Annotated in this window: 96 protein-coding genes, 3 pseudogenes and 1 riboswitch (1 of these 100 running past the window's edge); of the genes and pseudogenes, 20 read left to right on the top strand and 79 right to left on the bottom strand. The window is 41.3% G+C overall.

Annotation, left to right across the window (positions count from 1 at the left end; genetic code table 11):
• Positions 1-216: 216 nt before the first annotated feature.
• The 6 genes from PG418_RS06835 to PG418_RS06860 form a co-directional block, all read right to left on the bottom strand.
• A complete protein-coding gene (locus PG418_RS06835) occupies positions 217-1,209 on the bottom strand; it encodes a glycosyltransferase (protein WP_055248962.1) in 993 nt (330 codons plus the stop codon).
• Positions 1,210-1,228: 19 nt separating this feature from the next.
• Positions 1,229-1,834 (bottom strand): TVP38/TMEM64 family protein, encoded by a 606-nt coding sequence (locus PG418_RS06840; RefSeq protein ID WP_008373028.1) that lies wholly within the window; start codon positions 1,832-1,834, stop codon positions 1,229-1,231.
• Positions 1,818-2,990 carry a glycosyltransferase family 4 protein gene (locus PG418_RS06845; RefSeq protein ID WP_055248964.1) on the bottom strand — a complete coding sequence of 391 codons (1,173 nt, stop codon included), beginning with the start codon at positions 2,988-2,990 and terminating at the stop codon, positions 1,818-1,820. The genes PG418_RS06840 and PG418_RS06845 overlap by 17 nt, the downstream gene beginning before the upstream one ends.
• A 174-nt stretch (positions 2,991-3,164) precedes the next feature.
• Positions 3,165-4,304: a M20 family metallopeptidase gene (locus PG418_RS06850; RefSeq protein WP_022220955.1), complete on the bottom strand. Its 1,140-nt coding sequence runs from the start codon at positions 4,302-4,304 to the stop codon at positions 3,165-3,167.
• 32 nt (positions 4,305-4,336) lie between these two features.
• Positions 4,337-4,828 (bottom strand): hypothetical protein, encoded by a 492-nt coding sequence (locus PG418_RS06855; protein WP_022220956.1) that lies wholly within the window; start codon positions 4,826-4,828, stop codon positions 4,337-4,339.
• A 1-nt stretch (position 4,829) separates the two neighbouring features.
• A complete protein-coding gene (locus tag PG418_RS06860) occupies positions 4,830-5,675 on the bottom strand; it encodes a DUF3100 domain-containing protein (RefSeq protein ID WP_055248966.1) in 846 nt (281 codons plus the stop codon).
• 266 nt (positions 5,676-5,941) lie between these two features.
• On the opposite strand from PG418_RS06860, the gene PG418_RS06865 reads away from it, so the two are divergent.
• Positions 5,942-6,883 (top strand): DUF1177 domain-containing protein, encoded by a 942-nt coding sequence (locus PG418_RS06865; protein ID WP_055248967.1) that lies wholly within the window; start codon positions 5,942-5,944, stop codon positions 6,881-6,883.
• A 47-nt stretch (positions 6,884-6,930) separates the two neighbouring features.
• On the opposite strand, the gene PG418_RS06870 is transcribed toward PG418_RS06865, so the two are convergent.
• Entirely contained in the window at positions 6,931-8,154 is a 1,224-nt protein-coding gene (locus tag PG418_RS06870; protein WP_055248969.1) for a PucR family transcriptional regulator, read from the bottom strand.
• 204 nt (positions 8,155-8,358) lie between these two features.
• Between PG418_RS06870 and PG418_RS06875 the strand changes: the two genes are divergently transcribed.
• Complete coding sequence (locus PG418_RS06875; protein WP_498837251.1) at positions 8,359-10,899, top strand: YhgE/Pip family protein; 2,541 nt, start codon at positions 8,359-8,361, stop codon at positions 10,897-10,899.
• On the top strand, positions 10,896-13,076 hold the full coding sequence (locus PG418_RS06880; protein ID WP_055248974.1) for a YhgE/Pip domain-containing protein: 2,181 nt from the start codon (positions 10,896-10,898) through the stop codon (positions 13,074-13,076). Before PG418_RS06875 ends, PG418_RS06880 begins: the two co-directional genes overlap by 4 nt.
• Positions 13,077-13,205: 129 nt before the next feature.
• On the opposite strand, the gene PG418_RS06885 is transcribed toward PG418_RS06880, so the two are convergent.
• From PG418_RS06885 to PG418_RS06915, 7 genes are all read right to left on the bottom strand, one after another.
• Positions 13,206-13,829 (bottom strand): hypothetical protein, encoded by a 624-nt coding sequence (locus PG418_RS06885; RefSeq protein WP_156337668.1) that lies wholly within the window; start codon positions 13,827-13,829, stop codon positions 13,206-13,208.
• A 16-nt stretch (positions 13,830-13,845) separates the two neighbouring features.
• Positions 13,846-15,066 carry a DUF401 family protein gene (locus PG418_RS06890; RefSeq protein ID WP_055248977.1) on the bottom strand — a complete coding sequence of 407 codons (1,221 nt, stop codon included), beginning with the start codon at positions 15,064-15,066 and terminating at the stop codon, positions 13,846-13,848.
• A 4-nt stretch (positions 15,067-15,070) separates the two neighbouring features.
• On the bottom strand, positions 15,071-15,745 hold the full coding sequence (locus PG418_RS06895; RefSeq protein WP_055156400.1) for an ABC transporter ATP-binding protein: 675 nt from the start codon (positions 15,743-15,745) through the stop codon (positions 15,071-15,073).
• Positions 15,742-16,956, bottom strand: coding sequence for an ABC transporter permease (locus PG418_RS06900; protein ID WP_022220963.1), 1,215 nt, complete (start codon positions 16,954-16,956; stop codon positions 15,742-15,744). The genes PG418_RS06895 and PG418_RS06900 overlap by 4 nt, the downstream gene beginning before the upstream one ends.
• A 302-nt stretch (positions 16,957-17,258) precedes the next feature.
• A complete protein-coding gene (locus PG418_RS06905) occupies positions 17,259-18,359 on the bottom strand; it encodes an ABC transporter substrate-binding protein (RefSeq protein ID WP_227084823.1) in 1,101 nt (366 codons plus the stop codon).
• Positions 18,360-18,425: 66 nt separating this feature from the next.
• Entirely contained in the window at positions 18,426-19,214 is a 789-nt protein-coding gene (locus PG418_RS06910) for an ABC transporter ATP-binding protein (RefSeq protein WP_022220965.1), read from the bottom strand.
• A 1-nt stretch (position 19,215) separates the two neighbouring features.
• Entirely contained in the window at positions 19,216-20,232 is a 1,017-nt protein-coding gene (locus tag PG418_RS06915) for an ABC transporter permease (RefSeq protein WP_022220966.1), read from the bottom strand.
• A 207-nt stretch (positions 20,233-20,439) separates the two neighbouring features.
• Between PG418_RS06915 and PG418_RS06920 the strand changes: the two genes are divergently transcribed.
• On the top strand, positions 20,440-20,859 hold the full coding sequence (locus PG418_RS06920; RefSeq protein ID WP_055261133.1) for a DUF4418 family protein: 420 nt from the start codon (positions 20,440-20,442) through the stop codon (positions 20,857-20,859).
• A 171-nt stretch (positions 20,860-21,030) separates the two neighbouring features.
• Here PG418_RS06920 and PG418_RS06925 read toward each other — a convergent pair whose 3' ends face one another.
• The 10 genes from PG418_RS06925 to PG418_RS06970 form a co-directional block, all read right to left on the bottom strand.
• Positions 21,031-21,798, bottom strand: coding sequence for a pseudouridine-5'-phosphate glycosidase (locus PG418_RS06925; protein WP_022220968.1), 768 nt, complete (start codon positions 21,796-21,798; stop codon positions 21,031-21,033).
• Between the two features lie 264 nt (positions 21,799-22,062).
• Complete coding sequence (locus PG418_RS06930) at positions 22,063-23,463, bottom strand: zinc ribbon domain-containing protein (RefSeq protein ID WP_498837252.1); 1,401 nt, start codon at positions 23,461-23,463, stop codon at positions 22,063-22,065.
• 104 nt (positions 23,464-23,567) lie between these two features.
• The gene (locus PG418_RS06935) at positions 23,568-25,100 is read right to left on the bottom strand and encodes a sigma-70 family RNA polymerase sigma factor (protein WP_173686541.1); all 1,533 of its coding nucleotides are present in this window, start codon (positions 25,098-25,100) and stop codon (positions 23,568-23,570) included.
• A 197-nt stretch (positions 25,101-25,297) separates the two neighbouring features.
• The gene (locus PG418_RS06940) at positions 25,298-25,786 is read right to left on the bottom strand and encodes a zinc ribbon domain-containing protein (RefSeq protein WP_173686496.1); all 489 of its coding nucleotides are present in this window, start codon (positions 25,784-25,786) and stop codon (positions 25,298-25,300) included.
• A gap of 89 nt (positions 25,787-25,875) precedes the next feature.
• Positions 25,876-26,850 (bottom strand): alpha/beta fold hydrolase, encoded by a 975-nt coding sequence (locus PG418_RS06945; protein ID WP_022220973.1) that lies wholly within the window; start codon positions 26,848-26,850, stop codon positions 25,876-25,878.
• A 236-nt stretch (positions 26,851-27,086) separates the two neighbouring features.
• The gene (locus PG418_RS06950; protein WP_173686497.1) at positions 27,087-28,043 is read right to left on the bottom strand and encodes a carbohydrate kinase family protein; all 957 of its coding nucleotides are present in this window, start codon (positions 28,041-28,043) and stop codon (positions 27,087-27,089) included.
• An 18-nt stretch (positions 28,044-28,061) separates the two neighbouring features.
• Positions 28,062-29,528, bottom strand: coding sequence for a glycoside hydrolase family 32 protein (locus PG418_RS06955; protein ID WP_008372974.1), 1,467 nt, complete (start codon positions 29,526-29,528; stop codon positions 28,062-28,064).
• A 13-nt stretch (positions 29,529-29,541) separates the two neighbouring features.
• Positions 29,542-31,161, bottom strand: coding sequence for a type 2 periplasmic-binding domain-containing protein (locus PG418_RS06960; protein WP_147574850.1), 1,620 nt, complete (start codon positions 31,159-31,161; stop codon positions 29,542-29,544).
• 84 nt (positions 31,162-31,245) lie between these two features.
• Positions 31,246-32,142 carry a carbohydrate ABC transporter permease gene (locus tag PG418_RS06965; protein ID WP_008372970.1) on the bottom strand — a complete coding sequence of 299 codons (897 nt, stop codon included), beginning with the start codon at positions 32,140-32,142 and terminating at the stop codon, positions 31,246-31,248.
• A gap of 12 nt (positions 32,143-32,154) precedes the next feature.
• Positions 32,155-33,093, bottom strand: a complete 939-nt coding sequence (locus PG418_RS06970) for an ABC transporter permease (protein ID WP_008372969.1) — start codon at positions 33,091-33,093, stop codon at positions 32,155-32,157.
• Between the two features lie 213 nt (positions 33,094-33,306).
• Between PG418_RS06970 and PG418_RS06975 the strand changes: the two genes are divergently transcribed.
• Positions 33,307-34,332 carry a LacI family DNA-binding transcriptional regulator gene (locus PG418_RS06975; protein ID WP_008372967.1) on the top strand — a complete coding sequence of 342 codons (1,026 nt, stop codon included), beginning with the start codon at positions 33,307-33,309 and terminating at the stop codon, positions 34,330-34,332.
• A gap of 84 nt (positions 34,333-34,416) precedes the next feature.
• Here the strand turns inward: PG418_RS06975 and PG418_RS06980 are convergent, their stop codons facing one another.
• The 15 genes and pseudogenes from PG418_RS06980 to PG418_RS07050 form a co-directional block, all read right to left on the bottom strand.
• Positions 34,417-36,051: a Na/Pi cotransporter family protein gene (locus PG418_RS06980; protein ID WP_055248996.1), complete on the bottom strand. Its 1,635-nt coding sequence runs from the start codon at positions 36,049-36,051 to the stop codon at positions 34,417-34,419.
• Positions 36,052-36,199: 148 nt separating this feature from the next.
• Positions 36,200-36,556, bottom strand: a complete 357-nt coding sequence (locus PG418_RS06985) for a SpoVA/SpoVAEb family sporulation membrane protein (RefSeq protein ID WP_022220978.1) — start codon at positions 36,554-36,556, stop codon at positions 36,200-36,202.
• Positions 36,557-36,569: 13 nt separating this feature from the next.
• Positions 36,570-37,580 carry a stage V sporulation protein AD gene (spoVAD, locus tag PG418_RS06990; protein WP_022220979.1) on the bottom strand — a complete coding sequence of 337 codons (1,011 nt, stop codon included), beginning with the start codon at positions 37,578-37,580 and terminating at the stop codon, positions 36,570-36,572.
• A gap of 16 nt (positions 37,581-37,596) precedes the next feature.
• Positions 37,597-38,055 carry a SpoVA/SpoVAEb family sporulation membrane protein gene (locus PG418_RS06995; RefSeq protein ID WP_008372960.1) on the bottom strand — a complete coding sequence of 153 codons (459 nt, stop codon included), beginning with the start codon at positions 38,053-38,055 and terminating at the stop codon, positions 37,597-37,599.
• Positions 38,056-38,067: 12 nt separating this feature from the next.
• Complete coding sequence (locus PG418_RS07000; protein ID WP_022220980.1) at positions 38,068-38,484, bottom strand: stage V sporulation protein AB; 417 nt, start codon at positions 38,482-38,484, stop codon at positions 38,068-38,070.
• Entirely contained in the window at positions 38,474-39,109 is a 636-nt protein-coding gene (locus tag PG418_RS07005; protein WP_022220981.1) for a stage V sporulation protein AA, read from the bottom strand. The genes PG418_RS07000 and PG418_RS07005 overlap by 11 nt, the downstream gene beginning before the upstream one ends.
• Positions 39,093-39,275 (bottom strand): hypothetical protein, encoded by a 183-nt coding sequence (locus PG418_RS07010; protein ID WP_044999057.1) that lies wholly within the window; start codon positions 39,273-39,275, stop codon positions 39,093-39,095. Before PG418_RS07010 ends, PG418_RS07005 begins: the two co-directional genes overlap by 17 nt.
• A 74-nt stretch (positions 39,276-39,349) precedes the next feature.
• Positions 39,350-39,853: pseudogene (locus PG418_RS07015) on the bottom strand (sigma-70 family RNA polymerase sigma factor); the annotation flags it as partial.
• 121 nt (positions 39,854-39,974) lie between these two features.
• On the bottom strand, positions 39,975-41,387 hold the full coding sequence (locus PG418_RS07020) for a recombinase family protein (protein ID WP_008688170.1): 1,413 nt from the start codon (positions 41,385-41,387) through the stop codon (positions 39,975-39,977).
• A gap of 77 nt (positions 41,388-41,464) precedes the next feature.
• A complete protein-coding gene (locus tag PG418_RS07025; RefSeq protein WP_008688169.1) occupies positions 41,465-41,644 on the bottom strand; it encodes a hypothetical protein in 180 nt (59 codons plus the stop codon).
• 136 nt (positions 41,645-41,780) lie between these two features.
• Positions 41,781-42,146 (bottom strand): type II toxin-antitoxin system PemK/MazF family toxin, encoded by a 366-nt coding sequence (locus PG418_RS07030; protein WP_117457283.1) that lies wholly within the window; start codon positions 42,144-42,146, stop codon positions 41,781-41,783.
• Positions 42,147-42,719: 573 nt separating this feature from the next.
• Positions 42,720-43,193, bottom strand: coding sequence for a sigma factor-like helix-turn-helix DNA-binding protein (locus tag PG418_RS07035; RefSeq protein WP_008688165.1), 474 nt, complete (start codon positions 43,191-43,193; stop codon positions 42,720-42,722).
• A 326-nt stretch (positions 43,194-43,519) separates the two neighbouring features.
• Positions 43,520-43,951, bottom strand: a complete 432-nt coding sequence (locus PG418_RS07040; protein ID WP_117457282.1) for a hypothetical protein — start codon at positions 43,949-43,951, stop codon at positions 43,520-43,522.
• A gap of 7 nt (positions 43,952-43,958) precedes the next feature.
• Positions 43,959-44,171, bottom strand: coding sequence for a sporulation initiation factor Spo0A C-terminal domain-containing protein (locus tag PG418_RS07045; RefSeq protein ID WP_054335624.1), 213 nt, complete (start codon positions 44,169-44,171; stop codon positions 43,959-43,961).
• Between the two features lie 149 nt (positions 44,172-44,320).
• Positions 44,321-44,638: a helix-turn-helix domain-containing protein gene (locus PG418_RS07050; protein ID WP_117457281.1), complete on the bottom strand. Its 318-nt coding sequence runs from the start codon at positions 44,636-44,638 to the stop codon at positions 44,321-44,323.
• 179 nt (positions 44,639-44,817) lie between these two features.
• Between PG418_RS07050 and PG418_RS07055 the strand changes: the two genes are divergently transcribed.
• Entirely contained in the window at positions 44,818-45,024 is a 207-nt protein-coding gene (locus PG418_RS07055) for a DUF6219 family protein (protein ID WP_054752894.1), read from the top strand.
• A gap of 75 nt (positions 45,025-45,099) precedes the next feature.
• On the opposite strand, the gene PG418_RS07060 is transcribed toward PG418_RS07055, so the two are convergent.
• The 5 genes from PG418_RS07060 to dinB form a co-directional block, all read right to left on the bottom strand.
• Entirely contained in the window at positions 45,100-45,471 is a 372-nt protein-coding gene (locus PG418_RS07060) for a hypothetical protein (protein WP_054335661.1), read from the bottom strand.
• A 9-nt stretch (positions 45,472-45,480) separates the two neighbouring features.
• Positions 45,481-46,053 carry an ArpU family phage packaging/lysis transcriptional regulator gene (locus tag PG418_RS07065; protein ID WP_054335622.1) on the bottom strand — a complete coding sequence of 191 codons (573 nt, stop codon included), beginning with the start codon at positions 46,051-46,053 and terminating at the stop codon, positions 45,481-45,483.
• A 250-nt stretch (positions 46,054-46,303) separates the two neighbouring features.
• Positions 46,304-46,543, bottom strand: a complete 240-nt coding sequence (locus PG418_RS07070; protein ID WP_054335621.1) for a hypothetical protein — start codon at positions 46,541-46,543, stop codon at positions 46,304-46,306.
• Between the two features lie 12 nt (positions 46,544-46,555).
• Complete coding sequence (locus PG418_RS07075) at positions 46,556-46,768, bottom strand: LexA family protein (RefSeq protein ID WP_117457280.1); 213 nt, start codon at positions 46,766-46,768, stop codon at positions 46,556-46,558.
• 14 nt (positions 46,769-46,782) lie between these two features.
• Entirely contained in the window at positions 46,783-48,030 is a 1,248-nt protein-coding gene (gene dinB / locus PG418_RS07080; protein ID WP_118447374.1) for a DNA polymerase IV, read from the bottom strand.
• A gap of 192 nt (positions 48,031-48,222) precedes the next feature.
• Between dinB and PG418_RS07085 the strand changes: the two genes are divergently transcribed.
• Together PG418_RS07085 and PG418_RS07090 are read left to right on the top strand one after the other, a co-directional pair.
• Positions 48,223-48,957, top strand: coding sequence for an XRE family transcriptional regulator (locus PG418_RS07085; RefSeq protein WP_117457278.1), 735 nt, complete (start codon positions 48,223-48,225; stop codon positions 48,955-48,957).
• A gap of 57 nt (positions 48,958-49,014) precedes the next feature.
• A complete protein-coding gene (locus PG418_RS07090; protein ID WP_054335619.1) occupies positions 49,015-49,215 on the top strand; it encodes a helix-turn-helix transcriptional regulator in 201 nt (66 codons plus the stop codon).
• Between the two features lie 58 nt (positions 49,216-49,273).
• On the opposite strand, the gene PG418_RS07095 is transcribed toward PG418_RS07090, so the two are convergent.
• Together PG418_RS07095 and PG418_RS07100 are read right to left on the bottom strand one after the other, a co-directional pair.
• The gene (locus tag PG418_RS07095) at positions 49,274-49,705 is read right to left on the bottom strand and encodes a flavodoxin family protein (RefSeq protein ID WP_117457323.1); all 432 of its coding nucleotides are present in this window, start codon (positions 49,703-49,705) and stop codon (positions 49,274-49,276) included.
• Positions 49,705-50,076 (bottom strand): MmcQ/YjbR family DNA-binding protein, encoded by a 372-nt coding sequence (locus tag PG418_RS07100; RefSeq protein WP_117457277.1) that lies wholly within the window; start codon positions 50,074-50,076, stop codon positions 49,705-49,707. The genes PG418_RS07095 and PG418_RS07100 overlap by 1 nt, the downstream gene beginning before the upstream one ends.
• A gap of 249 nt (positions 50,077-50,325) precedes the next feature.
• On the opposite strand from PG418_RS07100, the gene PG418_RS07105 reads away from it, so the two are divergent.
• The 3 genes and pseudogenes from PG418_RS07105 to PG418_RS07115 form a co-directional block, all read left to right on the top strand.
• Positions 50,326-50,649 carry a MobC family plasmid mobilization relaxosome protein gene (locus PG418_RS07105; protein ID WP_055222055.1) on the top strand — a complete coding sequence of 108 codons (324 nt, stop codon included), beginning with the start codon at positions 50,326-50,328 and terminating at the stop codon, positions 50,647-50,649.
• Positions 50,616-51,995, top strand: coding sequence for a relaxase/mobilization nuclease domain-containing protein (locus PG418_RS07110; protein WP_117457276.1), 1,380 nt, complete (start codon positions 50,616-50,618; stop codon positions 51,993-51,995). Before PG418_RS07105 ends, PG418_RS07110 begins: the two co-directional genes overlap by 34 nt.
• Before the next feature lie 40 nt (positions 51,996-52,035).
• Positions 52,036-52,545 (top strand): annotated as a pseudogene (locus tag PG418_RS07115) (DDE-type integrase/transposase/recombinase); the annotation flags it as partial.
• A 546-nt stretch (positions 52,546-53,091) separates the two neighbouring features.
• Here PG418_RS07115 and PG418_RS07120 read toward each other — a convergent pair.
• From PG418_RS07120 to PG418_RS07130, 3 genes are all read right to left on the bottom strand, one after another.
• On the bottom strand, positions 53,092-53,349 hold the full coding sequence (locus PG418_RS07120; protein ID WP_055157184.1) for a hypothetical protein: 258 nt from the start codon (positions 53,347-53,349) through the stop codon (positions 53,092-53,094).
• A 99-nt stretch (positions 53,350-53,448) separates the two neighbouring features.
• On the bottom strand, positions 53,449-53,652 hold the full coding sequence (locus tag PG418_RS07125; protein WP_015527881.1) for a helix-turn-helix transcriptional regulator: 204 nt from the start codon (positions 53,650-53,652) through the stop codon (positions 53,449-53,451).
• Positions 53,653-53,655: 3 nt separating this feature from the next.
• The gene (locus tag PG418_RS07130; RefSeq protein WP_117887973.1) at positions 53,656-54,297 is read right to left on the bottom strand and encodes a DUF2178 domain-containing protein; all 642 of its coding nucleotides are present in this window, start codon (positions 54,295-54,297) and stop codon (positions 53,656-53,658) included.
• A gap of 78 nt (positions 54,298-54,375) precedes the next feature.
• On the opposite strand from PG418_RS07130, the pseudogene PG418_RS07135 reads away from it, so the two are divergent.
• Positions 54,376-55,026, top strand: a pseudogene (locus PG418_RS07135) (site-specific integrase); the annotation flags it as partial.
• A gap of 224 nt (positions 55,027-55,250) precedes the next feature.
• On the opposite strand, the gene PG418_RS07140 reads toward PG418_RS07135, so the two are convergent.
• The 6 genes from PG418_RS07140 to PG418_RS07165 form a co-directional block, all read right to left on the bottom strand.
• Positions 55,251-56,147: an alpha/beta hydrolase family protein gene (locus PG418_RS07140; protein ID WP_117457275.1), complete on the bottom strand. Its 897-nt coding sequence runs from the start codon at positions 56,145-56,147 to the stop codon at positions 55,251-55,253.
• Between the two features lie 214 nt (positions 56,148-56,361).
• Positions 56,362-58,071, bottom strand: coding sequence for an ABC transporter ATP-binding protein (locus PG418_RS07145; protein WP_117457274.1), 1,710 nt, complete (start codon positions 58,069-58,071; stop codon positions 56,362-56,364).
• On the bottom strand, positions 58,058-59,827 hold the full coding sequence (locus PG418_RS07150) for an ABC transporter ATP-binding protein (protein ID WP_117457273.1): 1,770 nt from the start codon (positions 59,825-59,827) through the stop codon (positions 58,058-58,060). The genes PG418_RS07145 and PG418_RS07150 overlap by 14 nt, the downstream gene beginning before the upstream one ends.
• A gap of 4 nt (positions 59,828-59,831) precedes the next feature.
• Positions 59,832-61,304 carry an ABC transporter ATP-binding protein gene (locus PG418_RS07155; RefSeq protein WP_117457272.1) on the bottom strand — a complete coding sequence of 491 codons (1,473 nt, stop codon included), beginning with the start codon at positions 61,302-61,304 and terminating at the stop codon, positions 59,832-59,834.
• Positions 61,301-62,026 (bottom strand): energy-coupling factor transporter transmembrane component T, encoded by a 726-nt coding sequence (locus PG418_RS07160; RefSeq protein ID WP_008688120.1) that lies wholly within the window; start codon positions 62,024-62,026, stop codon positions 61,301-61,303. Before PG418_RS07160 ends, PG418_RS07155 begins: the two co-directional genes overlap by 4 nt.
• Positions 62,023-62,631, bottom strand: coding sequence for an MptD family putative ECF transporter S component (locus PG418_RS07165; RefSeq protein WP_008688119.1), 609 nt, complete (start codon positions 62,629-62,631; stop codon positions 62,023-62,025). The genes PG418_RS07160 and PG418_RS07165 overlap by 4 nt, the downstream gene beginning before the upstream one ends.
• 181 nt (positions 62,632-62,812) lie before the next feature.
• Here PG418_RS07165 and PG418_RS07170 point away from each other — a divergent pair, with 181 nt between their 5' ends.
• Positions 62,813-63,781: a helix-turn-helix transcriptional regulator gene (locus PG418_RS07170; RefSeq protein ID WP_117457271.1), complete on the top strand. Its 969-nt coding sequence runs from the start codon at positions 62,813-62,815 to the stop codon at positions 63,779-63,781.
• A 143-nt stretch (positions 63,782-63,924) separates the two neighbouring features.
• Here PG418_RS07170 and PG418_RS07175 read toward each other — a convergent pair whose 3' ends face one another.
• The 24 genes from PG418_RS07175 to PG418_RS07290 all read right to left on the bottom strand — a co-directional run bounded on the left by PG418_RS07175 (position 63,925) and on the right by PG418_RS07290 (position 110,464).
• Complete coding sequence (locus PG418_RS07175) at positions 63,925-64,995, bottom strand: Gfo/Idh/MocA family oxidoreductase (RefSeq protein ID WP_118447377.1); 1,071 nt, start codon at positions 64,993-64,995, stop codon at positions 63,925-63,927.
• A complete protein-coding gene (locus PG418_RS07180; RefSeq protein WP_117457270.1) occupies positions 64,996-66,087 on the bottom strand; it encodes a saccharopine dehydrogenase NADP-binding domain-containing protein in 1,092 nt (363 codons plus the stop codon).
• Between the two features lie 28 nt (positions 66,088-66,115).
• On the bottom strand, positions 66,116-71,560 hold the full coding sequence (locus PG418_RS07185; protein WP_117457269.1) for a non-ribosomal peptide synthetase: 5,445 nt from the start codon (positions 71,558-71,560) through the stop codon (positions 66,116-66,118).
• Between the two features lie 15 nt (positions 71,561-71,575).
• Entirely contained in the window at positions 71,576-79,282 is a 7,707-nt protein-coding gene (locus tag PG418_RS07190) for a non-ribosomal peptide synthetase (protein ID WP_117457268.1), read from the bottom strand.
• Positions 79,283-79,296: 14 nt separating this feature from the next.
• The gene (locus tag PG418_RS07195; protein WP_117457267.1) at positions 79,297-80,886 is read right to left on the bottom strand and encodes a (2,3-dihydroxybenzoyl)adenylate synthase; all 1,590 of its coding nucleotides are present in this window, start codon (positions 80,884-80,886) and stop codon (positions 79,297-79,299) included.
• A gap of 1 nt (position 80,887) precedes the next feature.
• Positions 80,888-81,574, bottom strand: coding sequence for a 4'-phosphopantetheinyl transferase family protein (locus tag PG418_RS07200; RefSeq protein ID WP_117457266.1), 687 nt, complete (start codon positions 81,572-81,574; stop codon positions 80,888-80,890).
• A gap of 10 nt (positions 81,575-81,584) precedes the next feature.
• Positions 81,585-82,310 carry a thioesterase II family protein gene (locus PG418_RS07205; protein WP_117457265.1) on the bottom strand — a complete coding sequence of 242 codons (726 nt, stop codon included), beginning with the start codon at positions 82,308-82,310 and terminating at the stop codon, positions 81,585-81,587.
• A 97-nt stretch (positions 82,311-82,407) separates the two neighbouring features.
• Entirely contained in the window at positions 82,408-82,992 is a 585-nt protein-coding gene (locus PG418_RS07210; RefSeq protein WP_005344227.1) for an accessory gene regulator ArgB-like protein, read from the bottom strand.
• On the bottom strand, positions 82,992-83,150 hold the full coding sequence (locus PG418_RS07215; protein WP_005344225.1) for a cyclic lactone autoinducer peptide: 159 nt from the start codon (positions 83,148-83,150) through the stop codon (positions 82,992-82,994). Before PG418_RS07215 ends, PG418_RS07210 begins: the two co-directional genes overlap by 1 nt.
• Positions 83,151-83,251: 101 nt before the next feature.
• Positions 83,252-84,547, bottom strand: a complete 1,296-nt coding sequence (locus PG418_RS07220; RefSeq protein ID WP_005344219.1) for a sensor histidine kinase — start codon at positions 84,545-84,547, stop codon at positions 83,252-83,254.
• Complete coding sequence (locus PG418_RS07225; RefSeq protein WP_498837253.1) at positions 84,544-84,927, bottom strand: LytTR family transcriptional regulator DNA-binding domain-containing protein; 384 nt, start codon at positions 84,925-84,927, stop codon at positions 84,544-84,546. The genes PG418_RS07220 and PG418_RS07225 overlap by 4 nt, the downstream gene beginning before the upstream one ends.
• Positions 84,928-85,038: 111 nt before the next feature.
• Positions 85,039-85,281, bottom strand: coding sequence for a response regulator (locus tag PG418_RS07230; protein ID WP_498837254.1), 243 nt, complete (start codon positions 85,279-85,281; stop codon positions 85,039-85,041).
• Between the two features lie 88 nt (positions 85,282-85,369).
• Positions 85,370-85,609 (bottom strand): helix-turn-helix domain-containing protein, encoded by a 240-nt coding sequence (locus PG418_RS07235; RefSeq protein ID WP_008688092.1) that lies wholly within the window; start codon positions 85,607-85,609, stop codon positions 85,370-85,372.
• 393 nt (positions 85,610-86,002) lie between these two features.
• Positions 86,003-86,078: riboswitch (cyclic di-GMP riboswitch) on the bottom strand.
• Positions 86,079-86,809: 731 nt separating this feature from the next.
• A complete protein-coding gene (locus PG418_RS07240; RefSeq protein ID WP_117457262.1) occupies positions 86,810-89,548 on the bottom strand; it encodes a YodL domain-containing protein in 2,739 nt (912 codons plus the stop codon).
• 81 nt (positions 89,549-89,629) lie between these two features.
• The gene (locus PG418_RS07245; protein ID WP_498837255.1) at positions 89,630-97,312 is read right to left on the bottom strand and encodes a helicase-like domain-containing protein; all 7,683 of its coding nucleotides are present in this window, start codon (positions 97,310-97,312) and stop codon (positions 89,630-89,632) included.
• A gap of 68 nt (positions 97,313-97,380) precedes the next feature.
• Positions 97,381-98,469 (bottom strand): DUF5688 family protein, encoded by a 1,089-nt coding sequence (locus PG418_RS07250; protein ID WP_117457260.1) that lies wholly within the window; start codon positions 98,467-98,469, stop codon positions 97,381-97,383.
• Between the two features lie 6 nt (positions 98,470-98,475).
• Positions 98,476-98,616 (bottom strand): hypothetical protein, encoded by a 141-nt coding sequence (locus PG418_RS07255; RefSeq protein WP_008688072.1) that lies wholly within the window; start codon positions 98,614-98,616, stop codon positions 98,476-98,478.
• A gap of 88 nt (positions 98,617-98,704) precedes the next feature.
• On the bottom strand, positions 98,705-104,992 hold the full coding sequence (locus PG418_RS07260) for a SpaA isopeptide-forming pilin-related protein (protein WP_498837256.1): 6,288 nt from the start codon (positions 104,990-104,992) through the stop codon (positions 98,705-98,707).
• A 65-nt stretch (positions 104,993-105,057) separates the two neighbouring features.
• Positions 105,058-105,708 (bottom strand): DNA topoisomerase, encoded by a 651-nt coding sequence (locus PG418_RS07265; RefSeq protein ID WP_498837257.1) that lies wholly within the window; start codon positions 105,706-105,708, stop codon positions 105,058-105,060.
• A 65-nt stretch (positions 105,709-105,773) separates the two neighbouring features.
• Positions 105,774-105,971, bottom strand: coding sequence for a TnpW family protein (locus PG418_RS07270; protein ID WP_005335835.1), 198 nt, complete (start codon positions 105,969-105,971; stop codon positions 105,774-105,776).
• Positions 105,972-106,219: 248 nt separating this feature from the next.
• Positions 106,220-107,596 (bottom strand): virulence-associated E family protein, encoded by a 1,377-nt coding sequence (locus tag PG418_RS07275; RefSeq protein WP_117553180.1) that lies wholly within the window; start codon positions 107,594-107,596, stop codon positions 106,220-106,222.
• Positions 107,508-108,146, bottom strand: coding sequence for a CHC2 zinc finger domain-containing protein (locus PG418_RS07280; protein ID WP_117553179.1), 639 nt, complete (start codon positions 108,144-108,146; stop codon positions 107,508-107,510). Before PG418_RS07280 ends, PG418_RS07275 begins: the two co-directional genes overlap by 89 nt.
• Positions 108,147-108,452: 306 nt before the next feature.
• A complete protein-coding gene (locus PG418_RS07285; RefSeq protein WP_118093836.1) occupies positions 108,453-109,748 on the bottom strand; it encodes a tyrosine-type recombinase/integrase in 1,296 nt (431 codons plus the stop codon).
• Positions 109,749-109,834: 86 nt separating this feature from the next.
• Entirely contained in the window at positions 109,835-110,464 is a 630-nt protein-coding gene (locus tag PG418_RS07290; RefSeq protein WP_015529844.1) for a helix-turn-helix domain-containing protein, read from the bottom strand.
• Positions 110,465-110,635: 171 nt separating this feature from the next.
• On the opposite strand from PG418_RS07290, the gene PG418_RS07295 reads away from it, so the two are divergent.
• The 7 genes from PG418_RS07295 to PG418_RS07325 all read left to right on the top strand — a co-directional run.
• Positions 110,636-110,866 carry a helix-turn-helix domain-containing protein gene (locus PG418_RS07295; RefSeq protein WP_004843519.1) on the top strand — a complete coding sequence of 77 codons (231 nt, stop codon included), beginning with the start codon at positions 110,636-110,638 and terminating at the stop codon, positions 110,864-110,866.
• Positions 110,867-111,006: 140 nt separating this feature from the next.
• Positions 111,007-111,321, top strand: coding sequence for a hypothetical protein (locus tag PG418_RS07300; protein WP_005608351.1), 315 nt, complete (start codon positions 111,007-111,009; stop codon positions 111,319-111,321).
• A gap of 329 nt (positions 111,322-111,650) precedes the next feature.
• Positions 111,651-113,372 carry a MobA/MobL family protein gene (locus tag PG418_RS07305; RefSeq protein ID WP_040893156.1) on the top strand — a complete coding sequence of 574 codons (1,722 nt, stop codon included), beginning with the start codon at positions 111,651-111,653 and terminating at the stop codon, positions 113,370-113,372.
• Positions 113,311-114,045, top strand: coding sequence for a DUF6040 family protein (locus PG418_RS07310; protein WP_005608347.1), 735 nt, complete (start codon positions 113,311-113,313; stop codon positions 114,043-114,045). Before PG418_RS07305 ends, PG418_RS07310 begins: the two co-directional genes overlap by 62 nt.
• A gap of 63 nt (positions 114,046-114,108) precedes the next feature.
• Positions 114,109-114,453 carry a broad-spectrum bacteriocin mediterrocin MdcF gene (gene mdcF / locus PG418_RS07315; RefSeq protein ID WP_008402210.1) on the top strand — a complete coding sequence of 115 codons (345 nt, stop codon included), beginning with the start codon at positions 114,109-114,111 and terminating at the stop codon, positions 114,451-114,453.
• Positions 114,454-114,520: 67 nt separating this feature from the next.
• A complete protein-coding gene (locus tag PG418_RS07320) occupies positions 114,521-114,970 on the top strand; it encodes a hypothetical protein (RefSeq protein WP_004843525.1) in 450 nt (149 codons plus the stop codon).
• On the top strand, positions 114,971-115,343 hold the beginning of the coding sequence (locus tag PG418_RS07325; protein ID WP_005608344.1) for a DUF1430 domain-containing protein. 1,568 nt of this gene lie beyond the right edge of the window; only the first 373 of its 1,941 coding nucleotides appear in the window; it begins with the start codon at positions 114,971-114,973; its stop codon lies beyond the right edge, outside the window.

Genomic DNA, 115,343 nt, shown 5'->3' on the forward strand with positions numbered 1-115,343 from the left:
TCAATGTTGTTTTTATATTTTGCGCAATTCAGAATATTCTGACATCAGTTCAGCCATCCGTATAGTCAGACGGATTTCATGCTCGCATGAAAGGACGGCTGATTATACAATTATACATATACGGATGAGATGAGCGCCACTCTATGAGCAAAATAGCTGCGCAGCAGCGACAAGTGCCGCAGGCACGCTTTTGCGAATGGCGCGGCTGAACGTCCCTTATTCCATTTCAAAATATAGCCTCAGCAATCGTTCTCCAACTTTTCCAAGACTTTTATTACAAGCAATTTTCCGTTCTTCCTTTTTCATCAAACGAACATCCCGACTGAAAATCGCAGTTATCTTTTCCTGAAACTCTTTTATTGTCTCTGCTTTATATACCTGTTTTTCATCTTCAAGCCATCCTTCATACACAGGAATGTTTCTTACTATTGTCGGAATTTCACAGGCAAGAGCTTCTAAAACAACGATTCCTTCCGTTTCCTCATAACTCATAAACGAAAATACGTCTGCCCCACAATATGCATCACGCAGTTCATCAGACTTTACGAATCCTGCAAACAATACATTATCCGGTTTCTTTGATATCGCCTCTTTGATTTCTGCTGTCACCAGGCTTTCATTACCGCCTCCAAACCAGATAAACTGTACTTTCGGCATCATTCTGGCCAGTTCAAGAAAATCCAGAATTCCTTTTCTTTCAATCAAATGTCCCACAGATATCACAACCTTCTGCTCTTCCGTTAGCTGATATTTTGCGCGGAAGCGTATTCTCCCCTCTGGATCAGGTTTGAAAAATTCTGTATCCACACCATTAGTAATCGAATAAATTTTTCGTTTCAATCCATACCCTTCCAACAGTTTTCTGGAATACTCGGTTGGCGTCACAATAACATCCCCCAAATTATAACAAAAGCAGATCCATTTTTTAAAAATCGGCGCTGCAAGATTAGAACCAATAAAGGAATTTTTAAAATCCTCCATTGTAGAATGCCCATAATAAATCACTTTTTTCTTCTGTATTTTTGCTATAAAGGCCGCAATCACCGAATCCGGAAAAACTGTATTCATATGAACCACGGTTGCTTCTTTCCACCTGGCTGCGCGCGGTGCCTGTACTGCATTCAGCATTTTCTCCTGATGCTCGATTGCTTTTCCGACACCACTTTTTTCTACAATCGGAAACCCACCTCTGTATATATATGTTTTCATAATCTTTACCCTATTCCTTTTATAATGAAAATAACATCTTAAATGCTGTCGTAAGCCCCAGACTGTAAAGTGCAATAGAAAATGGTTTTCCAAGTACAATAACTGCTGTAAACTGTTTCCACGTCATTTTTGTAGTTCCCGCAAGATAGCACAAGAAATCATCCGGTGCCACCGGGAAAAAGATTGCCAGCGCAAATAATTTCAAAAACTTACCGTCCTTCTGGGTCCATCCATCATATTTTTCTATCATTTTTTCAGAAAACATTTTGTATAAAACCGGCCTTCCTATTGTCTTTGAAATTCCAAACACTGCAATTGATCCTATACAGATACCAATATAATTATAAAGAAATCCTAGCCACGGCCCAAAAAAGATCACACCCCCCAGGCAACTGACTCCACCCGGTAGGATTGGAATAATAACCTGCACAACCTGGATCAGAATAAAAACGAGCATTCCAGTATAACCGAATTTCCAGATAAATGTCTGCAAAGAATCTACCGAATTTAAAATGCCGTTCTTATATGCCAAGATTGCAAGAAGCGCACATCCGGCCAGTCCGGCTATCGAAAGCAGATTGAAAAATCCAGTCAGATTTCTCTGTTTCTTAGGCTGCATTTTCATATCGGTATTTTCGTATTTGCTGTTCATAGATTTTTTCCACTCTTTCGGCAAAATTTCCAGAAGAAAATTTTTCTGCTGAAATAGCAGCCTTGTTTTGCATCCTGCCTCTTGCATTTTCACCCATCCCCTTCCATTCTTGGATTCTCATAAGATAATCTTCTTTTTCATCATACTGCCATCCGTTTTCCCCATCTGTCACAACTTGTTCCAGACATCCGTCTCTTCTGCAAAGGAGCGGAATACCACCTGCAAGCGCTTCTGCATAAGTCATTCCCTGTGTCTCGCTGGTAGAAGCACTGACAAAGAGATCTCCTGCCTGATAATAGTGTCCCACTTCTTCCGGTATGATCATTCCCGTAAAAATCACATTTTTAGCAAGCTTTAGCTCTTCGACCTTTTTTTTCAGCTCCGGAAGATATGGTCCATCCCCTACAAGGACTAAAATCATCCCGGATTTTCCTGCATCTTGCTGATATTCCAGAAGCTCTTCAATGTTTTTTTCCTTTGCCATTCTGCCTACATATACCAACACCAGTGCATCCTGTGATATACCAAGCTGCATACGGATTTTTTTACGCCAGTCTTCTTTTTTACATAGCTGATATTTTTCCAGATGGATTCCAGATGGAATAACTTCCACCGGACAAGACACCTGGTATCCTTCCAATATCTTACGGATCTTATCACTGGGTGCAATTATGGTTTCTACCGCATTTGCAAGTTTCTTTGTCATCAACTGCACAATATTTCTTCCCCATACTTTCTGCGGTGAAAAATAATGGGTATAGTCCTCGTAAACTGTATGGTACGTATGTACAATCGGAACGTGAAGTTCAGATGCGATCCTTTTCGCTAAGAAAAATGTGGAAAATTCACACTGTGAATGCACAATATCCGGTTTCCACTCAAGCAACATTTCCATATAGTCACCTGCTGCCTTTGGAATTTTTAATCTTGCCTGCGGATAAATGCATCCAAGTCCAATTGATCCTGCATAAACCACATCGCCTTCTATATAAGAATGAAATGTTCTTGATAATGTAAGAATTTTTACTTCATGTCCTCTTTCTCTTAGCTGTCTGGAAAGATTCATAACTGAAGTAACAACACCGTTTATAACCGGTTCGTACCAGTCTGTTGTAATCAATACTCTCATTTATTAGTTCCTCCCGTTATCTTTTTATGAGCATAGTTTAACAGGAGATTGTTAAGATATGGAAAGGGCATTTCTAAAGAATTTTTAAACAAATGCGAAATATTCAGTCAAGACAATATTTCAAAAAAAGTGTATCACTTTTTAGAACTCTCTAAAAAATGATACACTTTCTATTTACTCACTTAATACATCCAATGCACTCATTGCCAAGAGCTGAACAGAAGCATGCAGATTTCTTTTTCCTTCTTCTCCGCCTGCTGCTACTGCAAACTCTTTTGTATGTGTCCCTACATGCTCTTTCAATTTCACATAAAACTGAATTGCCGGTATTTCATGGGTTACATTTCCAACATCAGTCGAACCGATTCCCTGAGTCAGGTCACGCTCTATATACTCTTCACCAATAAAGTCCATGTTCTTACGAACATACTGAACCAGTTTCTTATCATTACGCACATCTTTGACAACTTCATCCACTTGTCTTTCTTCAACTTCTGTCCTGGTTGCAATTGCCGCTCCTTTCGCACAATCACGAATAGCATCAACCATTTCCATCATATAATCATATTCCAGTGAACGAATATTAAATACTGCTTTCGCTTCATCTGTTATAGTATTATGAGCTACTCCGCCTTCTGTAATAATTCCGTGTACTCTGCTGTAATCTTTAAAATGTAAACGCATCATATCAACCGCATGGAACATTAACTGAACTCCACTCAGTGCATTTGCTCCCTTCCATGGACAAGCTGCCGCATGGGCCGGTTTTCCTTTGAAGGTGAATTCCAATGTAATTGCTGCAAAAGAAATATCATCTGGCATAGATTCATCACACGGATGCATCAGAAGTGCAGCATCAATTCCTTCAAATACTCCATGGCGAACCATAATCGCTTTGCCACTGCCCTTTTCTTCGGCCGGAGTACCTAATACTTTTAACACGCCACCTATCTCATGCTTTTCCATAACTTCCTTTAATACAATTCCTGCACCGGCTGCTGATGTTCCGATCAGATTATGTCCACAACCATGTCCGATTTCTGGAAGACAATCATATTCTCCCATAAGTGCTACTGTTTTCCCTGGTTTTCCAGAATCAAAAACTGCTTCAAAAGACGTCGGCATTTCTGCAATTCCTCGTTTAACAACAAAGCCATGGCTTTCCAACAGTTTGCAAAGTGCTTCCTGTGATTTATATTCTTTAAATGCCAGTTCAGGGTTTGCAAAAATATAATCACTTACTTTTTCAAATTCTTCCTTTTTCTCTTTTGCAAGATTACTGATTTCCTGTTTCATTAATTCTAAATTATCCATATTCTTCACCTCTTAATTTTATCTGTATGGTTTTAGATCATTCCTTTTAAAGATAAGATAATATTTGAAATTGCTGCTGATCCAAAATAAGTAGATGCCATAACCACAAAGGATACAATTACGATTTTCCAGCTGAGTTTTTTGAAAACCTCAAGCTGGTCTCCTACAGCAATTCCAGCAAAAGCAAGTAGCGGAAGTCCTACAAGTCCAAAACTATATGCACTCATTGCATTTACGATAAAATCTGAAATCGGAGATATCGGCAATGTCAAAACAAAGGATACCAGTGTAGCCCACGCAAATCCTGGAAGATTAGGTTTTTTCACAACATTTTTCAAGGTAATCGCAATCACTACCATTACAAAGCTTACCACTGTCGACTTTGCTAAATCCGGGAGTTTGCTTCCAATAGAAACCATATGTATAATTATGACAATTCCATAAATCACCAATACTATTTTAATTTGTTCTAAAATATTACTTAATGTCGATTTTTCTTGTGGAGTTTGTTTTGTATTTTCCATCTTATGCCTCCTCAGATGCTTTTTTAAATAATTTAGCCCTTAATTTTTCAATACCTGGATTAACACGATTATAATACCAGTTCGCTAATGGCAATGCCAAAAACATTTCCACATACACACCTGTTACTGCAGTTAAAAGTCCACTGGTTGCAGAATATGCAAGAATTTGTTCTGCATACATAGGTGCCGCTGCATTTGTCAACGCTGCAGTAGCCGCATTCATCATAGATGCACTTCCCATACCTGATGCCATCGCAAGTGCATAAGGATGAAATCCGATTGCTAACCCGACCGGTGCCAGGAAAGAATAGAAGAGAGTACCAAATACACTTCCGCTAATATAAGTTCCAAGTGTTCCCATTCCTTCTCTGGATTCCAGACCATATTCATCTCCGATAATACCAAGTGCCGTATCTCTGCAAAGAGAGAACGTTCCACCCACAGCACTTCTTCCTAATCCAAGGAGTAAGCCAAGTGGTAATGCAATCAGCATCGTCATCATATTTCCCGCTTCCTGAAACAGTAAAGCAGGACCTGCCTGTAAAACAATTCCAACCTTTGGACCTGCATTGATACCAAACATAATTCCAAGCGGATATAATGTAAGCGACAACAAAAACGGTGCCCGTTTAATTTCTGCTTTACTAATAAATTTCTTCAGTGGGGGAATCACTTTTCCTAATAATGTTGGAGATAAAAGAATTCCCATGATGATAACCCAAATCATCGTCAATATCTTCACGTCAATCCCCATCACCTTAAATTGAAGTGGACCAATCAGCTCCGCAATAATGCAAATAATAATAGTTGCGATCATGCAATTTACAGTCCCTGTTCTTTCTTTCACATTTTATTCCTCCGTTTCTTCCGAATTCTTATTTGACTACAGTATAACATTGACTTCCTAAAGTGTCGACGCTCTCCATGCACCATAATGTCCCTGTTTTTTATGCACTTTGCACATTTATTATTCTTCCAAAAATATAGCATGTGCATTTCGCCCAACTATTTTCTTTCTTTTTAGGCACGCACAATATCGACTTTCCTATTTAGTAATGCTAAACTTTGCTTGTCAATTAAAAAACTATTTTAGTTAGAAAGAGAGGATTTAAGATGTTATTCAAACAATTAATAGAAGCTTTCGACATTATAGACAGTAAGAACGTAAACGGCAACTCTGTCGCATCTTATTTAAAATCCATAAAACAAGATGCGGATATTCAGGTTTATCCTTTAGTTGGACCAAAAGGTTCTACAGATATGTTAAAAATTCGCATCCCGGGTCTTCACGGAAAGACTTCCGGAGGCGATGCTCCGACAATTGGACTTCTTGGGAGATTAGGCGGACTTGGTGCTCGTCCTGAGCGAATCGGGTATGTATCTGACGGTGATGGTGCCCTCGTTGCAATCGCTCTTGCTGCCAAATTATTAGATATGCAGAATAAAGGGGATTTTTTGGAAGGTGACGTATTCATTTCTACACATATTTGTCCGGATGCACCGACCGCGCCACATGTTCCGGTTCCATTTATGGGATCACCTGTAGAAATGGCACAGGTAAATGCCGAAGAGCTCACACCGGAACTTGACGCAGTTCTCTCTGTAGATACTACTAAAGGAAATCGCGTGATCAATCACAATGGATTTGCAATCTCACCTACAGTAAAAGAAGGCTACATCCTTCGTACTTCCGAAGATCTTCTTGATTTAATGCAGATTACTACGGGAAAACTTCCAAAAGTATTTCCATTAACACAGCAGGATATCACTCCTTATGGCAATGATCTTCATCATCTAAACAGTATTCTGCAACCGGCAACTGCTACTAATGCACCTGTAGTCGGGATTGCCATCACAACAGAAACAACTGTTCCCGGTTGTGCAACCGGAGCCAGTCATATGACTGATCTTGATGAAGCTGCACGCTTTATGTTAGAAGTTGCCAAATCCTTTGGCCGTCGTTCTCTTAAATTATACGACGAAGAAGAATTCGAAAAATTACAAAGTTTATATGGTTCAATGAAGCATTTCCAAAAACTGAATCCTTTCTCGTAATAGATACATACTGTTTTGAAATAAAAGATGCCCTGAAAAGGCATCTTTTATTTCAAAAATTTCTTTATTCGAAGCGCAAGCGCTATCTCAAGAATACTATTCGGATCTGACAAATCATATCCTGTCTGATTTTCAATTTTTTTAATTCTGTATATCAAAGTATTTCGATGCAAATGAAGTGCATTTGCTGTTACATTTCTTGCCCCTAAATTATTCACGAGAACTTCCAGCGTTTCTAAAAGTTCACTTTCATTTTTTTGATCATATTCAATAAATGCATTCAACTTGTCCTCCATAAACTCCTGACACATCTCATGCTTACTGATTTCTTTCATGATTCTCCAAAAGCCTGCATCTTCTATACAAAGTACTTTTGAATTGAATTCCTGGCACACTGCAATTTCTACTGCATCCCTTGCATCCTGATAAGCCTTTCCGAAACGTTGGTAGGAATTTTCTACTCTCGAAACACCTATCGCTGCAGTATATCCTGTCTTTTCCGAAATATTTTTCTGAATCTTCTCGAAATACTCTTTCGTTATAGTTTTCTCTTTTGTCCGTTTTAATATGCATTGAAAATTATCATTATTCGACAAAACAATTACTTTTTCCTCGCCAAAAGATTCTTTTATCATATTTTCGATTTTCTCAATTTTTTCATGAACAATCTCTTCCTGTAGTTCATGTAATTTTTGTTTAATTCCATCAATTTCAATATAAACGATCTGGTACGGAGGTGATGGCCATTTTTGTTCTTCGATCCGATAGTTTCCTTCTTCATTACATGTGATATTTCCTGTCAAAAGATCAATAAACAATCTTTTATCCATTTCCCGACGGTTATATTTTTCAATTCGAGAATAAATGGTATCCATCAAATTGTTCTGTGATTTTATCAATGCCTCCATCACAAGATAATTCATTTCTATGAAAGGCAGATCTTCCGGCCACAAAATGATTGGGAACTGTAATTCATTAGCCAGTTTGATCGCATCATCCAAAAAACAACCAATATATCTATATTTTGTCGCGAGCGCAGCTGCCTTTGCTTCATACAAATTTCTTATCAGATTCATTATTTCTTCTTTTGTGTCACTATATGCATATCCAGTTGTAATATACAAAACATTTGGGCGCATCCAAGCTTTCATATCTGGTATTTCCATACAATCCACAAAGCGAACAATCCTATCCATTCCACCTTCTCCGGCTGCTAATGTACATCCTTTCGACTGTGCCAGCTCTAATACCTCTTTTACTTTTATTGACACTTTCTATTCCACCCTTTTTTATTTGTATTATAGATAAATATAGAATATCATAAAACACTGTTTTTTCAAATATCATCTTACGCTTAACTTTATCCAGATTGCATTTCTGACCAAACGTCATTTTTTCTCATGGATTTTTTCCACACTTTTTGCTATACTATTCTCAATACTGGCACTATTAACGACATTACACAGGAGGTTCACATGAAGAAAGTGCTTCAAATATTTCAGAGAGATTTAAAGAGACTCTTACGTAGCCCTGCTGCTGCTCTCGTCATGGTGGGAGTCTGCATTCTCCCTTCTCTCTATGCATGGTTCAACATTGCCGCCAACATGGATCCCTACGGCAATACAAAAAATGTAAAAGTGGCAATTGCAAATTGTGACACCGGTGGACACACCGGTTCGATGAATCTAAATGCCGGAGGCACCATCGTACAGAATCTGAAAAAAAATCACCAGCTTGGCTGGACCTTTGTTGATGAAAAGAAAGCCAAAAGCGGTGTCCGTTCCGGCAAATACTACGCTGCCATTGTAATCCCGGAGGATTTCAGCGAGTCTCTCCTCAGCATCCTTTCCGGGGATTTAAAACAGCCGCAGCTCGACTATTATATTAATGAAAAGAAAAACGCGATTGCTCCGAAGATCACCGCCACCGGCGCAAGCACGATCCAGCAGCAGATCAATAACACCTTTTCGTCCGTTGCCACTGACTCCATTGCGAAGATCGTGCAGAAATCGGCCGGTACACTGACCGGCAAGCTTGACGGAACAAATTCTACGCTGATGCAGGCGCTTACCGATACCCGTAAGAATCTTGCTGACTATCAGAACGCCCTGAAGGATTTCCAGACTACGGTAAAAGATTCCGGTTCTTTGATCGATGACACTCTGAAAACACTGGACTCTGTAAATGCTGTTGCCTCTTCCGGTTCTGCTGCCCTTGCAGATTCATCAGATCTGCTTGCCACCAGCCGGACAGCAATCGGAACCTTTTCCACAGAATTTTCTACCAGCCTGTCAGATGGCGAGACGCTTTTAAACAATGTCTACACCTCCGCAGCCTTAAAGCTCGGAACTTTTGAGACAAAAGCCACACAGGTCAACACTGCGATCGGAGACAGTATTTCTTCTGCCAGCTCTTTAAATAAGAAAAATGCAGAAATTCTGGAAAAGCTTGCCGCCCTTCAGCAGCAGATCGGAAGTGATTCTTCTCTGTCCGGTATCGTCAGCGAAAAAATTGCAGAACTCCAGGCACAGAATGCTTCTCTTCAGGAACTCATTGATTCTCTTGGGAACAGCAATTCCAGCATAGGAAATGCACTGACTACAGCAAGTAATACCAGAAGTTCTCTTGAGACACTCACTGCCCAGAACCGACAGTCTCTGCAGAATTACAGAAGCAGTCTGAACCAGTCGCTTCTGCCACAGCTGAACCAGTCACTTGACGGGCTTGCCACATTAAGCGGAAGCCTTTCTTCTACTTTAACCGGGGTAAATCCGACGATCACACAGTTAAAGGTGATCCTTACCCAGTTAAAGAGCAGTTTAAACGAAAGTGCAGACGCACTTGGTCAGACCGGAGGAACTCTTGAAAGCGTAGATACTGCTCTGGAAAATATTGCCGCTGACCTAAAAGCTCTGCAGAGCTCCGAAACCTACCAGCATCTGATCTCACTGGAAGGCATCGACTCAGATTCCATTTCTGATTTTATGTCCTCACCGGTTTCGATCAATTCAAAGGTACTTTATGATGTGGAAAATTACGGTTCCGGAATGACTCCGTTCTACACTAATCTGGCACTCTGGGTTGGCGGACTGATCCTGGTATCCATCCTGAAACAGGAAGTATACAAAGACGAAACCATTTCCCGTTTTACTCCGACAACTGCTTATTTTGGACGTTGGATGCTCTTTGTCGTGGTCGGACTGATCCAGGGATTTATTGTGTGCATAGGAGATCTGCTGCTTCTGAAAGTACAGTGTGTCCACCCGGTTGCATTTGTGTGCGCTGGTATGCTCTGCTCCTTTGTGTATGTCAATCTGATCTATGCAATGGCGCTGACCTTCAAGCACATTGGAAAAGCGCTTGCCGTTGTCCTGGTCATCCTGCAGATCCCTGGTTCTTCCGGAACCTATCCGATCGAGATGACACCGGTCTTTTTCCAGAGACTGCATCCGCTTCTGCCGTTCTCTTACGGAATTGGCGCTATGCGTGAGTGTATTGCCGGATTTTACAAAAATAACTACGCAAAGGATCTGCTGACCCTGCTGCTTTTCCTTCTCCTTGCATTCTTCATCGGACTGGTACTGAGACCACTTCTGATGAATCTGAACCATCTGTTCGACAAACGTCTTGCCGAGACAGACCTGATGCTGGGAGAGACTGCAACCGGTGAGCTCTCCCGCCCACAGCTTACACTGATGATGAAAACCATGATGCAGGACGAAGACGGACGGGCTGATTTTATCCAACGTGCCAACCGGTTCGAAAAACGGTATCCAAAGCTGATCCGTACCGGTTTTATCCTGATTCTTGTAATTCCGCTGATCTTTCTTCTTCTGATGTTCGGCCTGGAATCCAAGATCGTATACCTGACACTGTGGATCATTTCCCTGATCGTACTCGCCGTCTATCTGATCTGTGTAGAATATATTCACGACAAGACCTCCAGACAGCTTTCCTATATCCATCTGTCTGAAGAAGAATTTCTTAAAAAAGTAAAGGAGGGAAAAGACGAATGAGAAATATGTGGACCATCTTCACAAGAGATATCCGGAAAATAAGAACAAATGTCATTGCGCTGATCGTCGTTCTCGGCGTCACAGTGGTTCCCTGCCTTTATGCATGGTTCAACATTGCGGCAAGCTGGGATCCCTATGGGAATACGGGGAATCTGAAGGTTGCCGTAGCAAGCGTAGATGAAGGCTATACCGGAAACCTGATCCCGCTCCAGCTGAATCTTGGCGATCAGGTATTGTCTGCTCTTCGGGAGAATACACAGCTCAACTGGGTATTTACGACCAAAAGCAAAGCAATGAAGGGTGTAAAATCCGGAGAATATTACGCAGCAATCGTAATCCCGGAAGATTTCAGTACGAACCTGATGAGTGTATTTTCCAGTGATATTAAAAAACCGGAGATTACCTATTACTCCAATGCAAAAGAAAATGCCATTGCGCCGAAGGTAACAGACAAAGGAGCAACCGCAGTCCAAACACAGGTCAACGAAGTATTTATCGAAACCATTTCCGATACGGTGCTGACCGCGCTCCAGACTGTTGCAAATACCGCAGACTCCAGGGATTCGGATGAGCTTGCAGGCACACTAATCACAAATCTGAATAAAATCGGTTCTGATCTGTCTGCCTCTTCGACTACCCTGCATTCCTTCTCACAGATGACCGATTCTGCGCAGCAGCTTCTGGACACAACTGCCGAATTCTTAAAAGCAACGAAAGAACAGGCTTCTGCAAATGCAGATACGCTTTCCGGTACACAGCAGTCCTTCTCCGGGATTCAGGAAACTCTGGACGGAGCTACAGACGGAATCAATGCTGCACTGACCTCTACCAAAAGCTTTTACGAACAGATGTCACAGACGATCGATCAGGCATTCCAGTCGCAGTCACAGGATGCTTCTTCTGTTGCCAGCACCCTTGATCTTCTTGGAAACCGCGTCAATGCGATCGTACAGTCTTACCAGGGAATCCGTGACAGCATTGCACAGATTGCAGATGCACACCCGGAGCTGTCTGATCTTACCGCACCGATTCTTGCTAAATTAGACGATTCCATTGCTGTTCAGGAAGAACTTCGTGATAAACTCACGAACGCCGCTTCCTCTCTGCGGGATACAGCAGGCAATGTAACAACCTCTAAAAAAGAGCTGGATGATCTGATCAGCTCCAGTATTTCCGGAATTGCAGCTGTCAAATCCGACTATGAAACCAATGTATCTGCTTCTTTAAAACAGCTGTCCGTCTCTCTTGGTTCCACCAAAAATGATCTGTCCGGACTGCTCTCCCAGCTCGGTGTAAGTGCAGATGGAATCTATACCCTTGCTTCTTCAGCTGGCTCTGATCTGTCGCAGATTCAGAAGGCTCTGGAAACCTCTTCTGAGCTTTTGAAAACGGCTGCCTCAAAGATCACAGATACCATCTCCAGACTTGGTCAAATGGAAGCAACCGGCGATTTCTCCGAACTGGAAGATCTGATTTCCGGCGATAAGGACAGTATCAGTTCTTTCCTCGCCGCACCGGTAGAGCTTAAGACCAACAAAGTGTACCCGATTGAAAATTACGGTTCTTCCATGGCCCCATTCTACTCTACACTTTCCATCTGGATCGGCGGAATTGTCCTGGTTGCCATGCTCAAGGTCACTGTATCCGAAAACGGCACCACCGGCCTTAAACATCTGAAGCTCCATCAGATTTATCTTGGAAGATACCTTATCTTCCTGATCCTGGGGCTTTTGCAGAGCACCCTGATCTGCCTCGGTGATCTGTTCTACCTTAGCATCCAGTGCAAGCACCCGTTCCTCTTCCTCCTTGCCGGATGGGTATCCAGCATCGTATATGTCAACATCATTTACACGCTGACTGTCTCCTTCGGAGATATCGGAAAAGCGGTCAGTGTCGTACTTCTGGTTATGCAGGTAGCCGGAACCGGCGGAACTTTCCCGATCGAGGTTGCCCCGGGATTCTTCAAAGCGGTATATCCGCTACTGCCGTTTACCCACAGTATGGCAGCCCTGCGTGAAGCTGTCGGTGGACTGTATGCTATGGATTACTGGATCGATCTTGGAAAGCTTTGTATCTTCCTTATGGTGTCCCTGATCGTGGGACTGGTGCTTAGGAAGCCGATCATTAAGGTGAATGAAGCGTTCTCTGAGAAGCTGGAAGAGACGAAGATTATGTAATTTTCAATATTTTTTACCAGAATACGTTGGATTCTAATTTACGTTCGAAGCCCCCAATAAAAGGAGCCCGTCAGCACGATTTTCAAATCTGCCGACGGGCTTCTTGCAATTATACGCTTCTCTCTTTTGCTACCTGAACATATCCAGTTTTACCGGCGTTCCATCATCATAAAATTCATACAACTTTTCTCCGTCCTTTACCCGAAATCCCTTTCTGTCCGTTCCGTCCGAACAAGGCTGCCATAGTTCCTCCGAAATATCTACATAAATAATCGTTCCTTCTGCCTTTGTACACGAAACATCATCAATTGTAAGCTGAAATTTTGTTCCGTCCGATTTATTCTGCCCCCAACCCAATGTACCTGTTCCTTTTTCAAATACATTATCTCTGGACTCCATATCATCATTTACAATATCAAATACCATGCAGAAATCCTTTTTCTGGTGTACCTTATAGATTCCAAGATGATACAGATCTCCTTCTGACTGATATTCATTATATTCTAAATGTTCTTCTCTAATGCTGAAAAATTCCTTCCAGTTCTCTTTCGTAAACTTCTCTTTCTTTATGTATGAACGGAATTTATCGCCTGATAATTCATAAAATTCTGTATTTACAATTTCATTCTCCTGTATCGTTACCGGTTCATTGTCATCATCATATACTTCTATCTCCTTTATACGATCTTTTTCAGACGCCGTATCCTTTCCACCACAGGCAATGGTTCCTGCTACGATCAAAATAATTCCCAAAAATATAGCATATTTTCTATATTCCAAATCCACTCAGCAATACATAATATCCTGTCAAGATCACTACAAACACCACAATAACCGGGATCGTCTTCTTCATCAGCTGCCCCCAGGATACCCGGAAATATTCCGTAATGATTGCAAGACAGATATGTGTCGGTGAAATCTGCATTGCCGCATAAGAAAGTGCCATCAGGTACACCAGAAGTCCGGCTCCTGCATGCGGTATGCTTGCAAATGCCAGCGGAATCAATAGCACAATCATAGAATTTGCTCCACTGATAATCGTTCCAAGAAACATAATGATTCCAAATGCCGCAAACTGTGGAATTGCAGATCCTGCAAACAAATCCGGAAGTTTTCCGATTGCCCCTGTATAGGTAAGAATGTTCTTGAACATCATCAGAATGATCGTATTGAAGATGATTCTCCACTCTACCGATGTCTTTGCAAAATCCAGCACTTCCTTCAGACTTAACCGATATACAATAATCGAAAGCACAATAATAAACGGCAGTACCTTGATCACAGAAAGATTCAGTGCGATCACAAGCACAATACAAAGCACCAGTGGCCAGAAACAGTACAGAAGCTGTTTGAATTCTTCTTTTTTGTCAATCGTTTCATCCTCACCTGCTTCATATCCTTTCGACAGCTTCCGCAAATAAAATACATATCCCAGTACCAGAAGCACCACAACCATCGGCGCCATAAAAAGTACAAATTGCCCGGTTGATACCGCTGTAATGGAAAGTGCCAGCAGAATTGCATTATAAGTCGGCGAAAAGCTTTCTGAAATATGGCGGTAGTAACTGGTCACAAACGTCTTTTCTTCCACATCCAGATCTTTTCCTGTCGCCTTATCTACGATCGCCCCACAGATATTGACAGCTCCTGCAGACGGAAGGAATCCAATGATCACCGGCGCAATTACACACACCATACGCCTGTCTCCGCTAAGCCTCTGCAGTGCCATCTCCGCTCTTTCCAGAAGTTTCCGGTTCTCCATGATCCGCTGCAAAAAGGTTACAAGAATAAAGCTTCCTACCACCAGCAGCGTATCCTTTTCATAAACCGACTGTATCATCAATTTTGCTGCATCCCCAATCGGAATTCCAAACAGGATCACTGTCAGCAAAATGGCAGCGATCATCGCATCACGCAGCTTTAATTTTGCCAGGACCATCACCATAATGACAATAAAAATCACTGCAAGCTTTATAAATTCGGTCTGCATCTCTTTACTCCAATTCTCTTTTTTCTAATCTCCCTTTTTTCATCCACAGACACCGGTCCGCATAATTTGCAAATTCTCTGTCGTGGGTACTGACCAGGATTGTCGTTCCTTCTTTTGCCATTTTTTGAAAATATTTCATAATGATCTCTGAATTTTCCATATCCAGACTGCTTGTCGGTTCATCTGCGACTACCAGTTTCGGGTTCTGCGTAAATGTCCTTGCGATCGACACACGCCTTTGCTCTCCGCCGGACAGATTTGCCGGATATTCGGAAAGCATATTCTGGATTCCAAGAAGCTCCGTCAGATACGTGATCCTTTCTTTATCCGGTTTCCGGTTTTTCCCCAGCGAAAGTGGCAGCAGGATATTTTCCATGACCGTCAGATTCTGAAGAAGATTTTGTCCCTGCATGATATACCCAAGGTCGCCTCCCCGCAGAACCGATAACTGTCTGTCATTCATTTTTTCAATCTCATGATCCAGTACTGTGATCTTTCCTTCTGTCGGTTTCAGGATCCCGGTCAGCATATGGAAGAGGGTGGATTTTCCACTTCCTGACTGTCCCATGATCGCAACCAGTTCTTTTTCTTCCACTTCCAGATTCACGTGGTCTACTGCGTAAAACTGATTCTTTCCACGTACAAATTCCCGACTCAGATTTTCTGTCTTTACAATCATGATTCCACCTCCTGGATCAGTTTATATAGTTCCATACGATTCGCTCTGACTGCCGCATATAAGGTGGCAAGAAGGCTGACACCAACCGCAAGCCCCAGGCTCTGCAATGCAAGAATCACATATTGGGAAACATTTACATTCAGATATGGCATATTCATACTTTCCATGATCACGTCTTTAAATAACAGGATTCCGCCTCCGGAGAACACCACTCCAAGAAATCCTCCAAGCACACCGATCATTCCTGCTTCCAGAAGAAGCATCTGGAAAATCTGGCTTTTTCGTGCACCAATAGAAAGTAGTACCCCAAACTCCTTCAAACGTTCATTCACAGTAATGTTAAAAATGCAGATCAGTGCCAGGACTGCCATTAAAAACAACAGTCCGATCAGAAGCGCGCTGTAAGACTGCATCTGTTCCAGTGTATCTGAAACTTTTCCGGACATTGCTTTTGCCGTATAAGCTTTCAGTCCGGAATCTCTCATCTTTGTGTTGATCGTGTTCGCCACTTCTTTCGGATCTGCTCCGTCTTTCGTCCGGATCGTCAGAAGGGAAACATATTTCTGCGGTTCTGTAAGATCCGTCACATACTTGATCTGAAAACTGTCAAATAATGTATATGCCGTCTCAAAATTCATGAATGCGCAGTTATCATAACTGGTTCCTGTTTCTTCGAGTTTTCCTGCAACCTCGTATTCCTGTCCAAAGAAAGAAATTTTATCTCCCGCTTTTGCCGTAATCTTGCTTCCAACAACAGTCTGACCCTTTTTCAATTCACTCACATTGCTTCCAGACATCCACGGCTGTACAATAAAATCACTTTCCGGTTCAAAAGCAACAATCTGTACCGGAACTGAACAGCATGCCGCATCCAGTGATGCAATGTAGAGCTGCGGAGAAATTTTGTCAATTCCATCCGTCTTTTTCACCTGATCCATCAAAGACTTTTCAAAATAGAAGCTGCACAACCCTCCCGAAAACAGAGAATCGCTTAAATCTGATTCATATTCTCCCGGTGCTACGATCACATCCGCCCCAATCCGATCTACTGTCTTATCAATACAAGTTTTCATACTTTCTGTCAATACTCTACTGGTAAACAGCGCTGCCGATAAAATCAGCACCAGTGCTGCCAGAAACATCGTCCTGACTCTTCGATGCCGCAGATTTCTGACTGCAAGTCCAGGTACAGTCAACATTTTCTGTTCCATTTTTCTTTCCTTCCTTTTTTAACATTTTGTTCGGAAAACCCCCGTAATTTTCCAATTATAAGAAAGAATGTGCCTCGGCACATTCTCGCGCCGAGCGCAGTCGCTTGCGACATTCTTCATCTTCGTGCGAGTGCGCAACTCCGGCACGCAGTGCCTTTTGTTTCATAGGAAGTTCCTTCAGAATTTCCTATGAAACAAATAAAAAATGTGCCTCGGCACTTTCCTAATATACAAGACAAAAGAGGAGCTTCCACTCATCCCAGAGTTCAAAGCTCCTCCACCTCATTCATTTATGTGTCTGATTATTTTGTGCTTACTTTTTCAGCAAGTGGATGCCATGCTGTCTCTACGACTTTATCTACAGTCCAGTCAGAGGTAATGATTCCTGCCGCAATGTAGTCCTTTGCAACAGCTTTAATTGTTTCCTTTGTATCTGCATTGGATACTGCCCAGTTCTGCTGATCAAGCATGTATTTTGTAAGCTCGATGTCACCAGATACCATACCCTCATCAAGCATGATCTGTGCAGCTTCGTCTTTGTTTTCTGCAATGTACATATATGCATCCATTACACATTTTGTAAGTACCTGAGAGATTACCGGATTTTCTTTTACGAATTTTCCGCTCATAGCCATTACGCAGCATGTTTCATCTTTGAAATCATCATCCCATGTGATAGAACGAAGAACTTTTAATGTTCCGTCATCTACGAATTTCTTTGCAAAACGGTCACTCAGAAGGCAAGCTTTGATGTCACCTGACTGAAGAGACTGGATTGCTGCACTTGATTCAACCTGTACACATGTTGCTGCATCCTGTTTCAATCCATCTGCAAGGAAGAAACGGATGATCATGTTGTGTGAAGATCCACCGATCGGGCTATCCATGCCAACAGTTGTGCCTTCCAGGTCTTTTGTTGATTCAATTCCTGAATCGGCAAGTACATATAATGATTTGCATCCTGTCTGCGCACTTCCTGTAAATACGATGTCCATTCCGTTTGTGATCGGAACTAACATATGTGCAATATGGTGTACTCCAAACTGAGCTTTTCCAGTTCCAAGTGCTTCTGTGATTTCAGTACCAGCTGCGATCTGAACATCTAATCCCCAATTATCATAGTATCCGAGTGCTTTTGCCATGCTAGGTCCTGATGTACAGTCACCACCATCATATTCGGCTGTGATGGTTGTTCCCCATGCCGGCTCTTTTTTCATTGCTTCTTTAATTTCATCATCTGACATTTTTGTGATATCAGTCACTTCTTTCTCTGTAGAAGCTTCCTGTTTTTTGGAATCACTTGTGTCTTCCTTCTTTTCTGATGAGCTTGATGAACCGCCACATGCAACCAGTGATACGGTCATTGCGCATGCAAGTAACGTTGCAAACAATCTTTTTTTCATAATTCTTTTCTCCTCTTCGTGTTTTTACTTTGTTGCTTTTATATTTATCTTTCAATAAATATCCATTTAATAATCTGTATGATGCTTCAGATCAAGCATCTTCAGAATCCTGTTCCGATATGCCTGGAACTCTTCGCTGTCTCTCTGCTTTGGTTCAGCCAGTTCAATCGGTATATCTGCCTTTACACGTCCCGGTCTTGGCTCCATAACCAGCACTCTTGTTCCCATATAAATTGCTTCTTCTACATCATGTGTAACCATGACAACCGTCTGTTTCTGTTCTCTCCAGATATTCAGGATCTCATCCTGCATATTCATTCTGGTAAATGCGTCCAGCGCGCCAAGAGGCTCGTCCAGAAGCAGAATATCCGGATGATTGATCAGCGATCTTACCAGCGCCACTCTCTGCGCCATACCTCCGGAGAGCTGATGCGGATAGTCTTTTCGGAAATCTTCAAGTCCTACCATTTTCAGCATATGCTCTACCAGTTCTTTATCCTGCTTTTTCTGCATACGCAAGCTGAAGGATACATTCTTCTCTACCGTAAGCCACGGAAACAATGTTGCTTTCTGGAATACCATTCCACGATCCGGTCCGGCTCCAACAATCGGTTTCCCGCCAAGTCTGATCTCACCGGTAGTCGGTCTGATCAGTCCTGCGATCAATCGCAAAATCGTTGATTTTCCACATCCACTTGTTCCAACAATACTGACAAACTCACCCGGCTGGATCGTCAGATTCACCTCTGCCAGCGCATGTGTGATCTCGTTACTGTCTGTCTTTGCAAAACTCTTTGTTACTTTGTCAAACTCCAGGACACGCCCGTGTCCCTGCTTCTCATCCACTGATGCCATCTTATTTCACAACTCCTTCCTGCCAGCGAAGCACTATTCTCTTGATCACATTCAGTATAAAGGTAACTGCTGTGAAAATAAGACAAATTAAAACGATAGCTGCATACATTTTAGAATAGATCGCCCATGATTTCTGCCACTGGATATACCATCCAAGACCTGCCTCGGCTCCCATCATCTCAGCAACCAGAAGTGCTGTACAGGCAGAACTCATTCCCTGTGTCATCCCCTGAAGAATGTTTGGCATTGCATGTGGGATTGCCACCCGGAATACCAGCTGGTGCCCTTTGGCACCTAATGTTCTGGCCGCTTCCAGATATGCCTTGTCTACATTCTGGATACCGGTTGACGATGCGATCGTAAGTGCAAACCATACACCAAGAGCGATGATAAATACACTTCCTTTAAACAGTGAAGATACCAGAACCATGATGATCGGGATCCATGTTGTGGAAGGGATCGGTCCAAGCATCTTAATGATCGGTGAAACCCAGTAGTTAATCCTTTTGCTGTATCCACAGGCAACACCTGTGATCAGTCCAAGGATCGCTCCGATAAAATATCCCGTGAATAATAATCGCAGTGAGTACAATGTACTTTTCAATAACAGTGCCCGGTCATCAATGATCGCACACAAAATCGTATTCACACATGGGAAGAACGGCTGTTTTAAAATACCTGTCTTAACCGTCAGAAAATCATACAGCATAATTACCAGTATGATCACAGAGTAAAGCGGTGCTTTATGACGTACTTTTGCAAAATAGCTTTTATTCAGTAATCCTCTCACTACCATGATCAGATATAATGCCAAAAAAAAGCAGACGACAATAGTAAACACATGCGGATTAAAATTCTGAACGGCATCCGGCATCAGATAATATACTAAAAACATAATTATCGCTGCAAAATACGGACAAAAACAAATTACCACATCCAACATATGTTGCATCTTCGTCTTCGGAGCACTTTCCATTTCTAGCAACTCTTCTCTCGTAAGCTGTCTTTTACTCTCCATTTTTCATTTGACTCCTTTGTAATTTTTTACCATTTCCTTTAAATGCTTTTTAACTATATCAGCATTTTGCACAAATGTAAAATTGTTATTTCTTATATGCAATTTGATTTATTACAATTTTCTATAGTTTTTATCTAGTAAAAGTAAACTTATTAACCATAAGTATGTTATACTAAATACAATAAATTTTTAAAGGAGATATGAATTATGAATTCACAAAAATTATCCGGAGCAGTTTCCTGTCTTGCAGCAATTCTTATTCTTGCAGCAGATAAGATCTTTGCCCCAGTATGCAAAGGAACCATGGAACTTGCAAACGGAGGAGAATGCATGATGCGGTGTCATTATTATGGAATTGCACTGTTTCTTTTCGGTCTGCTCCTGCTTGCAGAATCCGTTCTTCTTTTCTTCGGAACACACGATTTTAAATTACCGGTTGTCATCATTATCACTGCTGTTCTGATCCTGCTTCTTAGCAATACTTCAATTGGCATTGGTATTTGTGCCAAGGCAGGTATGATGTGCCACAAAACTGCTCTTTGGGGAAGAATTGGTGCTGTTCTGGCAATCATCGGTGCCGGAATCAGTCTCTTTGTACATAAATCACAGATGCCACAGGCGAATTAGGATTCACGCAACAACATTTCAAACAGAATATCTGATTACCTTTCCTGTAATCTATAATCAGGAGTCAAAACTTTCTATGTACGCAAAGAAGCCGGAGTCTGACCGATAACACAACTGCCTATATTCAGGCTTTTCTGTTATCAGCCAGATCCCAGCTTCTTTTTTCGCTCTTTAAAGTGTTTCTGCCACTTTCATATTTGCAATCAGTCCCCGCAGCTGAATCAATGAAGAATATCCATCAGTACAGTCATCAATCTTTCCATTTGCCGCAGGATGGAAATAGCGTCCTTCCTTCTCCGCTCTCTTTCCCTCGGCAATTGCTTCTCTCAAAATCTCCCTGTCTTCTATCCGCCTTTCTTCCGGGATTTCATTGATGATGAGCATTGGTGGCTTTACCGTTTCTGCACTGTTTTCTGTCTTTCCCTGCAGTTCAACTTTTTCTCCACAAAATACATAGCCGGTACAGTAATTTCTTTCTGTTCCGATCACCTTCACTCCGTGCGATATCAGCCAATCGATCGTTGCTTTCCGGTCCAGCATATCTTTTGGTCCCGCCGAGATCAGGACCACCGGAATCTGCTGAAGAGCCGGAAGATCCGGGCAGAGTTCTTCTCCTTTGATGTCCCCGATTCCACCCATTCCACAGGTAATTGCAACCGGAATTCCCATTTTCACACAGACTGCCATTGTCCCGGAAGCGGTAAGTGCGCCTGATTGCTTTTCCACTAATGCCTTTTCCAGCAGATCACAGTCAATTCTTGGATAAGCGGCTGCCCGGCTTCTAAATTCAAGAAACTCATCGATATCCCCGATCCTGATTTCCCCATGATCAATCCAGGTGATCTTTTTTCCCGGATCTTGCCATTCTTTTTTTATTGTTTCATTTGATACCGATTTTAATCCATGTGTCAATAATGCTGATTCTACTAAATATTCCATCTGTTGTTATTCCACCTTTCTCCTTCTGGATATCAATCCCATACTTTTTCTCATCATATCATACTTTTCCAGCTCAAATTAAAAAACCGGATAAAAATTTGCATTTCTACCCGGTTCCTGTATTATTTCAACAATTGCATCAGCTCTTCAAAAAAGCTTTTTGAGGTTTCTTCTGAAATCGTATAATCTGACGTTATCTCTTTAATGATCTTTTTCAACCATTCGTCCCATTTCATAGTCCACCTTCTTTTCCGCCAAAGGCTTCTATTTTGTATTGTCTACCGCATCCTCCACTAAAGAGTAATCGGCATTATCGCCCACAACATCTGCGTACAGATCATCCAGTGTCGGGTATCCATAATATTTCCATACCATGCTGGAAATACCATCTGTCTTTGCATCAGTCTTGATCTTAAAGAAATTTCCAGGTGTTCCATAGTCAGACAGATCAATATCTGTATTTCCTTCCCCGTCTGCAAGAATTGTTCCATAATGCATATACCAGTAAACATCATTCACCTTGTCATAAGATCCATCATCATTACTGTACTGATCCCGTACTTTTACATGATAAATAAGATACAGTTCATTTCCATTGCCCACAACAGGCTCCAGCAGATAATCTCCCATATAAGTAAGGCTCTCCAGAGATTCGGAATCTACCCAGCTGCTCTCCACATGATCATTGTATTCCTGTTCCGCCCGGTCCTTCATTTGCTGCATTGTATCATCATCGATGTCACTGGCTGATGTGATATAATACCACAGTCCTTTTACGGTATATTCTTTTTCCCATTTTTCCGGCAGCTTTCCTATGTTGGCGGCATAGCTGTCTGCCATAGATTTATCCAGATATACTTTAATCTTGTCTCCGTTTGCCAATGTTCCATTTGATGCATCTGTCTGAAAATCGGCAGATGTAAGATCAGATCCTGTATAATCAAATGAAACGGCTCCTCCCGGGCTTATTCCGTTAAATGATACCTGCAGGTCTTTGAATGCATCAAATGTCTTAACCTCTTCCAGCCCTTTGACTTTATAGGTTTTATTTTTATATTTCAGGTTGCATTTCACATATTTTGCATAATCTTTATTGACATTCCAGTTGTATTTGACTTTATCTTTGTTGGAAAGATTGCTGTCCGATTTCATTTCCACACTAACATAGGACTGCAGTACCGCTACCGGTGATATGGAATCTGTATTTTTTCCATACTGTTCCTCAAATTCTTTTGTAAACTTCAGTCTGGAATCATATTTTTTCTGAATCTTCTCCCAGTCGATCTGCGGATATACATTTCCATATCCGTTATATCCTGTTGTTTCAAAGGTGACATACTTGTTCAAATCGATTGTTCTTCTTGCACGCGATATCAAAAGCCCTGCTGCGATCACTACAACGATAACCGCACATGCCAGACCGATCAGGAACTTGTTCAGTCCTCTTGATTTTTTATGTGTGAGTGATTTTGTTTCTGCTGTACTTGTTAGCGTCTCTTCTGTATTCTGGGCGACCTCTTCTTTCTGCTCTTCTGCATTCTGGACAGCCTCTTCTTTCTGTTCTGCTACATTTTTAGCAGGTTCTTCCTGTTCCAGTGGTTTTCCGCATGTTGCACAGAATCTTGAACCATCTGGATTCTCAGTTCCACAATTTTTGCACCTCATATCTCTTTTACATCCTTTCTGTATGCTATATTTTTCTCGTTTATATTATTAAGACGAGTCAAAATCTAGTTTGGTTTTAAAAACAAGAAAAAATTTTTATTTTTTTAATAATGACTGATCTGGTTGATGATCTCATGGTATGAAACAGCTTCATTGCCCAGTGCTTCCGGCTTTCTGTTTCCAAACAATTTCTTTAATTTCTTTTCATATTTCTTATTTGTGACTTCTTTTCCATCCCATTTATACTGGAAAACATAGTCTCCGTTTTCATCATACTCCGGATTCGTATTATCTTCCATTCTACATTCGCCATCGCCGATCTGTAACCATTCCCCATCTTTGATTTTAAAAACGCGGTCATAAAAAACACCCATATTTCCGTCATTGTTGTCCAGTACATTGCCGCCCGGAATATACCACATCCCGATCCGGTAGATCTCTTCTTCCCGGATTCCATCCGGTGTACAGGTCGCTACGGTCGCACCATCCGCCATGCAGGATCCAACCCGCACGATCTCGGGTACATCATCTCCATTCATGTCAAAGAGTTCAAACCTTGTGTCATCACTCCACTTTCCAACCCAGTCTTTGTAAGCCGCCTGCCATTCTTCTTTGGTAACCTTCTGCTCTTTTGCCTGGTGGATATTATACCCTGCAACAGCACATCCTCCGATCACTGCCGCTCCTACAACTCCGGCAACAGCCTTTGTACCGATGATTTTCCCGGCTGCTTTTCCTGCCGCACTCTTTACAATCTTTCGTCCGGCTGCCTGCCCGTTCTTTACCGGATCTGTCTTCCTGATTCCACTTTTACCCGAACCGGTATTTCCGCTTGTGGGTGCACTTCCGCTTTTTACGATGCCGGCACCCTGTCTCACCAGTTCTTTCCCAAATGAACCAGGCACCGATATCGTCTGCTCGCCCTCTCTGAGCATCCAGAGTATAAACGGAAGCGGCGCTACGCTGTATAATTTTGTTCCTTTTCTTTCCAGTTCTTCTACATCATTTCTGATCTTTTTCCGGGCATAATTCAGTCTGCTCTTTACTGTTCCGGTCGAACATCCAAGTGCATCTGCAATGTCTGCAACCGACAATTCCTCATAATAATACATCAGCACACACAGCTTCTGATCTTCTGGCAGACCGTCCAGAATTTCTTTCATCAATCGCTTTGTCTCTGCATAATCCACGGACTCTTCCGGTGAAAATGTCAGATTCTCATCTGCAATTGTATCTTCAAATTCCCGGTCATCATCCCCTGTCGGTATATCAGAAAATAGCTGCGGCTTCTTCTTTTTCAGCCAGTCTTTACATTTGTTTGCCACAATGCAGTTGAACCAGCTTTTCAACCGCTTTGGATCCTCAATCTTCTTCAGATTACGGAATGCAGAAATATAGGCATCCTGCATGATATCCATTGCATCCTGCTCATTTTTCACCATCTGAAGTGCGATTGCAAACCCTTGCACATAAGTCAGATTGTAAATTTTCTCCAGAGCGTTCTCTTCTCCGGCGGCAGCTTTTTCTATCATCTCTTTCAGATCATTTTTTTCTTGATAATTGACATTCTTCGCTCCACAGTTTCCGCAGAACTTCTGATCACTCCTGATTTCTTTCCCACATCTGGTGCAATACATGTTCCTGTCCTCCAGTATATTATCCGGTCGTTCTTTTACCTGTAACTTAACAGTTCGCTGATGTGCAGTCCCAAATCTGCATCCGGCTTATCGTATACACAAAAAACCGGACAGAACAACTCCTATCCGGCTTTTTGCATATACTCTTTCATTTTTTTACATTCTGACCTGCGTTTCATCATTCGATGCTTTGCCTTCTAGTTTTCCTCAGTTGTCTTATCGTCTTCTATTTTTGTTCCACAGTTTGTACAGAATACAACACCCTCTTCCAGTGGCTTTCCACAGGCCTTGCACACTTTCACTTCTGCCTTTTCCTCCGGTTGTTCTGCCGGTGCTTCCAGTGCCGCTCCACAGTAAATACAGAATTTACTTCCAGGGTTCACTTTCTTTCCACACTGCGGACAGATCTCTTCTGTCGATAATTTTTCAATCATCTCTTTGTTGGCCGCGATCTCATCCTGCAGGGATTTGATCTGTGCTGCAAGCTCCGGCATCTTTTCCATGCATTCGTCCCTGTAATTGGCATAATATGTACTGCCTATCTGATAAATGACTTTTTCAATTTCTTTTTCTTTCGTCTTATTTAAATTTGTCAGGCGGAAAATCTCTGTCGTATCTTTTGCCTTCTGTGATAAATCCTGACCGGTTTCTGCCAGGCTGCTTTTCAGATTATCAAAAAATCCCATTTGTCTCATTCCTTTCTGTAAATTTTATCTTACCACTTTTCTTGCATTTATCAATAAGCAATTTACAGCTTCTTTACAATCTTTAAAAATCATGATTCAAAAAAATCAAACACTTTCTTCCAATATTCTTCCGCAATCGTATTTTCCGCATTGAATATCTCATGTTTGGACTCTGGGAACTTCACAAGCTCGGCACTTTCCGGTCTGTTCTTGTTTAGTTTTCGCACAAAACGTTCCTGCGCTGCATTCGACACCAGATTATCCTTGCCTGCCGAAAAGAGCATGACAGGTGCTTCGATCTTCTTCCATCCGGTCTTTTCCAGATACCGGTTCAGACGCATTGCATTTCCGAGCCATCCATAAGACGGTGCGTTCAGATGATAATGGGTTTCCTTCGTCCTTTTTTCTTCATAATACTCAAATCTCGGGCGGGAAAGGGAGCAGCTCTCTTCAAATTTTCCTGGCTCCTTGTATGGCTTCTGACCGACTACATATTTTTTGTTCCTTCCCACCTTGCAGGATGTCTTTGCGATCGCCTTTGCCACATGCCACGGCACCCCTCCGGTCAGTGGGCGGATCATCGGTGACGACAGAATTACCTTCTCAAACATTTCCGGTACTCTTGCCGCAACTGCTGCCGCAATTCCGCCTCCCATAGAATGTCCGTACAGATAAATCTTCATCCCCGGATTGTCCTCTTTTGCCTTCTTGGTTACAAAGATAAAGTCCTCTACATAACGTTCAAAGCTGTCCAGATGCACCAGGGATTCATCTTCTGTCAGACGATAGCTGAAGCCATGTCCGCAGTGCTCCGGAAGATATACGCTAAAACCTTCTTTTGCAAAATAATAGGCGATCTCCTTATATTTTTCCGCGTTTTCAATAAATCCATGTGACAACATCACAACCGCATGTGGGTTCTCCGGAACATAATGCATACAGTGGATCTTCTGCCCTGCATGTCTTTCCAGATAGAATTCCGTTCCGATAGATACAAGATACGGTTCTACGATGGTCTGCATTTCTTCTTTGTAGTTACTTTCCTGTAAAATAGGTGTCTGCATGTGTGATAACCTCCCCGATAGATTTTGGTTCGTACTTTTTATTTTCTGATATGATTATAGCAGAGAGGGGAACTCTCTGCTATAGGATTTCTGTATACAGTTCTTTAAAGTTGTTTAAAATTATAAAGTTGCGCTTTTTCCACTTACATAATTCAACAATCGCATTAAATCTGTAATCGTTACGTTTCCATTTTTTAGGGGACTATTCTTTTTTCACAGCCCCTTTCTCTCCACATTTAGTGATGTCCTGCAATCAATGCCTCAATTTCTTCCGGTCGTGGCATCACCCGCAATGCTCCCTTACGTGTTGTGATAATTGATGCGGCAGCATTTGCATAAGTCAGCATTTCCTTTAAATTTTTCTCAGTCAGATTTTCTAGTCCATGTTTACATATGTAATGCAAAACACATGCACAAAATGTATCTCCGGCACCAGTTGTTTCTATTGTATTTTCGTTTATAAAAGGCGCTTTTTCAACCATCCTGTCCTGATAATAAGCTCTACTGCCTTCTTTTCCCATAGATACCAGGATAAGCGGGATATCATATTTCTCCCTAATCCATTTTACAGCCTCTGTATAGTCATTTTTTCCTGTCAGCCACTGAATTTCATTATCTGAAATTTTCAGGATATGACACTGTCCCAGACCATACAATACCTGCTCTCTTGCCTCATACATTGAATTCCACAGTGGCTCACGTATATTAGGATCAAATGAAATGATCGCACCAGCCTGTTTTGCAATTGCAACTGCTTTTTTTGTCGCTCTGCGTACTTTCTCATGTGTCATAGACAGGGTTCCAAAATGAAAAATCCGTGTCTCAAGAATTAATTCCTCTGGAATTTCCTCTTCTGTCAGCATCATATCCGCTCCCGGATTTCGATAAAAAGAGAAATCTCTGTCACCATCCGGATAAGTATGAACCAATGCCAATGTCGTATGTACTTTATCATCTTTTCTCAGACCGGTCACATTGATTCCAATTTCTTTAATTGCATCTTCCAATTGCTTTCCAAAAAAATCATTTCCTACTTTTCCAATAAAAGCCGTTTTGTGTCCCAACTTCGTTAACATTGCCAGAACATTGCATGGTGCCCCTCCCGGATTTGCCTCAAACAATGGGTTTCCCTGGCTACTAATACCATTTTCTGTAAAGTCAATCAGCAATTCCCCTAAAGCTACTACGTCCATTTCTTATTCTCCTGCTTTTTACATTATAATATCATGCTTTTCAACACTCATTGTCATTTTCTTATCGCTGAAAAAATAAATATCTTTCGCATTCAGAGGCGTACAGATTGCAGTGGTCGCCGTCTGCTGTCCATCATTGATAAAAAGTTCGATCGAATGATAATCCAGGATAAAACGCATCTTTTTAAGCCCTGCCGGATCCTCAATTCTGAATTTTCGTACACATACCACATCTTTTGTAACACCGCAGTATGTACGGTCGATTTCCAGAAGTCTGGTTTCCTTATTATAGGTATAACTCGTTTCATACTCACTATCTGCTGCCAGTTTGATAGAAAAGATTGTATTTTCTCCATCTTCCAGTGTCACCGTAAGATCAATTGTGCGTCCCTCTACTCCTGCAAGCACTGTCTCGCCTTCGATTTCTGTGTGTTCATAGCAACATGGATTCTGATAATAATTTTCCAGTTCTTTCACCGGATTCTGCCAGATACGGTTTTCTTTTATCTCCAATTCTCTCGGAAATGTCATCATTCCCTGCCAGTCCTGCGAATTCGGTATCACACAGGCATCCCATGATTTCATCCATGCGATCATGATCCGTCTGCCATCCGGAAGTTCTGTTGTCTGTGGAGCATAGAAATCCATACCATAATCAAGTGTATGCGGCTGTTCTTTGCTGAATCTGCATCTGTTTGCATCGTAGTCTCCCAAAAAATACACCGAATTATGTCCATTGTGAAACTCATATTTCCGCGCCTTCATATCCTGTGGCGAACAGATCAGCACATGTTTGTCTTTTAAAGCAAAGAAATCCGGGCATTCCCACATCGTTCCTATATCACCATTTTCATTTGATGCCAGAATTGTCTCAAATTTCCAGTCTGTCAGATTTTTGCTCGAACAAAGCACAACTTGCCCAACCTGATTATCATTCTTATTTCCAACGATCAGATAATAGGTATCGTTTTCTTTCCAGATCTTCGGGTCACGGAAATCAATCCGGCTGCATCCTTCCGGAAGCATCTCACCTGTCACAACCGGATTCTTTTCATACTTTACGTAATCTTTTCCATCACCAAATGCAATACACTGATTCTGCCGTTCCTGCTCACTTCCATCTGCCTGCTTTACTCTGGTAACTCCGGTATATACAAGTACATGCTTTCCATCTGCTTCGATCGCACTTCCGGAAAAACATCCTGCCTTATCATATTCCTGATCCGGTGCAATCGCTGCCGGAAGCTGCTCCCAGCGGACCATATCATCAGTCACACTATGTCCCCAATGCATTGGTCCCCACTCTCTCTGATATGGATTGTACTGATAGAACAAATGTATTTTCCCATCATATACGGAAAAACCATTCGGATCATTGATCCATCCGGTCGGTGCCGTAACATGGAACAGTGGTTTGGTCGTTTTCTTTACATACACTTGTTTTTCTGTCTCATAATTTCTTGCTTTTTCTAACATCTCACTCATGCATTTTCTCCTACTACTTATTCTCTTCTGAAAGCGATTTCTGGTACTGGTCGAAATATTTCTGTTTAATAGCCAGATAATCGGAAAGTCCGTACTTTTCCATTTTATCAAGGTAAGAATCCCACTCTTTTTCGATTCCACCATTTAAGATCCAGTCGGCTTTCTTCTGCTCTGCATATTTTTTGATGTCGGTATCATACTGTGACACTTTATTGGTATCTTCGATACTCATGAATACATTTGGATATACATATTTGCTGTTCATATCTTTCAGATAAGTTTCATGCATATTGTCCAGACGCCATTTTGCATCCTCCGGCTGTGTCACATATACACCATAATACTCATTGAGTACCGCAAGCGGTCCATTAACCGACTGTGCTTCACGGACTTCTACCGGTGACTGCTCTCCAAGATCAAGATGTTTCAACATCTTTTCTCCGTTTTCATTCGTAGACATCTCAAAAATATTAAAAGAATCTTTCTCTCCATAGCTTCCCCAGTTGTTCTGCGGTGACTGCAGCGGTGCATACATCTGATCGATCCAGGCAGCTGCAAGTGCTGTGTCTTTGCAGCTGGTCGTCAATACACATCGTCCCCGGTCAAATCCACTGGTCTCACTGTTATTCTGTCTCGTAATGTTTGTCACTCCGGTCGGCCCTGTCAGTGCCGGAAGCATTACATAATCCGTATTATTATCAATATTGGCAATGTCCCAGGTAAAACAGAGACCATATCTGTGATTTTTTCCTTTTGCCACGTAGGTAGACCATTCCTGTGTAAATGCTTCCGGATCCACCAGATCCTCTGTTACCAGTTTATGCAGCCACTCAATGCCTTCTTTATAGCCCTCCTGAACGGTTGTATAGATAACCTCTCCATCATCCGTTACAGAAAAATGATCTCCTGTGTCTCCATATCCTTCCCCAAATCCATTGATCAGGATTGCCGGATCCTGATCTCCATTATTGATAATAAATGACATCGGAATCACATCACCATCAATCTGGAATTCTTTCTTCAGATCATCTGCATGGTCACGGAATGCGATCAGTACCTGTTCCAGTTCATCTGTTGTAGTTGGTACTTCCAATCCCAGATAATCAAGCCATTTCTTATTGATATATGGAATATCTCCAATCGCCTGAATTGCTTCCTTTCCAGCTCCAAGCTGCTCGATCCACGGGAATGAATAAATGTGACCATCCGGTGCGGTACACATCGTACGGTACTCCGGATATTTTTCAAATACAGCCTGCAGATTCGGCATATATTTATCGATCAGATTTTCAAGCGGGATAATGATTCCCTGCTTTGCATAACGAAGCAGATCATAATCACTCATTCCTGCATTAAACAGCCCATCCGGAAGATTTCCGAACTGAGCCAGCGCAAGGTTCTTCTTATCCGAGAACTGATCCGCCACAAAACAAGTCCAATCGATATGTACGTTTGTCTCTTTTTCAAGTCTCTTAAAAATGATACGCTCATTCGGATTCTGCGTTGATGTTGCAGGAGCATTTGTAATGAATGATAATTCAGCTTTTTCTTTCAGTGGAAACTGAACCTCTGATACCGGAGTATCCGGATTGGTTTCCGCCTTCATCTGCTCTTCTTTTCCACATCCTGCCATCCCAATTATAATCGAAAATGTCAAACCTAATGCCAACACTCTTTTTCTATTTTTTTTCCACATATCTGCATATTTCCTTTCTGACTATCCCTTCACAGAACCAACCATAATTCCTTTATCGAAGTATTTCTGGAAGAATGGATACATTACCAGCAATGGTAAACTTGACACAACGATAGTTGCATATTTCAGCTGTTCTGCTACTTTTGCCATCTCTGCTGTACTCTGGATATCTGCGATCATTCCCGGCTGAGGTGTATTCTGAACGAGGATCGATCTGAGAACCAGCTGCAGTGGCTGCAGGTTTGCATCATTTAAATATATCATCGCATCAAAGTAGCTGTTCCACATTCCAACAAATGACCACAGTGCCAGTACTGCGATAATCGGTTTGCATACCGGAAGCATAACCTTGAAAAAATGTTGGATTTCCGTTGCTCCGTCAATTGCGGATGCTTCACGCAATTCTTTCGGAATAGACTGGTAATAGGTTCTTGCAAGAATCATATTCCAGACATTAAATGCACCAGGGATTAAAATTGCCCAAATCGTATTTACCATGTGCAGCTGATTGATCAAAATAAAAGTCGGAATCATTCCGCCACCAAAAAACATTGTGATCAGAAAGATTATATTAAAGAATTTTCTTCCTACAAATTCCTTTTTTGACATCGGATACGCTGCAAGTAAAGTTACAAAGACGGAGATCGCGGTAAATGCAATTGAATACAAAAAAGAATTCAAAAAGCCCCGCCAGATCATATCATTTTCCAGCACACGCCGGTATGCATCTAACGTCCAGTCTTTTATATGAAAACTTAATCCCTGGTTATTTAATACGGTCGGATCCATAAAGGATGCCAGAACTACATAGATCAGCGGAATTAAAATTGAAAGAACAAATACCCCAAGGAACACATATGCAATTCCCAAAATGATTTGATCTGTTCGTGAATATTTGATTTTCTTTGTTCCATTCATTTCACGTTCCTCCTATAATCCTTCACCATCATTCAGCTTCTTTACTACCCAGTTTACAAAAATAAGTAAAATCACATTGATTACAGAGTTGAACAGTCCAACTGCTGTCGAATATCCATAATCTCCGTTTAATAGTCCGATCCGGTATACATAAGTCGATAATATTTCAGATGCCGGTAAGTTCATATCTGTCTGCAGCGCATATGCTTTTTCAAAACCAATACTCATAATATTTCCTGCCTGTAAGATAAACTGGATCACAATAATGTCTTTGATCGCCGGAAGTTCTACATACCAGATCTGCTGCAGCAGATTTGCTCCATCCATACGTGCTGCTTCTTCCAGTTCTTTGCTCGCATTCGATAGTGCTGCAGTATACATGATCGAAGCCCACCCGGCTCCCTGCCAGATTCCACTTGCAATATAGATTGTTCGAAATGCAGCAGGCATCGTCATCCAGTTCGTGCTGATTCCCAAAAGTTTATTCATAGGTCCAACCGGTGACAAAAACATACGAACCATTCCGCAAAGTACAATAACAGACACAAAGTTTGGAGCATAGATCAAAAGCTGGATCTTCTTTTTGATCCCCTGTTTGCGGATCTGGTTAAGTAAAAGAGCTAAGATGATCGGAACCGGAAATCCCCAAAGTAATCCATAAATGCTCAGTTTCAATGTATTAAGCAGGTAATTCATAAAATCCGGTGAAGATAAAAACCGCTTAAAATACTCAAGTCCTACCCATGTACTTCCAAATACGCCCTTGATAACGTTATAATCTTCAAACGCAATCAGCAGTCCCCCCATTGGAAGATACTTGAATATAATGGTTAATATAAGTGCCGGCATCAGGAAAAACACATATAACTGCCAATTTTTCTTTACATAAGCCAGCTTACTTGCCATCGTTCGTTTTCCCATTGCCCTGGTTTGTTTCTGCATCCTTTTCATGCAACTATTCCTCCATTCCCTTTGTCCTTCTCGCTGTATAACCGGTAAAGTAACCGGTTACTTTATAACTGAATAGTACCATATAATAATCTCTCTGTCAATGCTTTTGTTCGCAAAAGTTACCGGTTACATAACTGGTTATTTTATAGTTGCCTTTTCGACTTTTAGTTGCTATACTATGAATAAGAATTTTTAAAGGAGTCTATTGATCTTATGGCCAAGAAACAAGTTACATTTGCTGACATTGCCGAATATACCAATTTTTCAAAAACAACAATTTCCAGATATTTTAATCACCCTGATTCTCTGACACTTGAGAATCAGGAAAAAATATCACAGGCACTTGATGCTTTGGGATATAAAAAGAATAAACTGGCAAAAGTTTTAGCAAATGGAAAAAGTGAATTTGTCGGTATTATTGTACCAAATCTCTATCTGCACTATTATTCTGAGATGCTTACGCAGTTACTTTCCAGTTATTCAGACTATCATTATAAGTTTCTTGTTTTTGTCAGCGATCGTGGTCCGGAAGAAGAAGAACAGTATATTGATGAACTTATGGCATATCAGATTGAAGGACTTATTGTATTGAGTCATACACTTTCTTCTGAGAAGCTGGCATCTTATCAGATACCAGTCATTGCCATCGAAAGAGAAGCTAAGTATATCTGTAGTGTAACAACCGACAACTATATGGGTGCACTACAGGCAACAAATCTCCTGATCCGCGATAAATGTGATATCCTGGTTCATATCAATGTCAATGTTCCCGATTTTGTACCGGCATATAAACGAATTCTAGCATTTAAAGAAACCTGTCAGGAACATAACGTTCCTTATGAACTGAATCTGAATGTAGCCGGAGATTCTTATCAGGATATTTTTGCACAAATGCATCGTATTTTTACGGACATCGACGAAAAATATGCTGATAAAAAGAAAGGCATCTTTCTTGCAAATGATACCTATGCCAATATGTTTCTTAATCTTATTTTTCAAAAATATGGTTATTTCCCTGACACATACGAATTGGTAGGGTTTGACAATTCTCCGATTGCAAGTGAAGCTATCCTTCCAATCACAACCGTTGGACAGCAAATCGATCTGATTGCCAAAACCTCCATGGAACTGCTTGTACAGCAAATGGAAGAACGTAAAAAGCGAAAACCTGTACCACTTGCCAAACCCATTCATAAACAAATTACCCCTGTACTTATTCGTAGAAAAACAACAAGTTAATACGGCATTACTCCCATTTCTTAACGATTCGAAAAAAGTGCATGCAGCCGTCAGGCCACATGCACTTTTGCATTTTCCTATCTTCTATTCCGCCAGCACTTCTTCCGCAATATTTCTGGCATGGTCGGAAATTCTTTCCAGGCATACCAGAGAATCAAGGAATACCACTCCGGCTTCTGTGTTACACTGCTGGTTGGTAAGACGCTTGATATGCTTTGCGCGGAGGGAAATCTCCAGCCCGTCTGCCTCTGTTTCTTTCTCGATGGTCTTTAACGCACTTTCGCGGTCATTGGACTCAAAGGCTTCCAACGCATACAGATAACTTGCAATGCAGACATCCAGCATCTTGTTCAGATGTTCCACTCCAACCTCAGAGAAATCCACCTGCTTTTCCAGCAGTGATTCCGCGAACTCAGAAATGTTTTCGCAGTAATCACTGATACGTTCCATATCCGACACGATCTGGAGCATATGCGCCACCTCTTCATGCTCACGTTCATTGATCTGCAGAGTCGACAGCTTGATCGCATAGGATGTGATACCGGCACTTAACCGGTCTACCTTGCTTTCTTCTTCCTTCAGGAACGCAATCTGTTCTTCTTTTCGTTCGAACATAACTTTTCTTGCAACCTCCAGAGAATCCGCAACCACATGTCCCATTCGGACAAGCTCGGAAACGGTTGACTGAATCGCGATACCAGGGGTTTCCAGCATACGGTCATCCAGAAGGACTACACTTTCATCCTGTACCTCTTCTTCCACATGTCCGATCTTCTTGGCAAGCTTGATGATCCAGTCAGAAACCGGGAACAGCAGAACGGTTGTCACAATATTGAATACCGTATGCACCATACTGATCTGTGTCTGGGTGATATTTCCCTGCGCCCATGCCGGATTCACAATACTCAGATATGCGATCGCAATAATACTGAAAATGATCGTTCCGATGATATTAAAGATCAGATGCATCAGCGCTGCGGTTTTCGCATTTTTCTTTGCACCCACACTGGACAGGATTGCAGTTACGCAGGTACCGATATTCTGTCCCATGATAATATAGATTGCTGCGCCAAACGGTACAAGACCTGCTGCTGCAAGGCTCTGCAGGATTCCGACCGATGCAGATGAGCTCTGGATGATCGCCGTAACTGCTGCACCCGCCACAATTCCAAGCAACGGATTGTGTCCCAGTGATACGAAAATATTGCAGAATGCTGCATTATCTTTCAGTGGTTCCACCGCTGAGGACATGGATGAAATCCCGACAAATAAAAGTCCGAAACCAACCACAATACTTGCGATATCTTTTGTCGAACGCCTCTTTCCGGTCAGCATAATGATCACACCGATCATGATCGCAACCGGTGCCAGATTGGACGGACTTAAAAATTTGGCCCATTCCACACTGGATACCAGCCATCCGGTAACTGTTGTACCGATGTTCGCACCCATGATAACTCCCATCGCCTGCTGAAGGTTCATGATACCGGCATTTACAAAACCGACTACCATGACGGTCGTCGCAGATGAGCTCTGGATCACTGCGGTAATGAACGCTCCAAGCAATACGCCGAAGAACTTATTCTTTGTAAGTGCTTCAAGCAATGACTTCATCCGGTTGCCGGCAGCATTCTCCAGCCCCTGTGCCATGATCTGCATTCCATAAATGAACATACCAAGGCCTCCGACAAACGGAATAATGATACTTGTGTACTTCATAGTCGTGTTATCTCCTCTTATGTACTTTTTCTTTTTCACTTTGATTCTTATTTTACAGGCCATTTACACAGCCACGATTTCATCTTAACATCATTTTTCTCCCTGTACAATAAATTTTCTTTCGTAGTTCTGACGAAAATTATTCCCATTACCCCTTCATCTTTGGTTCAAATATCCATGATGCAATGTACCCAAAAATCAATGCGCCGCTGATTCCTGCCGCACTTGCCTTGAATCCTCCAAGAAAAATTCCGATAAATCCTTCCTTGTCGACTGCCTCTTTTACCCCGTTCCATAAAGTATTTCCAAAACCGAGCAGTGGCACGCTCACGCCCGCCCCCGCATACTCCTGCAGTGGTTTAAATATCTGTACAAAACCAAGAATACAGCCAAGTACCACCAGGCTTACCATGACTCTTCCCGGCATCATTTTCGTCCGGTCAAGCAGGATCTGCGCCAGTGCACAGATGAGTCCTCCTACCCAGAATGCATTGATATAGTCCATTTTCTTTCCTCCTTTAACAATGTTCCAGCACAATTCCATGTGCAATTCCCGGAACGCTTTCTCCTTCATTGAAGCTGACCGTCGACATCAGCGCCCCCGTTGGTACAAAAAGGATCCTTTTCCACTCCCCCGATATCAGCTGTGGCATAATATATGCTGCAAGAGTGATCGCCGCGCAGCCGCAGCCGCTTCCACCGGAATTGGTATGCTGTGTCTGCTGATCGAAGATCGTCATTCCGCAGTCCATATGATTTTCTTTGATATCCAGCCCTTTCTTACGAAGCAGATCAAATAAAATCGATTGTCCCACATAGCCCAGGTCTCCGGTAATGATCCGGTCGTAATCCTTTTCACCCCTTCCAAAATCCATAAGATTCTGCAAAATCGTATCACACGCTGCCGGTGCCATACACGCTCCCATATTCTGTGAATCCTTCAGCCCATAATCCACAATTTTCCCAATCGTCACTCCACTGATCCGCACCCGGCTTTTCTTTTTTCCTACCAGAAAGGCTCCGCTTCCTGTCACTGTCCAGGTAGAAGAAAGTGGTCTCTGATTCGCATAGCCAAGTGGAAAACGAAATTCTTTTTCTGCACTTCCAAAATGACTCGATGTTGCAGCAAGCACCAGATCTCCATAGCCTGCCGCCACAGTCATTGCAGCAAGGGCAAGTGCCTCTCCGGATGTGGAACATGCGCCGAAAAGACCAAACACCGGGATCTGAAGTTCTTCTGCCCCCATCGATGTAGCAATTCCCTGTCTTAAAAGATCACCGCCAAAGAGATAGCGTACCTCCTCCGGCTGTACTCCCGCATTTTTCAATGCCAGCTTACACGCAAGCTTCTGCATTGTTCCTTCTGCAAGCTCCCAGGTTTTCTCTCCAAAAAGGTCATCCTCCGATGCAATATCAAAATATTTTCCAAGTGGTCCTTCTCCTTCTTTTTTTCCGGCAACCGATCCGGCGCTTACCAGATACGGACTTTCCGAAAATGCAATACTCTGTGTCCCTTTCATCGCATTCATGTCCATCCCTCCTTGCTCACACAATTCCGATCAGCGTCCCAATCCAGTAGAGCAGTCCCAGAACCCAGCTGGTGAAAACTCCGTACAGGATCACAGGTCCTGCGATCGTAAATATCTTGCAGCCAATTCCGAAAACCTGCCCCTCTTTTTTGTATTCAATTGCCGGCGCCGCAACGGAATTGGCAAATCCGGTGATCGGCACCAGTGCTCCCGCTCCTCCCCAGTTCGCGATCTTCGGATAGATTCCAAATCCGGTCAGCACCACACTTGCCAGGATCAGGATCAGTGAACACCAGCTTGCAGAAATATCCTTTGACATTCCCGCCTTTTCGCACGCATTTAAGATCGTCTGTCCAATCGTACAGATGATCCCGCCGGTCACGAATGCTTTTGCCATCGCAGGTCCGGGCTTCCTGACCGGTGTTTTCTCTTTTACATATGTTTCATACTCTTTTTCTTTCTCTTGTTGCTTCATTTTCTCCTCCAGTTACCATCTTTTATAGAAAAACAGAAGTGCTCCAAGGCTTTTCCCAAGCGCCATCCCAAAAATCAGCCATGGCACACATTTCAGGATTTTGATCCTCCGGATAAAGATTGGAAAAATATTCAGGATTTCCGCAAGTGCCATTGACCAGCAACCAACAAAAATTCCGGAAAAAAGTCCAAACACCGGAACGATCCATTTGCCGCCAGGCATTGCGAGCCCGTATACCCAGAAAATATTTCCAAGGATCCCACCTGCCATAATGCAGTTTTCATACAGCATGACATGCTTCCCGGTATGTGTCCGGTCTGCAAAATCTGACACTACGCCAAGTCCGATAATAAATGAAAACAGTCCTGCCGCGACTGCAAATCCGGATGCAAGACCAACCACCGCCACCAGAATCTGCCTAATCCACATCGACTTCTTTTTCCTTTCTCGCATAAGCTTCGATCAAAGTTTCCTGAATATCATTTTCATACAAACGCATTTCCACTTCCATCGGCGTCGGATCTGCTGTAAATTTCTTTCTTCCTAAATGATTGAAGAAAATCAGGATCCCTACGATCAGCCCGATGCAGTAAGTCAGCTCTATCAGGGTAAATCCATTCGATTCTTCTCCGGTAAGAAGCAGATAAATCCGGGAAAACATCTTTGTCACCGACACATCATTGTTAAATGCCATGATGGAAAATGCTGCTCCGATAAATGTGATTCCCGCAACTACAACCACTTTAATTCCCTGCCAGATAGCATTTCGTTTTTTCTCCCCTTCATAGGTAATGATCAGGTCACTTTCTCCTTCGTTCTGAATCTGTAGTCCGGGAATTTCCCGATGGATACATTCTATGATTTTCAGAACAGACACCACATATCTGTGCTGTTCTTTTTTCGGGATTTTCAGGATCCGCAGTGGTTTAATCCTGTTCATGATGGAAGAATTGCTGCATTCCATTGTCAGGATATCTCCCAATGTCACATTTGGTTCTTTCACCTCGGTATTCTTTTCCCCTTTGATATAAAGTATTTCATTTCCCGAAGACATCTGTATCCGTCCTTTCTTTTACCGGTAACGCCTGCCAGATCAGCGTTCCTTCACTTACCTGGTCTGTCCCCCGGACATCATTATAATAGTAGATCATTCCGATCAGAACAGCTGTCAGCAGGGCACAAAGAACACAGCCCCAGATATATTTTTTTCTTCTTTCCAATCGCATCCGCCTCCTTTGTGATCTGTTTCAGATAGGAAATAGTATCCCTGTTTTTCCAGAAAACATACATCCTTTTATTCTTTTGCGTGTTCCCGCATGGTTTTCAGGATCTTTTTCTCCATCCGCGATACCTGCACCTGTGAAATTCCAAGCTCTTCGCCGATTTCTGTCTGCGTCTTATCTGCAAAATAGCGCAGATACAGAAGCTTTCTCTCGTCTTTTTTTAATTCTTTTATCAGCTCTGTAAGCAGAAGATGATCCAGGATCTTTTCTTCTGCACCGCCTGTATCTGCAATCTTTTCCAGCAGCATTACTTCATTTCCATCTTTCATACCGACCGGTCTGTGAAGCGATTCCACTTCTCCTGCTGCCTCCATCGCCATCACCAGCTCCTCTTTTTCCACACCCGTTTCTTCCGCAATTTCTTCCAGCAGCGGTTCTCTTCCAAGCTTTTCCGTGAGCGCCTCCTTTGCCTGATATGCTTTATATGCAATCTCTTTTAAGGAACGGCTGACCTTCAACATCCCGTCATCACGCAGGAAACGCTTTATTTCTCCTGTGATCATCGGGATAATGTATTATAGTGGAAATTTTGAAATTTCCTTTATCCAATAGGGTAATTATCTTGAATAAGATATATGAAATTTTACACGCAAGAAGATATATCCCCTTGCGATGTATTAACTATAGAAATGTAATTTACTGTAGTGTCAAAAGATCATTATACTCAATTTCAACATAATCATTCGATATTTTGATCTTTTTGATATATTCACGTACAGTCTTCTGTCTTTCATTGAAAGACATGAACTCCCAGCTGTCAGCAACACTTTTGAATGCTTTAGCTCTTGCTGTCATATCTTTTGCTCTGGTGTTCTTTAATGTGTACTGTTCTATCTGTGTATTCAGATTTTCCAATTCTTTATTGATCTCACCAATCGTCTCCAGCAGGACACTATTATTGGTATCGGATGCATATAAATTATACAGGGATTTCAGCTTACCTTCAAGAACTGATTTTCTCTGGTTCATAGCTTCAAATCCTTTTTGATTTTGCTGTTCTGATTTTTCTTCGATTACCTCATATTCCTTTGATAATTTCAGCATATCACTGACAACAACTTCTTCAACTTCAGCTGCATCCAATTTTCCGTTCTGGCAATTTGGATTCTTAACCAGGTGTGGTTTACTATGGTCTAATGAGTAACAGTAAATCATCACTCTTCCACCGCTCCATTTTTGATAACGCATCTTTGCCCCACATAATCCACAATATATTAACCCAGTAAGTAAATACTGTGATTTATGAGAAGTTGCTCTCGTTCTTGTTTTTCGCAATTCCTGAACTTCATCAAACAGTTTTTTATCAACTATCGGCTCGTGAAGACCATCAACGATTTCCTTATTATATTTGAGCTTTCCAATGTATGTCACTCTGGATAACATATCGGACACTTGTTTGTCTCCTTTTAAATCGAACATCTTTGCCAGTGCATACGTAGAATAGCCTTCCTTATATAATTCAAAAATCTTTCTGACTGTTTCTGCATCTTTATTTGGCACAAGAACGTCATCACCGTTATTATAGTCATAACCAAATGGTGGTTTCGTCCCTCTCCATTTTCCGGTTTTGATTCTCTCTGTAATTCCCATCTGTGTACGTTCACGAATATTTTCACGTTCATACTGAGCAAATACAGATAAGATACCTACCATTGCTTTTCCATATGGTGTTGTTGTATCAAAGTTCTCATTTAAAGAAATAAATCCAACATCATTTGCTTCAAACACGTCTTCCAGAAGATAAATCGTATCTTTCTGACTTCTGGACAAACGATCAAGTTTAACAACTACAACTGATTCCACTTTGCCCTCTTGAATTTCTTTAATAAGACGTTTCATCTCCGGTCGATTCAGATTGCTTCCTGAATAGCCACCGTCAATATACAGATCATAATTATCAATCTCCTGATAATTACAATACTTTTCAAGCTTCTCTGTCTGAGCACCTACTGAATATCCTTCTTCAAACTGAAAATTTGTAGAAACTCTGATATACAATCCTGTTTTTTTATTATTTGAGGTATTCTTTCCAATTCTTATGTTTCTCACCTCGCTCTTTCCTCCTCTCACGTATACTATACCATCCTTCCAGAAAAATTTCAACTTATTTTATTTGTCTAAGTATGTTATATGAAATTTCTTCTTTCAGCTGCATCGACTTTAATATTATCAACTGCTCCCATCTCTTTATTCATCTGATATAAGATCTGACGAACTACCGGGGAATCCAATTTGAATCTTTCTAAATCTTTATCTTCGATCACATTACCATTTGCATCATATCTTCTTACAATTTTTAATGCCATCGCAATCCCTCCCTTTATAAATCATATTCAATCGTCTCTAAAAAATCACCAGAACCGCTCGTCCTGTATTGTCATTCTTTTGTGTTATCTACATTTTATGACGTCGTTTTCTGTTGAATTGTCGAAAGCAGGAATATCATTGCTCGCTTTCGTTCATTCCCATTTGAATCCGTACTGCTTTCAGTACCCGATCCAAACTCCACTTATTTACTCTTCCGCATTTCTCAATAATGCATTTTGTAGAAATGCTCATAACCTGTTCAGCCAATGCCAGGCTTCCTTTTCGGATCCCTGTCATATCGTATTTACTGATAAATACATGTGTTGGTAAATACCGCTTCTTATATATTCTTGATGTCAGCGGAACTACTGTAATGACTGAACTGTATGTATTGGCTTTGTTGTTACTTACTACGATCACCGGTCTTACTCCACCCTGAACCGAAGTTGTCGGGAACATACCGAGATCCGCCCATAAGATATCTCCTCTTCGAATCGTCACTTGTCATCTCTCCAATCTTTTTAATTTGTAAAGCATTCATAGCGCTATATTGGCTCCACAGGAATACGGCAGAGTTCCTTTCCAAGATGGAAAGCTCTGCCGCATAACCTCTATAGCCAATTTGATTATTAAACAGTGCTCGCTCGATTCTATTTATCCTCGATACCCCGAATCGTTACTCCTGCATCTGCAGGAAGGGAATAATAACCTGCCCGGATGCTATACTCCGGACCACAACCCAAAAACTCTCGTTTCCAGGCTCTGGCAGTTCATAGGTTTACCAGTTACAGACTTCTCAGGGTCTGCAAGTGTATCGCATCTCACACATGTCATCGCATCACCAGCCTGCCGACTGGCTTTGGTCGGTGCTTTTTCGCAGCATTATTGACTCTAAATAGTTTCTTACGTCTTATAATCCTATAGCGGCATCTTCCTCGTGCTCACTGTATGAAATGTCACGTCAGTTATTATTGGATATTCAGTTATCATGGTGCATTTTAGGGAGTCCTTAAAGCTCCTCTAATTACTAAAGTCAAATGACTTCGGCAGATGCAAAAAAATTTCCGAAATTTTTTAAAAAATTTTTTTCATATACATTTCACGCATTTTATTAAGGATCGTTTTCAGCTTGTAAGCTAATACCTGTCTGGAAATCCCCATAATCTCTGCCATCTGTGTCTGTGTCTTGTTTTCAAAGAAAATGCCGTAAATAATCATGCGTTCCTCGGTATTCAGCTGATCGATCACTTTATGAATATCCTGCTGTTCCATTTTCGTCAGTACACTGTGCTCCACGTCACAATTCAGATCCGGGAAATCTTCAATCATGAATCCTTCCCCATCAATGGACTGTCCACTGTAAGGTACCTCCCGCAGCATCTTATCCACGACTTCCCCCAGTTCGTTCTTAATCTCAACTTTTTTTGCCTTGCTACTTCTGTAAAAATTGTTCATCGCATACGCAACTTCTCTTGTAATCTCGATCATTTCTCCATCAATATTTGCGTAGTACTTTCCGTCATAAAAATATGGGTGTTCAATATACATATCCGTTCCTCCTGAATTTGAAATCTTGTTGCTCGTTTCAAATCCAGAAGGCGGACCTCTGTTTAGGATCATGCCTGCTCCGCCTTTATCCTGCCGGGACATACCCGCAGTTATTGGCTGAAAAATTCAGGCACAAAAAAAAGCCCCAGTAGTTTTTTCTTAACTACTGAGGCTTTCGTCTCTTTCTTGTATCCAGTTATCTATGCCCTCTTTCATCAGCATAATCATTGTATCAGGATAAAGTTCACAAAGTATCCGCAATACGTTCCCATAAGTTCATGTCATTATTAGAATCGTACATATTTCAATGTAAAAAGTTCACCGTGTTATTCTTCTACTTCTTTTCCATCTATATATAGTTGGAATTTATCAGGATTATTGACAACATCATAGTCCTTTCCATATTCTACAGGTCTGTATTCGGCTGTCATTACCGATTCCCCGTCTTCAATATCCTCTTTCCATAAATAGATGTTCATATCAATGCTCGTCGCATATCCCCTGTCTGTAGAGAATTTTGTCGAATGAAAAGAATCATCCTTGTACATCTGCAAAAGTTCTCTTGCAAACGCTTCCCTATCCTCAATATTTTCCCGATTAGCGACCACAGTTAAATTTTCATCCCGATTTATGGAAAATGTTCCTACTACATCCGGTTCACCTCTCTTATGACCGGATTCAGTTTTCCCATAAATACTTCCTGCAGCAATTATCAAGATCACTGCTCCTGTTATCACTGCAATTATCTTTTTCTTCATATTTTCATTAATTTCCTTTTAATTGTTTTACTGCGTAATTGATTACTTCTTCCGGTGTGGGTCTGTCTCCTTTAAGTGTCATTTTCTTCCATTTTTCCTGCACAGCTGGATCAGGATTATCAAAGCCTGCATCTATGGCTATCTGCATTTCTCTGCGTACTTCTTCTGGTGTTGTGTTGTACTTTTCTGCAATCTTCTCATAAATAGTTTTCTCTCTCATTCATTTTCCTCCAATATAAAAAGAATTACATCTTGTTCTATGGAACTAATTTAGCATATTTCTATCGTCATGAAAAGACACTTTTCAACTTAAATCTGGATAAAGGGGCAAAAAAAGAAGAGCTACTTGCTCTTCCCAGTTTTGTCATATTATTCTTCCAATAATGTATGGATTACTTTGATAATTTTTTTCTGCTCTTTGATCGGAAGTTTTTCTATTTTCTCTGCCAGCTCATTGGTAACACCTGTAACTGAATGTGCCACAACATCAATCAAAAGAGTATCTGCAGAAACATCTAATGCATTTGCAATTGCAACAAAGGTATCCAATTTTGTAACTTTCAAGCCTCTCTCTATTACACTCACATGCGTCGGACTTAAATTTACTAATGCAGCCAGTTCCTCTTGCGTGAGATTTTTTGCTTCTCGTGCTGATTTGATTCGCTGTCCTACTGCTTTCAAATCCATCGTAACACCTCCTCCAGAACGAATAATCGTTCTGAATTTAGTATACTTGTGAATATCTTAAATATACAGAATCGCAAAACCAAGTTCTAATTCTATAGAACTATATTTCAAGATTTTCTTTGCATATTCGTAAAAAAGCGTTATGATAGAATCAGTTAAATCAAAGGAGGTATCAAATCATGAAATCGCATAAATACTGGTCCCTCGGAGCACTTTTCTGTATGTTGGGATGCATTTATTCTGGAATCAGAAAATCTATGACTGCACATAAATATTTTGCCTATTCTTCATTGCTTTGTATGGGCATGTCCATTTATTCCGGTCACAAACTGGTTTCTCCAAAGAAGAAAAAAATCACTGAATCAAATAATAGTGAGAATAGTTAAACAAAAAACTGACCTTTATTCATCAAAAACGAAGTTGCTGGAGAGTATTTTTCTCCAGCAGCACTTTCTTCATCTTTAAGCCATTGAAACACAATACTGTCCAATCAGCTTCGTCCAACTATTATATTTATTCTTTTCACACACCTTTCGGCAAATTTCATTTTCCATCAGTACACAGAACATCTTATCATAATCAAATGCCCAGACAGCACCATTCACATGGTTTTCCACTGCTTTCTGATCTATGTGCTTTAAGCGTGTGACCATTTTTTCAATTTCTCCATTTCCCAAGTTACCGATATTTTTACAGATAAACCGAAAGAAATTCAACGTTGCATATTCGTCATGCCAATGGAATTCTTCTGGATTGTTTTTAATTTTACTGGCTCGCTGCTGTTCTTTGATTATCTGATCAGCTACACCCTTCATCGAATCTTCGTATCTCATATTATTCACCTACTCTTCCTCAACGCCCAGTGATGGTTTAAATCTTTTATCTTTTGCCTGCGGTACCACTATCTCATAAAAATAAAATCCTAAATATCCAAGTGCCTGCTTCTTCATTTTATAAAAAGAAGTCCTGCCTACGCCTAACTCCTGCTGTACTTCCACATCTGTCTTATTATAATGACTGCAAAAGCAGGAATGAAGAATCTCACTGAGCATCACACCATTCGGTGCATAGAACTTTACCAGTGTCATTCCACGATAGATCATATCTGACAAGCCGTAAATAATCATCAGGTTATTCATTTCCCGGTGCATCTTTGGCACATTCAGCTGATTGTTATAAATGCTCAGATAACTCAACGCATATGCCATATCTTCATTGATTTTCTCCTGGCACTCCATATCCAATTCTTCTAACACAATCTGATTTTCCAAAATCAATTTCTGATAGCTTGTCATCAGTTCCTTGATATCTGTATAATGTCTCTCCATCGTTACTTCCAGATAATCCTGTGCATGGCTTGCCATCTGGAAGGTAATCTCTTTCATTGATTTAATTGCATAATCTCTGTCTGTCATCAGTTTCAAAATCTCCTTATCATCATCACACTAACTGGCGGTCTTTCAGACCAGTTCGCTTTCCCCATGATTTTGATGGGAAGCAATTACTTACTACAACTTGCAGAAGCGGATATCCAAAAGGCATTGTGGGAGCTGCCTTTGCTGACCGGAATCCATCTTCTTATGTAAAACCTACAGGAATATAAAGGGAAAGTGACTATCCCTGCCGGTTAATAATCCAAATAATATCGTCTATACCAATCTCTCCTTATGCTGTTTTTCTCTCCATAAACCATTTATCCACTTCATAAAACAAATGGCTTTCCTGTCCCTGTATCATACAGGTATACATCATTCCTACACCGCCTGCCTTTCTGCTGGCACATCGCTCAATTTTCAAAATTCTGTCAATGTTATATTTTCTTCCATCTTCCCAGGTGAAAAATATAGGAACCAGTTTTCCGTCTTTCCGAAACTCTGCCACTACATCTACATACACTTTATTCATACCGACACCTCACTATAAGATCTCTATTGCTCTTGGCGATGCCGGAATCCTTCGGATATATCCGTTTTGTTCCAACTGCTTAATTCTGGAAAAAGCAGATGACGTTGATCTTACTCCGATCAGTTTTCCAAATTCCCGAACTGTCGGCGGATATCCATGCTCCTTCGTATAATTCAAAATGCACTGATAGCTTTCTTCCTGTTTTCTGGTTAATGTCTGTTTCAAATCTATCCCTCCCATTATCCATGAAAATAACTGTGTGGATGAACTGTATGTGTACCAGCGTCCAAGTGGGATAAGACTTTATCCTGATACATAACTGCTCTCTGTATACTGAAATAACCAAACCGTCGTCTGATCTCATCTACAGTGCGATCCATCTTTTCCAATTTTTCCTGTTTCTCTTGATTACCAAAAAGTTCCAACTGGACGGGAATATCATCCAACACAAGATCTACTGCTCGAATACCAAGGCTTCTGATTGGATGCTCCCATTTATAATAATCCTTAAACAATTGAAATGCTGCTGTAACAATCTCATCTGTTATATTTGTTGGATGATGTAATTGTTTCTGCCTCGAAAAACGAAACAAGCCATTGTCTCGGACCGTAATTTCTATCGTTTTGCATTTAAAACCATGTTTTCTTAATCTTGCTGCAACGCTTTCTGCCAGTGCCATCTGAATGATCCAGACATCCAGATCATCTTCTAAATCTCTTGGAGTTGTGGTACTATTACCAATTGACTTCACCGGAGCTGTATACCCATCTTTGCAAACTGGATCATCGTCCCAGCCATTTGCAAATGACCATAACACAATTCCCATCTTTCCAAAATGGCTTTCTAACATTGCTTCATCACTTTCTGCAAGTTCCCCAATGGTTCGAATCCCCAGCTTCTGAAGTTTCTTCCGAGTCTGTCTTCCAACATAAAGCAGATCCGATGCAGGAAGCTGCCAAATCATACTTTTATAATTCTCCCGGTTAAACTCTGTAATCGCATCTGGCTTTTTGTAATCTGAACCAAGTTTCGCATAAATCTTATTCCAGGAAATTCCAATACTTACCGTTACACCCAGTTCGTATTTAATCCGATGGTTGATTTCTCTTGCAATCGTTATTCCGCTTCCTTTCAGATTTCTACTGTCTGATACATCCAGCCAGGCTTCATCAATCCCATATGGCTCGATCTTGTCCGTATACTCCGAATAGATTTCTCTTGCCATCTGTGAAAATCTCAAATACAAGTCCATCCGTGGTGGCACAAAAATGATTTCCGGACAAATCTGTTTTGCCTGCCATAATGCCATTCCGGTCTTTACACCTTTTCGCTTTGCAATATAATTTGCTGTCAGCACAATTCCATGTCTGGCTTCCGGATCACCGCCAACTGCAAGAGGCATTCCGGCAAATTCCGGGTGATGCAGCATTTCCACACTTGCATAAAATGAATTCATGTCGCTATGAAGAATTGTCCTGTCTCCCATTAACTCCACCACCTTCTCTCTGTTTGGTTTATTGTCTTATCAATTTCTGTATGCTTAGTATATATCTCCGTATTGGAGATAGTCAAGCGACATCTTGGTCGTATTATCTCCTTTTCGGAGATTTTTCTTGATTTTTGATTTTATTCGGGTTATAATGCATATAGAAAAATCAAAAAGAAATGAGGCGAACATATGCGTGCTTTCGGAGAAGTATTAGTAGAAAACAGAAAAAGGAAAGGCTACTCCCAGGCGGATCTGGTGGACTTACTTGCTCAGGAAGGAATTGAAGTTACTACGAAAGCAGTCTCCAAATGGGAGAATCTAACAAGAGAACCCTCCTTACACACAATCCTGACAGTTTGTCAGATTTTAGATATTGAAGATATATACGAAGAATTTTTAGGTGAAAATCCATTTGATCATGTCATGGAAAATTTGAATGAAGACGGCAAAGCTAAGATTATTGAATTTGCCAATCTTCTGCGGGCGTCCAGAAAGTATCTTCCGCATAGAGCCGATATCATTCCATTTGAAAATTATCAGCCGATTGCAGTAGAGCCAGCTTCTGCCGGTACTGGAAATTATATTGAAGACAGTGTAAAAGAAAGTTACAATGTCGGTCATCTCGCACCTGAAAAGACGGATTTTGGAATCCGTATATCTGGTGACAGTATGGAACCAATGTATCATACCGGAGATGTTGCATGGGTTCATAAACAAGACAGTATCTCCAACGGTGAAATCGGTATCTTCTATCTCAATGGCAATACCTATATCAAAGAGCTACATGACGGTCCGGATGGAGTTTATCTGGTTTCATTGAATGAAAAGTATCATCCAATCCAGATTTATGAATCTGATTCTTTTAAAATCTTTGGGAAAGTAATCGGAAAATGCAAAGGAGCAGAAATCCCTGGTTTTCATTAAAGATCAACTGCAGACTTCTAGCCTGCTCTTGCTGAAAATAATAAAGGAAGTGATAAAATGGCAATTAACAACACACTTAAAGATATCCGTGAAGAACGAAATCTCGTTCAGGCAGATCTTGCAAAAGCTGTCGGTTCTTGCAGTGATACCATCGGACGCATTGAGCGTGGTGAGCGAAATGCCTCTCTCGAAATTGCAATCCGTCTGGCACATTATCTGAAAATGCCAGTAGAAGAGATTTTTCAAATTGAAGACTGAACCGCAAATATCAGAAAACCGAGGACTGTTCCCCGGTTTTTCTTTTTCGCTAAACTATTTAGAGTCCTTTTACAAACTCAACTGCATTTTTTATATCTTTTCCATCTGGATGTCCTTTTGCTATACCACCCACCAGTTTAAATGGGCCAAATGTGTCATAGACCTTGCATCCGAATTTTCCGATTGCTGTAGAATGCTTCTTGCCCAAGATCTGCTCTATGGATTTATAATTCGCACTTCCACCATAAGTACAGATCAGAAATACCCCTTTGTCGTCCGGTAGATTCTTCTCTGCAAATCCCAATATCGACTGATGAAATTTTGAAAAATAGATTCCTGATGCAAACCCAATCGTATCATAACTGCTCAGATCTGCATCTGGCTGTTTTACAGCATCAATCAAATCAACCTGACACTCTTCTGCAATGCTCTTTACTAATTTCTCTGTGTTTCCATGATGCACAGATGAATATACGATTACCTTTCTCATCATTCTTCCTTTCCTCTATTCCCATCAATCATATCATAGCTCATATCCAAAAAATCTAATGTCTTTGCTTCACTTACTGAACCATCCAGTAAAATTGTGATCCAGTGCTGTTTGTTCATATGGTATCCTGGCAAAAATCCAAAGGTCTGAATAATCATACTTGTCATTTCCGGATCACATTTTACATCCATAATATCGACAAATTCATTTCCTTCTAATCCTAGTTTGCATTTTTCAACGCTCATGACCACAGCATACCATTTTCCATTCTTATGTCGCAACACAACATTATCTGGTGATTGTGCCCATAAATACTCCGGCATCGTACCATACTGTTTCTTCACATATTCAAAAATTTCTTCTTTCTTCACAATCTATTCAACTCCTGATTCTCCTGATATCCTGCCCATAATCATACCATATTTTCACTTCCCGTGCTACCTGCCAAATTCTTTTGCATTTTCCCGGTTCTCCTGACTTTAACTAATAGAGGGGTAAAACAGCAAGGACAGGAAGTGAGGATACACTTCCGGGAAATCCCAATTTAGGGTACCCTGCCCTAAATTGAAAAACGTTGAAAGCAACGATACTACTGTCCTCTCAGAAAGGAGAACCCACCAATGGCTGAAAGAAAGAGAAACAAAGAAATCCATTTTTATGTCACCGAAGAAGAAAGGAAGCTTATACGCAGGAAGATGATAGAATCAAAAACCAAAAACATGGGAGCTTATCTGCGTAAGATGGCAATCGACGGTTACATCGTCAACACCGATACCACCCCACTGAAGAAACAGTATGAGGAAATGCACAAGATTGGTGTAAATATCAACCAGATTGCAAAAAAGGTAAATACCACCGGGGATCTATATCCAGAAGAAATGCAAGAATTGAAAGAGATGGTGAAAGAATTATGGCGTATCTTAAAATCTTTCCCATTAAGGTAACTGACAAGAAAGCTCTGGACTATATTACAAATCCAGATAAGACAGATGAAAAACTGTTAGTTTCCAGTTTTGGCTGTTCCCCGGAAACTGCAGATCTTGAATTTTCTATGACAAGAGAAATGGCAAAAAAGAATGGAATGGATAAAGGCGATAACCTGGCATTTCATCTGATCCAATCATTTAAACCTGGAGAAGTTGATGCCGAAAATGCCCATCGCTTAGGTCAACAATTTGCTGACGAAGTGCTGAAAGGAAAATATGAGTACGTGATCAGCACACACGTTGACAAAAATCATATTCACAATCATATCATCTTCAACGCTGCAAGCTTTGTTGATCATCACAAGTATGTTTCCAATAAGCGGAGCTACCATAAACTCTGCAGAATCAGTAATCGTATCTGCCATGAAAATGGACTTGCCACCAGCATGCCAACCGGAGAAAAAGGTAAAAGCTATAAAGAGAACATGGAATATCATCGTGGCACCAGTTGGAAAGCCAAGCTACGTGTCGCAGTTGATAAATCAATCTGGACTTCCATCAACTATGAGGAATTTCTGCAAAAGATGCAGTTAGCCGGATATGAAGTCCGGCAGGGAAAGCACCTGTCCTTCCGTGCACCGGAGCAGAAGAACTTCACTTATATGAAATCTCTCGGAAGCTATTATTCCGAAGAAAATGTTCGCATCCGTCTGGCTAAAAATCGTAGCAAAGTAAAAACTCCAAGACATCTGTCCAGAGAAGCTCGCTTGTATATCAATATCTCCACTTATGTCACAACTGGAAATCGAGAGGGATTTGAACGATGGGCAAAGCTCAATAATCTAAAAGAGGCAGCCCGCACCTTCAACTATCTTTCCGAAAATAACTTGCTGAATTATGACGATTTCAGGCAGCATGTATCTGACATTGAAGCTTCTGTGAAAGTTGCCGACCAAAGAATAGCACAAATCAACAGTGAGCTGAGCACGCAGAAAGTCATTCAGAAACACTGCAATTCTTACCGGCTTTGTCGTAAAGTAATTGAAGATTGTAAATCTGCTAAAAATCCAAAAGCATACCGCACCAAACATCAGGCAGAATACCAGCTCCACGATTCACTAAAAAAAGAGCTTCAGGATCTCGGTATCACCAAAATCCCAAGCTCTAATAAAATCCAGAAGCGGATTGAAAATCTTGAATCTGAACAGGATGCTACTGTCCGGGAAAAACAGGAATTGCAGAAAAAGCAGAAAACCCTAGAGATCATTCAGCAGAATTTCACTGCACTGCTCGATGCTCCTGAAATCAATTCAGACTTACTTCCGGCAAAACGGAAACCTGTTTCTGTCACAAGAGATAAATAAGATTGCACTGACAACTCAATTATTGTCTTCTAAATCTTCCCAGCTTCAGGACAATGGCAGCATTAAAAATGGGGAAGTATCGGCATCTACCATTAACCAACCAGTATATCAACCAGCTGGCAGTCCAGTTTAAAACATCCACAAACCCTGATATGCGCCGTTATGAAAGACCTCACGTCAATGAATCTGGTGCGGAGATTCCAGTGTGGGACCTTATTTAAAAACTGACGATGGTAAGAAACACCAGGTATATATCATTACGCTGATTGATGATGCCAGCCGCTTCATTGTCGGCATTGATGTCTTTTTTCACGGTAACTTTGTAAATCTTATGTCGGTCATTAAGTCTGCCGTTGCAAAATACGGCCGCCCACAACTTTTTAACTTTGATAATGGCAGAAGCTATAAAAACAAGCAGATGGAACTGCTTGCAGCCCGGATCGGTTCTGTCATCCATTATGATCAGCCATACTCCCCGACACAGAAGGCAAAAATTGAGCGCTGGTTCCGCACCATGAAAGATCAGTGGATGGCAGGGCTTGATATCAGATAGTTTCATTCACTGGATGAACTCAGAGGAAATCTGGTTTGGCATTATAAACCGACGTCTTCTTAAAAGAAAAAGCTATCGCTCTATAGAGGAACTAAAAGCGGGTATCCTGCACTTTGTAGAGCAATATAACGTTATGGCAAAGCCTTTTAAGTGGACTTATAAAGGTGTGCCTTTGACAGTTTGATATTACTTAATTATTAATGCAACCATGTACTAGTTAATCCAATTTCTAGCTATGAATAATGTTCTTATTTATTCTATCCATCTTAATTTATATTACTAAAAATTTATTTAAAATTTTATATCTAATTTGCGATTATCCGCATAAACACTATACTTTCAAGCACTTTGAAGTATAGAAAATTATTTAATTTACCACGAATTTACCACAATTGAATGAGCCTTGATATGACAATAAAATAGCACTAAAAAGACACCCTTTACACCTGAGTGGTGTCTTTTGTTAAAAAGCAGTCAATCCTAAGACTAACTGCTTTGTGTGTATGGATATAAAGTTGTCAAACTGGGATTGTATGTTGGAAATTATTCTACATCAATCACATCATCTTCACCTATTTCTATGAAAGTGGTGCTACTATCTGTTGAAACGTTTTTAGATACTGACATATTAAATATTATCAAGAGGATATTCAATAGCACAATTACTAGGAATATAACCCCAGCAATTTTCCAAATTTTTTTGCTACGCCTATTCTTAATTGCCATCTGTTCACTGATTTTTGCAAGTTGTTCTGCGATGACATCATTATCATCTTCATCAGGTATTGTTCCTCCAAGCAATACAAATTAACATTATAGTTGCATTACTCTTATATTGATGTAAAACTTAATATTCTATTGTTCCCAATATCACATAGAACCGAATTTACTACCACTATCTCATTTAAAAATGAAAATATCTTCTATCGGTGCATTGAGAACCCGTGAAATATCAATCGCCAGTTTTAGAGATGGATTGTATTGTGCTTTTTCCAACCTCATAATTGTTTCTCTACGAACCCCGACTTTTTCTGCCAGTTGTTCTTGTGTTAAACCTTGTGCTACACGATATACCTTTAAGTTGCACATGAAATCTTCTACCATGACTTATTCTCCTTTTTCGTAGCGGTATAATAAATAGTTGCTAAGAAAAATGACTAAAGCATAGATAAGTGAAACAGAAATGAGCATAAAAATTGCACACCATTCCACATTACGAGAAAACATTCCTATTGCCATAAGCCAAATGACTATAAAGAGAAGTTTAAATCCTACTTTATAGGCGTTTGTTTCTGCTTTTCTTTTATTTTCTAAAAAAAGTTCATCTTCTAAAGTGTGAGAAAGTTTTCCTTCAAAGAAAAAGCCGAAAAAGCCAAAAAATATAAAGAATACAAAAGGATATATTTTCCCATATTCAAAATAAGTCCAAAAACCGCTAAAACCTAGAAATCCAAATATTCCACACAGTCCCCAATATGAAGATACTGTTCTTGAATAGTTTTTGTCTTTAAAATTTTTAGAAAAGGCGTTTTTAAAGAAGATAACTGTTACATATAAGACATAAATAGCTATCAAAGCACCGACTATCAACATTGGTATATCCTTTATGGAAAATACATAATTAGACATATCCATGTTTTTAACCCAGCGTGCGTCGTTAAATAATAAAGAGTAAATTATCCCTGCAATCAGTAATATTACACACCCTACTCCCATAAAGATAACTTGTTTCATTTGTTTTTTTGTCATAATCATCCCTCTTTTCAATGTGATGTTTTTGTATCTTTATAAGACAAATATATCACTTAATATAAATGGTGTCAACAAGAAAATGATACCAAAGAGAAAGTCGCATTGACAGAGGAACAGGAACAAGCATTATTGTCATTTATTAAGACGGACAATGTGTATCACAAGCATTATGATGATGTGCTGATACTGTTAAAGACAGGACTTCGTATCTCGGAACTGTGCGGACTGACAGTAGCCGATATTGATTTTAAGAATGAAGTTGTGATTATCGACCACCAGTTACTAAAGAGCAAGGAACAGGGCTATTATATTGAAACGCCTAAAACAAAAAGCGAAATAAGGCAAGTGCCATTAAGCAGAGAAACGATACAGGCATTTCAACGGGTTATGAAGAAACGCCCAAAGGCAGAACCATTTGTGATAGACGGACGGAGCAATTTTCTGTTTGTCAATCATAAAGGCAAGCCCAAAGTTGCGATTGACTACAACGCCTTATTTATCCGTATGGTAAAGAAATACAACAAGCACCACAAGGACAATCCCTTGCCACATATCACACCGCATACGCTACGCCATACATTCTGCACAAGATTGGCAAACAAGAACATGAACCCAAAAGATTTACAGTATATCATGGGACATTCAAACATCAGTATCACAATGAACTGGTACGCTCATGCGTCCATAGATACCGCAAAATCAGAGGTTCAGCGTCTAATCGCATAGAAGTATTTACCACGATTTTAACCACGATTGACAGGGAAAATATAAGAAGATAGACCTAGATATGCGAGGTTTACCACAAAAGCAAAATGCCCGTAGAGCCGATAAAATAAGGCTTTGCGGACATTTAGGAAGATATAAAAAGATAGTCAAAAAGACATATATAATTTCAGTATAATTAAATATGGTGACTACGCCTGCAGTACTGTAGCCGCTAGAAATTCAACTCATTCCAAGAAATTTTTAATAACCTCAAATGTAGCATCTTCAGCAATTTCTTTTCCATTAATTTTTTTTCTTGTCGGATAATGCCCTGCATCATTTTTCAACCAGAACAGTACTTTTCTATTGATTATTTTGCTTCTATTCGAATACAATGACTGCTTTAACGTTACCATATCATCTCTTTCATTTTGCATAACAAGAATCTCACCTTGAAAATGGTTAATTCCGTCCACCCCCGTGTATTTTGCTATTTCCCCATATTTTACAATTCCCATTATGTATATCCACACTTGAACCAAATAAGATAGTCCTTTTATTGTCTTTTGTAAGCATGAACTGACATATGAACTGGGATGATTAAATCCAGATATAATAATCGACTTACTTACACCTAAATTATCAAAATTTAGCAGCGCAGCCACCGCATATGCGCCTGTACTATGACCAACCAACTCAATTTCCATATTGAGATTCATACTCTCTACATATTTTATTGCACTTTGAGCATCTAGCAAAAATTGTGAAAATCCGCCTATTTTCTTTCCCTGGCTCATACCACAGCCAGTCATGTCATAAGCAAAAACTGAATACTTTCTTTTTACGAATTCTTCTATTTCTATTTCATAATCTTTATATGTTACTCCATATCCATGAACTAATACTATTATTTTTTCAGATAATTTATTATCTTTAGCATTCCAAAAGATATAGCCTTTAAGCTTATTTTTACCAGACACAAATTCAACTTCTTTTTGATGAATCCAATCTGGGATTACCATCTTTGGTCCTTTTTGTTCAATTCTTTTTCCAAATTGAATTTCTATTCCCACGCACGCTATTACAAAACTAATAAATACTAAAAATCCAAAAACACCTATAACAATAAAGGAAATCTTCATAATTAAAACTCTTCCTCCATCGCTGTGACGGCGCAAAAAACACTGATAATGTTTCATTCTGTTACATTTAATTTAACAAGAACCCTATTCTTTTGCTAATTACACTTTAGAATCAATTGCGCCGTCAATTTACACTAAATTCTTTTCCACATATCTCTATTCTGCATTTATATTGAACAACAAATTAAATTCTTATTCCCGCACACACATAGCTTTAAGATACATTTTTTTGTTCAGCATCCCACATAGCTGCATACTTCCCGTTCTTTTTTAACAATTCTTTGTGTGTACCAGCTTCGGTAATCCGGCCATCGGAAACCACCAAAATCTGATCTGCATTTTTTACGATGGACAGGGTATGTGCAACCATTACCACTGTTTTTTTCTCTTTCAGCAGATTTGCAATCGCCTGCTTTACTGCCAGCTCGTTCTCAATGTCCAGGGAGGCCGTTGCCTCATCAAGCAGCAGGATTGGGCTGTTTTTCAAAATGGCGCGTGCTATGGAAAGGCGCTGACGTTCACCGCCAGACAGGAGATTACCATTTTCCCCAATCGGCATATCATAACCTTTCTCCATCTTGCGGATAAAGCCGTCACAGTTTGCCTCCCGGCAGGCCGCTTCAATTTCTGCGTCCGTAGCATCCGGGCGGGCATAGCGGATATTCTCCCGCACCGTATCATCAAACAGGAACACATCCTGATCCACCATAGAAATCTGGTCTAATACCCGTTCCGCAGCTACATGATTGATCGGTCTGCCCCCTATGGAAATCGTGCCGCCAGATACTTCATAGTATTTTGCAATCAGGTTCAGGATGGTAGACTTGCCGGAGCCGGAATCCCCCACAATGGCGGTCAGCTTCTGATCCGGCACAGTAAAGGAAGCCTGTTTTAACACCGGTTCCCCGGGAACATAAGAAAAGTCCACATGGTCAAATACAATCTCATGGGAGGCTGCCTGTAACGACTCCATGCTGCCGGTTTCTTCCGGTTCCTTCATCACAGCCATGATTTTATTTTTCGAGATCATCAGATTCTTATAGCTGGTGAGGTCTACAAAAATGGAATTTGCCAGCTTTGCACAGAACAAAGGCAGCATACAAATCAAAAGATAGGACACGGTATCTAAAGTTCCAGCTGCCCAGGGGCCATAGGCCGTCCAGATCACAACCGGACAGGACAGCCAGCTCAAAATACCAAATCCCGCACCAATCGGGAGAACCTTTGCTTCATACACAAAGCTGATCCTGCTAAACTCCTGCATGGCATGGATCACCGTTTTGTTTTTCAGACCGCCAACGCCATAGGCCCGGAAAGTCTGGATACCGGATACATACTCCACAATGCTGCTGACATTCTCCGCACAAATATCGTTCTTCTCTTTTCCATATTTCGCTACCTGCCGGAAGGAAAGCCATAATCCTGGAAACAAAAGCAAGTCAGCAGTCAGTAGAATCAATCCGGCAGGAAAGTAAATCGTCATCACAAAAACGATCAGCATCAGCGACAAGGCAAAATTCTTTGCAATGTCCCCAATCTTATGCGTCAGAATTTTTTCATAATTATTTACATCACTGGTAATTGTATTGATATAATCGCCAGTCTGCCCCCTCGTAAACCGGGAGATCGGGATACGTTTGAGATGGTCGCCCATAAACAGGCGGATATTTTTACTGACTCTGGCACCGCCGATCTGTGCTTTGGTATAGCCATAGCTGTATATCAAAATGCGGAACAGGAAGATGACAGCGATAACAGCTGTCAGTACCAGCACACGGTTCATATCAAACTGACCGTCCCATAAAAACCGCATGACGGAATACAGCAGCATAAACAGGCTTCCAGAGAGCAATCCTTCCAGAACAGTCCCGGCAACACCAATATAAAACTCCCGGTTCTTCTTCCATACGTTATTCGGATTCATTCTGCCCGCCTCCTTCCAGTTGATAAGTAATTCCCCTCGCTGTTTCGTAGTCCTCCCATGCTTTTTGATAGTAAGCGTTCTCTTTCCGTACTTCCTCATGGGTGCCGACATTGGTAATTGTATGGTTCTCTACCACAGCCACACGGTCGCACATTTTCAGGGCGCTCAGCCTGTGTGCTACCACAATGACCGTCCTGCCTTTACAGAGGTTCTGGATGGCCTTATCAATTTCCATCTGATTTTCCGGGTCAGAAGCGCTTGTCGCTTCGTCCAGGATCAGAATGGGGGCATTTTTCAGGATTGCCCTTGCAATGGCGATCCGCTGTTTTTCTCCACCAGAGAAACGGGAGCCGAAACTGCCTACCTTTGTGTCATAACCATCTGGCAGTGACATGATGAAGTCATCAATCTGCGCCTCCCTGGCGGCAGCTCGTACTTTCTCCAGACTGGCGTCCGAGCCCATACGGATATTTTCCAGGACACTGTCACGGGTAAGAAATGTCTTTTGGAATACAATGGCAATATTCTTCAGGATGGTATCGTAGTTCAGTTCATTCACGTTGACCCCGCCGATCAGCACCTCCCCCTCCTGCACATCATAAAACCGGGAGATCAGTTCGATCACGGTACTCTTGCCCGCACCGGACTGTCCCACAAGTGCCATGCGTTCCCCATCTTTGATTGTGAGGTTGACTCCCTGCAATACATCCGTTTTTCCATCATAGGAAAAACGTACATTTTTAAGTTCAATCTCATGGTTTTTCGGGAAGTCCTTTCCGCCTTCATAAACAGGAACATCCAATATTTCTTTTGTTTTGGTAATGGCACCCAGGACATTCGCAAAGTTTGTCCCCAATTCCTGCAAAGGCCGGATCTCTGTCAGATACATGGAGCCGACATAGACGAACAGCAAAAAAGCGCTGGCCGCCAGGGAGCCCTTCAGGAAGAACATTCCGCCCAGGGGAACCATTAGCAGCATCCCACATTCGATCAGAACCACAAAGGTTGCGTAAGGAGGTCCCATTCTCCGGGATGTTTCATTCCACATGGCATTCTCTTCCTGAATTGCACCTGAAAATTTCTGGAACGACTTGCTCCCCATGTTGTACGCTTTAATCAGCTTCATGCCGCTGATATATTCGATCATCACAGAATTGAGCGTTGTAATGGATCGGTTCGCCCGGTCCATCAGGTCATCTGTATTTCGGAACATAACCCCCATTACCACAACAGCCAGAATCAACGGCACCAGGGAAACCAGTGCCAATGGGATATTTACTGTCATCAAATAGATAAAAATCGCTACCGGCCCTACCATATAGCACACAAGGTCTGGAAGGTTATGAGCCAGGAACAACTCTAATTTTTCAATGTCTTCATTCAGTACTGTTTTGATATCCCCGATCCGCCTCTCATTCATCGTACCAAGAGGAACTTTTGCCAGATGCTCCGCTACAATGCAGCGCACCTTGAACAAAGCGCCGTAAGCACCTTTATGGGCAGCCACACCGGAACACCCAAATAAAACAAAACGCAGGACCACAGAAACGGCAATCATCATAATCGTCTGGACGACAAACTCGTTTGTGCAGTTATGCTGGAAAACGGCATCCATCACACGGTAAATCCCGATATACGGTACAATGATGCATAGGCCGCTTGCCATAGCTAGCAGAATTGCCAGTAGCAGCCAGATTTTCTGCTCACCGGCCCATTGAAGTAGCAATGCAATCCTGTTTTTCTTTTTCTGTTTCATCACTTCACATCTCCTTTCCCCCTGAAACAGAGAACAGTTCCCGGATCTTTGGGAGGAAATCCATCACAACAGGGATGTCATCCGGCATTTCCCCTTCATCAAAATGCAAGACACGTGAGCAGGTACGGCAGACAAATTCAAAATCATGGGTGACAATAAAAATGATTTTTCCCTGTTCGGATAACCGTTTGATCAATCCCGCCACCTGCGCCATGCTGTCAAAGTCCAGTCCGCTGGTGGGCTCGTCGAACACCAGCAAATCTTTTCCACAGATCATGCTGACTGCCACAGCCACCCGCTGCTTCTGTCCACCGGAAAGCGTGTTGGGATGGCGTTCCCGGTAGGTTGTAAGCCCCAGTTCCGCCATGGTTGTTTCTACTAAATCCTGATCCGGGTTTCGAATTCCGAAGGAACATTCTGCCTCCACACTTTCTGCAAACAATTCATAGTTCACATCCTGCATCACCATATAAGAGCGTTTCAGCCTCAACTTGTGTTCTAGCGGCTGACCATTCCAAAGGAACTCACCTTCACAGTCTTTATGAAGCCCGCACAGAGCGCGGGAAAACGTGGTTTTTCCGGCTCCATTATGACCGACAACCCCAATGACTTCTCCCCTTGCGACAGAAAGAGCAATTTGGTGTAGAACCGTCCTCTTTTTATAACGCAGCGTAATATCACGGATTGCTAATGTAGGAGGAAGAACCGTAGGATGGATGGCTGGAGGAAGAACCCTTGTCAGGTCAACTGCCCGCAGCCCCATGTGTTCCCGTTCGGTTTCCGTCAGCCGGAGAAATTCCTCTGACGTAAAAATCCTTGCTATTTCCCCATCTTCCAGATAAACAATGCGGTCTGCCAGCTCCATCAGATAATAGAGCCTGTGTTCCGCAATCAAAATGGTTTTGCCCTGGCTCTTTATCAGCCGCAGATGTTCTTTCAATTCCTGTATGGAAGCCATGTCTAGATTTGAGGATGGTTCGTCCAGCAGATAGATTTCCGGGTTCATTGCATAGACCGACGCAAACGCGATTTTCTGTTTTTCTCCGCCCGACAGTTCAAAAATATTTCGGTTTCGTAGCTTTTCAATATGCAAATCTTTTGTTGTCTGTTCTACCCGTTCCTCCAGTTCCCTTACCGGCCTGGCCTCATTTTCAATTCCAAAGGCAATCTCACTGTCCGTATCCACATTGAAAAACTGTGTCCGGGGATTTTGAAACACAGACCCCACCTTTGCAGCGATCTGATACATGGGCAGGTCACTGATTTCCTGTTCGTCCACTAGCACGCGCCCCTGAAGTTCTCCCTGGTAAAATTGTGGGATCAAGCCATTTACCAGCCTTGTGACCGTTGTTTTTCCGCACCCGCTGCGGCCACAGAACAAGACACATTCCCCGTCTGCAATTTTCAGGCTGATTCCATGCAGACTGTCATGCTCCTGTCCCTCATAAGAAAATGATACATTTTTAAACTCAATCACCCGATCACACCTCCCCGCTTACATAATTCAAAAATAAAGAAAGCAACCGCAAATAACATCGCCGTCCAATCTGCAATCCCGCATTTTATCTGGACAAGACAGGTCCGGGGATTGGGATTCTCGATCCCGCGGGTAACAGAAGCGATAGAAAGCTCGTCCGCTGCCTTGGAGGCCATCATCATCAGCGGAACATAGATACACTCTACTGTCATTCCCGGATGGGAAAGGAATCCGCCCAGGGAGGGCGATACGTCCCGCATACGCATGGCGTCCTTGATAAAATGCCAGTCCTCCTGGACGGTTGGAATATAGCGCAGCATGACCGCAAATGTGATGACAAATTTTTTCGGGGCATGGATTCGGTTCATGGCGGATAAAAATTCGCTGACCTTTGTTGTAAACAAGACTATCCCTGCCAGCATCCCGCAGGCGTAAACCTTGTGAAATAGCCCAAGGAACGCAACAAACATGGTCCGCAGCGTCCCCGTCATAGCCGCCATAATCCAGACTGTCAGTGCACAGACTAACGCATAAAAGCATACCCCTTTTACGGCATATTTCCACTTTCCACAAAGCACTCCTAATACAGCAATCAGCAGGACAAGCGCAAACTGATAGGTAAGAGAAGGCGCGAACATGGAACTCAGTACACACATCAAAATAAGAAAAAGCTTGGCCCGCGGGTCAAGCCAAAGCCCTTTCTGGACGGTGTTACCCATCATGCTGTAATACCCGCTTTTTCGAACTGCTTCTTCAACATTTTGCAGCCCACAAATGCACTGATAGAAGCTGTTACAAGGAGAGCGGCAAACATGGCGATAAAGATTCCCGCATTTGCGGTCGTCTGCATGGTATCGATATAGCTTTGCTCGGTTCCATTTCCCAACATGGTCTGCGCCCACCCCTGGGGATCAGCGAAGAAAACAAGGTACGACCCTGTTCCGCCCAGGGAGAAAAGGATATAGGACAGACTGTTGATCTTCTTGCTCTTGTACTGCTTTGTACCGGCAACAAAATCAGCTACGACAGCCATAATGAGATAGCCCAACGCAAACGCCCAGTGCATACCAGTGACAAACCAGATGATGGCCATGATAACGCCCATGATCGTGACGCTCCAGCGTTTATGTACTTTTGCGATCATCAGCAGATAAATTGGTCCGGCAAGCAAAGCACTCCCGGCAGGCATGAAAAAAGTCAGCACCGGGTTGGTAGCAAAAAAGACGCCTCCTACCATGATGAATACGAACAGAAGCGCAGTAAAAATTCCCGTTGTTACTAAGTCCTTGACAGACAATCCTGCCTTTGCATTTACTTGATTACTCATATTTTTTCCTCCTGCTTTCAAGAACGGTTGACCTACCGTATGAAATCTGTTATATTATGATTAGATGCTACTAACCACGGTCTATATCATACTAACTTTATGGGCGGGCTGCAATACATTGCAGGCACATTCGTCTTTTCGTTGCAAAGCTCCGTCCAATCGTTGCAAAGGAGGCCGTCATTTGAACAATAACATTATTGCGGATTACTATGAGCCGCTTTTAACAGATAACCATTTTATCCCGGTAGATAGCAATAACCACTTCAATTCTGCCGGACAATGCTGGCAGTTATCGCCTGAATTTGGAGAAGGCTTTTACTGGGTCTATGCGAAGAAAGACCTGTACGACATTAAAATCCATGATTTTTATTTCCATGAGGATTTCTTCATGGAATTTCATTTGCCGGAAGCTCTGAGTATTACTCAGTATGAATCCATCTCTGGCGAAGAATTAAATCCCTACCGGCGGATGTCTGCCGAATGTATCAAAGCCTTTATTGGCGGCTATAAGCCATACAAGGCAATCATCCATAAAAAAATCCCCATCCGGTCTATTGGTATCGAAGTCATGCCTGCATACTATGAGGATTATTTGCAAAAACAATATCCGGGGGACTATATCAGCCCACTTGCAGCTTTCCGGCAGGTTGATCAGACCACAGACTTCCCGGCTATGGCAAAGCTGCTCCATGAGGTAAAGGTTTACCGTGGGGATGGGATTGCCGCAGGACTATTTTATGAAGCGAAAGTGGCCGAGGCCGTATCCCTTGTGGTGGAAGAACAGAAAAAAATTCTCTCCCGCAAGGAGAAACATCTATCCGACCAGGATATAGCACAATTGGAAAATGTGACTGCTTATCTCAATGACCACTATGCGTTTGATATCCCATTGGAGCGGCTTGCAAAAATCGCCTGTATGGGAACCACCAAGCTAAAAACATCTTTTAAGCAGTTGCAGGGCTGCACAATCACAGAGTATATTCAACAGCGCCGCATGAGCCAGGCAGAGCATTTGCTGATTGATACGGATTTCACGATAGGACAGATTGCGGAAATGATTGGCTACTCTACTTCTAGCCGGTTTGCGGAATTGTTTCGTAAGAGTACGGGACTCCTGCCCATTGAGTATCGAAAAATGTCTCATCGATAACAGTACAGATATAATTTCATTTCCATCTCATAACCATTGTATTATCTCTGTCGTTATGCACCATAATAATGAAGTCCCCTCAAATCCGTTTAACACTTTTGAGGGGACTTCTTGATTCATAAATATCATTACATCTGAATTATTTATTTTACAATCTCCGATATTTTAATAGGTTTGGTCGTGTATGCATGTATAATATTAGCAGATCCTATACTGTTTCCCAAATCTTTCCATGCCTGACAAACAGATATCAAAAATTGGGCATTGCTGTCCATTTTTTTTCCAAGATAGAAGTCTCTATAAAAATCTTCCAAAAATAGTTTTATACTATCAGGCCATGTATCACTGAACATTTCCCTAAAACATTTTCCTTCGTCATTGTGCATTTCTTCATATACTGGGAGATCTAAATATTCATCGTCTGCTTCTAAATGAAACCCACCATCTGCAGCAATACATTTTCGTATACGTGGTTCCCACATAATATCACTATTCGTTCCAATCATAGTTAAATTTCCACATTCCGTGTATAACGATATTTTATGAAATAAAAGTACGCTGTTTTCCGGATCACTTGGATCCATTTGATTTTGAACATTTATACAGATTGGTATATTATATATCGAACCATATATTATACAAAATGGGGAATTCTTGTACGTTTCTTCTACTCTCTCAAATTTCCATGGTCTTAACCCGCCTATCGCTCTTCCCAAAATATCTATAAGCGGGAAAAGCACATGCACACTACATTCCGCATTAATATATTGCACGTCGTTTTTTTCCCTCAATTTTCCTGCAAGAAAAATAAATTGTTTTACATTGGAAAGTTGCGGATAAAAAGTATTTAGTCTATACATGCAGCAGTTCTTCTGAGCAATCTTAATACACATTATGTAATCATCTATATCAATTGGATGTTCCTGTATCACATTTATACCTTTCTCAAGTAATGAATGCACTATTGTGCTTCCTTCTCCATTTACTACAGTTGATTTTATCACAACGCAGACTACATCCACATTTTCTTTCGTAATCTCATCAATATCTGTATATAGAATTACTCCATATTTTTTTGTCCATTGTTTCGACCATTCGCTTCCTCTCGATAGAATCCCTACAAGTTTATATTTACATTTTATTTTATCTATTGCTCTAATATAGAATTGTCCGAATCCAACCCCACAAACAATTATCCGAAGTCTCTTTTCCATTTACAATTCGCCCTCCTCGTAATTCAAATCATGCTCTTGCATCTTTTTATCATTTTCCTTTAATCCAATTAGTATTTCCTCATTTATCAACGAATTCATGACTATTTCTGCATCCAATATTTCAAATGGCCAATATATGCCTTTTTGACATATTCCCGAACATAATGCTTCAGCACAAAATGCTGCGATTCTTCCATTAATTTTATACGAGTCCAAAGCCTCATATCCATAATTCTTTTTCTCAGTAACAGTTTCTATCTCTAGCCAAATTCTATACCACGTTTTGCTCTCTTCTCTTTTGTTTTCTAGTTTTCTTTTTACATTTTCAGCAAGCCTATTGACATACTCATATTCTTGACTAATCATTAACTTCAAGAGTGCTTCTTGTATTATATTCCTATATTCTGAATTCGTTTGTACATTGTACCAATGCAATTCATCAATTCTACTATATTCCGCACTCAAATAAATTTCGTCTGGCAAATATTCCATTATTTCTGCTGTATCCGGAAAAATTAATGGTACTCTTTCTGTTATATTCTCTGTTTTTTTTATTTGTTGATGTGAATAGTATGAATCAATCTTACCGAATTGAGAAAACGTGCTTAAAAGGAAATCAGCACATGCTGAGGCTGTTATATGTTCGTTACCACCGGCAAAAATATTTACTCTCCTGATTTCACTCTCCTGCTGTTCTTTTCTTATCCATACAGGAAGAATCCCCGATAATCCGGGGAAACTTCCTGCACCAATTATCATAGTGCTTTCATAATTGTAGAGTTCTTCTTTATCTATGCCTATGCCAAATGTATCTATATAATCAATGTTATGCTCACACACTACACTTGCTATCTCTCGTGAAAGGTAATATGACGGTCCAGTGCAGTTAATGACAATACTGCAATTTTGGCAAAACTTTATTAGTTCTTTCCTATTCCGCACATCAACTTGAACATATTCTATATCTGTATCCGCATTCATGTTTACTATTTTTCTCTGACCACATTTCAGCGGATATTTTCCTTTTAAATAATTTACCACATATTGCCCAACACCTCCTCCACATCCTAATATTCCAATCAGCTTATTCACGCTTTTATCACTCCTTTCACAAAAATTGCTACAGCCTCTCTTCTTTCAATATTCTTTCAGCCACTTTATCTGCATATGAACCTGTCATGCAGGTCAAATGCTCCCCTTCTATTAACTCAGATGTTATATTTCCCACTGTGGCTTCTTTCCAAAATCTTTCATTATCCGTGGGTTCAACTGGTAAAAAAGAAGAATTTTTATTGCGACAACTTAATACTAACGCATTTCCTACATAAATACCTGCATCATACATAATTACAGCGCTAAAGCTGTGGCAAAACACTTTGTATAAAGTATCTAATCTTTCCTTTGAATAACCAGATGTTTCTCCTTTAGTCGCAGGAAGTGTATTATACAGCTCTAATAAGCGTTCAGCATGTGTCTTCTTTATGAGTTTACCATAGCACTGACTTACAGGTAAAAATTCTCCTTCCAAACTTACTAGTTCTTCATTAGAAACATTATCTCCATATTTTTCACCTAATTCTTTAATTGCTCTTTTCAATAATTCATCCTCTACTGTATGCCCCACTTTATACGTATCTGCTCCAATTATCATTCCAAAAGCTCTTTCCATCAGTAGCTCATTATTTACCATTCTTCTGCTAGGCGTAGTATCAACGCTTATTAACGAATGCACTGTTTTCCCAGCTTCCGTCAAAATCTTAGCAGTTTCAAGTGCTATAAGTCCTCCCATACAATATCCAACCAAATCGTAGACTTCTTTTTCTGTGTCAATTAATATTTTTGCATACTTCTCACCCAAGAATTGTATCAATTTTTCAGGCTTAACAGATAAGTATTCTTCCATATCATTACACTGCAAAGCCAATAAGCTTCCTTCAGTCGAATGTAAAAAGGGAATCACTTGATTATATGGACTTATTGTACCCGTTCCATCATGTATGAGTACTAATGCTTTATTATTGTTTCCCTGTTTCAAAATTATTAAGCTTTCCTGTTTTTCTTTCGTTTCCTCTGACGGTAAACCTTCCATTAGCTTTTTACTAATTCCTTCAATAGTTGGTGATTCAATTAAAGCGATCATTAGCTTATCCCAATCCCACGCTTTTGCCTCTTCTATCTTTTCTTTCATTTTTGCTACAACTTGTGCGACTAAGAGTGAATCTCCACCTATCTCATAAAAGTTTTCATTTTTCCATATTTTTTCTTTTTTCAAAGCATCACACCATATTTGTGCTATTGCTTTTTCTAAATCTGTCGATGGTGCCTCGCCTTGCTCAGTTGTCTGTGTTAATGTTCCATCTAAATGATTTCTAAGAATATTTCTATCTATTTTCCCATTCGCAGTTAGCGGAAATTCCTTCAGTACCTCTATATGAGATGGCAACATATATTCCGGCAAATTATTTGCCATGTAATTTTTAATTTCACTTGGATCAATTCTTCGCCTTTTTGAATTAAATTTACAAACAAAGACCGTTTGTCCTATTACTTTTAACGTGCTATCCTCCTCCGGAAACGCAGCCAACAATTCTATGTCGGATTTCTTGAATAACTTATTCCATTGATCCTGCTGAAGAAAAATCTGTTCATTTTCTGCTCTAAAATCTTCTACTCCATTTAATCCATTCAGAAATTCTATCGATGTCATCAATGCATAATTATTGCCTGTGGCATCTATAATAATTAGATTTCCATTCGGAGCAGCTATTTCCTTAAACTGCCCTAACACTTTTACCTCATTATTCGCATTGTGAAGTACATTATTGCAAAGTATTACATCAAAATATGATGTTGGAATATCTTGTTTCCAATAATCAATATTGATATCATATAAGCCAAATTTTACCCACGGATATTTTTTAAATCGCTCTTGTGCCTCATTTAAAAATGAACGTGAAATGTCCGTAAATAAATATTCTACATTATATATTTTTAGTGCTTCAATTAAATCTATACTCACTCCACCTACACCAGCTCCAATTTCTAATATCCTGAACTGCTTTTGTGGATATTTTTTTGTGAAATGCTTTACAAGTACCAGCATATCTTCAACTACAACCCTATTAGTACACTTACTAACAATATTATCCTTGTACGCTGCTAATGCTACTTTAAAACTTCCTTTTGGGAAAAATAAGTCTATAGGATCCAGTTTTCCTCGCAATAAAGGTAATAAATTTGTACGCGTTTCTCCAAAAAAATTCATCATTAAATCATTATAATGTACCTTAGAATCAACTTTTAACCACTGTTCCCAAGAATGCTCGGCTAAATCTCTTGTTATCTCTTTCTTAATCCTATACTGATTTTTGTCATTCTTTACAACATATCCTTCCGTTTCTAATGCCTTTAGCCATCTTCTAATCAAAGGTTCATAATATTCATGCACCTTTAATGAATTAAATATCTCTTTTATCGGATACCATGTGTTTCGATCCGTAAAAATTTCTACTTTGTAAAAGGTCGCCAGCATATCATAAATTGCAGTCTCATTAGACGCATGTAGCCAGTCAGCAAAATCTAAGACATTTGCCTCAAACAGATTGCTATCTTGGTTGAAGCTTTTGTTTTTATTTTTTATATCATTTATTTCTGCTGTATTATCAACAACACTTTTTTCTATTTTAGGCTGTACGAAAGCACCTATTATATCGTCATTTTCTGTTGCTGTAACAACAATAGATCCCTCTACATCCTCGCACTGATTTATAACAGATTCCACTTCATTCAACTCCACTCGGTGTCCTCTGATTTTTACTTGATAATCTTCTCGCCCTAAAAATTCAATAACACCATCTGTTCTATATCTTCCCATATCACCAGTGTCGTATAAACGTTCTTCTAGCTCTTTATGGAATACAAATTTCCGGCAAGTAAGAGAATCATCTTTAAAATATCCAAGTGCCAAGCCTTTTCCACTTATATAAATCCTTCCTTTTACCCAATCCGGGCATTCTCTCATTTCATCATCCAAAATATAAAATTTTTGATTTGAGAGCGGTATTCCATAAGGAATACTTTTTTCATATACATAATCAGGATTAATTTCATACGCAATCGACCATATACTTGCTTCTGTAGCACCACCTAAACTAATCATCCTCGAATTACCAAATATTTGTTTCATTCTCTTAGGAAGCTGTACAGGAATCCAATCCCCAGAAAGCATAATAAGTCTTAATTTTTCTACCTTGCGTTTTTTCTCTGCTTCCAAATATGATAACAACATTTGCATTTGTGCCGGAACAGAATTCCAAATAGTAATTTGGTTTTCTAAAAGCAGCGTTCCCCATTCCGAAACATTTTTCTCATCGGTTGGCAGCACCAGTTTCCCACCAACTGCAAATATTCCAAAAATATCAAAAACTGATAAATCAAAAGCTAAATTTGAAATTCCCAGCACACTATCATTTTTTGTAATATTATACCGTCTTATCACATCATTAATTGTGTTCATTGCCGATGCATGTGATATGACAACGCCTTTTGGATTTCCTGTAGTACCGGACGTATATATTATGTATGCGGCCTGATTGGTATTTGTATTAAGTACTTCTACTTCCAGAGCATCCGCAACCACCATATCTTCTACATAAATTTTTTCCGCACAATCCAGTAAATCTATGTTTTTATTCGATGTGATAATAAATTTTGCTTGGGCATCTAATTCTATTTTATTTTTTCTATTTCTTGGTTGTCCTATGTCCACAGGTAAATATGTTCCTCCTGCCAAAAGGACTCCTAAAACAGACGCAATCTGCCATATTCCCTTTTTTAACTCAATTGCAACGATATCTGCAGTCTTTATATTTTTTCTAAGGAGCTCCTTTTTTACAGATGTAGCATATTCACCTAGTTCTTTATATGTATACTCTTTACCATTTGAACACAGCGCAATTTTACTAGGATATTTCTTCACACTTTCGCAAAATCCCTCGTGGAGAAGTTGCGGAATATATGGATAGTTGACTTCCTTTTTTTTTCTAATTTCTTTCATATCAGAAGGCAATTTGATTACATTTTTATCTGCCAACATATTTTGAGTATCAGTATAAATAAGCATTTCAGAAAATGTTCTAAAAGCCATTTCAATCATTTTTTTAGGGAAAGCCTTTTCTCTAACATCCCAATTTACTAATATTCCTTCTTTATATTCCATTACTTGGCAATCTATTAAAACCTGCGGAGTCTGACTGATTTTATAAATTAAGTTTCCTTTATGATTTGTACTCTCTTTTCGTGAAACCATGCTTAGTGTACTTGTAAACACATATGGAATAATTACTTCTTTTTTCTTTAATCTTGTCATCTCTCTTAACACTTCTATGCCACTATACGACATATGTTCCATGTCATTCCATAACTGTTTTTGTATAAACTGTACTCTCTGTATAAATGACAAATTATAATCTTGACATATCTCCAAAATATTTATTTTTGTGAAATCCCCTATGATGCTATAAATATCTGGATGCACTTGCTCACGATTAGCCATAGTAACGTTAATGCTGAATCGTTTCGAATTTGACCAGTATGCTAATACTTCTGCATAGCATGCTAAAATCAGTCCAGATAAAGTGATATTATTATCATCTGCCAGTTTCTGTAACTCCAAATAGCGTTCTTTTTCAATATAAGTATTTAATTGACGAATAGAGGTATCTTTTAAATCTTCTTTAACCGGTAAATCTGGAGCTTCCGGCATTGTTGAAATTCTCTCTTCCCAATACTGTTTATCTTTTTTCATGGTTTCCGAATACTGTGGATGCTTTTGTCTATTATGCTCATAAACAATTACATCTCTAAAAGACAGTTCTTTCGTAAAAGTCTTCTTTTTATCACCAAAATAATTATCCTCCAATTCGTCAACAATAATATTTATACTCAAGAAATCCGCAATTAACATATCTAGCGAAATGTGTAAAATTGTAACGTCCTCTAATTCAGATATTTCCAAATCAAATAACGGCCACTCTCCAACTTTATATTGTTTCATTACCAATCTATCTCGGATTTCATTTAATTTGTTTTTTCTTTCATCTGGTGAAATATCCTCAATTTTCCATTTTTCTATAGCCGGTACTTCGTAATCCTGTAATATTTGTTGTTCTTTATTATTCTTAATCACTGCATGAAGCATATCGTTATTTTTCACAACATTTTCCCATGCTCTTTCCAATTTTTCTAAATCAAGTTTAGGAAATTCGTATTCTGCATAAATTTTACATCCAATTCCACCATATTGATAAGTTCTGTTTCGTCCTATTACATATGCTACTTGTATATCTGTCATTTCAAACGGCAAAAATCTTTGGGTTTTATCGCATACAACTTGACCCTTGTGTGATTTTAAATAGGTAATAATATCATCTTTGTAAGCCTGTAGTTCTTTTCGCGCATCATCATCAATGATACCTTTCGGGCCACTAAATTGAAGCTTATCTTCATTCAAAAATAATTTCACACCTTTTTCTTGGTATTTTAAAATAATTTTTTCTGCTGTCATTTCTTCTCCTTCTTTCTAAAAAAATCCTTCTTCTATAGAAGTTACAATATTACTTCCACTTTTCTTACTATTATCTTTTACTTTTTTCTGTACAAACTCTGATAATTGTTCTACTATTGGAAACTCCAAAACATCTCTTATCGTGATTTCTATTATATATTTCTCTTTTATTCTATTTGCCAAAGTAATTGCTTTAAGAGAATTTCCTCCACTCGAAAAGAAATCGTCCTTCAAACTTACATCTTGGCATTTCAATACTTCCTTCCATATTTCACTAAATTCTTTCTCCTCCTTTGTCATTGCTCGATTATTAGATTCAAAAGTCTTTTGAAACTCTATTGCCTTTCTTTTAAGTTCCTTTTTATCAATTTTCCCATTTTTCGTTGTGGGCATTTCTAATAGAGCGATGAAGTTTTGTGGAATCATATATTTGGGTAAATAGTCACGCAAATAATTTTGAAAATAGGTCTCGTTTATTTCATAATCCGAAACGTAAAATCCAACAAGTTTATTATCTTTAATATTTACGACCTGACTTATTTTTACACCATGAATCCAATTCATAAAAGTTTCAATTTCGCCCAGTTCTACCCTATACCCATTGATTTTCACCTGATTATCCAGTCTTCCAAGAAATTCAATATTACCGTCATTCCAATACCGTCCCATATCTCCGGTACAATACAGCCGTTCTCCAGTTCTATCTAAGACAACAAATTTTTCCTTTGTTTTTTCTTTATCGTTTAAATATCCCTGTGCAATGCCATCTCCGGCAATATAAAGTGTTCCCGGTACCCAGTCAGGGCAATCTTCCATATTCTGATCCAGAACATAATACTTCTGGTTTGCAAGCGGTTTCCCATACGGAATACTCTTCCAATCTTCCGGCACAACCTCTGGAATCTCGAAATGATTAGACCAGATACTGCCTTCTGTTGCTCCTCCAAGAGCAACAATCTCAACATTCTGGAACAGATTACGGATTCTCCCTGGAAGTGAAACAGGAACCCAGTCACCACTCATCATTACTAACCGCAGCGATTGTGAAGTTACCTGCCTTTGATATTCCTCATATTCTGCCAGCATTTCTACAAAAGCTGGCACGCTGTTCCATACGGTAATATTCTCATGATTCAACCAGTGAATCCAATGCGCTGGATCTTTTCCATATTCCGGATCCGGAAGAACCAATTTCCCACCTGCGCCTAAAATGCCAAAAACATCATAAACAGACAGGTCAAAATGAAGATTGGAGATTCCAAACGCCGTATCCTGTTCTGTAATCTGATAGCGTGCATTGATATCCAGTATCGTATTCACTGCATTATGGTGAGTAATCATTACTCCTTTCGGCATCCCGGTTGTTCCCGACGTATAGATTACATACGCAAGGTCTCCCGCCTTATTCTCCTGTGCTTTGTATTCAGAATCGGTTTTTAATTCAGACACAGAAATACAATCCCACTCGTGCAGCCATTCGGTATCCTGATCATACGCCTGATTCTGCACAAGAATGATTCTTGTTCCACTATCACGGAGAATCTTTTCAACTCGTTCTCTCGGATTATGGATATCTATCGGAAGATATGCGGCTCCGGCAAACATGATTCCATAAACAGCAACTACCTGCTCCCACCCTTTTTCCATAAATACAGCTACCGTCTCTTCTTTTTTTATTCCCATGCTCTGCAACTGCCCGGAAATGTAAAACGCTTCTTCTTTTATCTCCCGATATGTCATCCGCCTGCTGCACGTTACCAGCGCCTCCTTATCCGGAAATTTGTCTGCCGACTCCAAGAATAATCCATCCAACGTTTTCTCTTCAAATTCAGCCGCCGTTTCATTCGCCTGACGCCGTTTTTCTGAAATTTCCGCTGTTACCAGACTTGCCGTTTTTTCCTGCATGATCTCCGGATGAACTGCTAGCGTATGAAGCAGGCCGGTATATGCCCGGAACATCTCATCTAGCATTCCTGGATAAAATAATTCGTCCACGGAATCCCAAAACAAGCATAAACAGCCATCCATTTCAACCACCTGATGATCCAGCCACACCTGCGGCGTCTGTGAAATGTTATAGTTCAGTTTTCCAAGCCACTTTCCTTCATTCCACTGCTCCACGCCAAGACCACTGGTAAACACTACCGGCATAATAGCGCCCCGCATATTTCCAGTCTTTTTCTTTAATTCGCGCTCCAGTTCAACCGCGCCATAAGCTGTATGCTCCAGATCTTCTGTAAGCTGCTTCTGAATTGCCTTTGTCCTTTCCGCAAAATTATTCCCTGCATTCTTTATCTCCAGCAATGTCAGTGTTGTAAAATCTCCAACCAGATTGTTCACTTCCGGATGCAATTGTTTCCGGTCAAACTGCGTCAGATTAAGTGTAAAATCCTTATTACTGCTCCACAAGCGGAGAGTCTCCGCATAAGCACTCATCAAAAGAACAGAAGGCGTTACCTCCAGTCTTCCCGCCGCGTCTTTTACAGACTGCCATTCTTTCTGTGACAGTTTTGCGCTCCGGCGACAGAAACGCTGCTCTGTAATCTGGCTTTCGTTCTTTGCAAGTGGCAGATCCGGTGCGTCCGCAAAAGTCTCCACCCGGTCTTCCCAATATTTTTTATCTTTCTCATAAGCAGAGGTAGACTTTATCTGCTCCAGTCCCAGCACGTAATCCCGGAAAGACAAAGTAATCGACATTTCCGCTTTTCCATTTCGATATACTTCTGCCCACTCATCTAAGAGATGGAACATACTCCAGCCATCAAAGATAATATTGTCAAAACTGATATGGATTCTATGCTTCTGGTCCTCTATTTTAGTGATTCGCACATCAAACAGAGGCCATTCATCTGTCTGAATTACCTGATGAGACATCTCTGCCCGTTTTTCATCCAATGCCTTTTCTTTTTCTGTCACTTCCAATTGTCGGATATCCGTCACGTCAATATGATACTGGGGAGTATTCTCCAGTATGCGCTGCATACCATCCGGCTGGATAATAACACGCATCATCCCGTGCCTCTGTATCAACAGATTCCATGCCGTCTCTGCGCACTCAGTATCAAGGCCGTCTGCATCCAGTTCAAAATAACAGTGTGTTGCAACATTTCCCAATTCATACAATCCGCTTCTGCCAAGCCAGTAAGCATACTGCACATCGGTTAATGGGAACGAATGATATGCTTCCTCCAGATTCGGTTTGATCTGCAGTGTATCTTCTTCTTTCTGTTCGGACTGTTCAATAGCTTTTGCCAGAGATTTTACGGTCAGATTTTCAAAAATCGTACTGATCGTTATTTTGCAGCCGAAGGTTGTCTGTACTTCCGAGATCAACCTTGTGGCAATCAGCGAGTCTCCCCCAAGGCTAAAATAATTATCTTCAATTCCGATATTTTCATATCCAAATAATTGTTTCCAGATATCTAAAAGCTTTTCTTCTGTTTCTGTCGTTGCCTTTGAAAATCGGATAACCGCAGTTTCTTCTTTAAAATCTTCCCGCAATTGCTTCCTGTTAATCTTCCCATTGGACAATGTTGGGAGCTGCTCCATGAAATGATAGTTCTGTGGAACCATATACTCCGGCAGTTTTTCTGACAGATATTCCCTTAGTGCTCCATTATGATAGGACAGGACAGACGCCTGCTGTCTGCTGCAGCATACACATCTTCCATATCTCTCTGTCACAGCACAGTCTTCGCCCAATCCTGCCTCTGATAAACATTCTCTCCACAGCAGGCAGTCCGGGGTAACCAGCCCTGCTTCTTTTCTCTTGTCCTGAATATCCGCAAAACCATTTTCCAAAAAAGCCGCTGTAAGTTCCTGAAGGTATGTCCTTACCACAAGGTCAGTCATCAGCAATATTCCGTTTGGCTTCAGTAATTCCGCTACTTTCTTTACCGCATCCGCAGCATCAATATTTCTATGTAAAGCATTTACCGATATCACAACGTCATAACTATGCAAGGACATCTGCTGCTTATCCATGCCTTCTTCCAGATTCAGCATCTCAAACTCGACTCTCTCATATCCCGCAAGTTCTTTCTCTGCTTCCTGCAGAAAATATTTTGAAGAATCCGCATATGTATAAGCCACGCTTACATCTTCCAGTGCATTCAAAAACTGTCTTGTAATTGCAGTGTCCCTTGTACCAATTTCTATAATCTGGAGTGGCTCTTTTCTGCGTTCTTCTGCCAGAAGCCTTAATCCCTGCACCAGTCTTTCCACTGTTTCCTCGCAGCCCGGAATCCTCCGAAGCAGCATATTCGGAGCCAAAGCCGGCTCTTTCTGGTAGAATACGTCCAGCGGAACTTCATTCCCAGTAACCATATGCTTCAGATACGGCTTCAGTTTCTTAAAATACGTTTCCGCATCTCCAGCTTTTTCCGGTACAGCCACTTCCTTCCCGGTACGCGATAGTCTGCCGTCCTCTTCTCTCAGGATTCCTTCCTTCTTTAAAATTTCCAACCATCTTGCCACAGTATTCTTCTGTGTTTCCGTAATGCTCCCTTTTTCAAAAATTTCCTTTTGCGAAAGAACTTCCTTCTCTGATACAAAAACGCCTAACTCTATGAGTGTCTCCAGCATAAGCTGTACACATCTCTGGTCTGCATAGGCAAGGAAATTTTTGTATGCTGTCTTCCGTTCCTGCTGCATCTGCCAATTGCTGACATCATCCTTCAGTTCTTTCCAGCCTCCGCCAAAGATATCTGTGCCGTACAAATACGTTGTAACTTTAGAATCTTCCTGTATCGGCGCTCCGATATAAGCAGCCAGCGTTTTATTGCCATGACCATCACTAACTGTATCAACAACTGCATGAGCCACACCCGGAAACTCCTGAATCGCATGTTCAATTTCTCCCAATTCAATCCTGTGTCCACGGATCTTTACCTGATGGTCTTTTCTTCCCAAAAATTCAATTATCTCATCATCCCAGATTCTTCCGAGATCACCGGTCCGATACCATCTTCCATACTGATCTGTGATAAATTTCTGCCCCGTAAGCGCAGAATCTCCCCTATATCCTTTTGCTACACCAAAACCGCCAATCCAGAGTTCGCCTTCTGCCCAGTAAGGGCAATCCCTTCCATACTCATCCACAACACGATATGCCTGATATCTGAGTGGCTTTCCATAGGGAATAGATTTCCAGTTTTTCGGCATCGGCAGGGTAACATTCTGATAATTGGACCAGATACTTGCCTCTGTAGCTCCTCCCATAGCGACAAACTGGCAATCCTCTGTCCATGCCGCAACCCTCTGCGGGAGATCCATCCCAATCCAATCTCCGGAAAGCATAACCGCCCTGATCGGCAGTTTCTGTTTCATGGATTCCGCCCGTATCAAAAGCATATCCAGAAGCACCGGCACTGAATTCCAAACGGTAATCTGATATTTCAACACTTGTTCCAGCCAGTAATCCGCATTCCTTCTCTCCTGCTCTGGAAGCAATACCAATGTTCCTCCTGCGCCTAAAATTCCAAAAACATCATATACCGACAGGTCAAAATCCATAGCTGATACAGCCAGCGCCCGATCTGCACTTGTTACATGGTACTTTTCATTAATATCCTGAACCGTATTCCATGCGCTTTCATGCGCAATCTCTACACCCTTCGGAACACCTGTAGAGCCTGACGTCATGATGATATAGGCGCTGTCCTTCGGCGACACCTCTGGCAGTCTCACATTTTCCTGTCCCTCTTCCATACCTTCCATCACAAGGATTTCCGTACCTTCCGGCCAGTCCAGTTTTTCGGATAATTCCCGATTCGTGACCACATAGCGGACTCCCGTCTTCTCATGGATTAACGCTCTCCGATCTTTAGGCTGGCTTAAGCTGACCGGAAGGTATGAATTTCCGGAAAGCAAAATTCCTAATGCCGCCTCGATCTGTTCTATCCCGCGTGGCAGGGTAAGTGCAACCGGGACGCCCTTAATATCCTTTTCTGAAATTCCTGCCGCCACTGCTGTTGCCCGTGCTTTTAATTCCCCATAGGATACCGATCTTCCGCTTCCCGCATCAATAAGCGCAATATCTTCCGGGCAAACTTCCGCATGGTTCATAACAGCCCAATGCAGGCATTCCACACGCTCCGGCACTCCTGTACGCGCTGTATCTTCAATTTCTCTTTTTCTTTTTTCAGGAAGCACATCAAATCTCTGATTCCAGTCCTTCTTTCCCAATTCATGCAGAAGAATCTCAAAACTCTCCAACATATCCGGGATCATATTCTCCGGGAATAACTCATCCACGCTGTCCCATGTAAGCTGTACGCCATTTTCATCTTCATAACTCTGAAAATCATTCCACACCTGCGGCGTCTGGGAAATCATATAGGAAAACTGCCCCAGTTCATTCCGGAACGTATCATTTACCAACGGCGTTCCCAGATTGCAGGCAAAAACAACCGGCGCCACTGCCGATGCGTCCCCACACATCTGCGCAATGTCTCTCTGTACTTGCACGCCGGAATATGCCGTATACTTCATATCCTCATGAAGCTGCTTCTGAATCCTGTCCAACAATTCCGCAAAAGTCGGATTTTCTTCGCAGTTAATCTCCAGCAATAACAGAGTAGTAAAATCTGCTATTACTTCCTCTAACCCCTGCTGCTCTGTTTTCCGGTTAAAAAACGGAATGTTAATAAGGAAACAATGATTCCTGCTCCATCGTTCCAGAACCACCGCATATGCAGTAAGAAGAACCATTGCCGGAGTTGTCTGGTATTTTTTTGCCCGCATTTGCAAATGATCCCATTCTTCCTTTTCGATTCGCACAATCCTGCGGTTGAACACCGTTTTTTCCACTTCTTGCGGACGTTTTGCCAATGGAAGGTCAGGGCCTTTTGGCAAATGCTCTAAACGATTCTTCCAGTATTTTTCTGCGTTTTTCCGTTCCTCCCCTTCTTCCTGTTTCTGCCGTTCTAGATAGGAAGCAAAATTCCACCCTTTTGATTCTTTCGGCAGGTTTTCCCCTCGGTAAGCAGATGCCAAATCCCTCAATAATATCTGCAGACTCTGTACATCAGCAACCAAAAGTGCCATGTCCACATGAAGGCGTGCCTTATTTTCAGGAAAAAGCGTAAGCTCTATTCCTGCTACTTCGCCTTCCTCAATCTTTAACTTCCGATGGGATAAACGTTCTCTGACAGATACTGCCATTGCCTCTGCTTCCTCAGATGACATCCGGGAAAAATCATGAACCTTTATTTTTTCACAATACGGCTTATCCAGGATTTTCTGTGTTCCATCATCCAAAAAGCAGGCGCGCAGCATAGGATGATGATACTGCAGTACATTCCATGCTTTTTCCAGACGCTCCGGATCTATATTTCCCCCATCAAACTCTAAATACGCATGACAGTCTATTCCTCCAAGAGCCTGTTCTTCATCCCTGCCAACCCAATATGCATACTGTACGTCTGTTAAAGGAAACGGCTGTTTCATATCCTTTTCCGGCGTTATCTTAGATTCTTGCGCCCGTTTTTTGCCCGCTTTTTTCTTCATGCTGCGCTGGATCAGCGCCCACCAGCCTTCAAGGGTAGGATTTTCCATCAATGAACCGAATGAAACCTTAACCCCCTGTTTTCTCCACTGGTTTACCAGACGCATGATTGTCAGGGATGAAAGCCCAAGCTCCAGCAGATTTTCGGAATCCCCCAAATCTCTGGCTACCGGCAGCTTTTGTTTGATCTGTTCCTTTATCTCTATATATTCCATGATTCTGTCTCCTTCTATTTTTCCTGCGCCATCCGTTCTAATGCTTTCTTATCTATTTTTCCTACGCTGGTCAGCGGCCATGTCTCTACCCGTTCTATCTGATCCGGCATTTTATACGCCGCAACGCCTATTTCCCGCAGGAACCTGTGTATTTCCTGCAAATCGATCCCGGCTTCATCATCGGTCACAAGGAATGCACATATCCGGTTTCCAAGGGTTTCATCCGTAACGCCGACAACGGCTGCCTCTTTGATTTTCGAATGCCTGCAAAGATAAGCTTCAATCTCTGAAGGCATGATCTTTTCTCCGGCGCGGTTAATCTGCTCTTTGATCCTCCCGCCCAAACGTAACCTTCCGTCTTTCGTCCACATAGCTTTATCGCCCGTCCGGTAAAATCCGTCCGACGTAAAGCTCTTTTTATTCGCTTCCTCCGCCATATAATAACCATCAATCGTATACGGGCCTCTGGATAATAATTCCCCAAAAACTCCTTCCGGTACGGCCTTATCTTCTTCATCCACAATCTTTACTTCATCCGCAGGAGACACCGGAGTTCCCTGGCATCTTGCGATCAGGGAACCTTCATCCTCCGGGCTAGTAAAGGACAGTAGCCCCTCCGCCGTACCAAATACCTGCATCAGTTTACACGGCCATTCTTCAATGATCTTATCCGCAAGGGAATCTTCCAGCATTGCGCCGCCCACCTGCAAAATCCGCAGGCTGGATATATCATAATCTTCATCCCATTCCAGCATTTCCATGCACACAGTAACCATAGCAGGAACCAATGCCGTTATCGTGACACCTTCCTCTGTAATTGCGTCAAGGATATCATCCGGGCTGGTCGCAGACGCAAGCACAACTTTTCCTCCCACGTCCAGCGTGCCTAAAAGCCCCGGGCAGCATAACGGGAAATTATGAGCTACCGGAAGAGACGCCAGATAAACGTCACTGCTATCCAGACGGCATCTCTTCGCGGACATGCGGGCATTATACATATAATCCGTATGGGTGCGCGGAATCAGTTTCGGAACCCCTGTCGTCCCGCCGGACAGCAAAAGCACCGCCGTTTCATACCCATCCACAGCCGGAAATGCTCCATTTTCTCCATACGTTTCCGCAATCATTCCACTGATATCCCCGGATTCGCTATCTACAAATATATGCCGGATACATGAATATTTCTCTTTCATCGCATTTGCCATCGGCACATATGAAAATCCCAGATATTTCTCCACCACAATATAAGCGGCCGGCTTTGCCAGTTCAATAATTCCTTCCAGTTCCGCCTCCCTGTGGGCCGGCAGCATCATGATTGGCACCGCCCCAATCTTGGAAAGCGCAAAAAACACGATCACAAAAGAAATCCTGTTCGGAAGCTGCACAAGCACTTTGTCTCCCTTTAAAATCCCTTTACGCAGAAAAGCTACCGCAAGACAATCTGCTTTTTGCTTTAATTCCATATAACTGATCTCGTCTTCACTGTCCGTGACCGCAATTCTTTCTCCATATTTTTCCGCCCACCTATCAAGCTGTTCTCCAAATCCACATCTCTCCCAGCCTTCCAGATTCTCATATTTGCCCATATCTTTCTTATAACCCATTTTATCTGTCTCCTTTCTTATGCGCCGCCACATACGCAGCATATCCTTTGATCCTGACCGGATACAGAAACCAGTCCTGATCTTTCTTATCTTTTTCTGCAATTTTCTCGTTTCTGACAGAGAAGAAATCCATTCCTCTTCCTAATCCAATTCCAAGCGCCTTTACATATGCCTCTTTCGCCGCCCAGTACTGGAAAAACAGATCCGGTCCTTCATTTTTTACATCTTCCGCTTCTTCTGCAGTATAAAAATTTTCCGCTATCTCCCTATAGTCCGGGCACTCTGCCATCTCCTGCACATCTACTCCGATATCCATTCCGACAGCGAATACCGCCAGTATGAATTCACCCGAGTGCGAAATGTTAAAATCCACTGTCCGCTTTCCTGCAATCTTTTTATGATAAGGCTTACCCAGTTCATTAACAGAAAAATCAATCGTTTCCATATCTAAGTATCTTTTTAAGAGGATCCGCACGACAACCTTCCCGGCTATATAACGCATCCTGTCTTCAGGAAAACGGAATCTTCCGGCTTGCTCCAATTCCTGCCCACTCAGGATATATTCATGGTTCTTCCAGAAATCTGTCATTTCAGGCCAGCGGATACACCATATATGTATCTCATTTTCACGGATATAAAGTTTGTCTGCTGACAGAAATTCCTTTTCTCCGTATCGTTTAATCTCCATTTTTCATTCTCTAAAGCAGTCTCATGACCTCACTTATTACTTCGTCTTCACAATCCCTCAGATAAAAATGTCCTCCCGGAAATATCCGGTAGTTAAAATCATTGTCCGTATACTTTCCCCATTCCAAGATCGCACTCTCATCCGCTTCGTCGTCCTTTTCTCCGCCAAATGCAGAGATAGGTGTATGCAGCACTACTCCCGCTTTATCATAATACGTTTCATCCATGGTAAAATCCGCCCGCAGCATAGGCAGAAAGAAATCCAACAATTCCTGATTCTCTAGTATCTCTTTTGGCGTCCCTTCAAATCTTCCCAGTTCCCTCTTAAACGCTTCATCCGGAAGATGATAGATTGGCTTCGGTTCCGGAATGCTGGGAATCCGGCTGCCGGAAATAAACAGGTATTTCGCTCTATATCCCTCTGCCTCCAATCGCTTTTCCAGCTCATAGGAGATCTTCCCGCCCATACTGTGCCCCCATAAGGCATACGGTCCGTCCACAGCCTCTCTTACAGCCTCTTCCAGATCATCTAACATAACCGGCATATCTATATACGGTTTCTCCATGATCCGTTCTTCCCTTCCCGGAAGCTGGACTGGACATACCGTTACTTTTCCCTGCATCTTTTTCGCCCACTGATTATAAGCAGACGCGCCGCCTCCTGCAAACGGCAGGCAGAACAAGGTTATTTTCTCTTTGTTGATATTTTCTGTATTTTTTATCAATTTCAAATTCACTTTTATATTCCTCTTGTATCATGTTCTTTTTGTTCTGTTTATCATCCTTTTGCAATACGCTTTTCCCAGGTATTTCTTATTCCTATCATGGATTAGTTCACTCTAACTCTTTATCAAAAAAAATTTTGGTCCATCCTAATATTAAACCAGACGCCAAAACAATATGCGCTACCATAATCCCGTTTACGATCAGGGAATATCCAATCACAGAAAAAACACCTGCTATCGCGCATTCAATAACTAAAATTACCCTCGCGCGCATCCCATAAACTTTTTTCTCTTTCGCATCCAACTTCTTGCTGCTGGCATCTACCGGCGCCATGATAAATATAACGCCAACCGCGACAAACCATATGATCCGCATTTGCCATATTACAGCCGGAGCAGACGCCAGATACAGACTGCATAGAAGGACAAGGATACCGGAAACAGCCATGCAGCCCCCTGCCTTTTCCAAATGAATCCCTCCGGCATACTGCCTTAAAACAGTAAAGGGCAATAAAAAGACTATCATCTCCATCCAATTCCCCGTTATGATGCCAAGTATGACGATGATAAGGTATATTACCACCCTGCCCAGCAGTACGCCGTAAGCATATTCATACAGCCTGCGGTCTTTCTCTTCAAGAATCCCATTCCTGCTTTGTAGTTCAAAAAGCCGACCAGCCATTTTTTTCCACACTAGAATTTCCTCATTTTCTTAACTTCTTCCGGCTCATCTTCCTGATAGTACAGCCAGTTGCACGCCAGATTTGCCGTATACGCCGTCAAGCAGAGTGCAAGACAGTTTACAGCTCCAAGCAGTTTGATTCCCAGGTTTTTTCTGATTATTTTTTTCATAGTTACAAAGCCTCCTTTTTTCCGAAAGTTTACACAAAAATCGCCCTCTTTTCAATTACCGTGGCAAAAACGGTAACTTTTTGGGCGATTTTTGCACGTCCTTATTTGATTGTAAAGATCAGCTTAACAGAGAACTCCCGTTCTCCTGCCTCCACTCGCATAATTCCCGCATACTTTTTGACCAGTTTTCCAACCGTGTGCAGTCCGATCCCGTGACTGTCCGCGTCTCTTTTGGTGCTTATGTACCTGTCCTTGTCCTTTAACAGAGGGACGACATACCCATTGCAAAATTCCATGACAAGGAAATGCCCCGCGTTTCCCATATACATCCTGCATTCCACATATCTGCCATCTTCTGTCTTTTCTGCCGCTTCCAGTGCGTTATCCAAAAGATTCCCTACGATCGAGATCAAATCCAACTCTTCCAGAAAATCCAGTCTGAGATCATTACCCAGGGTAATCCTATAGGATATATCCTTAGATTCTGCAAGAAATTTTCTTTCACATAGGATGCTGTTCAAGATTGGATGCTCACAATATACACTTTTTTGAAGATTCTGAATCCGGACGCCTAAATGTTCCATGATGTCCTTAACCTCTTGATTCTCTCCTTCTTCTATCAAGCCGGCTACTGTACAGATAAATTTATTTATATCGTGTAAGAATGCTCTGTTATCCTCATTAACCTTATTCATATACTGCAGATTGGCAATCTCCGCCCTGCTTTTCTGGTATAGCCGGTCCATCTTCTTCACTTCTTCTGATTTTTCTACAAACCTGTCAAATACTGTGAAAATGAAGATATTCGTCATTAACAGAAGCGAAGCTCCTACCGGAACCATGACCCTGTTCATTCCTTCAAAAGAAGTGTGCGAATAAAACATACATCCTAACATAACGATCGTTGCGGTTGGCAGCATGAGCAGCACTGTAAATGTTTTATTTTCAATCGTCAGATAATCCCTTTTCCTTGTTACCTGATTAATGCATTTAATAAACAGAAATGTCATGGTACTCATCAGCAGGAGTGCTAATGTCTTTTCTGTTTCAGTCCTGAAGCCCTCGGACGCACCAGTCACGCCATATGCATTCGTAAGTGCCGCAAAGAGAAATTCGGGAATAATTGCCAGCACATAATAGCAGCATACCGTAACCAGCTTCTTCCATATATTTCCCCGGAACACAACCATAGACGCGATCATATAGATTACCGGAATCATTACCATATTAAGTATTGAGGATTCCAGGCGGTTGGTTCCGAACATTGCCAGTGCTGCGATACAATATACGAGAAATTTTTCCCAGAATCTTTCTCTTCTGTATGGGAGTATGTTCTTTTCCAAGTCCTCCAACAGATACATCTGAAGAAGACAAATCAAATAATCTCTTATTATCATACCATGCCGTTCCTTTCCCCAAGAAATGTTATCAGTGCGTCGGCAAACTGTCCTTTTCTCGACCTCGAAACATTCAACTGGATTCCAAACGGCAGCAACGCAACGTTCTTTTCCAATCCTTCCACTTTTGCCAAATTCACAATATAGCTGTTGTGTGCATACTCAAATCCCCTTCCGGCCAGACACTCATACAGATCACTTAAAGATTCCTTGCAATGCATCTCTTCTATCTTTCCCTGTCTGGCAATGTATATCGTACAGCCCCTTTTCGCCAGACAGATATATAAAATGTCTTCCGTATGGATGCGCATTATCCTTCCCGCCGATGTAACTGTCACGGAAGAATCTCCACAGCACAATTTCACTTTTAATAAAATCATAGGTATTTCCTTTTTCAGACTTCTGTCATGCAGATCCTTCATGATGTACCGGAACGGTTGTCCAACATTAATGCTGTCAGGAGTCAGTTCAAAACAGCCGGAGCAGAACACCTATATCGCTGCTTCATTATATTCCCTCAGCTTCAGTACTGTTTTATTTCCATCCAATCCAGGCATACGCATATCCATAAAAATCAGATCATGCAAAATATCCGCATCTTCCAATAATTCTTTTCCTGATTCATATTCATAAAACCGTATCTCATTCGAAGACAGAATCCCTTCCGTTTCTATGACCGTCTTTATTTTCTCCCTGTATTCTTTATCATCGTCGCAAATTGCTATTTTACACATATTCATCCTCCAGTGTTAGTTTCTTCTAACCCTCTCCCATAAAAAAACCATCTTGCAGAATCTGAATCCTAAGATTATTTGCCTGTTCCTATAACTCCGGTTCCAAATCTGCAAAGATGGGATCTTCAAAAAATTCCTGTATTGTAATATCCAATCCATCGCATATCTTTTTAATTGTAACTACGCCAGCATTCCTGCTTTGTCCATACAAAATATTTTTCAGTGTTGAAGGCGGGACGCCTGAGCGCACCGCCGCTTCATTCACTGTGATATCTTTCTGCTTAATCAGATCGTTTAACCGATATATGACCGCTGTTTTTATATCCACGGAATCAACCACCTTTTTTTCTTCTATTTTATATAAACCGTCTTTAAAAGGTCGCCCATATATAGTCTTTTTGATCTATGTATGATATTTTTTGACAGTTTTCCTGTTTTTAGAGAAATCTGCAAAAAACCTGTCTTTATCAGACGCAGAAAAGCCCCACGAGAACACATCCGGTCCTGCGCAGGGCTTTTCACTTATCATACTATTTTCCATATTTTTTATTTTCCAATGTGCCGGGCCGGAGCCTCCGTTCTTCTTTCCCACTGTTGCCAGTCATCGTTTTGCCTTTTTCATACTTTTATTTTTCTCATTCTTTCCTGATAAAATCATTATTGTTATGTCTATGAAATAACACCGTAAAAAAACACTGCCAAACAGACAGTGCACCTCATTTTATGCATCTGGCTGCCATTTTACAGGCCCTGTAGCTTTGCGTCCCAGACTTTCATCTGGTTTGCCGATTTCCTTATTATAGCTTTAATCTTATGCAAAAAATTGATTTTACTATACTTTAACGCTCAACTATACACAAGAAAAATTTATCGTTTTAACGCCCGAAAAACAAAAAAGAACAGCCGATACATATACCCGAACTGTTCTTCTACTTCCGAAGTCCACGCAGCATTGACATTACTGTTTCCTGCTCATTTGTACTCAGATCGTTCCATATCCCTAGAACTTCTTTCTGTTTTTCTGTCAGATTCTCTGAATTATCTTCCTGAAAAAACTACGATAATGTCACGCCCAAAGCTGTACATATTTTTCAAGTGTGATCAGCGACGGCAGGTTTTCCTGTGCCATGATTCTTCCCAGTGACGACTGGGAAATTCCCGACAGTTGCGATAATCTGCATTTACTGATATCACGCTTTTCACATAGAGATGTTATTTTATCCGCAATATACTTCTCTATCTACAAGTAACTATTCCTCATTTCCGCTATTACATGTTCTTATTGCACCTGTAATAGCAGAAAAATATTAGTTATCAACTTTGCAAGTATTCATTTCCACAATAGGAAGCATACACATAAAAAAATAAAGATACTTTCCTTTCCGCAAAAGTCATTTTCACTTATATCATTTTTATAATATCACAGCAAGTTACGTTTATCACATAAAAGTTTGAAGCATAATCATTCAAAACAAAAAGCCGAAAGCCACATTGTTATCTGTGACCTCCGACTCCATTCTATCTTATACTACACCATCCTTACACTCAAATCAGCTCCTCTCTCCGGCTCATCTTTTCCCTGTTTTTCCTGGATGATTCTCTTATTGATTTCCAAGCGTTCATGGATCGACGGTTTCTTCTCTTTTCCTGTTATTGCCTTTCTTTCAGCTTTCCCCGCATCCTTAACTGCTATATTTGCTTCACCGCCAGTTCTTGGCACAGCTTCTCTGCTCTCATTTTTCTCTGCTACCTGCTGTTCTCGTCTCTCCTTCACACCTTTTTCTTCCAGGCTGCAAAAGCTCTGCAGATACGGCAGTACATGATTCTGCATATCTGTCAGATCTTCCATATACTTCTGATACTCTTCATTGCCTTTTCCTTGCTGGTAGCTGATCCAGCTTTCATCTGTCAATTTCATTTCATTCTGCATCTTTAACTGACTGATGATACCGCCGTTTCCGGTACCAATATCTATCTTACCTTGAAAATGATGCAGCATCTTGTCGCCCTTCTCAGCATAATATACTGTAAAAAACATCTGTGCTGTCATTTTTGGTTCGTTAGTCTTTGGATCACGATCAGCATACCAGACTTTGTCCTGTTCTATGGTTTTGGAATCCAAATCAGATAACTTCTGGCATCTTGGATTCCCCGGTTCACTTTTCTCACAATAATTCACATACACCATTGGTTGCATATCTTTTGGAAGTTCCGGTTCATAGGCTTTTAGCCTTTCAATCAATACACCTGCACGAACAGACAAGTCGCATTCTTCGTCTACAATATCTTTCAAATACGAAATATAGGAATAAATATTCCCGCTTCGCAAATCCAGCATTACTTCCTGTACCGTATTTTCTCCCCTCTCCACATTATCCCGGTACTCATACGGATCAAAAGCTTCTGCAATCTCATCCAGTGCCTCTGCCATCTGTTCTGTGGTCATCTTCTCTGGATACATTGCTTCTCGAACATCCCGCATCGGAACGTACTTATAGTCAGGTAATGCTTCATGAATTTTCTCAATCCCTTCCCGTACCAGTGCAAGTTCTCCATAAAATCGAACATCGTCCATCAGATTTCCAAGTACTGTATTTCCTTTAACGATTGCAAATTCAGCTTCATCATAGTAACTGTCTTCCGGATCACGATAAATAATTCCCATTGAGCATCCAAGATACGCAGTTTTTGGATGCTCCCTGTATTTTTCATAGACTGCAGCTATCTGATTAACATCGGTACTTTTTTCATAAGCTCCCATATCATGGAACTCATCGCATTCTGCCGCAAAGTATTCCAGATATGGTTCTTTCTTCGGTGGCATATTGTTGAGGACGTTATCAATCATGTTATAATTTGCTTCTTCCAGTTCCTCCACCTTTGCCAGTGGCTTATATTCGCCCTGGCTTTTCTGAATCTCTGCCATTACAACTTCATCCATTTCTTCTACTTTCTCCATCAACCGATCATAATCTCCACGGATGCGTTCTCCAGTCCAGCCTTCGTCTTCCAAAAGTTCCTCCGCCGCTTCTTCAATAGAAATTTCATCATTCTCATAAACGCCACCATCCATCAAGCGGAAATCTTCATCGTAAAAGGAATAATCATATCCTTCTTCTGTTCTCTGAATAGCAAAGTAACGTTCTCCTACCTCATATGCCAGTTCACTAAGAAGCTGTTCTTCCAGATTCAGGAAAGAATCCAGCTGTTCAAAACTGATACTGTCTACAAAATGGGCAGTTACCTTTTTCCCGTCATTCAGAACTACGATATCACTGACAGACAGGGAATGCCCACGGAAGTCTTCCGGTCTGTCAATGTTGAACCTTTCAAAAATATCCTCCAGTGACATATTTCCTGATAATTCACCAACATAGACCAGCTTATAATCTTCTTTTTTTATCTGCACACCATGACTTTCAATAAAACTCATATTCATAAATGCATAGTTTTCACCCGGTGAATCATCTCGGATCTGATAAATTCCAAATGTCCTTCTTGTTCCTAACAACAGGTTTGCTTCTTTCAAAGACTGAATCTGTGGATATTTCTGCATTTCCCATTCCAGGTTACGGAAACGCTCCAGTTCTGTCATAGACATCTGATAATGCTCCGGTCCTCGTTCAATTTCCATGCGTTCTGTGACATACATAGGTGATGAAAAATTAGTGATCAGATAGATATCTGCTCCTGCATCGTATAATTTCAGTGCTTCTTCCTGCTCAATGACACTCATAGGCTCCTGAAATGCTCCTAAATTTTCTTCTGCATAATCCAGGTTGTTATCCTTAATCCGTTCCCACATCTGCGATTCCATTCCAAACAAACCGTCGTGTGCCTGTATCATTTCTCTACTCGCATATTCACCTTTAATGCCATCACTGCCAAGGCAATAAATCTTAGAACCCATTCTGTGATAATCCAAGGCTGCTTCTTTTCTAAGTGGCACCATATCTTCTTCCATATATCCATAGTCACGTAATTTCAGCTTACCTATGGTTGGATCCGGCAGTTCCTGAATATCCATTCTTACGTCATCCAACAAATCCTCTACACCTTCTTGATCTGCCCGGCTCACTGCATCTGCCAGATTTCTTACCAAAGCCCTAACTTTCTCTTCCTCGCCGATCAGATTCGCATATTCAAAAATCTGTTCTTTTACATCTGTTGAAAACTCTATATCTCTACGCTCTGCCTGAGCGATCCGTTCCTGCGTATATTCCTGCATTTTCTGTGTTTCTCTACCTGTTATCCTATTTCTTGCCATATAAGTTCCTCCTATATTCTGAAAAATGGCATAACCCACAGAACATTCTTTCTGCCAGATTATGCCATCTTTCCTGTTTATTTATTCCAGACCGAAGTCCCGTTTTCTGTTTTCCTTTCCAGTTTCACTTTCCCGCTGACTCTTTTCTTTATAAATCTGCAGTTTTTCATGGATAGAACCACGTGTCGGTCTTTCTTCTTTCTCATCTGATTCAGATACCTCTGCTTCTGCATCTTCCCGTTCATCCATATTGAGCAAAGCATTTAGCTCTGACAGTCGCTCCAGTTTCTGGTTCAACTCCTCTTCTTTTGGAAATGGCTTTCCCACTTCTTCTTTCGCATTTGCCAGCTGTTCATACACTGTTTCCAGTCTCTGTTGTGCTTCTGAAAGCTTCTCTGGATAACTGTCCAACAGATTGTTGATACGGGTAATATTTCCAAGTACATCTGCTCCAAGATGAACTTTCGAGACAGCCTCATTTTTAACAGATAGAATAAATTCTTTACTCCAGCCATCAAACTGAATCCTCATATTGAATCCCTGATAGTTTCCGATATCCATCGCAGCATCTACTGATTTAATATCTTTACATACCGCCAGAAGTGCTGCTCCTGCCTCTTTCTTTTCTGTGAACACTTTGCCACCAATCTCCATAGTAAACTGCTCTGGATCTGTGATTTTATGCTCAGAATAATGAGCGATGTCTGCCTTGTAGCTGTCAATGATTTCTGTCAGTTTTGCAATCTGTTGTGGAAAATTCCTTGCAATATCATCTTCCAGGCGGTACTGGTTATTCATGTGGTTGGCTTTTAAAAGCTTTAATTTCGCCACATCCACATCTAATGCCATCTTCTCTTTTACTGCCGGATTTCCGGTTGCAAGAGCTTTTACCTCTGCATAGGAAAGTGCCGCTTCGTCCACATCTTCACAGCTTCGCACAGGTGCTTTGCTGGTCATAATCTGAGAAATGAATTTCTGCTTATTCTCGATCAACTGCCACATGTAGCTGTCGAATGTGGATTCTGTTACATACCGGAAGATATGAACCTTTTTATTATGGTTTCCCTGGCGGATGATACGCCCTTCTCTCTGTTCCAAGTCAGATGGTTTCCAGCCAATATCCAGATGATGCAGTGCAATCAGACGATCCTGCACGTTGGTCCCAGCACCCATCTTTGCTGTCGAACCAATCAAAAAACGAACCTGCCCGGATTTCACTTTTCCAAACAACTCCGTCTTCTTTGCTTCTGTATTTGCATCATGAATGAATGCAATCTCTTTTTCCGGTACACCTTTTTCCATCAGTTTCTGCTTCAAGTCGTCATAAACATTGAAACTGCCATCACCTTTCGGTGTGCTCAAGTCACAAAAAATCAGCTGTGCCGATTTCTGTGCTGCTGTGTCTTTCCAGATCTCATAGCTTTTCTCTGCACAGACTGATATTTTGCTTTCTGGATTATCTGGCAATAATTCGTTCACCAAACGCTGATCCAATGCTAATTTTCTTCCATCATTGGTAATTTTCAGCATATTATCAACCGAGGCATCTACCCCTCCGTTTCTGACAACTTCTGCACGTTCCCCCAGACTTTCTACGATTTCTTTCTGCTGTTCCGTTGGTTTCAGCACCACTGTTTCATATTCTGCTTCCGGCACAGGAAGTTTTAACTGATCGGAAGTCTTGATATCTGCAATCTCCTTAAACATATTCATCAGTTCCGGAATATTATAAAACCGTGCAAATCTTGATTTTGCACGGTAGCCTGTTCCTTCCGGTGCAAGCTCAATGCTCGTGACTACCTCGCCAAAGGTGGAGGCCCAGGAATCAAACAGTCCAAGTCCCATATTTTGTAATTTACTGTTCTGCAGATACCTCTGCATAACATATAATTCCGTCATGCTGTTGCTGATCGGTGTGCCCGTAGCAAAGGTAATGCCTTTTCCTCCGGTAATCTCGTCCAGATACTGACATTTATTGAACATATCTGCAGATTTCTGTGCTTCGTTCTGTGCAATTCCAGCTACGTTCCTCATTTTTGTATAGAGAAATGCATTTTTATAGCTGTGTGCTTCATCTACATACAAGTGATCCACTCCCAGTTCTTCAAACGTAACCACCTGATCTTTTTTCTCTTTCTGATTCAGTTTTTCCAGCCTTGTCTGCAGTGTTTTTCTTGTCTTTTCAATCTGTTTGACGGTATAACGTCCACCATCCTGTTCATACCTTGCACTCTGGATTGCCATTTCCAGATCATCAATCTGCCTCTGAAGCATGGCTTCCTGTTTCTCATCAGAGATTGGAATACGTTCAAACTGGGAATGACCAATAATAACAGCATCGTAATTTCCCATAGCGATTCTGGCACAGAACTTCTTTCGGTTTGCTGGTTCAAAATCTTTCTTGGTTGCTACCAAAATATTTGCTCCTGGATATAACTGAAGGAACTCCGCTCCCCACTGTTCTGTCAAATGGTTTGGCACAACAAAGAGATTCTTTTGTGATAATCCCAGACGTTTGCTCTCCATTGCCGCCGCTACCATTTCGTAAGTCTTCCCAGCTCCTACTACATGTGCCAAAAGCACATTATCACCGTATAACTGATGTGCGACTGCATTTTTCTGATGCGGACGAAGCTCTATTTCCGGGTTCATTCCTGGGAAAGTCAAATGACTTCCATCATATTCACGGGGACGGATACTATTGAAACGCTCATTGTACACGCTTACCAGCCTTTCTCTCCTCTGCTGATCCTTGAAAATCCAATCTTGGAATGCGGCTTTCAAGGCATCCTGCTTTTGTGATGCCAACATAGTTTCTTTTTTATTCAAAACTCGCACTTCATCCCCATTGTCATTTACGACCTTATCATAGATTCTAACATCTTTTAGATTCAAGGTATCTTCCAGAATCCGGTAGGCATTTGCTCTCTCCGTTCCATACGTTGCATAGGCAAACGCATTTCTTGGACTGTCGGCGTTCTTTCCTGTAATCCTCCACTCACCATTTACCTCAGAGAATTTTACCTGTATTTCCTTCTGTGCAAGATACCTCGGCGTATGAAGCAGTTCCACCATAAACTCCTGATAATCCGAAGGTTCAATCCAGGTGGCTCCAATACGCACTTCAATCTCCGATGCTTCCAGATCTCTCGGCTGAACTGCCTCCAATGCACGGACATTCGGTGTGAATTCTGGATGATTCTCTGCAAAAGTTCTCGCTGTATTTAATTTATCTCTGACGTTTCCAGACAGATATTCATCTCCGCTTTCCCACTGGTCTGTCACTGGATTTTTGAAGATAACTCCAACCAGCTCTTCTGTGATTTTCTCTTCGGTCTTTCCGGTCAACTGTGCCATATATGGAAGATCTACTTTAGCCTTTTCATTTAGGGACAGAGCAAGTGCTTCTGTGGCTGTCTCCACACTTGTCACAGCGACCGCCTTTTTAATGGTTCGTTTGGTGAACATGTCCGCTTTCCGCTTCAATGTTCCATCTTCATTCAAGTCTTCCAGGGAACACAGCAGACAATAAGAAGAGTCATCAGAAAATGCCCGTTTGTTAGCATTACTTCCAATAACTCCATACTTTGCTGTGTAGGTATCATACACCTGATTCAGTTTTTTCTGCTGTTTCTGGATTTCTTCGTCTGTGACAAATTCTTCCATCTGCATGGCGATCAGTTCACGAACGGTATCACGGATTGCAACCATGCCTTTTACACGTTCTGCAGTGGCTGCAGGCATTTTCACCTGATTCATCAAAGAATTGACACGGTAATATACCTGATCATCTACCACTGTATAGCTGTAATTTCGGACATTCGGATCTGCCGGAATACTCTCTGGCATCTCATCCAGTTCTGCCTCTATATCTACTGCCGCTACCATGCTTCCCCTGATGTGTTTTACAGCTTCTTGTAACTGTAATTCCAGATCAGCTCCTTCCATTGGAGCACAGGTTGTTTCCATACCATACGGACCGGACACTTCTTTCATCTCACCGAGAATCAATCCCGGATGCTGAACAAAATACTTGTTAATGGTAATCCCATTTGCATCACTCTCCAAATTCACCCAGTCTGGCATCTCTTTTGTGAAACTCTCACGCTTCTGGAAAAACAAAATATCAGCACTGACTTCTGTTCCTGCATTTGCCTTAAAAGCTGTGTTCGGCAGTCGGATTGCCCCAAGCAGGTCTGCACGCTCTGCCAAATATTTCCGGACTTCCGGTGATGCCTTGTCCATAGTTCCCTTTGTTGTGATCAACGCAGCTACACCACCTGGACGTAACTGATCTATAGTCTTGGCAAGAAAGTAATCATGAATCATAAAATTGTAGCGGTCATACTGACGGTCATTGACCTTATATGCACCGAATGGCACATTTCCGATTGCCACGTCAAAGAAATCATTGGGATAATCCGTCTTCTCAAAGCCTTTGATCTGGATATTGGCATCTGGATAGAGAAGTTTAGCAATTCTGCCACTGATGCTGTCCAGTTCCACTCCATAGAGTTTGGACTGGTTTAGATTCTCTGGAAGCTTTCCAAAGAAGTTCCCGACTCCCATAGATGGCTCCAGGATATTTCCCTTTGTAAATCCCAGATTCTCCAACACCTGATACATACTTTCAATCACAATCGGCTGTGTATAATGAGCATTTAATGTGGAAGCTCTGGCTGCAGCATATTCTTCCGGTGTAAGGACGGTCTTTAATTCCAGATATTCTGTCTCCCATGCAGATTTTGTCTCATCAAATGCATCTGCAAGACCTCCCCAGCCGACGTACCTGGATAAGATTTCCTGTTCCTCTGGTGTCGCATTGCGGTTCTCATCCTCACATTTTTTTAACAGCTGAATAGCCATAATATTGGCTCGGAATTTCTCCTTCGATGTTCCCTGTCCAAGTTCATCATCTGTGATATGGAAGTTCGTTGCTGGAATCAGTTCTGCTATTCCGTTAATCTCTTCCAATGATTCTTTTTCTTCTGATACCTCAACTTCTCCCGACAGTTCTTTTTCTTTTTTATCATAATCTGTCCACACACGTTTAGAAATAGCAGTAAAATAGGAAGACTCTTCCTCCATGATTTCTTCCTTGATTTCCCGTAATTTATCTAAGGTATCCGCATTTACTGTTTTGTTGTGATAATGATAATAAAGTACTTCTTGTCCAAGTTTTACATCCAGACGTTCCAATTCTTGTGTTGACATTCGCTCCCAAATATCATCTTTTTCCGTATGAATCGTGAAACCTTCTCCATCATCATGATATTCTAATGTGTATTGAAGTCGATTCTCTTCTCCCTTAACTTTGCAAGCAAAATCATAGATTTTTGTTCTGGTACCGGACATATATTCTGAATCAACTAGTCGCAGATCCGTTATATCTTCCGCTGTAAAAGTATCCTGTTCCAGCTGTTCTCCTAACATCTGCTGTGCTTCTTCCAGGTCTGCCAGTCTTTGTGCTTCCTGTCGCTCTTCGTACTTTTCCATTTCTTCCGGTGACAAATAATCATCTGTGCGGATTAACTGACGAACACGTTCTGCAACCTTATTCCACTTTAATAAAACTTCTACCTCTGAATTGCCAATCTTCCCTTTTCCGAGCTTTAATCCTTTTGCATCGTGGGATGCGTCAGAAGCATCTGCTCCTGGTATTCCGGATGAAGAACCACCTGTTCCATATTCATTTTTCAGGAACTCAGCTGCATCTTTCATATCATGATGTTCCATGAAATACTCATAGATTCGGTTACGTCCTCCTGCAGTAATGCCGCCTCTTCTTAACACTGCGTCAATTTCATCCTGTGTGATAAAGGATAGTGCCGGACGTTCGACCGTAAATTTCTGGTCTACCCAGGAACGCTCCCTCTGAAGATCCTGAAAGCGTTGGAAATATTCCGGATTATGCTGAATCTCCCAGCGGTGATAATCTCCCGGATTCTCATCCATATATTTCTGCAGCCATTCAAAACGATAGACAATCGCATCTGCTTCCTCTTGATCTGTCCATGCTCCACTCACTACATCCTGCCAGTCTGAATATGATTGTTTCTTTTCCCAGTTTCTGCAAGTATCCCGAAAATGAAGTGCAAGAAGATTGGTCATTTCTTCCTGCTCCTGTTCAATGGCATTATTGGAAATCAAATTATCCACGTAATTTCCATCCTCATACATATCCCGAATTCTGTTCGCTGCTTCTTCCCACGTAACCATGCGGTCAAAGTTTCTTCTGGCAGAGTCCCCTCGCCGGATACGGATACCATCATTGTCATACCAGATACTGATTTTCTGACCATCTATGGTAAATCCTTTGCCACCAGTTCCATATTCATCTTTCAGAAAACTCCGCATTTCTTCATTATCCAGACCTTCAATCAGTCTTGCTGTAATATGAAACAGTGTATTTTTCTGTCCGCTTCCCGTGCGGAGAATATCATTTACCACTTCATCGGAAATAAGAAAAGCGGCAGGCTGTTCTAATGCAGCTGCCGCTTTTCTTATTTCCCCTAACTGTTCCTCTTCTGTTGGGAACAGGCTTAACTGTAAATAATCTCCTGAATCACCAGTTCCTCTGCCTGTGCTTTGATCTGGTTCATGTGTCTGGTCCATGCCATCCCGTCTGCCATCTTGTCCGGTGCCGGATCTTTCTCCAGAAGTTCGTTCATCAGGTTGTCTACTCTCTGTCTTGCCTGACTGTCGATCTCCATCAGATGACTGTCCAGACGGTTCTGCAGTGTCAGAATGTTGAACCTCGCCACCTTGTGATTTCTCAGATACTCTTTCCTCATCATTCCATATTTCCCGATCGTTCCTCTCGTCTCTTCCAGGCTGATATTTGGAATCTGATACTCTCCGTTCTGGCTGTAAGTGATCTCTCTCATTGACTATTTCCTCCTTATTTTCATCTTTATTGCTAACATTCTTTTTGATACTTTCACGAATTAACGTGTTAAATTCATTATAAACTACTTCTTTTTCTTTTGCAACCGTTTTCAGGTCATTTTCCAGATCCTTCAGCACATATCGTCCAATCTGCATCAGGACTGGTCTGCTGATCTCGTTGACTGCACTTCCCAGATGTCCTAATACTTTCAGCTGATTGAAGTCCGTAATATGCCGAAAATCCTCTGCATCCAGATATTCCTGTACATCCAGTCCACACCTGTTTAGTAATACATACCAGACACTATTGGTCATCAGTTCCCGGAATTCTACTTCCTGATTCTGTTCGTCCAGTTCTTCCAAAAATGTCCCTGTCACATCCAGTCTCAGTTCTTCCAATGCATCTGGAAGCCATTCCTGCATACTCTCCTTCGCTGCCTGATGCAGACTTTCAGCAAGCCCTCCTTCTGTATCTTCCAGTGATAACTGCTCCTGCAGATAATCTGCAACCAGTTGTTCACCTTCCATTGGAAGATTCCATAACTGTGGATCTTTTCCCAGATTCCGCACTTTATAAGTGTCCTGCACATCAAATACATACCGAAGTTTTGTTTTTGGTCCGGAAGTATTGTCAATCAAGGCAATCCCCTTGGATCCCTTTTTTATCCAGCGGTACATCTTCTGATTCCAGATTTCCATGGATGCTACGGCAGTTGCTTCCGGTCGCTGTGCATAAATTAAAAGCTGTTCTGGAAAAGTGTATTTGTACAGTCTGGATGAAGTGTTTAGGAACCGCATCCATTCCTGCGGACTGGCAGCTACATCTTTTGCCACCTCTTCCGTCAGCTGTTCCATTGCATATAATTTATTTGCCATGTGCTACTCCTTTTCATAAAATCAGGGACTGCTTAGTACAGTCCCCTTAAAATCATCGTTGTTTCTCTTTATAATGCTGCGGCAAGATCTTTTGACTTATTCTTTGGCACTTTGTCTGCCTCTTTTGCCTTGATCTCTGCCTTGGCTTTTTCCAGTCTTCCATGGATTCCACCTTTTACTTCCGCTTTTTCGGCTGCTTTTTCTTTCTCCAAACGTGCTTCCCTACGCTCAGCATTTTCCATTACTGCGGTCTTTTTATCACAGAACTGAACCTTATCCGAAAGCTGTTCCTGTCTTTCCACCTGTGTCTCATTGACTTCCTGTACCATCGCATTTAATTCCGGAACCTGAAAAATGCCGTTATCAGGAAGAATCAGCACTTCATGAATGGAAGATGGGATGACAAAGTAATCACTTCCCAGGCATTCCCCAATCTGTTTACGAATATCTTCCTGCAGTAACAGGGAAGCTCCATTCATCTTAGCTTTGTTTGTCAAACAGAACATTGGGTTTTCCATGGCTTCCATATCCATTTTTTCATTCAGCAGGTTTTCTGGTTCTTCACCAAAAATCATAGATTTGATAATCTCATTCATATCCATAAGTGTGACACCACGTTTTCGGTCTGCCACCATCGCATTCGCTTGAATCTGTTCGGCAGATACTCCCCACTCGTTCATCAGAGAAACAGTTACCGGAATACTGCTGATCCCTTCTCCATTTTCCTCCAGATTTACTGCATAATAAGCTGCAAAATCTCCGTGTTCTGTGACTACTTTATCTGCAAGAAGATCGGTATTCCATTCCTTATCACAAATTCTCATCTGTAATTTGTCCTTCATCTTTTCATAATCCAGAATATCTGGAACTCCCATATCAAAAAATTCTGCTTTTCCCTGTGCCTCAATACGCATATCAGCCACATCGCCAACACAAGAGTCTACATCTTTTCCATGGATATATTCCTGGTAGAGGGAATCCAGATAGACTGTCGGTACGATTCTCTGATCTCCGTTTGGAATCGTAATACCTGTCAACTTCAAACCGTTGTTTTTTTCTACTTCCTGAAGTTTAATTTCTGCGTCCTTATAAGACTCTGGCAGATACTCCTTTACATTGTCTTTGACATATTCATAAAATTCTTTTCTGTTCATCATACGCTTTTACCCCTTTCTGATCATGTGATGGTTCATTCTTTTTCTGCTGACCATCTGCTCGGCTTTCTTCTGATAAGCCATCATTCTCTTTACTGTTTTCTCCTGGTTTTTTCGTGCTTCCTGTCTTTTTTCCATTGCTTTCATCATAGTTTTCTGTTCCTTTCTGTGATTTTTTTGTATGAAAAAGGGAGCCTCACATAGAAGCTCCCAATCATAACCGTTGGTTTTAGTTTCCTTATTTCCTTTTCCTGCTGATATAAAGTCCTGCCATACCTCCTGTGGAGATTACAAGAAGCAAGATTGGCAGCCAGATATTCGTGCTGTCACCTGTTTTCGGTGCGTTTGATACCTTTGTCTCTTCATTGGACTGTGGTATATCCGGTGTGTTCGGTGTTTCTGGAACTTCCGGTTTCTCATTTGTCAGATTAAAGGTAACTTCTACAACCGGTGTACTGTCATCTGCATAGGCAAATGTCACTTCATGCTTGGTCTGATCCAGTGTGTATCCGTCCAGTGTTTTTGTTTCCACCAGATAATACTTGATTGCTGTATCATATTTGCCGTTCTTAAATGTGGCAATCTCATACAGCTTACTTTCTGCATGACCGGCAGCGTCTGTCTTTAAGGTTTCCAGTACCTTTCCTTTGCTGTCACGGAGTTCAAATTCTACCCCTTTCAGCGGTTCTCCTGATGATTTATCTGTCTTATTGAGAATCACTTTTCCCTTGGCAGTGTCATCTTTCATAGCTACTTTCTGGATCTCTCCAGTATCCTTTACTTCAAAACTAACATCCGATGTCAGAAGATATCCTTTCGGTGCCTGCTCTTCACGTAAGGTATATTTACCGATTGGAAGTTTTTCGATATAGTGTGCTTCCTCTGTGGAAGTCCAGCTCTCTACTACCTGATCATCCTCATCGAGAATTGTCAGTTTCGCACCTGGAATCTCAGTTTCTCCTGTGATATCAGTCTTACTGATCTCTACTTTTGTCACATCATCTTTCATCTCATGCTTCTGAACCTCTGCTGTATTCTCTACTGTGAAAGTAATACTTTCTGCAGTGACATATCCATCTGCCGGTTTTGTCTCTGTCATGGTGTATTTCTTACCAACAACCAGTTCTTTGATCACATGGGATTCTTCCGTAGAAGTCCATTCATCTACTGTATTGCCATCTGAATCCGTTACTTTCAGGTGTGCACCTGGAAGTTCTTTACCTGTTGTCAGGTCTGTTTTGGACAGCTCCACTGTGGTTGGCTGATTTTCAAAAGTAAAGTCGTAGCTTACTTCTGCCTGGTCTTCTCCGGCATATTCAAAGGTAAATTCCTGTACTTCTTCTGTTGTAACAAATCCGTCCGGCGCAAAGATTTCTTTCACATAGTATTTTCCATCTACCGGAAGATCTGCCGTAAAAGTAATCTGTCCTTTTTCATCCGTTACTCGCTGCTCGATCAGACTGTCTTTCTCAAGGAGTACCTCGCCCTTTGCATTTTTGATATCTTCACTGGTGTAAAGACCGAAGACACCACCTGCAAGGACACGGTCTGTATCTTTTTCTTTCTTCACAACCGTAACCTTTACTTTCTGACGGGCATTCTGCCATTTCTCATCATAAGTAATGACTGGTGTGTCCTGATCACGGTAGGAAAGATCAACATATCTCGGCTCTTTATCCAGCACATAACCATGGGCTGTTTTTACTTCCTTCACATAGTACTTGCCAGCCGGTAGATCTCCCATCTGTGCAATACCATTGGAATCCGTAGTAATGGTTCCTACTTTTTCATCTGCTTTGAAATAATCTTCACTGACACCATCTGCCGCTTTGATATCTTCCGCAGCAAATACATCGAAAGTTACATCTGTAAGACTTCCAGTTACATATTCAAAGAGATGCTCCACAGTACCTTTTACATTGTCCAGAAGTGTCACTTTATCCAAAAACTCTCCATTTTTGTTGATGATCAGAAGTCCTGTCGGTACTTCATCTTTCATCTCTACTTTCTGAATATCTGCGGTATCTTCCAGCGTGAACTTCACATCCGTTGCTTTCAGATAACCATAAGGTGCCATTTCCTCACGAAGTGTGTATTCCTCTCCAACTGTCAGTCGTTTGATCACATGTGGCTGATCTTTTACAGAAATCCACTGATCCACAACATTTCCTTCTTTATCAAGAACGGTGAGTTTTGCCCCATCCAGTTCCACACCTGTTGTTACATCAGATTTCGTGATTTCTACTGTTGTCGGCTGGTTCTTTTTCACTGTTTTCAGTTTTACTGTCTTCACATCCTGTCCCTGGTAAGAAGCATCCAGATTCAGAATTTCATCAGAGGATACAAATCCCGCCGGTGCTTTTAACTCTTTCACATAATACTGTCCAAGTGGCAGATCCAGCGTACATGCTGCAAGACCATCATTATCAGAAGTCATTTTCTGTAAGAGTGTATCTGCTTTCACAATCACTTTTCCATCTGCCTTGATATCCTCTTTGTTATAGATACCAAAGACAGCCCCTGCTACGGTTGTACCATTTTCTGCATCCTGTTTTTCTACCTGGATTACAACTTTCTGGCGGTCATCGCCAACAGTCACTTCCTGTTCGATTACAGGTGTATCCTGATCTGCATAGACAAATGCGACATCCGATCTGTCATGGTTCAGGACAAATCCTTCCGGTGCAGTCTTTTCTACTACATAGTAAGAACCAAGCGGCAGATTATCAGCAACTGCTTTTCCGTCTTCCCCGGTCGTTACCGTTGTTACCAGTGCATCTTTTGCATAGATCAGCTGTCTGTTTCCGTTTTCATCTTTCTGATAATCCGGTGTATAGATATTTTCAGCTGCATAGACATGAAATGATGCACCCTTCAGGTATCTTTCTTCATAAACAAAGTCCTTTTTAAATCCGGTCAGCATCTCACCTTTTTTATAGATCGTCAGCTTTCCTTTTACCGGATGGTTCTCGTAGTCTACCGTAATAATGGCATCTCCGCTCTCAGAATCCATCTGGTATGCTGTATTTGCATCCACCGCAATCTCTACATAGTTCTTATTGATTGTGTACCCTTCCGGTGCGTTGACTTCCTCAATCCGGTAATGTCCGATCTTCAGATTCTTCGGCATGATCAGATATCCCTGGCTGTCCGTAAAATAGGACTTGTGAGTAGTTGTCACTGGGTAAGTTGTTACCTGCTCCACATACTTCTTGTTGTCCAGGTCATATACCTTAAATTCTGTTCCGGCAATCAATACAGATTTCTTTGTTTCATCGTCTTTTTTCACGATTTTCAGTTTTGCCTTAAACTCTTCATCCAGAAGCACTCGCCAGATCTGTGGCTCGTTTGGATGATGTTCTGTGATATTCACTTCAAAATCATCGACTGGCTTGTAATTGTGCGGTGTTGTAGTTTCACGCACGATATAGCTTCCAAATGGTAATGGAATACTACTGGCATACCCTTTTTCATCTGTGAAAATCTCAGTTGCTCCATTTTCTCCACTCACTACTGGTTTGGCAGAATCAAAATCATAGCTTCCATCTGCTTTCTTTGTAAGGGAAGATTTCAGATAAACTGTAAATCCAGCTCCGGATAACAGATCTGCATCGGTCTTTCCGTTGTTGGCTGCTTTGATGATCTGAAATGGCTGTTTGATGACCTGCTCACTGGAAGTACACTCTCTTTTTACTTCTGCTGTCATATCGCCTTCATAACTGCACACAAGATCATGCTCTTCTGTATCTGCCAGGTATCCGGTCGGCGGTGTGATCTCTTTGACATAATATTTGCCAAGATATACACCTTTTACAGAAGACTGTCCTTTGTCATCTGTTGTAAGAGATGCTACCTGTTCTCCTGCTTTATAAATAGTTCCAGTTGCTCCGTCCGGATGCACGATATCTTCACGGGCATACAGACCATAAACTGCACCTTTCAGTGTGGCATCTCCCTGTGGTACTGCTTTTCCTGTTTCTTTATCAACTTTGAATAAATTGATCTTTGCTGTCACACGGTCATTGCTGAAGGTATGGGCAAATGATACGGTTGCTTCTTTATCATTGGTGTAAGAAAACTTGAACGTATACACATCTTCTGTATTTCTTACATAGCCTTCCGGCGCCTGATCTTCTTTTACAGAATAGGAATATCCAATCGGAAGATCTGCTGTGAATTTTGCAGTTCCATCTGCTCCAGTAGTTGCTTTCTCAATCAATGTTCCTTTTTTCACAACAACGGTTCCGTCTGCATTTCTAATATCATCGGATGCATATAGAGCAAAAATACCGCCATTCAGTGGTTTCTTGGTATCTTTATCCTGTTTTACTACGGAAACATCTGCTTTCTGTCTCTCGTTGTTAAAAGTCACATCTGCAAATACAACTTCTTTATTCTGTCCGGCATAGGTCAGAGTCACTGGCTTTTCTTCGCTGCCGTTATAGAAATTGTCCGGTGCTTTTGTTTCTTTCAGCACATAGCATCCAAGATGCAGGTTCTTCAGTGTAACAGAACCATTCTCACCTGTTGTCAGATTTTCTTTTACAAGGTCCCCTTTGCTGTACACTTTTGTGCCATAAGCAGTTACGATATCTGCTCCGGCATACACGTTATATACTGCATTTTTCTGTCTGCGGTTTTCATACTGGAATACCGTTCCATTCTCACTGACATCTGCTCCGGTAAGCACCTGTCCTTCTTTGTAAATGGTAAGCTCTGCCAGCTGTTCCTTATTTTCCACGGTTACAGCTGAGGTCTTACTTGCTACCAGTTTTACATTTGTTGCCGTTGCATTTACCACATATCCCTGTGGTGCTGTGATCTCTTTCAGATAAACAGTATCCTGTGTCTTGATGATCGTAACAGAAGATTTTCCATTCTTATCTGTTGCCGGCATCTGAGTGATCAGTTTTGTGCAAGACTCATCGCTGTATACACCGAATACTGCACCCGCAAGATTAACATCCGCCGTGTCGTCTTTCTTTACGATTTCAATCGTAGCCTGTTCAATCCAGGACACCTTTAAGCTTACATATTTTTCATCAGCGACACCTTCTCCAAACACAAATGCCAGATCCTGAACACTTGCATTCGTAGTCAGTTTATATGCTGAATAATCTTTTGTAATACTTCCCTTCATTTTTGCAGAAAAAGTAGCACTTACATCTCTTGTCTGTGTCAGAGGAGCTGAAAGATAAAACGTGGTTCCGCCTCCAATTGTTACGCTTGCACCTGCCGCACTTACATTTCCAGTAGATACATTATGGAGCTTCACTCCCTTTGGTAAGTCCATTGTGATTTTCTGCTGGGAAGATGCATTGAACTTAATGTTCTCCGTTCTCTGAACATTTCCATCTACATAAGCTTTTACATTCGGTTTGGAAAATGACATCGCTACATCTGGTATTTCCGGCTTATTTACACAATAATTATAGAGTTCTTTTGCCAAAGCCTCGCCTGTAGCATTTGTTCCATAGAATGCATCACTGCTTCCATTGGCATATGATGCAGCCATGTGAATAATGATGAATCTTTTTCCTTCTGAGAAATCCGTGTGTTTATTCGCAAAAAAGCTTTCGCTCCCTGCGGCATCTGTGCCGTAATAACACACTTTTGCTAACGCCTGATTGTCTCCAATTTTTGTGATTGTATAATTTCCAGATCCTGGTCCTGGTTTTGCCGGCTGTACACAATACGCAGTTGCTCTGACGCTTCCGTAGCTGATATAGTACGGCTCTGTCAGATAGGTTCCAAGATTATAATCTGCATATCTATACAGAGGTCCTTTTTCGATTGTTACCTGCTGTGTACTTCTTGCTGAATAAGCCGAAACTGCTTCAAATGTTGCAATCTCTCCCTCTTCCATAGAATCAAGATCCACACCTTTGTCTCCTGCCTGTTCCAAAACATCGTGAAGCTCTAACCCTGATTCTTCATCATAGGTATCCTGATTCTGTGCCTGCTCTACTAAATCATCAAATTCATCAGCATCAATATCGGTAATTTCCGAGTCTGATTCTGACTCCTCCGCTTCCTCTGTCTGCTGTTCACTGCCAGCTGTTTCGGATTCGGTTACTGCTTCACTCCCTGCAGTTTCTGTCTGCGTTTCTGTTTCTTTCTCACGCACAATCAGCTTTCGGCTGATCTGATACTTCGGATGCTCCTGATTTACCGGTTCCACATAATAGACCGCTTTGTAAGTGTCCGCATGATCTGTCGTAAAATCCTCATCCTTGTCGTTCTTTGCTTCCCCGAATGTGACTTTGACCTTGTTATCATCCTTGATTTCCAGTCCTGTGTAATCTGATTTCACATCAAATACACTGCCTGTTTCGATTTCATAATCTTTGGCAGTCACCACCTCATCTTCATCCAGAAGGTCTTTCACTTCCTCATAAAGTGGCGGTTTTTCCTCTGGCTGAATCTCCGCTGCATATGCAGTCATCGGAGATAACACGGTACTAAGCATTGTCATGCCTGCCAGCAAGCCAGATACTACTTTTCTAAAATTACCTTTTTTCTTCATGCTAAAGTCCTCTCTTTCATAATAATTGTATTAAAACAGACAGTCCTTGGACTGCCTGCAATACACTACTTATCGTTGTGAAAAATCAGATTGAACTGCACATTCCCCTCGCCGGGATCAACCATTTCCACAGTTGCTTCATACTGTCTCCCTGTTTTTCTGGATACCAGATCCTTATAATGGATTTTTCCTTTAGACAGGAACTTCTTTGCTGCCGCCTTATCCATCTTTTTCCCCTGGCTTGCAAGGAATTTATCATTCTTCCACAAGGTAAAAGCACAGTTCCGGTCAGAACAGTAAAAGTTTACTTTTCCTTCCCTGACATCAGCTCCACAGCGGGGACATTTGCCAATGACTTCTCCTTTTGCCTTTCCCTGAAACTGCCCTTTCTTTTCTTCTGAAATACCCTGATATCTGGCAACCAGTTCCTGCATCAGCTCTGTAATCCCATTTAGGAATTCATCTGCTGTCTCTGTATTCTGGGCAATGTGATTCAATGCCATTTCCCACTCTGCTGTCATCTTCGGGGATTTAATCTCATCCGGCAGAACCGTAATCAGTATATTGCCATCATCTGTCGGCACCAGATTTTTCTTTTCCCTTTTCACAAAACCAGACTGAATCAGTTTTTCAATGATGGCTGCCCTTGTTGCCGGAGTACCAAGTCCTTTCTTTTCCGTATCTTCGGTCAGTTCTTCATTTCCTGCACGTTCCATCGCAGAAAGCAGGGTATCTTCTGAAAGCTTTTGTCAAGGGGGTGCGTGGATATTTTTTATATTACTTACGCAGATTCTCTCTCTGCTTCTGCCTGAATAATGCGTTTCAATCTGTCCTCAGCAGTCAAACCGCTACTATGGTCAAAAAACACTTTGACTTTATAATTTGTTTTGCCTTGCTTAATCACAAAAACTCCATCCGGTTTGTTTTTCTCCGAATGGTTATTTGGGGTGGGTAGTGTACTGTTCACAATATTTGTCATACGATATTCCTCCTTGAATGAAAAAAGCCCGACAAGGAAAGGTCTGACAACGAAGTTCCGACAACGGACATCAGAAAACCTTTTTTCTTTATCGGGCGATACTATCTTTTTACTATTTCCTTTTTCTTTATAATATTGGTTGTCATGGTTGTCAGAGAGGGAAAAGTGCCGCAATATCAAGGCTTTCGGGATTTTTGCCCGACAACCAGACCGACAACCGGCTCGACAACCGAAGCGACAACGAGCTTTTATTTTTGCTTCAACCATTCTTCCGGAAGCCCTAACTGTTCCATTTCCTCTGTCGGGATTTCTTGAAAACCATCCATGCTGTTGTCAGGCTCGTTGTCGTTCCTGATACGCTCCCAGCCTTTTTGTCTGCGGTAAGGCTCTGGAAAATACCTAGGATTGCTGAACGCCCTCCAGCCTGTGACAGCGTTATTCATAATGTCGTTGATCTCTCGCAGTTCCCATTGTTTCGGTTCGTCATAATCATGCCCCAGTGCTTCCTTATAAAGCTGTTTGGAACAGACCATGCTGCCGGAATAGCGTTCCAAATAGTCTAAAATCTGTCCTGCCTTTGTGTCCTCCGGCATAAAGTCCTTTTGGTGGGCTTTCAGATAAGCGTTCATAGCCGGACTGAATCTCAGACGGAAATTTCCGCTTCTGTAAATCTCCATAGCTTCTGCCCACATCTGATTGATATACTCTCTTGAAGCCTGTTCATCTGCCAAAATATGAACCTCAGCCCTTTCAGGATAGACCATAACCGGAACGAAGCGGCGGTTGCCTGTTCGGTCGAGGGGAAGAAAGTCAAGGGTATTGGAAGAACCTCCAAACACACATTGTCGTTTTCTGTCTGCCGGATGTGTTTCATAGGGTATCTTATAGGTTTCCTTTTGGCGGCTCAGAAAGGACTTGATTTCTTCAATGCTCTTAGCGTTGGCGGTTGCAATCATTTCCGACATTTCAATAATCCAATGCCCCTGCATTTTGCGGTACACATTTTCATCATCCAGCTTCTTCAAGTCATCAGAGAACCAATCATCATTGACCGCAAGCAAACGGAAGAAAGAGGACTTTCCGGCTCCCTGACCGCCTACAAGACAGAGCATTACCTCAAATTTGCACCCCGGCTTAAAGGCTCGTGAGATAGCACCCAACAGAAACAACTTCAATGCTTCATAGGTGTAATCATCTGTATCAGAACCGAGAAAGCGGTGCAGACAGAAGCGTATGCGTTCCGTTCCGTCCCAGTGTAGGGCATTGAGAAAATCGCAGACAGGGTGGTAACGGTTTTCGTTGGCAATAACCGCAACTGCGTCTATGATTTTCTTTTCTACGGTCAATCCATAGTTTTCTTCAAAATATAGGAGCAGATATTTCACATCCACATCCGTCAATGTCGGGCTGTCACGATACCAACCGAGGGGCTTCACAATGTCGATTCTTTCGGTCAGAAGATTTTTTCGGATAGCTCCTTTCAAAAGTGGGTCATATTGCAGAACACGCTTATAATTTGCGGCAGTATTATAAACCTTACCTTTCTCGCTCTGCTCTAAGCTGTTTCGGATTTCTTCTACTGTGCATGGTTCTGTCTGCTGACAGTTCTGCAATTCGTTGTTCAAGTTTCAACACCTCCTTTCTCTGTTCTGCCACAAGTGCTTTTCGTTCCTCCAATGAACCATACAGAAGAATATCAAGCAGATATTCGATATAGTTCTTCTTATACAGTGCTTCTGCAAACAGAGGATTCCATTCCTCATCCGGCTGTTTAGGAGCGTATTTCTTTTCCCATTCTCTAAGAAGATGAAAATAATCCGTCAGCACCTTGTAGCAATGATTTTCTTCTTTTTGATATTTCTGCTCCGGTGTCGGCTCACGAATACGAGGGCGGACACTGGGCTTTTGTCGGCTGTCATAGTTAAGACCAAAATCTTCAGCAAGTTTGACAGCAGCTTCCCTCAGCCCGATACCGAATAGCTTCGCTGTGAGATCAACAGCGTCTCCGGTTGCTCCGCAGCCAAAACAGTAATAGCGTTCATCCAGCTTCATACTGGGGGACATATCCGAGTGAAACGGACAGCACGCCATACCTGTGCGACCCACTTTCAAGCCATAGGCTTCTGCGGCTTGTCGGGCAGTAACATTTTCTTTTACAATTTCAAATACATTCATGTGACTCCTTTCCTGAAACGAAAAAAGCACCTGTCATTTTCAAAACGAAAATAGCAAGTGCCTTAAAGTTCCATATTTAATTTTAGGTGCAAAAAAGCAGGAGACCTTTTCAGATTTCCTGCTTAGCAAAGCTGTGAAGATTTAATTGTGGTTGGGTTGCCAGTTATACAAACTGGGATTTATATAATTATTCCTCTAACTTTCCCCATTTTATAGGCTTTCCCGCCTGTCCATTAGTGAAATGATATGTAGTTTCCCTTATTTTTGCCCTTATGAGATAATCACAAGGGAAATAAGGGAAATTTTTTAGTCATTGCCCACCACTTTATCAAGAAGCCGAACTGATTTTCGTTTCGCATCTCTTGTGGAGTGAGCATAGACGTTCATTGTGGTACTGACATCTGAGTGTCCCAACAATTCCTGCACATCTTTTGGGGCAGCTCCATTTGCTAAAAGGTTGCTTGTATAGGTGTGACGTAACTGGTGGAAATGAAAGCCTTCAAATCCCTCTAATGTTTTTGCCACCTTTCTGCAAACAGTCCCCAAAGTAGTTGGAAGTTCCAAACAACCATCCGGTCTTAAACAGACGAAAGAAATTTCTTTATAATCTGTCGGGACTTCCTCTGTTCTGTCTAAACAATAATATTCGTAGTACACTCTGTTTTTCTCTTTGACCTCTTTGTAGTAGTTCGTGTGATAAAGTTCTTCGTACTGCATTCGATTTTTTAACTGCTCTTTCCGGGCATTACGGAAAATCTCTACCAGTGTATCTCCAAAATCAACAACCCTTACTTTTTTCCGCTTGGTTGGTCCGATGATATATTTGCGCTTTGAGCCATCATATCGGATGCTGCGTCTTATGGTAAGGCATTGTTCTTCCAGATTTACGTCCTGCCATGCCAAACCACAGGCTTCTCCAATACGAAGCCCGGCATAATAGGCTATCTGGATTGGAAGTATTGCGGCTGGGTTCTTTTTTTGCAGATAAGCAAGCAGTCTTTCATAATCTTCTCGTGAAATTGGTTGGACATTTCCGTCCATATCCTCATCAGAAAACAAATCCACTTCATCCGTCTGATACCGCAGTTTAATATACTGCATAGGATTGAACGTAATATACTGCTTTGGAAATACTGCAAAGCGGAATGATTGCTGCATGACTGCGGAAAAAGAATGGATGTAATCTTTGCTGTAACCCTTTCTCTCTTTTCCATCGGGATGAACTCCCCCGAAGGAAAGCAAATCGAAGAAAGATTGCAAATGTTCAGAGGTTACATTTTTCAGTTTACGTTCTGCCAATGGGTGTTTCTTAATATTTCGGATTGTTCCGAGGTAATTCTCCACCGTACCATTGCTGAGCGTACCTGTTTTTAATTCCTCCTCTGCCCACACATCCAAAAGCTGTCCGACTGTGAGATTATCCGCTTTGGCAACAAATTTCTTTTTCTCATAATCATCCATTGCCTGACGGAGCAGTTTTTCAGTTTCACTTTTGCTTTCTGTTCCAACGCATTCTTTCTGAACAAGATTGCCGCTTGCGTCCTCTACATAGAAGCGGTAGTACCATTTCTTTCCTTTTTTTCTTACAGATCCTTTTGCCATAATCGTATGTCTCCTTTCGATATTAGACAATCGGAACTGATGAAATGCTTCGTGCGTGTAAGTATATCATAACTCCGGTTGTCTTACTATACCGATTCGGAATCTTCGTATAAGACTTCTGATAAAAGATTTGCAAGCCTTTGTTCTGCTGTTTTTGGTTTCTTGGAATAGAGCCTTACAATGTCTGCCATCTCATTAAAAGCATTGATGGTATGAGTGATTTCCCTTAAGAACATAATCTCATTATATTCCTCATTCGATTCAAACCCTATTGTTTTGGCAATATCCGTCTGACCAGCATTTCCCTTGAAGTTTTTGCAGGCGAACTGGAAGGAATCCAAAAACAGACCATATTGTTTTAACATCAGCAGTAATAAATCTTTTGAAAAAGCATCTTCTTCTTTGGTAAGGGCAAGCGGTAACTGTTCCAGAATATCTCCCATCGCATCACGAATCTGTAATTCTCTCTTATCCGTAATGTCGGTTTCATATTCATCTGTTTCCCCTTTGAGCCATTCCACAGATACATGGAGTGCTTCCGAAAGACCTTCCAGCACCATTTTTTTCGTATTGTCAATCGAACCATTCTCATAACGCAGGATTGTAGAAGCGGTAACTCCCATCTTCTCTGCGACATAAGGCTGTGTCAGATTCAATTCCAGACGGCGCTGTTTTATTCTGCTGCCTATCAGCTTGCGTAATTCTTTATCTTTCATGCTGACTGCCTCCTTTTTCGGTATGTATGAATTATAGCATTGTTTTTCAGAAATTGCAATATGCAATGCAATATTTATTTTTAACATTTCGTAACGCTTGACAAAAAGATGTGAAAAGGATATACTTACATCACAGGAATTGCATAATGCAATTTATAAGGAGGTGATTATATGACGCAAAGAAAAATTGCATTATCCATCGAAGAAGCTGCTGACTATACGGGAATCGGCAGAAACACCTTAAGACAGCTTGTAGAATGGAAGAAACTTCCAGTATTAAAGGTTGGTCGCAAAGTCCTGATTAAAACCGATATTCTGGAAATGTTTATGGAAGCGAATGAAGGTCGTGATTTGAGGGATAGAGGAAATGTAAAAGCCGTAACAAGAACTGCGGCAAATTAAAAAGGCGGCTTCCAAAGAAACCGCCAAAGGTTCTATCAGACCGAAGCCATGATATACCTACACGCAAGAAGATTATACCATGTGCTTCTTCTGATACGCAACCGAGAACTTATGTTTGTAAAAGAAAGGGGAATGTAATCATGGCAAAATCAACAAAAAGTTATGAAGAACGAATGCTTGAAATGGAAAAGAAGGAACAGGAAAGCCTTGAAAAAGCAAAACGATATGCAGCACAGAAGAAAGAACTTCTGAAACGAAAGAAAGCCGAAGAAAGTAAAAAACGAACCCATAGGCTCTGTCAGGTTGGCGGTGCGGTGGAATCCGTTCTCGGTGCGCCTATCGAGGAAGAGGACATCCCAAAGCTGATTGGTTTTCTGAAAAAGCAGGAAGCCAATGGGAAATTTTTTTCAAAGGCAATGCAGAAAGAAACACATACCGATATGGAGGAAGTGTAATGGCGGGGGGGGGATGAGTTTTTCATTCCCTTCATTGCTTTTTCATGAAGGGCGCACTTATGGACAACCAGAGGTCGTCCCAATAAGTTTGCCACAAGTGGCAACCGGTCTTCGCTCACGCTTGCCGGGCTCGTTCCGTCGGCGGGGCTTTCAGCCAGACCTGCTCATGCCGCAGGAGGCACTCTTCGCCAGAGGGGCGCATTCCATGCAGGCTGCTATGCGCAGGGCACTCTTACGCAGAGGGCGTTCCGGCAATACTGCTTTTTCTAAAACTGAAAGCAATGTTGCCGGAAATCTATGCCGGATGTGCAGAAAGGGGGAATCCAGACATGGCGATTTTTCATTACACAATCAAAATAGTCGGACGAAGTAAAGGGAAATCTGTTATCTCCGCTTCCGCATATCTCAATGGGGATGTGATGAAAAACGAGGAAACCGGGCGAATCAGTTATTACACTTCTAAAAAAGAAGTGGTCTACACCAGTCTGATGATGTGCGAAAACGCACCTCCTGAATGGCAGATAGTACCAGAAGAAAATATAAAACGCTTTCAAAAATCTGTCCGATACAAAAGGTCAGAAGATAAAGAAGCTGCTTTAGAAAAATTTAAAATCACATTTCAGAAACAACGGTTATGGAATGAGGTATTGAAGATTGAAAAAAGTGCAGATGCCCAACTTGGCAGGTCATTTGAATTTGCCCTCCCCAAAGAATGGAGCAGACAGGAACAGATTCAATATACAGCCGACTATATCAAAAAAACATTTGTGGATAAGGGAATGTGTGCTGATTGGAGTATCCACGACAAAGGGGATGGCAATCCTCATGTCCATCTGCTTCTGACAATGCGCCCTTTTAACCCGGATCATTCTTGGGGGAAGAAAGAAGTCAAAGATTGGGATTTTGTCAGAGATAAAAGCGGAAATATCGTGATTGATGAATCCCATCCGAACTGGTGGCAGGATAAGAAAAACCCTGACCGTCATGGAATCCGTATCCCTGTATTAGATGAAAACGGAATCCAGAAGATTGGTGCAAGAAACCGCCTGCAATGGAAACGGGTACTGACCGATGCTACGGGATGGAACAATCCAAAAAACTGTGAACTGTGGCGGAGCGAGTGGGCAAAGGTGTGTAATGAACATCTGCCTTTGCATAATCAGGTCGATCACCGTTCTTACGAAAAGCAGGGAAAACTCCAGATTCCTACCATCCATGAAGGTGCTGACGCAAGAAAGATTGAACAAAAGTTTCTTGCCGGGCAGGAAATAAAAGGTTCGTGGAAAGTAGCGGAAAATCAAATCATAAAACAACAAAACACGTTATTGCAAAAGATACTGGACACCTTTGGGAAAGTATCAGGTGCATTATCATTATGGAAGGAGCGATTAAATGACATTAGAAGAAAGCCGGGAAATTATACCCTTAATGGAGTCCATGATTGGGCAAATCGAAGAACAGCAGACCTTAATGGCAGAAATGCTTCTGGAAATGCAGAACCGGGACACCCAACTCTCTCTTATGCAGGAACAGAATCAGAAATTGCAAAAATTAAACAGCGAGTTATCCGAGCTGCTCAACATTTTGCCAAATACCGAGGAACTACTTTCCAAGATGGAAGAACAGAAAACGAAGATAGAACTTTTGGAAAACGAAAATCAGCAATGGCAGATATTGGCACAGAAGCTGAACAGCGAAAACAGTTTATTACTGAAACAGAACACCGAATTGCTGAACTGGAACAGCAGGTAGAGAAAGGACGTGATATAGATGAACGAATCCAGAGAATTAAAGAACGCCGAACAGTTGGAAGAACTTCTGCTCTTGACCGAGGAGATACAAGAAGAGTTGGAACAGAAAGACCAGCTTATCGTGGAACTGAAGACGCAGCTCAACGAATCTCTGACCTTGAACGAGAAATTAAACAAAGAGAACAGAGCCGGGAATATTCAAGCATTAAAGAACGACTTGAAGCTGGCAGACAGAGCATTGCGGAGCGAGAAAGAGAAGCTGCGAAGCGCAAACGTCACGATAGAGGAATGTCAAGATAAAATACGATGCTTAACACAACAACGGGATTATGCCCGGACACATCAGAAAATCGTAGAGATACCGGTAGAAAAGCCGGTACTCTATAAAAAATGCGAAGCCTGTGACCGGACAGCCTATCAGAATGCAAAAGCAAGATACGAAACACAAAAAGAGCAACTTGCAGGACAATATAAAGCAAAAACGGTAATGTTCCAAACAACCTTGTTCCTTCTTGCATGGTATTCGCTGACAACCACTCTTTTTCAGGCAGTACAGTCAGATGTGTTCCTTTCCGATTGCAAATCATTCTTCCATGATGCAGCATCATTCATACAAACTTTTATCGGTTGGACGATTGATGCCGGGCAATCTGTGGCACAAATCAGCACAAAAATTCCAAATGAGATTATAGCCGGAATCATATATTGGTTATTGATGATATTGGTTGTTGGAATATGTGTGGCAGGGACAGGGATACTGGCAATACTGATAGAAATAAAGGTTATAGAATTATATAAGAAAAACTGTTGGGATGTTATTACCCTACTGATGATACTGACAAGTGCGGCTGTCATCATTTATTTTGGAGAAGTAATTAAAAAAGCATTATCAATAAATCTGTTGTTCTTTTGGTTAATTTTACAAGGAATATATCTTACAATTCGACGCTATATAAGTCAAGATACTGATTGACTTGATACAAAATATTTGATAAAATATAAATAGAAATACAGCAGATCAAAGGAGGTAAAACTTATGAGAGCAAAGAAAGTGATTGTAGGGGTAGCTATTAGTGCAATGTTAATTTCTTCATCAATTCCAGTAATGGCATTTTCTGTTACAAACGGGAATAAGACATTTGATAAAAAGTGGGAATTGAGCACTACATCTGATGACGGAAAAGGTGTTTTGACTTATGGTTATAATACTCTTGCTATTAATGAAGATTATGCACACGCATATCATTCAACTAAAGATCATTACGCATATGTCAAGAATGGAAATGGTTCTTTTTCGGGTTCAAATGTTGGTAAAGGTAATTGGTCTAAAATTGAGGTTGCTCATAAAGGAAATAGTATTACCTACGGTAATAGCTACTAAACAAAGGTTCGGGATAATGGCTGAGTGGTTGGAATTCCAACCACTCTTTTTTGTGGAGTGTATATAAATGAAGAAAAAAATAAAATATATAGGAATTGTTTTGGTTATTTTGTTCTGTTGCTATAATTTATTTTGGTACTTCGGGAGTTATAAACCATATAACGAATTTCAGAAAGACTTCCCTGAAATAGAAGAATCTGGAGTAAAAATTTACACAGATAAAGATGGATTCCAGTATAGTGTGTCTGTCCCTGATTATTTGCTTTGGAATGGAAATCTTGCGATAGCTGAGTCAGATGTTCGATATGCACTAATTATTTGGATAAAACCATTTCACCAAGGAATAAGTCAAGGCGTGCTATTTAATGACTATAAGGATTTGAATACTCAAATTATGTTGTCAAGTAGCAAAAAAGCTGAAGATCAAGAAGATCAATGGATTGTTGATGAAAATAGCACAATATTGACTACGATATTTGAAAAAGCAAATAAAGTATGGAATCTGGGGTTGAAATAAATGAAAGCAATTAAAAACTTATGTTTGTTTTGTTTCCTGATTTTTGGAATACTTATGCAATCTGAAATATTTCAAGATCAGCTTTGGAACTTTTCTACAGCATATTTTACGTCATCACGCTATGAAGTTGCTAGTGAAGATATGTCGCAGTTTCTGAAAGATGTATCAGAAACTGCAACGGAGAATGATGTACATATTTTTTCTCAGTACAATGAAATCAATAATAAATACCTTTCAACACTTCATATTTATGGCGATGATAAAGTAATCAGACAAACATTAAAAAATACTGCAAACATAGAAGAATCAGAATATACCGCTTTAGTTTCCGGAATTACGAAAGTAAAATTTCATAATCTCTCAGAATTGCAAA

It is taken from the genome of Bariatricus sp. TF06-38A (genome assembly GCF_027690675.1).
Classification (GTDB): Bacteria; Bacillota; Clostridia; order Lachnospirales; family Lachnospiraceae; genus Allocoprococcus; species Allocoprococcus comes.

Bases quoted from the DNA above. Each gene is read 5' to 3' on its own strand.
- PG418_RS06835 (WP_055248962.1), bottom strand. From the start codon at position 1,209: ATGAAAACATATATATACAGAGGTGGGTTTCCGATTGTAGAAAAAAGT.
- PG418_RS06840 (WP_008373028.1), bottom strand. From the start codon at position 1,834: ATGAAAATGCAGCCTAAGAAACAGAGAAATCTGACTGGATTTTTCAAT.
- PG418_RS06845 (WP_055248964.1), bottom strand. From the start codon at position 2,990: ATGAGAGTATTGATTACAACAGACTGGTACGAACCGGTTATAAACGGT.
- PG418_RS06850 (WP_022220955.1), bottom strand. From the start codon at position 4,304: ATGGATAATTTAGAATTAATGAAACAGGAAATCAGTAATCTTGCAAAA.
- PG418_RS06855 (WP_022220956.1), bottom strand. From the start codon at position 4,828: ATGGAAAATACAAAACAAACTCCACAAGAAAAATCGACATTAAGTAAT.
- PG418_RS06865 (WP_055248967.1), top strand. From the start codon at position 5,942: ATGTTATTCAAACAATTAATAGAAGCTTTCGACATTATAGACAGTAAG.
- PG418_RS06875 (WP_498837251.1), top strand. From the start codon at position 8,359: ATGAAGAAAGTGCTTCAAATATTTCAGAGAGATTTAAAGAGACTCTTA.
- PG418_RS06880 (WP_055248974.1), top strand. From the start codon at position 10,896: ATGAGAAATATGTGGACCATCTTCACAAGAGATATCCGGAAAATAAGA.
- PG418_RS06890 (WP_055248977.1), bottom strand. From the start codon at position 15,066: ATGCAGACCGAATTTATAAAGCTTGCAGTGATTTTTATTGTCATTATG.
- PG418_RS06895 (WP_055156400.1), bottom strand. From the start codon at position 15,745: ATGATTGTAAAGACAGAAAATCTGAGTCGGGAATTTGTACGTGGAAAG.
- PG418_RS06900 (WP_022220963.1), bottom strand. From the start codon at position 16,956: ATGGAACAGAAAATGTTGACTGTACCTGGACTTGCAGTCAGAAATCTG.
- PG418_RS06905 (WP_227084823.1), bottom strand. From the start codon at position 18,359: ATGAAAAAAAGATTGTTTGCAACGTTACTTGCATGCGCAATGACCGTA.
- PG418_RS06910 (WP_022220965.1), bottom strand. From the start codon at position 19,214: ATGGCATCAGTGGATGAGAAGCAGGGACACGGGCGTGTCCTGGAGTTT.
- PG418_RS06915 (WP_022220966.1), bottom strand. From the start codon at position 20,232: ATGGAGAGTAAAAGACAGCTTACGAGAGAAGAGTTGCTAGAAATGGAA.
- PG418_RS06920 (WP_055261133.1), top strand. From the start codon at position 20,440: ATGAATTCACAAAAATTATCCGGAGCAGTTTCCTGTCTTGCAGCAATT.
- PG418_RS06925 (WP_022220968.1), bottom strand. From the start codon at position 21,798: ATGGAATATTTAGTAGAATCAGCATTATTGACACATGGATTAAAATCG.
- PG418_RS06930 (WP_498837252.1), bottom strand. From the start codon at position 23,463: ATGAGGTGCAAAAATTGTGGAACTGAGAATCCAGATGGTTCAAGATTC.
- PG418_RS06935 (WP_173686541.1), bottom strand. From the start codon at position 25,100: ATGTATTGCACCAGATGTGGGAAAGAAATCAGGAGTGATCAGAAGTTC.
- PG418_RS06940 (WP_173686496.1), bottom strand. From the start codon at position 25,786: ATGGGATTTTTTGATAATCTGAAAAGCAGCCTGGCAGAAACCGGTCAG.
- PG418_RS06945 (WP_022220973.1), bottom strand. From the start codon at position 26,850: ATGCAGACACCTATTTTACAGGAAAGTAACTACAAAGAAGAAATGCAG.
- PG418_RS06950 (WP_173686497.1), bottom strand. From the start codon at position 28,043: ATGGACGTAGTAGCTTTAGGGGAATTGCTGATTGACTTTACAGAAAAT.
- PG418_RS06955 (WP_008372974.1), bottom strand. From the start codon at position 29,528: ATGAGTGAGATGTTAGAAAAAGCAAGAAATTATGAGACAGAAAAACAA.
- PG418_RS06960 (WP_147574850.1), bottom strand. From the start codon at position 31,161: ATGGCAGGATGTGGAAAAGAAGAGCAGATGAAGGCGGAAACCAATCCG.
- PG418_RS06965 (WP_008372970.1), bottom strand. From the start codon at position 32,142: ATGAATGGAACAAAGAAAATCAAATATTCACGAACAGATCAAATCATT.
- PG418_RS06970 (WP_008372969.1), bottom strand. From the start codon at position 33,093: ATGAAAAGGATGCAGAAACAAACCAGGGCAATGGGAAAACGAACGATG.
- PG418_RS06975 (WP_008372967.1), top strand. From the start codon at position 33,307: ATGGCCAAGAAACAAGTTACATTTGCTGACATTGCCGAATATACCAAT.
- PG418_RS06980 (WP_055248996.1), bottom strand. From the start codon at position 36,051: ATGAAGTACACAAGTATCATTATTCCGTTTGTCGGAGGCCTTGGTATG.
- PG418_RS06985 (WP_022220978.1), bottom strand. From the start codon at position 36,556: ATGGACTATATCAATGCATTCTGGGTAGGAGGACTCATCTGTGCACTG.
- spoVAD (WP_022220979.1), bottom strand. From the start codon at position 37,580: ATGAATGCGATGAAAGGGACACAGAGTATTGCATTTTCGGAAAGTCCG.
- PG418_RS06995 (WP_008372960.1), bottom strand. From the start codon at position 38,055: ATGAAGCAACAAGAGAAAGAAAAAGAGTATGAAACATATGTAAAAGAG.
- PG418_RS07000 (WP_022220980.1), bottom strand. From the start codon at position 38,484: ATGTGGATTAGGCAGATTCTGGTGGCGGTGGTTGGTCTTGCATCCGGA.
- PG418_RS07005 (WP_022220981.1), bottom strand. From the start codon at position 39,109: ATGTCTTCGGGAAATGAAATACTTTATATCAAAGGGGAAAAGAATACC.
- PG418_RS07025 (WP_008688169.1), bottom strand. From the start codon at position 41,644: ATGGCATTAAAAATTGTAAGAAGATATGATGCAAATGGTAATGTGATC.
- PG418_RS07035 (WP_008688165.1), bottom strand. From the start codon at position 43,193: ATGTATATTGAACACCCATATTTTTATGACGGAAAGTACTACGCAAAT.
- PG418_RS07040 (WP_117457282.1), bottom strand. From the start codon at position 43,951: ATGAAGAAAAAGATAATTGCAGTGATAACAGGAGCAGTGATCTTGATA.
- PG418_RS07045 (WP_054335624.1), bottom strand. From the start codon at position 44,171: ATGAGAGAGAAAACTATTTATGAGAAGATTGCAGAAAAGTACAACACA.
- PG418_RS07050 (WP_117457281.1), bottom strand. From the start codon at position 44,638: ATGGATTTGAAAGCAGTAGGACAGCGAATCAAATCAGCACGAGAAGCA.
- PG418_RS07055 (WP_054752894.1), top strand. From the start codon at position 44,818: ATGAAATCGCATAAATACTGGTCCCTCGGAGCACTTTTCTGTATGTTG.
- PG418_RS07060 (WP_054335661.1), bottom strand. From the start codon at position 45,471: ATGAGATACGAAGATTCGATGAAGGGTGTAGCTGATCAGATAATCAAA.
- PG418_RS07065 (WP_054335622.1), bottom strand. From the start codon at position 46,053: ATGACAGACAGAGATTATGCAATTAAATCAATGAAAGAGATTACCTTC.
- PG418_RS07070 (WP_054335621.1), bottom strand. From the start codon at position 46,543: ATGAATAAAGTGTATGTAGATGTAGTGGCAGAGTTTCGGAAAGACGGA.
- dinB (WP_118447374.1), bottom strand. From the start codon at position 48,030: ATGGGAGACAGGACAATTCTTCATAGCGACATGAATTCATTTTATGCA.
- PG418_RS07085 (WP_117457278.1), top strand. From the start codon at position 48,223: ATGCGTGCTTTCGGAGAAGTATTAGTAGAAAACAGAAAAAGGAAAGGC.
- PG418_RS07090 (WP_054335619.1), top strand. From the start codon at position 49,015: ATGGCAATTAACAACACACTTAAAGATATCCGTGAAGAACGAAATCTC.
- PG418_RS07095 (WP_117457323.1), bottom strand. From the start codon at position 49,705: ATGAGAAAGGTAATCGTATATTCATCTGTGCATCATGGAAACACAGAG.
- PG418_RS07105 (WP_055222055.1), top strand. From the start codon at position 50,326: ATGGCTGAAAGAAAGAGAAACAAAGAAATCCATTTTTATGTCACCGAA.
- PG418_RS07110 (WP_117457276.1), top strand. From the start codon at position 50,616: ATGGCGTATCTTAAAATCTTTCCCATTAAGGTAACTGACAAGAAAGCT.
- PG418_RS07125 (WP_015527881.1), bottom strand. From the start codon at position 53,652: ATGGTAGAAGATTTCATGTGCAACTTAAAGGTATATCGTGTAGCACAA.
- PG418_RS07130 (WP_117887973.1), bottom strand. From the start codon at position 54,297: ATGACAAAAAAACAAATGAAACAAGTTATCTTTATGGGAGTAGGGTGT.
- PG418_RS07140 (WP_117457275.1), bottom strand. From the start codon at position 56,147: ATGAAGATTTCCTTTATTGTTATAGGTGTTTTTGGATTTTTAGTATTT.
- PG418_RS07145 (WP_117457274.1), bottom strand. From the start codon at position 58,071: ATGAATCCGAATAACGTATGGAAGAAGAACCGGGAGTTTTATATTGGT.
- PG418_RS07150 (WP_117457273.1), bottom strand. From the start codon at position 59,827: ATGAAACAGAAAAAGAAAAACAGGATTGCATTGCTACTTCAATGGGCC.
- PG418_RS07160 (WP_008688120.1), bottom strand. From the start codon at position 62,026: ATGATGGGTAACACCGTCCAGAAAGGGCTTTGGCTTGACCCGCGGGCC.
- PG418_RS07165 (WP_008688119.1), bottom strand. From the start codon at position 62,631: ATGAGTAATCAAGTAAATGCAAAGGCAGGATTGTCTGTCAAGGACTTA.
- PG418_RS07175 (WP_118447377.1), bottom strand. From the start codon at position 64,995: ATGGAAAAGAGACTTCGGATAATTGTTTGTGGGGTTGGATTCGGACAA.
- PG418_RS07185 (WP_117457269.1), bottom strand. From the start codon at position 71,560: ATGACAGCAGAAAAAATTATTTTAAAATACCAAGAAAAAGGTGTGAAA.
- PG418_RS07190 (WP_117457268.1), bottom strand. From the start codon at position 79,282: ATGGAATATATAGAGATAAAGGAACAGATCAAACAAAAGCTGCCGGTA.
- PG418_RS07195 (WP_117457267.1), bottom strand. From the start codon at position 80,886: ATGGGTTATAAGAAAGATATGGGCAAATATGAGAATCTGGAAGGCTGG.
- PG418_RS07200 (WP_117457266.1), bottom strand. From the start codon at position 81,574: ATGGAGATTAAACGATACGGAGAAAAGGAATTTCTGTCAGCAGACAAA.
- PG418_RS07215 (WP_005344225.1), bottom strand. From the start codon at position 83,150: ATGAAAAAAATAATCAGAAAAAACCTGGGAATCAAACTGCTTGGAGCT.
- PG418_RS07220 (WP_005344219.1), bottom strand. From the start codon at position 84,547: ATGATAATAAGAGATTATTTGATTTGTCTTCTTCAGATGTATCTGTTG.
- PG418_RS07225 (WP_498837253.1), bottom strand. From the start codon at position 84,927: ATGATTTTATTAAAAGTGAAATTGTGCTGTGGAGATTCTTCCGTGACA.
- PG418_RS07230 (WP_498837254.1), bottom strand. From the start codon at position 85,281: ATGTGTAAAATAGCAATTTGCGACGATGATAAAGAATACAGGGAGAAA.
- PG418_RS07240 (WP_117457262.1), bottom strand. From the start codon at position 89,548: ATGGCAAGAAATAGGATAACAGGTAGAGAAACACAGAAAATGCAGGAA.
- PG418_RS07245 (WP_498837255.1), bottom strand. From the start codon at position 97,312: ATGGCAAATAAATTATATGCAATGGAACAGCTGACGGAAGAGGTGGCA.
- PG418_RS07250 (WP_117457260.1), bottom strand. From the start codon at position 98,469: ATGATGAACAGAAAAGAATTTTATGAATATGTCAAAGACAATGTAAAG.
- PG418_RS07255 (WP_008688072.1), bottom strand. From the start codon at position 98,616: ATGATGAAAGCAATGGAAAAAAGACAGGAAGCACGAAAAAACCAGGAG.
- PG418_RS07260 (WP_498837256.1), bottom strand. From the start codon at position 104,992: ATGAAGAAAAAAGGTAATTTTAGAAAAGTAGTATCTGGCTTGCTGGCA.
- PG418_RS07265 (WP_498837257.1), bottom strand. From the start codon at position 105,708: ATGGAACGTGCAGGAAATGAAGAACTGACCGAAGATACGGAAAAGAAA.
- PG418_RS07270 (WP_005335835.1), bottom strand. From the start codon at position 105,971: ATGACAAATATTGTGAACAGTACACTACCCACCCCAAATAACCATTCG.
- PG418_RS07280 (WP_117553179.1), bottom strand. From the start codon at position 108,146: ATGAATGTATTTGAAATTGTAAAAGAAAATGTTACTGCCCGACAAGCC.
- PG418_RS07285 (WP_118093836.1), bottom strand. From the start codon at position 109,748: ATGGCAAAAGGATCTGTAAGAAAAAAAGGAAAGAAATGGTACTACCGC.
- PG418_RS07290 (WP_015529844.1), bottom strand. From the start codon at position 110,464: ATGAAAGATAAAGAATTACGCAAGCTGATAGGCAGCAGAATAAAACAG.
- PG418_RS07295 (WP_004843519.1), top strand. From the start codon at position 110,636: ATGACGCAAAGAAAAATTGCATTATCCATCGAAGAAGCTGCTGACTAT.
- PG418_RS07300 (WP_005608351.1), top strand. From the start codon at position 111,007: ATGGCAAAATCAACAAAAAGTTATGAAGAACGAATGCTTGAAATGGAA.
- PG418_RS07305 (WP_040893156.1), top strand. From the start codon at position 111,651: ATGGCGATTTTTCATTACACAATCAAAATAGTCGGACGAAGTAAAGGG.
- mdcF (WP_008402210.1), top strand. From the start codon at position 114,109: ATGAGAGCAAAGAAAGTGATTGTAGGGGTAGCTATTAGTGCAATGTTA.
- PG418_RS07320 (WP_004843525.1), top strand. From the start codon at position 114,521: ATGAAGAAAAAAATAAAATATATAGGAATTGTTTTGGTTATTTTGTTC.